Origin of the sequence: Halorubrum trapanicum, assembly GCF_017873555.1 — an archaeon.
Taxonomy (GTDB): Archaea; Halobacteriota; Halobacteria; order Halobacteriales; family Haloferacaceae; genus Halorubrum; species Halorubrum trapanicum.
The window spans coordinates 1-111182 of record NZ_JAGGKE010000007.1 but is presented as its reverse complement, the minus strand read 5'-3'; the positions used below and the strand labels follow the sequence as shown (position 1 = coordinate 111182).

The following is a 111182-nucleotide window of genomic DNA, read 5'->3' as shown; positions in this document are numbered from 1 at the left end:
CGAACGGCGCCGCAGACCCGAGAGACGCCGGCGCGGCCGACACCGTCGCGGCCGCGGACGGACCGGACGACGAACCGGAGGCGAACGACAGCGCGGTCGAGGAGGCCGCGAAGCGCACCCCCTCGACGGTCCCGCTCCGCGTGGAGGGGCTGGTGAAGCGGTTCGGCGGCGTCACCGCGGTCGACGGCGCTTCCTTCGAGGTCGAGTCCGGGTCGCTGACGGGACTCATCGGCCCGAACGGCGCCGGGAAGTCGACCACCTTCAACTGTATCACCGGCGTCCACGAGCCGACCGCCGGGACGGTGTACTTCGAGGGCGAGGACATCACCGGTCTCAGACCGCATCAGATCGCGCGGAAGGGACTGGTTCGGACGTTCCAGATCGCCCGGGAACTCTCCGAGATGACCGTCTTGGAGAACCTCATGCTCGCGCCGCAGGGACAGCTCGGTGAGTCCGCGATTCGGGCGGTCACGCCCGGGCTTCGCGGCGCGGTCGTCGAGGAGGAGACCGCGCTCCGCGAGCGCGCCTGGGAGACGCTGGAGTTCTTCGAGATCGACCACCTCGCGCACGAGCACGCGGGGAACCTCTCCGGCGGCCAGCGGAAGCTGCTGGAGATGGCCCGCGCGCTGATGACCGACCCCGAGATGGTGCTGCTCGACGAGCCGCTCGCCGGGGTCAACCCGACGCTCGAGGAGAAGCTCCTCGACCGGATCCACGACCTGCGCGCTGACGGCTACACCTTCCTGCTCGTCGAACACGACATGGACGTCATCATGAACAACTGCGAACGCGTCATCGTCATGCATCAGGGCAGCGTGCTCGCCGAGGGGACCGGCGACGAGATACGGAACGACGAGCGGGTCATCGAGGCGTACCTGGGGGAGGACCTATGACGGCCGACGCCGAGACCGATCCCGAACCGACGCCGGACGATGCCTCGGAGACCCCGCCCGATGCTACCGCCGGAACCGATCACGCGATCGACGGCGACGCGATCTTACGCATCCGCGACCTCGACGCGGGCTACGGCGACCTCCAGATCCTCTCGGACGTGGTCCTCGACGTCGCCGACGGGGAGTACGTGACCATCGTCGGTCCGAACGGGGCCGGCAAGTCGACGGTGATGAAGACCGTCTTCGGACTCACGACCCACATGGACGGCACCGTCGAGTTCGAGGGCGAGCCGATCCACGGGCTCGCGCCCGAGCAGATCATCCGCGAGGGGGTCGGGTTCGTCCCGCAGAACGACAACGTGTTCCCGGGCCTCAGCGTCCGCGAAAACCTCGAGATGGGCGCGTACATCCTCGACGAGGTGCCCGAAGCCCAGATCGAGACGATCTACGACCGCTTCCCGATCCTCCGGGAACGCAGCGACCAGAAGGCGGGGACGCTCTCGGGCGGTCAGCGGCAGATGGTCGCGATGGGGCGAGCGCTCATGCTCGACCCCGACCTCCTGTTGCTCGACGAGCCCTCGGCCGGTCTCGCTCCCGACCTCGTCTCCGACATGTTCGACCGGATCGACCGGATCAACGAGAGCGGGACGGCGGTGCTGATGGTCGAGCAGAATGCGAAGGAGGCGCTGCGCCGCTGCGACCGCGGCTACGTGCTGGTGAACGGCGAGAACCGCTACACTGACCGCGGCGAGATGCTACTCGCTGACGAGGACGTGCGGCGCGACTTCCTCGGCGGATAATCGCTTTGCTGCGAGGGAGCGGTCTGTTATTGTTCAGTTCCGGGCGGTACCGACCGCCGTCAGTACGATGTTTCCCGTGGATCGGTAGCGAGTCCCTCCAAAGCCCCAGTCGCGAGGACAGCACACGCTCGTTGCGCTCCTCGTCACTCGCTTCGCTCGTTCCTGCGGTGCTTACGTCGCCTGTGCTGTCCTCGCGACTGCCCCTTTGAGTCCCCCCGCCCACCACAGCGACCGCGCCTCACGCCTCCCCAGCCTCGCGGCTCACGCTTCGCGGCTGCGCCGCTCGCGTTCGCCGCGTCCAGCGAGGGCCGAAGGTCCCTCTGGCAGTCGGGCTTCGCCCGACGACCTCGCGCGTGCGACTCGCGGCCTTCGGCCGCTCGTCGGCACGCGCCACCGCTCCCGTTTGTAACTAGAATAGCAATTCTCTCCCAATCGCACCGAGCGCCGCGGCTCAGACGGTGTGAAAAATCGGGAAAGGCTCGGTCGATCCCTACTCGTTCAGCACGCTCGACCACTGGCTGGTGTACGTCGCCTGGTTCGGCTCGAAGGAGACCCGCTGGTCGACGGTGCCGTCGCGCTCCTCGAAGGCGTTCACGTACGCCTCCTCCAGCGACTGGCCGTAGGCGTCGTTGAGGTACAGCGTGCCGGAGGACTCGGCGCCGACCGTGTCGCTGACGGCGAGGTCGGCCATCGCCGGTCCCTGAAGCAGGTCGGAGGGCGCAGTCCGGAAGATATAGCCGTTGTCCTCTAAGTCCGTCACGTTCGGATCGGTCGACGACGGCGAGATGCCGACGACGCCGTTCGGGATGAACACTTGGTCGGCGACCTGAAGGTTGACGTTCGACGACGCCGGGCCGACGACCGCGCCGAATCCCGCGTTGACGATGGCGTTCGCGCCAGAGATACCGGCCTGCGGATCGGTCTGGGTGTCCTCGACTCTGGTCTCGACGTCGACGTTGATGCCGGCGTCGTTGACCTGCGTGGCCGCGAGCAGCGCGCCGTCGCGGATCGGTACCCCGAGCGGACCGAGGTCGCCGGTCTCCGGCATCAACACGCCGATCCGGGCCGTAAAGGAGTCGACGCCGACCGGATCCGCGGCGGTCGCGTTCAGGTCCTCCTCGGAGAGTTCGTTCCCGAACTCGACGGTGTCGAGGGTGACGAGCTCGCCGTCTTGGAAGTCCGTGATGTCGTAGGCGGCGGTGGCGACGTCGCCGTTGACGTCGAAGTTGACGCTCGACGACGCGCCCACGTAGTGAACGGGGTCGCCGCCGGCGACGGTCTCGACCGCCTCCGGGAGGTCGGCCGGGCCGAACTCCTCGCCGCCGGGGTTCGCGACGGTCCGGATCCGGTCGCGGATCGCCTCGCCGTCGTTCTCGCCCGCGGCCGTGGCCGCGAGGATCTCGACCGCCATCGCGTCGTACGCCTGCGCGGTGAACACGCCCGGCTCCTCGCCGTACGCCTCCTGATACGACTCGGTGAAGAACTCCGCACCGGGACCGCCCGCGGAGGGCGCGGTGCCGATGACGTTGTTCATGTCGTTGTCGACCTCGCCGGGGAGGTCGGCGTCGATCAGCCCGTCGGGGACGATGATGTCCAGGTCGGGCGCGCTGTCGGCGAACTCCGAGTAGAAGTCGCGGAACAGCTGAATGCCGGACTGCGGGAAGCCGACGACCATCACGGCGTCGGGAACGTTGCTCCCGTCCGACCCGTCTCCCCCGTCGGAACCGTCGCCGCCGTCTCCCCCGTCGGAACCGTCGCTCCCGTCCGACCCGTCGCCGCCGTCGCCGCTCTCCGTCGAACAGCCGGCGACGGCTGCGATCCCGACCGCACCGGCGCCTCTGAGTACGTCGCGTCGCTGGATTCTTCGCGTCATCCTGTGAGCGTATACCATACGAGCCGTTATAAGTGTATCCACGGCCACAAATACGACGGCGTTCGAATTCGGGCCGATCAGACGGGTTCTGTCGGAGACTTGTGCGCTCTACCGACCGTTCGCTGATCGACGACCGAGCTCGAACTCCGTTTCATATATACTACCTGATAGAAATAACGTCGGCTCCGCGGACGCGAGCGTTCCGTCTCAGTACCCCTGTGCGTTCCCGTCTTTCCGGGGTTCCGTGGCGGCCGAGAGGACCCCGTCTCGGTTCCGCGCGATCTGTGCCCCGCCGAACATGACCGGCGAGAGCGTCCGCACGTCGTGGTCCTTCCGGACCAGCTTCGCCGCGGCGTCGTCGTCGAAGTGCGGTTCGAGCGCCAGCTCGCCGCTCTCGCGGTAGCGCCAGCGCGGCTCATCGAGCGCGCGCTGGAGGGGCATGTCGTAGTCGACGAGGTTCGAGATCACCTGGACGTGGCCCTGCGGCTGCATGTACCCGCCCATCACGCCGAACGCCGCCCAGTCGTCCTCGTCGAACCGGACGACGCCCGGGATGAGCGTGTGGAAGGGGCGCTTGCCGGGTTCGAGCGCGTTCGGGTGGTCCGGGTCGAGCGAGAACGACGCGCCGCGGTTCTGGAGCGCGATACCGGTGTCGCCGGCGACCAGCCCGGAGCCGAAGCCGGCGAACCGCGAGTTGATGTACGAGACAACGTTGCCCGCGTCGTCGGCGACGGTGAGGAGGACGGTGTCCGCGTCCTCCGCGTTCGCGTTCGGCACGCCGAAGGAGACGTCGTGCGAGGCGGCCTCGCCGACGCCGGCGGCGCGCTCGGCCGCCCACTCCGCAGACGCGAGCGGCGGGACCTCCTCGTACTCGGGGTCGGTTATGTAGCGGTGGCCGTCGTGGAACGCCCGCTTCATGGCCTCGGCGAAGTAGTGGACGCGTTCCGGCGAGTCGTACTCGTGTTCGCCCGCGCCCAGCTCGGCGGCGACGTTGAGCGCCTCCAGCGCGATCAGTCCCTGGTTGTTCGGCGGCAGCTCGTACACCTCGGCGCCGTTGTAGGTAGTCGACACCGGGTCGGGCCACTCGACCTCGAAGTCGGCGAGGTCGTCGACGGTCATGAACCCGCCCTGCGACTGGACCTCGTCGGCGATCGCCTCGGCGATCTCGCCCTCGTAGACGACGTCCGCGCCCTCCTCCGCGATCCTCCGCATCGACTCGCCCAGGCGCGGCATCGTCACCGTCTGCCCGACGCTCGGCGGCTCGTCGTCGAACAGGTACGCCTCCCGGGCGTGGTCGTCGGTGAACAGCGCGTCTGCGCTCGCCCAGTAGGAGGCGATCACCTCGGACACCGGGTACCCCTCGGTCGCGTAGCGGATGGCGGGCGCGAGCGCGTCCGCGAGGCTCAGCCGGCCCAGCTCCTCGACGGTCGCCTCCCAGCCGCGGGCCGTCCCCGGGACCGTGACCGCGTGCGGCCCGTAGAACGGCATCCCGGCCTCGCCGGCGTCGTCGACCGCGTAGCCGCCGTCGTCGGGGTAGTAGGCGTCCGCGTCGTCGTCCTCAGCCAACGCGTCCCGGACGTTCTCTATCGTCGCGTCCGCCGGCGCGCCGCCACAGGAGCGCATCGCGCCGACCTCGCCGTCCGCGGTCCGGTACAGCGCGAACACGTCGCCGCCGAGTCCGGTCGAGGTCGGCTCGACGACGTTGAGCGCGGCCGCGGTCGCGACCGCGGCGTCGAACGCGTTCCCTCCCTCTCGGAGGACTTCGATCCCCGCCTCGCTGGCGAGCGGTTGGCTGGTCGCCACCACGCCGCGCTGCCCGTACACGGTCGACCGGCGCGACGTGAATCGGTCTAAGTCTGGCTCCATACGACACTCGTCCGGCGCGCGGGAGAATAAAGCCCCGACCGGATGTGTCCGGTGTCGGCTCCGTGCGGTCGACGAGTGCGGCGATCGCCGCCGTCACTCCTCGAACTCGGCGTAGTGGCGGACCAGCCCGCACTCGGGGCACATCACCGTCGTCAGCGACTTCCGCTCGTTCATCCCGAGCTTCCCGAGCAGTCCCGTCCGCTTCTCGCCGGTCCTGACGTGCGCGTTCCAGGCGTCGTCCATGCCGAACTCGACTTCCTCCATCGTGACGCCGCAGTCGGGACAGCGGTGGTTCATGAGCCTCCGCTCGCGCGGCGGCGTGAAAACGGTTGGTCCCGTCGGCGGTCGGGCCGCCACCGGTGCGTTACCGGCCTCGGTACTCATAGGGCTCGTCGTCGCCGGGTGCCGAGTCCGGCTCGGAGCGGTGGTTCGTCATCGGCCGCTCGTCGGTAGTCGCGCCGTCGAATAAAAGGATCCGGCCGCGTCGTCAGTGCGACGAGCCGGCGTACGCGTTCCAGCGGTCGGTGCCGTTCGCAATCTGCCGGGTGTCCGACGGGTCGAACGTCGCCGCCGCCTGCGCGACCGCCTCGGCGGCGGTCGGCAGGTCGTCGGTCGCGTCGTCGTCGTCCTCGTCGGACTCCGGGGACGACGTCGGTCGGTCGGTCGTCGGTTCGGTCTCGGTCGCCTCGCGCGTGCTCGGACCGCCGGGACCGGCCGTCGTCCCCGCCGTCGAGCGTGCGTCAGTCGTGTACTACGGGCGGCACGACTCGACCAATGAGCGTATCCTTCATAATTGTTTATGTTGGTACGAGCTTTCGCCGGCCGGGGTGAGGCGAGCGCGCCGCGCCTACCAGGCCGACCACGCGGTCAGCGTCTCGTCGCGGGCGTACACCCGCTTGAGGTCCTTCGCGTAGGCGAGGTCGCCGGGGTGATCGAGCTTCTCGTGGCGGTACTCGGGCGCGTCCTCGCGGATCTGAAGCCCCTCGACGGTGAACTCCTCCTCGCCGAACTCGACCGTCTCGTCGACGGTGAACTCGTAGTCACCGGGAACGTTCACCCGCAGCGAGCGCGTCTGGTCCGCCTCGCCGTCCTTCGGGTGGAGCGTGACGGGGACCGCGACGTTGTCGACCGCGCGGGTCCACAGCGTCTCCGCGTCGGTGATGTCGGCCTCCTCGACGCGGTTCTCCGGCCCGAGTTCGATGTCGGTGATCCGCACCTGCATCAGCGCCTCGTCGGTGTCGACGACGAACTCCTCGCCCGCCGCGACGTCGCCGTCGGCCGGCACGTCCATCGTCGTCGTGAACGAGTCGCCGTCCTGCGAGACGACGATCGTCACGGCGACGGTCTCCTCCTCGGGGATCTCGGTCTTGTGGGTGTGGTCGCACTCGGTACAGCGCACGGTGGCCTGCCCGCCCGGGCTGAGGACCTCGTGGACGGTCGGCTCGGACGGCGAGCACGACGGACAGGGGAGTCCGACGCGTGCGCCGGCTTCGGTGTCGGTCATTGGCCGTTCGTACCCGCCGCGCCCGTAAATATCCGCCCCTGTGGGATCGGTGTGGGTCGCGCTCGCGTGGCGCGCGGCGGCGCGGCGACGCCGGTGGGCCGTCCCGAGCGCGGGGGTGAGCCGTCGCGAGCGCGGGAGTGGGCCGCGCGGTAAGGAAACTGGTTTACCGGTGTCCGCGGAACGGTCGCCCATGATCGTACCCGGGTCCAGCTCGCAGCAGCTCGCGGCCGCGCTCGCCGAGGCGACGGACCGGGCGCTCGCGACCCCGACATACGACCGGTTCCCGGACGGGGAGGGGCTCGCCGCGGTGCCCGACTTCGACGCCGACGAGGCCGTGATCGTCGCCGCGACCGACTCCGACGAGGCGTGGGTGGAACTGCTCCAGCTCCAAGACGCCGTCCGCGAGGCCGGCGCGACGGCCGTGACGACCGTGATCCCGTACATGGGCTACGCGCGCCAAGACGACTCGTTCGGCGACGGCGAGCCGGTCTCCGCCCGCGCGATGGCGCGGGCGATCTCGACCGGGACCGACCGCGTCCTCCTCGTCAACCCCCACGAGGCGACCGTCGCCGACTTCTTCGACGTCCCCGCCGAGGCGGTCGACGCCGCGGGCGCGCTCGCGGACCCCCTCCCTGCGGACCTCGACGACCCGCTCTTCCTCGCGCCCGACGAGGGCGCCATCGACGTGGCCGCCACCGTCCGCGACGCCTACGGCGCCGGCGAGACGGACTACTTCGAGAAGCACCGCGACCGCGAGACGGGCGCCGTCGCGGTGTCGCCCTCCGACGCCCCCGTGGCCGACCGGGACGTGGTCGTCGTCGACGACATCATCGCGACCGGGTCGACGATGAGCGAGTCGGTCGCCGTCCTCACCGACCGCGGCGCCGCGCGGGTGCTGACGGCCTGCGTCCACCCCGTCCTCGCGGCCAACGCGGTGACGAAGCTCCGCGCCGCGGGCGTCGACCGGATCGTCGGCAGCGACACCGTCGAGCGCGGGTGTAGCGTCGTCAGCGTTGCGCCCGCCGTGGCCGACGCGCTCGACTCGTTGTAAAGGTCACTCGCCGTCCTCGATCTCTCGGATCACCTCGGCCGGGTTGCCGCCGACCACCGTCCGCGCCGGCACGTCGTCGACCACGACGGCGCCGGCCGCGACGACCGCGCCGTCGCCGACCGAGGTTCCGGGCGTGAGCACCGCCTGCCCGCCGATCCAGACGTCGTCGCCGACCGTGACGGGGTCGCCGAACTCGCGGCCGGTCGCGCGCTCCTCGGGGTCGAGCGGGTGCGTCGGGGTGTAGACGTGGACGCCCGGCCCGAGCATACAGTTCTCGCCGAACGCGATCGGCCCGGCGTCGAGGAAGACGCAGCCGAAGTTCGCGAAGAAGCCGTCGCCGACGCCGATGTTGTACCCGTAGTCACAGTGGAACGGCGGCAGCACCGTCGCGTCGCCGCGGACCTCGCCGAACAGCTCGCGGAGGAGTCGGTCGCGGCGGTCGGTCTCCGTCTGGGCGGTTTCGTTGTACCGCCGGCAGCGGTCCCGAGCGCGCTCTCGCTCGCGTCTGAGTTCCGGATCGCTCGGGTCGTACGCCTCGCCGGCGAGCATCCGCTCCTTCTCGCGTCCCATACGACTCCCGGCGCTGCGAGCGACAAAGGCCTGTCTGTCGGCGCTGTCGAGGGGAACTGTTTATAAATCGTTGACTGCGTCTCGGCGGCGAACGCCTCCAAAGCCCCAGCCGCCCCGCACAGCAACCGCACCTCACGCCTCCCCAGCCTCGTAGTCGCCTTCGCTTCGCTCCGGCGACTGACTCCCTCGCGCGTGCTCCTCGCGGCCGCCTTCGGCGGCCACTCGGAGGCGCGCAGGGAGGCGCGACGCGCCTCTTGCAGCCGGCGGCTCTGCCGCCGGCGACGCCACCGCAGTTCAGTTTATAAGTGTTGAACCCGCTCGTGTCCATTTAAATACCGTATCACCCGACGCAGTCGCGACGGGAGACGATACGCCCCGCCTCAGACGATCTTCATCATCCGCGTCTCGAACTTCCCGACCCGAACGCGGACCCAGCCCGCGAGTTCGTCGTCGAGGTCGGGGTCGTCGGTGTCGACGCGGAGCGCGCGCACGTCGTCGAGCTTGGCGCGCGAGGCAACGATTCGGAGGTCACAGCGCCGGATCACGGCCGGCGAGATCTGTGGGTTGCCGCGGCCGAAGACGAACCCCTGCCCGCCGATGGGCGAGACGACGATCACGTTCTCCTCGCCGAGCGCGTCGAGGATCTGCGCCTCCGTCGCGTCGCGGACGAGCACCTCGCCGTCCCGCCAGACATCGACCCCGATCGCCGACGGCTCGAAGCCGAGTTCGTCCTTGATCGCGCCCACGGTCGACCCCGGGCCGAGGACGAAGGTGACTCCCTCGCCGTCGCGCTCGCGGATGTCGGCCGCGACGCCCTCGGCCAGCGACTCGACGGTCCCGCTCGCGGTCTGTTTCGACGACTGGAGGTCGTCGGCGACGGGAACGTGCGCGACCCCCCGAAGCTCCGGGTTGACCTCGCCCTCGCGGTAGGCGTCCTCGTCGATGTCCATCACCTCGCGGCGCTCGGTCCGCGAGAACGACGCCGCGACCTCGGCGGCGTCCTCCGGCGACACCGCGAACACCGACGAGTACACCTTCACGCCGGCGGGGACGCCGAGCATCGGCACGTCGGTCCCCTCCAAGGCCTCCGCGACGTCCGCGGCGGTGCCGTCGCCGCCGACGAACAAGACGAGGTCGACGGGGTCGGCGGCGGTCTCGCCCGAGGCCTCGCTGCCGTCGCCGTCGTCGATCCCCGCGAACGCCCGCACGACCGCGGCGGTGTGCGCCGCGGTCGTCTCCGTCGGCTCCGGGGTCGCCGTCTGCTCCGGCGCCTCCCCCCCGAACGGGTCGACGACGCGGACCGGGTCGAAGCCCGCCTCGCGGACGATCGACTCCCCCATCGGGTCGGCTGCGACGGAGACGCTCGTGTCGGGGGCGACCGCGGCCAGTCGGTCGAGGGTTCGTTTCGCTCGCTCCGGGGCTCGCGGCTCCGCGCCGCGCTCTATCGCCTCGGCCACCTTCCCGTCGGTCCCCTTCAGGCCGACGCGGCCGCCCATGCCGGCGACCGGGTTCACCGCGATCCCCACGTGCATGCCGGACGTTCACCGCGCCGGCCCCTTAAGGGAGCCGCGTCCGGTCGAGGCGCGCCGTTCGAGAATCAACGCTTAAGACGCCCCCAGAACAACCCCGAGATATGATCCTCGAAGCCGCCGTGACGGAGCCGCTGCCGATCAGCGCGACCGCGGGCGCGGTCCTGCTCGCGAGCCTCGCCCTCGTCGTCGTGTGGGTCGCGTACCTGTACCGCTGACCGAGCCGTCGCGACGCGACGCTCAGGCCGCCTCGTCCCCGACCGAGTCTCCGTCCGTTTCTTCGACCGCGTCCGCGTGCTCGCGGACCCACGCCGCCGCGCGCTCGGTCTCCGCCTCGCTCTCGGCGGTGATCTTCACCGTCACCACCCTCCCCGGATACGATCCGACCCGCACGTCGAACCGCTCCCGCAGCGACGCGACACGGTCGAGCAGTTCGCTCTCCGGCTCGTCGACGTCGACGGTGCGCACGTGGGTCCGCGTCCCCGCGAACTCGCCTTCGACCGCCTCGAACATCGCTTTCATCTCGCCCGGAACCCCGGGCAGGACGTAGACGGAGTCGACGACGGCGCCGGGCGCGACCCCCGCCTCGTTCGGCAGCGGCCGGCAGTCGGCGGGGAGGTGCGTGGTCTCCGCCGCGAGGTCGCTCCCGCTGTACCCCCGCTCGGCGAGCCACGCGGCCGCCTCGGCGTTCTCGACGAGGTCGCGTCCGAACGCGGCCGCGACGCCCTCCATCGTCACGTCGTCGTGCGTCGGCCCGAGACCGCCGGTGACGATCACCGCGTCGTACTCGGCGCGGTACTCGTTGACGACCCGCGCGATCTCGGCGACCTCGTCCGGCACGACGGTCACCCGCCGGACCTCGACGCCCCGGGCGTCGAGGCGGTCGCAGAGCCAGGTGGCGTTCGTGTTCTCGGTGTCCCCGACGAGGAGCTCGTCCCCGACGGTGACGACGGCGGCGTTCATATCGAACGCAAGCGGCGCGCGGTAGAAAAGGACCGCGGCGCGGGCGACGCGAGGAACTCGGTGCGACCGCGTCCGTCAGAGCCAGCCGTCGTCGTCCTCGTCGTCGTAGACGCCCAACCCGAGGTCGCGTCTGCGCTGGCGGAGCGCCTCCAGCTGTCGCCGGAAGTAGACCGTCCCGGCGACCGCGGCGATCGCCCCGATGACGAGGATGACGCCGAACACCAGCAGGTCCCCCTCGCGGTACGACTGGACGACGATCGATTCGGTCGTCACCTCGTCCCAGACGATCCGGTCGCGGTCGCCGACCGTCTCGACCGAGTGGTCGCGCGGCGACACGTGGCCGACGATCGGGAACTCCGTGCTGAACTCCGGCGGGAGCGTCACGGCGTACGACCCCTCGACGTAGGCGCGCATGGTGAACCGGCGCGGCGACCCGTCGCCGGAGAACGCGAGCCTGCCGCCGGCCATGTCGTCCGCGAAGCGGATCCACGTCTCGTCGGTCGTCCGCTCTATCTCGCCGCCGCGAGCGCGGAACTCGCTCCCGGTGATCACCTCGCCGTCGGGGTACCGGTACCGGAGCGCCTCGAACTCCATCGGCTCGTCGCCCGCGTACGGCGTCTGCTCGTACAGCCGCAGCTCCTCCCGGTCGCCGACCGCGTACACGACGGTGTACGTCGCGTCGGTCGAGAGGTCGAACGCGGCGTCCCGGTCCGTGTCGAAGTCGTACTCGCGGGGCGGCTCGGCGTCGAGCGTCTCGTTCGTCACCTCGCCGCCGCCGGTCGCGTAGCCGAGACAGCCGGCGCTGACCGCGAGGAGGGCGATCGCTGCCACCGCGAGCGCGAAGCGTCGGTTCACCTGTTCAACTCACCTCAGACGACACAGCGCATCTCGGCCGGGAGGTACGAGCCGATGGCCGCGAGCAGCCCCGGCGGGTCGGTCCCCTCCGCGCAGACGATGCTCTGTTCGAGGAGTCCCAGCCGCTCGACGGTGACGATGTCCTGCGCGTGGCCCGCGCGGTTCACCGTCGCGCGCGTCTCGCCGCGGGTCGCGGAGTTGACGTTCACGCGCCCGTCGCCGCGCTGCCAGTCGTACAGACGGTCGCGCTCGGCGTCGGCGAGCCGGGACGGTTCCGGCTCGTCGTCGCCGTCCGGGTCGCCCCCGTAGACGAACCGCATCGGGAGGTGCTGAACGAGTCCGAACCGCTCGACGACCTGCTGCGGCGAGCCGACGCCGAGCCCGAGCTCGTCGGCCGGGACGAACACGTCGACGCCGGCGTCGAGGGTGAACCCCACGTCGTCCCACGACTCGAGGGTGCCGACGTACTCCTCTCCGGACTCCAGTCCGCCGTCGTGGGCGACGATCTCGCCCCACGTCTCCGCGAGGACGTTGCGCGCGACCGGGGCGTCCTCGCCCGTCACGTCGATCTGGACGAACCCGTCGTCGCGGACGCCGACCTGCCAGTCCACGTCGAGCTCGCCGACGTCGTTGGCGACGAGCGAGTTCATGCCGTCGAGCGCGCGGTCGCGGGCGTCCCCCTCGACGTAGCACTTGGTTGCGAGGACGACCATCAGCCGGTCACGTCCACGTTGAGCTCGTCGCGGAGCCGCTCGATGCGCTGGTCCATCGCGTCGCGGAGCCGGTCGTTGTCCATCGCATCCAGCGGCGAGCCGCACTCGGGGCACTCGAAGCCGAAGTCCATCGCCTCGCCGAACTCGAAGCGGATCGAACACACCTCACAGAGGTAGAACTCGTGGGTGCGCTCGTACTCCTCGCGCTCTTCGAGGGCGTCGAGCAGCCGGTACATCTCCTCTTGGAGGTTCTCCGGGATGTTGTCGTAGTGGAATGTCCACAGGTACGTGAGCCACCCGGAGTCCTCGTCGCGGACGCGGCGGTACGTCGCCAGGTCGTTCTCGTACAGGATGAACAGCGCGCGCCGCACGTCGTTGAGCTCCAGTCCCAGCTCCTCGGCCAGCTCCTCGTCGGTGACCTCGCCGTCGGGCGGCGCGGCCGCGACCGGCATCCCCGTCGGTCCCACCAGCTCGTGGAGGTACTTCTGGATGACGGGGTCGTTCAGTAGATCCTCAAAAGCCATTACGCGAAACTGGTGGTGGAATCCGGTTAAAACCTCCGAAAGGCGCGGTCGTGCTCGTCCCGACGCGCGTCGGAACCGCCTCCGGGACCGCGCCGCCGACCCACCCGCGGGTCCGTCAGAGCTTTACGCGCCGTGGCTCACACTCGGCCGTATGACAGACTCGGTCGACGGACGGGGGCGACGCGCGCTCGGCGCCTTCGCGCTCCTCGCGGTCCCGGCGGTGCTGGCGGCGGTCCCGCTGGTCCCGGCCGCCGCGCTGCTCGGTCCCGGCGGACTGGGCGTGCTCCCGCTCGGCGCGCCCGGCGGACTGCTCGCGGCCATCGTCGTCGGTCCCGCCGGCTCCGCGCTCCTCGGTCCGGTTCTCGTCGATAGGCGGATCTCGCGGCTCCCGGACGCCGACCTCGACGACCGCCGGGCCGACTTCGTCGCCGACCGCGTCGAGGCGCTCGCGGCCGAGGTGGGCGTCGACGCCCCCGAGATCACCGCGGTCCGGGCCGACGCGGCGAACGTCGCCGTCACGGACGGCTACCGCGGCTCCCGGCTGGTGGTCTCGACGCGCCTGCTCGCGCTGCCGAAGGCCGACCGCGACGCCGCGCTGCGCCACGCCCTCGTCAGGCTCCGGACGCGGCAGGCGCTGCTCACGACCGCGACGCTCCCGGCGCTGGCGGCCGTCGAGACCGCGGCGCTGCTCGCGACGCTGCTCGTGGGCCGCCGCGGGGACCGCACCGCCGCGGACCGGCGCGTCAACCGGATCCACGGGTACGAGCCGGACCGCGAGCGCGTCCCGTCGTGGGCCTACGTGGCCGCCGGGGTCCTGTGCTGGCTGGTGCTGCTTCCGGCGTGGATCCCCGCGACGGTCGGCGACCGGCTCTCCGTCGCCGGCGGGCGTCGCGCCGCGGACGCGCTGGTCGCGCGGGCCGGAAGCGATGAACGTGGCGGGCTCGGCAACGCGGTCGCGTTCGCCAGCGACGCCGCGGGCGCCGGCGACTGGCCGCCCCTCCTCGATCGCCTCTCCCTGGTCTCCATGGCCGACGCCGAGACGGGTCGCGTGCGCGGGACGAGTCGCCAGGAGGCGCGGACCCGACTCGCGCGGCTCCGCTCGAAACGGGCGCTGTAGGGGCAGGTAGGGGCGTCGTAGAGGCGGGTATGGGCGTCGTAGAGGCGGGTAGTGCGCTATAGAGACGGCCGGCCGCGTGGCTTCGACCGACTCAGGGGTGGGTCGGGACCTCCAGCCGGATTGTCGTCCCGTCCTCGCCGGTGTCGACGGTGAAATCGCCGCCCGCCTTCCCCACGACCCAGTACATGAGCCAGATGCCGAGGCGGTCGGCGTGGGTCAGCGACGTCTCGCCCGACTCCAGCACCTGCGTCTCGTGGTCGGGGATCCCCGGGCCGTCGTCCTCGATCGCGATCGCGATCCACCCGGGGGGGTCTCGCTCGACGCGCACCTCGACCGACGGCGTCGCCGCGTCGTTGTGTTTCACCGCGTTCTCGACCGCCTCCTCGACGGCGACGGTCAGGCCGACGACCGCAACCTCGATCGGGTCGTCGTCGGGCAGCGACAGCGTCAGGTCCGCGTGCGGGTAGCGGCTCCGGATCCGGTTCCGGAGTTCGATCAGTTCCACCCGGAGGTCGACCGCCGCCTCCGACGCCGGCGCCGAGAGGGTCTCGTCGACCGTCCGGACCGCCTCCGCGATCCCCGTGAGGTCGTCCGCCGTTTTCCCGATCACGTCCAGCGACCGGCGGCGCATCTCCCCGTCGGGGTCGCCCCGGAGCAGATCCGCGTACCCCGAGATGAGGTTCATCTTGTTCCGGAGGTTGTGGTTGAGCACCCGGGTCATCACCTCCAGCCGCCGCTCTCGGATCTTCCGTTCGGTGATATCCGTCTGGAACCCCACGAAGTGCGTGGTACTCCCCTCCTCGTCGCGGAGCGGCGCGATGGTGACCCGGTTCCAGAACTTCTGGTCGTTCGCGCGGTAGTTGAGAATGTCGACGCTCACGGGTCGCTCCTCGTCGAGCGCCGCCCGGATCTCCGCCGGCGTCTCGTCCGACGTGTCCGGTCCCTGAAGGAACCGGCAGTCCTCGCCGAGCGTCTCCTCGCCGTAGCCGGTCAGCTCTTCGAACTCCTGGTTGTGGTACACGAGCGGGTTGTCGTCGCCCCCCGTCGCCCGCGCGAGGGTGATCCCGACGGGCGCCTCGTCCATCGCTCGCTCTTTGAGCCGCAGGTCCGCGACGGTTCGCCTGAGCCGGAGCGAGGTCGTCCGCCGCTCGATCAGGTTCGAGACCCGCGTGAGGAGCGCCCGCCGCCCCACCGGCAGTTCGACGACGTCGTCGACGCGCTGCCACGCGCGGTCGTCCAGCCCGCTCCGCGACCCGTCCCTCGCCAGCAACACGAACGGCAGGAATGCGGGATCCGCGCGCTCGCGCCGCGAGTCGACCGCCTCGCCGGCGGCGTCGAAGGCGTCGGTATCGAGGAGACAGCAGTCGAACTCGCCGCCGAGCGCGGACGGCGCGGCGGCGGTTCGGATCTCGTACCGCTCGCCCAGCGCCTCGGCGAGCAGTTCGCGGTCGCGGTCCCCGTCCATCAGGAGGAGGACGGTCTCGTCGCCGTCCGGGCGCGGGGCGAGGTCGTCACCACGAGCGTCGTCACCGGCTGGAACGTCGTCGCCGTTCCGTTCCGCAGACTCGTCGCCGTCGGCACCGGCTTCGGGATCCGACTCCGAGTCCATTTCTCTTCCGACGAGGCGGGGAACGCACTAAGAACTACCCCATTTATATGACCGCCCCGCTCGATTGGTAAGGCATGACATCACCGCTGTCCGAGCGAGCGTCGACCGGCATCGTCGGGCTCGACGAGGTGCTGTCCGGGGGTCTCGTTCCAGACCAGAGCTACATGGTCCGCGGACAGGCGGGGAGCGGCAAGACGATCCTGAGCTTCCACTTCCTCCAGCAGGGGGTCGACGAGGGGGAGACGGCGCTCTTCATCAACCTCGAAGAGGACCTCCGCGACCTGAAGGCGAACGCGGCCGCGCTCGGCTTCGACACCGACGCGATCGAGTTCCTCGACCTGAGTCCCAGCGCGGACGCGTTCGTCGAGGACGAGTCGTACGAGGTGTTCGAGCCGGCCGAGGTCGAGCGGGAGCCGCTGACCGACCGGATCGTCGAGGGCGTCACCGCGGCCGAGCCGGACCGCGTCGTCGTCGACCCGCTGACGCAGCTCCGCTTTCTGCTCTCCGACGACTACCAGTTCCGGAAGCAGGTGGTCGGGTTCATGCGATTCCTGAAAGACCGGGGGGCGACGGTGCTTTTCACCGTCCAGAACACCGAGTCGCTGCCGACGGACGACCTCGAGTTCATCACGGACGGGACGGTCCGGCTCGACGCGGCGTCGTACGGCAAGACGGTCGACGTGCCGAAGTTCCGCGGGTCGGCGACACAGGGCGGCGACCACGCCTACCGGGTCACCGACTCGGGGATCGAGGTGTACCCCGCGCTCCGCCCGGGGACCCGCGGGGAGGACGCCGCCTTCGAGCAGGTGTCCGCCGGGATCCCGGAAATCGACGAGCTGCTCCACGGGGGGATCGAACGGGGGACCGTCACCATCGTCAGCGGACCGACCGGCGTGGGGAAGACGACCCTCAGCACGCAGTTCATGAAGGAGGCCGCGGGCCGGGGGGAACGCTCCGTAATCTTCCTGTTCGAGGAGAGCCGGGAGACCTTCCTCGCGCGGTCCCGAGCGGTCAACATCCCGGTCGACGAGATGCTGGAGAAGGGGACGCTTCAGGTGACCGAGGTCGAGGCGTTAGAGCGGTCGCCACAGGAGTTCGCGCGGATGGTCCGCGAGGAGGTCGAAGGCGAGAGCGCCGACATCGTCATGGTCGACGGCATCTCCGGGTACCGGCTGACGCTGCGCGGCGAGGACGAGACGATGCTCCAGCAGATGCACGCGCTCGGCCGCTACCTCAAGAACGCGGGCGTGACGGCGATATTCGTCGACGAGACGCGGAACGTCACGGGGGAGTTCCGGGCGACGATGGAGAACGTCAGCTACCTCGCGGACAACATTGTCTTCCTCCGACACATCGAAGTGGGCGGCGAGCTGCGCAAGGCGATCGGCGTCCTGAAAAAGCGGACGAGCGACTTCGAGCGCACGATCCGCGAGTTCAAGATTACGGAACACGGGATCACCGTCGGCGAGCCGATGTCCGGGCTTCGCGGCATCCTCAGCGGCACGCCGGAGATCGTCGATCAGGACCGGACGCGCGGCGCGGAGCGCGGCGACCGCGACGAGTAGTCGAGTCGAGACCGATTCAGTCGCGGTCGCCGGTTTCGGATCCCTCGCCGGAGTCCGCGGCCGCGTCGTTCCCGGACTCCTCCTCGGTGTCGACCACCGTCTTCCCGGTTGCCTCCGGCACCACCCGGCGGTCGGCGTTCTCCCACTCGCGGTCCAGCTCCGCGCCCTCGAACAGCCGGTCGAGGAACACCGCCAGCCCGGCGACCTCGGAGTGCGGCTGGTTCGTCACGCCCACGTTGAAGTCGGCGCGCTCGTACAGCGCCCACGGGACCTTCTCGCCGCCGACCACGACGAGGAGGTCGCGCGGGGGAGACGCCTCCTCGATCACGTCCGGCCCGTCGAGTCCGACCGCCTCGCGAACGTCTTCCTCGACGTCGTGAACGCGCTCGCCGTACATCGTGAGGTGGACGACGACCCCGTCGAAGTCCCTGACGATCGCCTTCTGGTCGTCGCGGAGTTCGACCGCGAACGGCCCGCCGAACCGGTCGGTGATATCGCGGACCGTCTCCGCCGACTGCCCGGCGTTGTCCGGGAAGATCACCCGGTCCGCGCCGAGCGCCCGCGCTGTGAGTCCGACGTGCGTCGTCATGCGGTCGTCGCGCCCCGGCCGGTGGCCGTACCGGAGGACGACGACCTCGCGCGCATCGTTCATGCCACGGACTGCGAGAGCGAGCAGGGTGTCGCTTTCGATGCGGTCGCGGCGTCGACCGTTGCCTCGGCCCGGAGACGATCCGAAATCGTGGATCGAATTGGGTGAATCAGACGCGAGGTGACCACGTAACTGAAAGTTTCATGTGGGAGGCGGTCGCGGTGTGAGCCATGACGAGCGTCAAGGAGTTCCGCGTCGACGAGCCGGCGACCGCCGACGGACTGGGTCGGGGGCGGTTCGTCTTCACGGACGCCTACTCCGTGTTCGACTGGGGACAGATGCCCGACGCGATCCCGAACAAGGGCGCGAGCCTCTGTGCGATGGGCGCGTTCAACTTCGAACTGCTGGAGCGCGAGGGGGTTCCGACGCACTATCGGGGGGTCGCGGATTCGAACGAAATCGTCCCGCTCGACGAGGCGGCGGCCCCGCCGACGGAGATGGCCATCGACCTGACGCAGGTGCCCGACCTCCCGTACGAGGGCCCGCACGCCGGCTACGACTACGACGCCTACCACGCCGCGGGCGGGGAGAACTTCCTCGTCCCGCTGGAGGTCGTCTTCCGTAACCGCGTCCCGGTCGGGTCCAGCCTGCGGAGGCGCGCCGACCCCGCCGACTTCGGACTCGACGACCTCGGCGGCGCCGACGGCGAGTGGCCCGACGAGCCGGTCGACCTCCCCGAACCCGTCGTGGAGTTCTCGACGAAGTACGAGCAGCAGGACCGCTACCTGGCCCGCGCGGAGGCCGACGAGGTCGCGGGCGTCGCCCACATTGAGGCCCTCGAATCGCTCGCGCGCGAGGTGAACCGCGTCGTCACCGAGCGCGCCGAGGCGACCGGGTTCGTCCACGAGGACGGCAAGATCGAGTGCCTCTACGTCGACGGCGAGCTCCGCGTCGCCGACGTGGTCGGCACCTTCGACGAGAACCGGTTCTCCTACGGCGGGCGCGGGATCTCGAAGGAGGTCGTCCGCCAGTGGTACAAGGCGAACGACCCCGACTGGGTCGCGGCCGTCAAGGCGGCGAAGGAGTCGGTCGCGGGTCGCGACATCGACGACTGGCGCGAGCTCTGCGACGAGTCGCCCGACCCGCTGCCGCCGGCGGTCGTCGACGCGGTCTCGGACCTGTACGCGGCCGGGACGAACGCCTACACCGACCGCGAGTGGTTCGACGTCCCGGACGTCGAGGCGGCGCTCGACGCGGTCGACGAGTTATAAAATAGGGTGACCGCGGATAGGGTGGCGAACACCGCCAAAGCCCCAGCCGGGAGGCGGGCGCACGCTCGCTGCGCTCCTCGGTCGGTCGCTCGCTTCGCTCGCTCCCGCCCTGCGGTCCTTGCGTCGCCTGCGCCCGCCTCCCGGCTGCCCCTTTGAGTCCCGCCCCGCACCGCACAGCACCGCACAGCACCGCACCTCTCACCTCCCCAGCCTCGTCGACCGGTCTCCGCTTCGCTCCGACCGGCCGACTCCCTCGCGCGTGCTTCTCGCGGCCGCCGGGGGCGGCCGCTCGCAGGCACGCGCCACCGCACCGGTTTGTCAGCGATCTGGGCTATCGCTCGCCGGCGTGAACGAACCGGGCCGACGACCGTTTCACCGCCGCGCCCAGTCGAGCATCCGCGCGTAGAAGGGGTCCGAACCGAGCGCGTCGGCGTCGCCGACTATCGTCAGCTGCTTTTTCGCTCGGGTGAGCGCGACGTTCACGCGGCGGTGGTCCTCGAAGATGGGGCCGTCGAGGTCGCCGGTCGCGACGAACGAGACGAGGATCACCTCCTTCGAGGAGCCTTGGAACCGGTCGACGGTGTCGACGGTGACATCGGTCCGGCGGCCGATCTCCGCGACCTGCGCGCGGAAGGGCGCGATGACGCCGATGTCGTCCGGGTCGACGCCGGCGGCGACGTAGGCGTCGACGACCGCGGCGACGCGCTCGGCCTCGCGGACGTTCCGGTTGCCGTCGCGCTCGCCGTCGGGGTCGACGAACCCCACGCCGCCGGTCAGTTCGGGGGCGAGCGCGTCGGGGTCGACGCCGAGGTCCGCGAGCGTTTGCCCGGCCACCTCTGGGGTCGCGGGGCGGAGCGCGCCGTCGTAGAACTCCGCGGAGGCGAACGCCTGAATGCGCTGGCTCATCCGGTACTGGCGGTCGAGCATGACGCTCGCGTCCGGGTACGTCTCGATGAGGCGCTGGAAGAGCGACGTCTGGAGGTCGTTTTCGGCGCGGACGACCGGCGGGAGCTGCTCGTGGTCGCCGACGAGGACGAACCGGTCGGCGCGGTTGATCGCGGCGTGGGTGCCCGGCTCCGTGAGCTGGGAGGCCTCGTCGACGAGGGCCACGTCGAACTCGCACTCGCGCATGACCCGGGAGCCGCAGGTCGCGGTCGTCGCCGCGACGACCGGCGCGTTCCGAAGCTCCGCCGCCTTCGCGTTCGGCTCGCCGCGCTGGACCAGCCGCACGTCCCCCATGTCGTCGCGGACGCCGGTCTCCGTTCCCACGCGCAACACGTCCTCGAACCCCTGATCGCGGAGCGCCTCCAGCGCGTTGTCGACCGCGCGGTTGGTGAACGCCGACAGCAGCACCCGGTTTCCCTCCGCGACCAGCGCGCGGATCGTCCGCGCGATGGTGTACGTCTTCCCGGTGCCCGGCGGCCCGTGGATCAGCGCGCAGTCCTCGGCGTCGACCGCCAGCTCGACCGCCTCGTTCTGGGCGTCGTTGTTGTCGATGTACGCGTCTGGGGCATTCTGGGCGTCCGGGTCGTCCGGGGCGTCCGTTCCGGGGCTGCCCGGCGGTCGCTCGGCCGGATCCCGAAATTCCGGCTCCCGGCGGCCGAACAGCACGTCCTTGCGGTCGGGGTCGCCCTTCAGCACGGCGTCGTGGAGCGCGGTGAGCGAGCGGTCGACGGAGATCTCCGAGGGGTACACGTCGAGCCGGCGCAGCTCGACCGGTTCGTCCGTCTCGACGACGACCTCGTCGCTCCCGAGTTCGGTGATCCGACCGAGTTCCGCGTGGCCGGCGACGGGGTCGCCGTCGCTCGCGAGCGCCACGTCGCCCTCGCGGAGCTTCGAGACGGCGTCGCCCGGCTTCCGGGCGCGCAGCTCCCAGCGGGCGTCGTCGATCTCGGTCTGTGCGACCGGTTCGAGGTCGATCAGCGCGCGGTCGTCGGCCGCCCGCTCCTCGGGCGTCTGCTCCCACAGCTTCCGGTACTCGGCGTGGGTCTCGCGGCGCTCCTCCTCGAGCGCGGTGTAGAAGCGGTCGAAGTAGTCGCGCTCCTCGTCGGGGACCGGCGTCCCGACCTGTCCCGCCTTCGATTCCTGGTCGAGCCGGCCGGAGACGACCATACAGGCGTCCTGCTCGAAGCAGTAGCTACACGTCGCGTCCGCCTCGTACCCCGTCGGCACCGTGGGGCGCTCGCCGGGGTCGTTGAGCGCGCGCCACTCCATCGCCGCGAGGGCGTTGCGCTCGCGCACGACGAACTCTAAGAAGCCGCGCCCGACCGTGAACTCCTTGGCGGGCGCCAGATCGCCCGACTCCTCGTTGCGGTCGAGGGCGGTGTTTTTCGTGTACAGCAGCGTCCCGATGTCGGGGTCGACGCCGCGCTCGTCGAGCATGAGCGCGTAGCAGGCGGCCTGGACCTTGTCGTGGAAGCGCGGCTCCCGCTTGGTGTTCTTCCCCGTCTTCAGCTCGACCGGCGTGCCGCGACGGAGCGCGTCGGCCCGCCCCTTCAGCCCGAACGTGGGCGAGATGAGGGTGAACTCCGAGCGCCACGTGTCCTCGTCGCTCAGGGTTCCCTGCGCGAGCCATCCCTCGACGGCCGCGGCGTTGCGGCGCACCTCGTCTTCGACCTCCTCCGTCTCGTAGCCGAGCAGGCCGAGTTCGAGACCGGCCTCCGCGACGCGGTCCGCCACCGACGCCTCCAGGTCCATCCCGCGGAGCAGGTCGCCGAACACCTCGTGGACGACCGTCCCCTTGACCACCGGGTAGTTGAGCGGGATCCCCGAGAGCTTGTTCAGGTAGTACATGCGGGGACACTGGACCCACGACCGGATCCCGGTCACGTCGACGAGGAAGTCGGGTTCGAGGACGACCCACGACTCGTCGGTCGTCGCGTACCCCGTCTCCCCGCGGTACTCGTCCTCCTCGGGGTCGGTGACGAGCAGCTCCATCCCCGGCGCCGCGTGTTCGGCCGTCTCCGTCCACTTCCCCCACAGCGTCACGTCGACCGGGTCGCCCGTGCCGCGGTCGGGCCGGACCCGCACCTCGCGGAGGTCGCGCTCCCCGTAGGACGTCGACACCGTCCGCGCCTCCCCGACGGAGACGATCGGCCCCCGAACGTTCACGCTCCCGCTCGGCGGCGGCGGCGAAAAACGCTGTCGGTGCGGTCCCTCGGCGACCTCGGTCTGCTCACCCTCCATCGGCGGATCGCCGCTCGGCGGGCGCTCTCCGTCGCTCGTCGGGGGACTCCCGCCCGTCGATAGGCACCGGGGGCGGTCACGGTGAGCGACCGACCGGATCGACCTCGGGTAACCGGAGCTGTTCGGTCTCCGTTTCCGCGGGCAGGCCGACGACGTCTCGGAGGTGAGTCCCACACAGTCGGGGCGTCTCCGACCCGATCGGAAACGTCTCGTGACGGATCTCTCCGTCCGGGGTCTCGACGTACTCGATCTCGCGGAGCGCCAGGGCGAACCGACCGCCGTCGCCACAGAGGAGACAGCGGGAATCGCCGTCCCAGTCGCCGTTTTCGAGCGCTTCGCCGAAGTGGCTCCGCTCGCACGACCGACAGTAGCCGCTCAGCACCGACCCGCCGTGAACGTCGATGATCGCCCGCTTGCGGACCTGGCGATCCTCACACGACGCACATCTCATTACATGTTCCCCAGTGGGAATACTGATTCCACGAAACGAGTGATAAATGTAGCCACCGTCCTGAAAGTGGTCAATAGTTTCATAGTTTATAAACAATAGAGTCGTCGCAGTCTATCGATTTTTGATAGTAGTTTCATATCTCAAAGAAGAAGTGAACGGGTTCGGGTCGGCGGCGAAGTGAAACAGAAAACCGTTGACAGGAGCGTCCGAACACCGATCCTCGGTACCGATGGGCACATCTGAACCTCCGTATCGGGTGGAACGCCGATCGAACCCGCCGCGACCGACATTCTCATGGCGACGAGGCGGCAATCGCTGGTATGCGCGTGCGAGACTGGGACGACATCCTCGCGGACGTCGCGAGCGACTCGACCGACCCCGACGGGTGGCGGGCGGTCGCCGGCTCCCGCCGCGGCGGTCTCGGCGAGGACCTCTACTTCGGCCACCCGAGCGTCGGTCTCTACCACCTGAAGACGTACGCGAAGAACCCACACGACCTCCGCGGCGTCGGCGCGCAGGTCGCCCGGAAGGTCGACGACGAACTCGACCCGCTCCTCCCGGACGCCGAAAGCGACGGGCGGTTCGCGGTCCGGTCGGCGCCGGAGGACGAGGACCACGCCGAGGAGATGGCGACCCGACTCACCGAGACGCTGCGGGTCCACGCCGAGGCGCCGACCGACCCCGACCACCTCTTCGAGGACGTGATGGAGGCGGTCGAGTCGCCCGCGTTCGGTCCGATGGAGTACGAGTTCGACGGCCGCCCCGACGAGCTGGACGAGCTCTCCGACACCTTCGAGGAGGCCGAGGAACTGCTCACCTCGGAGCTGGACGACCTGATCGAAGACGACGACGTCGACCGCGGCTTCCACTGAGAGCAGCGGAGCTATCGGAAAAACGGGCGATTCCCCGCCTCACCACAGCGATTCGACGCGCCGTTCGATCGCTTCGAACACCGTCGAGTACACTTCGAGCGGGTGGAGCGACGGCGGATCGAGGGCGGATATCTCGTCGCCGGTCGGCGGTTCGTGGAAGTGAAGTCGGGAATCGTGCGCGTTCGGATGTCGGTCCCACCGGCACTCCCAGCGGTCGTCGCCTCGGTCTTCGACGTAGTGGACCGAGAAATCCCCCGTCGTGAACCACCGCACGTCGACCCTGGCCGCGGTCACCGGATCGGGATATCGCTCGCGGTCCAGTTCCGCCCGCAGCGACCGCGGTTCGTACGGGTCCGGTTCGAACTCGGTCGCTGCGACGAGGGGATCCGACGCCACCTGCCGTTCGAGCAGCCGCAGCGTCTGTCGGTCCGGCGGGCCGGTGGACCCGCCCGCCGAGCCGCCTTCCGACGGATCCATCTTCAGGCGGGGATCAGGCGTCCGTCGTTCTCCGCAAGCCGGCGCGCGAGCTCGTAGAGCCGACGGTCCCGAACCGTTCGACGCCAGTCGCTCACCGCCTCCATCCGATCGTGGACGGTCTCGTGGTCGGCGGCGTCGAACACGGAGACTGCGCTTGGGTCGGTCGCGTCGAACCGCGCCTCGTACTCGGACCGCCGCGCTTCGAGGTCGGCGACCCGGTCGATGATCTCCTCGACCGAGAGTTCGGCCGCGATCCGGCTCGCGTCCTGCCATTCGAGGTATCCCTCGTTCCGCTCGTACGTCGCCGGGCGACTCTCTCGGTTTGCGCGGGCGATACCCATCTCCGCCAGCCGGTCGAGGTGTTTCTTCGCCGCGTTCGGTGAGCAGTCCGCGAGGTCGGCCACGTCCGCGTACGTCGTCGGTGACGTCAGGCCGAGGACCGCGTCGTAGACGCGACCGAACGTGTCGGTCCCCGCCTGCCACCGGGACTCGCCGGTCTCGGACACCGGAGCCGGATCGAAGTTAGTCATGGCGACGCGTACGACCTGAATATCAAAGTATCTTCGCGTTATTCAAATATTTGTGTGACTTAGATCGCCGTCACCCACGCCCGGTACTCGTCGCCGAGCTCGTACACCTCGCGGAACGCGCGCTCCACGAACCCCGCCACCCGGTTCGCGTCCGACCGCGCGGTGACGACGGCGTTCGTCCCCTCCGCCTCCTCCGGGCTGACCAGCTCGTCGATCCGGAACTCGGGGAACTCCGAGAGCAGCGACTTCAGTCGCTCCAGCTCCTCGTCGGTACAGTCCATGATGAGTTCGGTGCCCGCCAACTGGATCCACGGCGGCACCTCGCCGCCCTCGGTGTCGTCGCTGTCGGGGTCGACGTCGACGGTCATCACGTCGCCGGAGCGCGCGCGGTGCGCGGCCGCGGCGTCGGCGAACAGCTTCAGCCGCTCGTCCTCGGTCGCGGCGTCGAATCGAGTCATACTACCGCTCGGCCGCGGCGGGGCTTAAAATCCGCACTCCGCGGCGGTGGGGGCCTCGCTCCGACCGCGCCGGCTCCCGGTCCCGACCCCGACGCCTTCACTCCCGCTCCGTCTCGCTCAACACGTCGTCGACGACCGAGAGCGTCCGCTCGGCCTCGGCGACCCGCGCGTCGGCCTCGCCGCGCTCGATCAGGGCCAGTTCGGGTTCGTCGAGGGCGTCGCGCACCTCGGCCGCGCGGCGGAGCCGCTCGTACTCGTCGGTCCGCGCGAGCTCCCGTACCGAGCGCAGGGTCGCGACGACCTCGTCGTCGGCGATCCGCCCCACCAGCGGGACCAGCTCGTCTATCTCGTAGGCGAGCTCGTCGCCCGGCTTCGGCGGCCAGTCGAGCGTCAGCGGCTCGCCGTCGAGCCGTTCGAGGTACGTCCGGTGGACCGCGACCGCGGTGCGGAGCGCGCCCGGGTCGTCGACGTAGTGCTCCAGCTTGGAGTTCGTGTAGTCGGCGTACTCCAGTAAGGTCGCCGGCGGCTCCTCGCCGGCCGCGTGCGACTCGACGTACTCGGCGAGGTCGGTCGGCGGCACGTCGACGTCGACGAACGGCGTCCCGTCCGCGCGGTCGAGGAAGTCGAACACCTCGCGGGCGGACGCCGACTTGAAGAACTCCCGAAAGGCCTCGCGGATCCCCTCGTCGTACGCCTCGATCGGATTGCGGAGGCGGGAGAGGTCCGCGTCGAGGTCGGCGTCGGCCATGTCGGCGACCTCGCGGAGCTCGTCGAGCCGCGATTCGAGGCGCTTGCGGGCCTCGCGGGCCGCCTTCCGCGCCGCCCGGTAGTCGTCGACCGCGTCGTCGTACGCCTCCAGCAGGTCGACGAACTCCCCGGCCGGCTCCAGCGCGTCGCGGGCGGCAGCGAAGTCCGACTCCGAGAGTCGGCGCTTGTCGACCGCCTCGTCGGCCGCCTCGAAGGCGTCGCCCGCGGGGGTGTCGTCGTCGACGTCGACCGCGTCGCCGAACTCGCCGCGGAAGCGGACGTACGACTCGAAGTCGCCGGAGCCGACCGCGTCCTCCTCGTACCGGTCGAGGATCCGGTGCGCGCGGCGGTACGCGTCGGCGGCGGCCTCGACGCGGCCGCGGCCGTAGCCGTCGATCCGCGACGTCGTCCGGCGGAGCTCGTCGTAGCGCTCGCGGAGCCGCGCGGCCGCCTCGCCCGCCTCGGCGACGGGGTCGTCCGCGTCGCTCTCGGCGTCGCCGCGGGCGGTCCGGCCGCCGTCGGTCCTTCGGTCCCCGTCGGCCATCGGTCAGTACACCTCGTCAGGGTCGAAGACGCGCTCCCCGACGTGCTCGCCGTCTATCGTCCGGTGGAAACACGAGCGGTGGCCGGTGTGGCAGGCGCCGCCCGCCTGCTCGACGAGGTACAGCAGGGTGTCGGCGTCGCAGTCCACCCGGACCTCCCGGACCGACTGGGTGTGACCCGAGGTGCCGCCCTTGTGCCACAGCTCCTCGCGGGACCGGGAGTAGTAGTGGGCCTCGCCGGTCTCGCGGGTGCGAGAGAGCGCCTCCGGCGAGACGTGCGCGAGCATCAGCACCTCGCCGGAGTCGGCGTCCTGGGCGACCGCCGGGACCAACCCGTCGTCGCCGAAGTCGACCTCGATCGACCCGGTCTCCGCGTCGGCGTCACTCATGGCTGTCCGGAGGCGTGGCGCTCGAATAGTCCTTGTGCCTGCGGTCACCGCGCGGGAGCGTCCCGCGAGGCGTCTCGGAGGCGCTCTCCGCCCCGGGACGGCTCGGACGCGCTACTCCCGCCGCATCACGAGCGCGTCGCCGTCGGCGTACGCGTCCGGCCGCCGCTCAGCGACCTCGAAGCCGAGCGACTCGTACAGCGCGAGCGCGGCGTCGTTGTCGGGGTGCGCCTGGAGCGTCACCGGCCCGTCGGCGTCCGCGACCGTCGCGGCGAGCAGCGCGCGAGCGCGGCCCTCGCGCCGGAATCCGGGGGCGACGACGAGCTCCGCCACGTGGACGCCCGGTCGGTTCGGCGCGTCCACCGAGAGCAGGTAGCCGACGACGCGGCCGTCTGCGACGCTCACGCGCGCGGCGCCCACCGCGAGACCGTACTCCAAGAGGTCCGGGCTGGGCTGGCGGAGGTGCGACTGGAGCTCGCGGATCCGGTCGGCGTCGGCGGGCCGCCCCGGACGGACCCGGGGGTCGATATCGTCGCCCGCCATCTCACACCACCGCCCAGAGCGAGACGGCGACGGCGGCACCGGCGAGCGTCGCGAGGAAGTTCACGGTCTGGTTGCCGACCCGGTCTCCCTCGATCAGGGCGCCGAGGAGGCTGTCGACGGTCATCCCGGCGACGCCGGCGGCGACGACCGCGCCACCCGCGGCGACGCCGCCGGGGGCGACCGGGTCGAGGTAGGGCGCCCCGCCGGCTGCGAGCGCGCCGACGATCAGCGCCCCGGAGAGACCCGCCAGCTCGCCCTGCCAGGTGATCGCGCCGTCGGTCCCGGGTTCGACGCGCCGGAGCGTCGTCACCAGCCGCGGCCCGTCGTAGAGACCACCAATCTCGGAGGAGAGCGTGTCGGCCATCGCGGTCGCCGTCGCGCCCGCGAACGCGAAGCCGAGCGGGGCGGCCGGGACGGCGAGGTGCGGCGCGGCGGCGTAGCCGACCACCGCCGCGAGCGCGACGGCGGAGTTCGCCAGCACGTTGCCGGTGCCGCGGGCCCCCTCGTTCTCCTGTGCGACCCCCCGGGCGGCCTTCTCGTCGAACCGGTACTTCGAGGCCAGCCCCCCGACCGCGTAGAAGGACATCAGCGTGAGGAACCAGCCGACCCCGCCGAGGACGACCGCGAGCAGCGCCGAGACGACGCCGGTGAGCATCCCGGCCACCGAGGCGGTGCTGATGGCGAAGGAGACGTAGCCGAGCGCGCCCGTCACCGCGAGACCGGCGACGATGAGGGGGGCGCCGACTGTCGGCTCCAGGGCGAGGAACCCCCACGTCACGAACGCGACGAGGATCGTCGTGATGTGCGCGTCCCGCGAGAACACCAGCGAGCGGACGAGCGCGGCCGTCAGCGCGGCCGCGGCGGCGAGGAACGTGAGCAGGGGAAGCGCCGCGCCGTCGACGGGGGCGCCGGTCTGGAGCCGCACGGCGACCTGTCCGACGAGCGCGGCCGCAGTCCCGGCGGCGACGTAGCCGGCGACGAGCGGGAACTCGTCGGTCGTCCGCCGGGAGACGAGCGTCCGACCGAGGCGGCCGGCGCCGACCGCGAGCGTCGCGGCCGCGAACGCCTCGTAGGGGAGCGGGGCGCGCGGCAGCGACGCGAACAGGGCGAGACCGGCGCCGGCGAGCGCGAAGGAGACGAACCCGTAGAGGCGCTCCTCCTCGCGGTCGCCCGGCAGCGCGAGCGTCTCGAACCACTCGCCGTCGCGGACTCCGAAGAACGCGACGCCGGCGACGGCGAAGAAGGGAACGGCGGCGGCGGCGCCGAGCGCCGGCGCGAGGGCCGCGAAGGCGGCCACCGCGGCGAAAACACTCGCTCGTCGGAGCCTCCGTATCACACCCTCGGCTACCCGCGACGACCACTTAACGGTCCCGACAGCCGTCGGGCGGTCGGTCGCGGACCGCAGCCGACGCGACGACGCCGTCAGTATCGGTACTCGTTGAACTGGACCGCGTGTCCCTCCAGCACGCGGACGGACTCCTCCGGATCCTCCTCGTCGTCTCCGGTCCGATCTTCGTGTGAGTCAACCACTCCCATGTGCGAGCGGTACACTCGCTCGCATATAACTGTTGGCAACGTGGCGAAGGTGATAGACCGCTCAGAGACGATCCTCAGCCGACGACGCGGTCGATGTCCCCGAGGTGATCGAGGACGTGGTCGGGTGAGAGTTCGGACGCCGCGAGGTCGTCGTCGTCGGTGACGCCCGAGCGGACGAGGACGGTGGTCATCCCGGCGCGCTCGCCCAAGGCGATGTCCGTGTCGAGCCGGTCGCCGACGACGAGACACTCCTCGGGCGGGTAGGGGAGCCGCTCGCGGACCATTTCGATCGCGGTGTCCGACGGTTTGCCGAGGACGGCGTCGGGGTCGCGCTCGGCGACGCCCGCGATCGCGTTGATCACGGCGCCCGACCCGGGCACGTCGCGCTCGGGGGCCGGAATCACCACGTCGGGGTCGGTGCCGATGAACGGGATCTCGCGCTCCAAGGCCCACAGCGCCGTACAGAGGTCCTCGTAGTCGAACTCGCGGTCGATGGAGGCGACCAGGGCGTCGGCGGCGTCGACGTCGTCGGTCGTCGAGAGACCGGCGTCCGCGAACTGGGCGAGCAGTCCGGGGTCGGCGATACAGAGCAGGTCGTCGTTCGCGTGGTGTTCTCGGAGGTACCGCGTCGTCACGCTGCCCGCGGTGAACACGCGCTCGGCGTCGACGTCGTACCCCGCGGCGCCGAGGCGGTCGACGTACGCGGGCGGCGCCTTCGTCGGGTTGTTCGAGACGAACAGGGTCTCGATACCGGTCTCCCGGAGCCGCCGGTATCCCGCCGGGGCGCCCGGGATCGGATCGTCGCCGCGCACCACCGTGCCGTCGACGTCGAGGACGGCGCCGCTGAATTCCATACCCGGAGTGGGGACGCCACGGCCGTAGGGGTTGCGCCCGGGTCCGCGGCGGACCGGTCCCGTCCGGGACCGACGATCACGAACACGATACAGGTCCCACCTTCGGGATAACGGAAGGGTAAAGCGGCCGCGTTCCGTACCGGTGTCCACTGTGACGACGACCCAGGTGACCCTCGTCCAGATCGACAACTACGGGCCGTGGACGACGACGCCGGAGCCGCGCCGCGAGATGGACCTCCAGACGCTCCAGTCGCGGCTCTTCGCCGACGTCGCCCAGTTCCTGGGCCACCGCGACGCCTACGTCTTCTTCACCAGGTTCGACAACATGATCGCGGTGACGAACGGCGTCGACGGCGCGGCCCACGCGACCCTCCAGGAGTCGATCGGCAACCGCTACCCGGTCAGCGTCAGCCTCGGCACCGCCGTCGCCGAGCGCCCCGTCGACGCGCTCGAAGCGGCGAACCGGCGGCTCCAGACCGCGGGCAGCGCCCAAGACGAGAGCCGGACCGAGGTGCTCGCCGGCGAGTACCTCTCGGAGACGGACCGGTCGGACCTCCAAGTCGCGCACTTCGACGTGGTCAACGCGACCGGCAAGTACACCGACCGGCTCAACGAGTTCGACACGTTCATCAACATCGAACAGGCGTACGGCTCGCTGATGCGCCACCTCCGCGAGGCGCACGGCGCCCTCTCCTTCTTCGTCGGCGGCGACAACGTCGTGGCGGTCTGCCCCGACCTCCCCGAGACCGCGTTCTCGTCGGCGGTCGAGCAAGTCGAGGAGGACGTCGACATCGAGCTTCAGGTCGGCGTCGGTCAGGGCGCCTCCGCCCACGAGGCCGGCTTCGCGGCCAAACACGCCCTCGAGGACTGCCGACACGACGGGACGAGCGTCGAGCTGTTCGGTGCGCCCCTCGTCGGCGACTGACCGCGCGGTCCCGTAGTCGGTCGTTTTACGGCCGCCTCCCCGCCTGAAATCATCTCTGATAATTTGTGTGCGAGATTTTTATACCCCGGTCGGGAACCTCCGGTTAGCATGTCAGAGGAGATAGTGTTCGTCTGTACGGCGGACGGCTGTAACGAGGGCCCGTGGGAGGGCTCGCACGACGCGATGGCGCACTGCTCCGAACACCCGGACCACGGCTACACCGGGATGCCGCGGTCGGAGATCGATCCGGCCCGCGAAGTCATCCCCGCGACCGCGACGCGGAAACGCGACAACCGGAACCTCCAGCACAAGGGCCACCCGAAGGGTGCGTACGCGCAGGACGACTGACGAACTCCGGCGGACTGGCCGGGATCTCGGCGTCCGCCCCCGGCGCTGGGGCCGGCTTCCCGTCCTCGTCGCGGGACGCAGCGAAGAGCCGATCTCCTGAGCCGGTCGCTCTCCTCTTCCTCTCGCCGGTCCGGACGTGGATCCGGCGCCGTTTATGGGCGGCCCGGGCGTACGAACCCGTATGGTCTCGGAGATATTCGACCCTGACGCGTGGGAGCCCGTCACCGACGAGTTCGACGACATCACCTACCACCGCGCCGTCGACGTCCCCGCGGTCCGGATCGCCTTCGACCGCCCCGCGGTCCGCAACGCGTTCCGTCCCGGCACGGTCGACGAGCTGTACGCCGCGCTCGACCACGCGCGCAAGCAGGCCGATATCGGTTGCGTCCTCCTCACCGGGAACGGTCCCTCGGAGAAGGACGGCGGCTGGGCGTTCTGTTCCGGCGGCGACCAGTCGGTTCGGGGCGGCTCCGGCTACGAGTACCGCGACGACGACGAGGCGGGCGACGACGACGACGACCTCGTCCGCTCGGCGCGGGCGGGGCGGCTCCACATCCTCGAGGTCCAGCGGCTGATCCGGTTCATGCCGAAGCCGGTGGTCGCGGTCGTCCCGGGCTGGGCGGTCGGCGGCGGCCACTCGCTCCACGTCGTCTGCGACATGACCCTCGCCAGCGAGGAACACGGGAAGTTCCTCCAGACCGACCCCGACGTGGGATCCTTCGACGGCGGGTTCGGCTCCGCGTACCTCGCGAAGCAGATCGGCCAGAAGAAGGCCCGCGAGGTGTTCTTCCGCGGGAAGACCTACTCTGCCGAGGAGGCCGCGGACATGGGGATGGTCAACGAGGTCGTCGCACACGAGGAGTTGGAGGACGTGGCGCTGGAGTGGGCCGACGAGATGACTCGGAAGTCGCCGACCGCGATGCGCATGCTGAAGTACGCGTTCAACATGGCCGACGACGGGATGGTCGGCCAGCAGGTGTTCGCGGGCGAGGCGACCCGCCTCGCGTACATGACCGAGGAGGCACAGGAGGGCCGCGACGCGTTCTTGCAGGGCCGCGAACCGGAGTTCCGCGAGTACCCCTGGCACTACTAAGTTTCTGGTATGAAAACTATTATGTAAATCGTCTGTCTCCTGTGTGAAAGCCATGCGACAGCATAGCAGGCGGCGGTTTCTCGAAGGAGCGGGCGTAACACTCGGCGGCCTCGCGCTCGGCACGGGGAACGTGTCGGCGTCGACAGACGACGAACGGTTCCTGATCAACCTCAGGAAGGTCGACCGGAGCGACGTGCCGGACGACGTGGAGGTCGTCCACGACCTCTCGGCGGCCGACGTGCTGGTCGCTCGCGGCGATCAGACCCGCGTCGGCAGCGCGACGGCGACGGCGCCGGACGTGAAGATCGACCGCAGCGACGACGAGGCTGGAGCCGTCGTCGAGGCCGAGGGTCCGTTGGCCGCGGGCGACTCCGCGAGCCACAACCACGACGGCGCGCCGAGCAACACCGAGTTCCAGTGGGACAAGCGCGAGCAGGGAGTCAGCGGCGAACTCACCGACAAGCCCGGCGGCGGGAAGTTCGTCCACGACGCGACGACGGGCGAGGGGACCCGCGTCGCCGTCGTCGACTCCGGCGTGTACGACGACCACCCGGACCTGGAGGGCGTCGTCAACGCGGAACTCTCGGTGAACATCACCGGCGACGGCTTCGACTTCCGTCCCAACGGCGCGGGCAACCACGGCACCCACGTCGCGGGAACGATCGCCGCGACGAACGACAACGACGGTCCCGCCGGCGGCGTGCTCGGCACGGCGCCGGACACCGAGATCGTCGCGGTCCGGATGTTCTCCGGCGAGGAGGGGTTCGCGGGCGACGGTCTCGCCGGCTGGGAGTACGCCGCGGAGATCGGCTGTGACGCGATCAACTACAGCGTCGGCTACACGGTCGCCGACACCGTCGAGTACCCGAGCCTGATCGCCTTAGAACAGATGATCAGTCAGGTCGCGGAGTACGTCCGCTCGCAGGGGACTGTCATCGTCAACTCCGCGGGCAACTCGTCGCTGGACATGGACGCAGAGAACATCCTCAGCCTCCCGACGGAGGCCGACGGCGTCTTCGGCGTGAGCGCGACCGGTCCCATCGGCTACGGCTGGGGGGGCAAGCACAGCGACAACGAGGCCAAGTGGCTCACCGGCAACCGGCTGGAGGAGCCGACGACCGAGCCGGCGTTCTACACGAACTACGGCTCCGCCGTCGACGTGAGTGCCGCCGGCGGGAACGTCGACCAGGAGGCGCTCGCGACCAACCCGGACGCCTACAACGACCTCGTTTACTCCACGGTCAACGTCGCCGGTCCCGACGGGGAACAGACGGCGTCCTACGGCTGGAAGGCCGGGACCTCTATGGCGGCGCCGCAGGTCGCCGGCGCGGTCGCGCTCGTCCGGTCGCTCCGCCCCGACGCCTCCGTCGACGAGATCGAGTCCCTCATTCAGGAGACCGCCAGCATGCCCGACGAGGGCGAGACCTACCACGGCGCGGGCCACCTCGATCTCGAGGCCCTCGTCCGGGAAGTAAGCAAGAAGAAGGGGAAGTAAGCAAGAAGAAGGGGAAGTAAGCAAGAAGAAGGGGAAGTAAGCAAGAAGAAGGGGAAGTAATTCGACCGAAAGGAGCCTGACGCGATCGGTGCCATCCACGCGCGTCAGGCCGCGCTCTCGGTCGACGAACGGGCACCGGGTGGGACCGCCGCGCTACTGATTCTCGTTAGTTCGCGAAAACGGGAGGGGGACTGTTAGTCGTCGTCCCCGACGATCCCCTCTGCGACCGCCATGTCGTCGATCGTGGGGTCGTCCTCGGAGCGACGGAGGACGAACCGCTTGCGGATCAGGTCCGCGAAGTAGACCGCGGTCCCGAGGATGAGCAGCGTGTCACCGGGGAGCCGCGCCCAGAACAGCGTCTGGACGAGGTCGCCCTCGTAGAAGCCGAGGCTGCGGGCCGCGGCGTAGCCTTCCGTGAACGCGACGTCGAGCTGGAGGAAGCCGACGGGCAGCACGGAGACGAACACCATCAGCGCCAGCCCGACGTTCCAGAGCCAGAACGACGCGCGCAGCCACGAACCGTCCCAGCGGTCGGGGTCGATCGACAGCTGGAGCATGTACGCGACCATGCCGAGCGCGAGGAAGCCGAACGCGCCGAACATCGCGGCGTGGGCGTGGCCGACGGTGAGGTACGTCCCGTGCTCGTAGTAGTTGATCAGCGGGAGGTTGATGAAGAAGCCGAGCACGCCGGCCCCGACGAAGTTCCACACCCCGCTGGCGACGATGAACATGAAGGGGAGCTTGTACGGGAACCCGGTCTCGCTCATCGCGCGGTACTGGCCGATCGCCTCGTAGAGGATGAAGATCAGCGGGAGCAGCTCCAGCGTCGAGAAGACGCTGCCGATCGGCACCCAGTAGTCGGGCATCCCGATCCACCAGTAGTGGTGGGAGACGCCGATGACGCCGGTTCCCATCACGAGCAGCGCCTGGAGCATCACCGCCTTCTCCGCGCTGCGCCGCGAGAGCAGGTTCATCGACACCAAGGTCAGCCCGATGATGGCGACGATGAAGAACTCGAAGGCGCCCTCGACCCACATGTGGACGACCCACCAGCGCCAGAACTCCGTGACGGCGATGTTCGTCGACGGCGTGAACATGAAGCCGGCGACGAACAGCAGGGTGATCGAGCCGCCCGCGTAGAGGATCATGTGCGCCAGCCCGTACACCGGCTCGCGGTCGAGCAGCGGCTTCAGGCCGCGGATCGCGAGGACCGCCCAGAGGACGAACCCGACGAGCAGGCCGCCCTGCCACACCTTCCCGACTTCGAGGTACTCCAGCCCCTCGTTGCCGAGCAGCCACCAGAGCTCGCCGGGGAGGTAGCCGTTCGCGCCGAGCCAGATGCCGCTCATCCCGCCGACCACGACGACGACGAGCGCGCCGAGCAGGACGTTCACGTACGCTCCCTGCCGCTTCGGCTCGTGACCGGTGAGCAGCGGCGGGAGGAACAGGCCGGCGCCGAGCCACGTCGACGCGATCCATAAGATTCCCAGATCGATGTGCCACGTCTTCGCGATGGAGAAGGGGAGGAGCTGGAGGATGTGGATCCCGAACACCTGCTCTACCCCGAAGAACCCCGCCCGTTCGATGTAGAAGTGCGCGAGCAGCCCCCCTAACAGCACTTGCGCCAGGAACAGCCCCGCCGCGATGGGGATGAACCGAAGCGCGGCGCGCTGGCTCGGGAAGACGCTCACGTCCCCCGGCTTCGGCACCGAGAGTCCCTCCGCCGACGGTTCCGGGAGCTTCACCGACTTGTACAGCAATATCGCGGCGCCCGCGGCGCCGACGAGCAGCACCATCGCGATAACGCTCCAGATCATCGCCGAGCCGGTGGCGTCGTTGCCGGCGCCGGGCGAGTAGGGCCACTCGTTGGTGTACGAGTGGTCGGCGTTCGGGCGGTCGGTGTGCGAGAACCACGCGGTCCACAGCGCGAAGTCCGCGAACGACCGGGCCCCTTCCTCAGAGTCGATCATCTCGACCGGGACGCCGCGGTCGTGGTCGCCCTCGTGGTAGCGCTCGACGTACGTCTCGCGCACCTGCTCGTGGGCGTACAGCTCCGCGGCGGAGTACTCCACGGTGTCGCTCCCGTCGTGCGACTGGTCGAGTTCGTCGCGGACGAGCGCGTCGATCCGCGACTGCTCGCCGGAGTCGAGGTCGCCGTACGCCGCGCCGTACTCGGCGTCGGCGTAGTACTCGCGCATGTGTTGGGTCTTCAACTCCAGCGTCTCGGCGGTGTAGTCCTCGCCGTAGTACGCCCCGTTGCCGAGTATCGACCCGTGGTTCATCAGCCCGTACTGTTGGAACGCCTCCTTCCCGTCTTGGACCTCGGTCCCGGTGACGACCGTCTCGCCGTCGGGACCGACGACCTCGTCGGGGATCGGCGGCGCCTCCTGATACGCGAACCACGCCCCGGCGCCCATCACGACCAGGTTGAGCAGGAACGCCGCGACGATCACCTTCGCTATCGTCTTGCGCGTGAGTTCCATCGGGTGTGCGTACCGGCGAGACGCCCTATGAGTTTGCCGGCAACATGTTCGGTCGGTTTCCCGACCGCCGAAAGCGCTTCAGTCGGGCGGTCTCGACCGATATCGGCGGCGAACTGGCGGCCCCCGGACGCGCTTCGCGCGGTATCGGTCCCGCCCGCCCGACTCCGCTCCGCCGCGGTCGAAATCCCTGCGAACATGTTCGTCACCCGTCTTACCCGGAACAGTCGCGTACCTCCGAATATGGCCCGGACCAGCGAGATGGCAGACCCGCCCGCGGCCGAGTCGGAGCGGAGCGCGGCCGAAACGGAACCCGGCGGGGACGAGACGGAGGCGACCGCGACCGAGGCGGAGACGACCGTCACCGTCCGGTGTACCGGCCACGTGCGCACGGAGCTCGGCGTGTACGAGTTCGAGTACACCTTCGGGGGCGACACCCTCCGCGCGTTCCTCGACGAGCTGTTCGAGGACTACCCCCAGCTCCAGGACATGCTGATCGCGGAGTCCGAGTCGGACGCGACCCACAGCGGCTGGGCGCCGACGCCGGAGGAGCTTCCGGGGACGTGGTCGAAGAACCCAGTCGGCGAGCAGACCATCGCGTACGCCCGGATCCTCGTGAACGGTCACTTCAACGAGAACGAGCAGGGCTTCGACACGGAACTGGAGGATGGCGACCGCGTCGCGCTCGTCTACCCGTTCATGTTCTGCTGTTAATCTGGACAGACCGATGTCACCAGAGTTACGGTGATATTCTCAAAACCTCCGGCGCCTGTTTATAAATGATTGACTGTGAATAGGCGGGAAACTTCCAAAGCCCCAGTCGCGAGGCGCTACTCGGTCGGAGATCGTCCGACCTCGAACACCTCTAAAGCCCCAGTCGCGAGGCGGGCGCACGCTCGCTGTGCGCCTCGCTCGTTCGCTCCGCTCACTCGCTTCGGTGCTTGCTTCGCCTGCGCCCGCCTCGCGACTGCCCCTTTGAGTCCCACCCCGCACCGCACAGCGACCGCAGCCTCACGCCTCCCCAGCCTCGTCGCTCACGCCCTGCGGGCGTTCGCGACTCCCTCGCGCGTGCTCCTCGCGCCCGCTGGGCGCTCGGAGGCACGCGCCACCGCACCGCGGTCTATTTATAAAATCGTCGTCGTCACTCGCGGGTTGCTCGCCGCAGGAGTGCGGGGGAAGGGATTCGAACCACAGTCGGACGTGCTCGCTTCGCTGCGCGCGACCTCCCTGCTTCGAATTCCTTCTAATCCAGACGCGGCGCTCACGATGTGTGAGCGCCGCGATATGCGGGGGAAGGGATTCGAACCCTCGAACCTCTACAGGAGCGGATCTTAAGTCCGCCGCTTTTGGCCAGGCTCAGCCACCCCCGCGCGGATTCGGGTATCCGCGGCGAGGTGAAACGCCTTTCGGAACACCGGGCGGAACGCGCTACCAGTCGACCGAGAGCGTCCCGTCGCCGTGCGGATCCGGCGCTATCTCCTCGTCCGTCCGGCGGTCGACGACGTGGATCACGCCCGCCTCCTTCTTGGCGGGACACGCCTCGGCCGCGCGGACGTTCTCCTCCAAATCGTCCTCGCCGATGTAGTACGTCTCCGGCTTCGCCATCCCGCTCACCACGTCCATCACCCAGTTGTCCGCGACCTCCGCGCACTTCCCCGCCCCGAAGCACTTGTTCGCCTCGAAGACGATCTTGTAGGGCTTCTCGTCGACCGGCGGCCCCTCGCCGCCGAGGTCGCTGGCGCGGAGCACCTCGTCGCCGCCGTCGGTCGCGGCCTCGTCGCCGCCGTCGGTCTCGGCCTCGTCGCTCATGTCGCTCCCTCGGCGGCCGCGGGACTTTCGTCTGTCGGTCGTTCCCGCGCGCTCGGGACGGTCACGTCGAGGCGGACGAGGCGGTCACTCCTCGACGTGTTCCGCGAGCAGGCGCTCGGCGTGGTCGAGCGAGTCGGCCAACTCCCACCGGACCTTCGCGGCGTCGCCGTACGCGAGCGCCTCCTTCAGTTCCTCGCGGAGGATCCCGGTTCCGAACCCGACCGTCTCGCCGTCGGCGTCCCCGAGTTCGTACAGCGCGTAGCGGCTCGGGACGCTCCCGACCGTCGAGCGGTCGAGGTCGCGCCAGGGTTTCGCGAGGCTCATCGCGTCGACTCCCCGGCCGGCCGCGCGCTCGTCGGCGTCACCGGTGGGCGTCGAGCCCGTCTTCGGGACCCTCGACGATCTCGTAGCTCCCCTCGGTCCAGCCGTCCTCGACGAAGACGAACACGCGCCCGCCGGCGATCTCGGGGTCGGCGACGACCTCGTTGCGCTGGCCGTCGCGGCCGACGATCACGCCGGGGAACACCTCGTCGCGCTCGCCGTCCTCGACGATGACGCGGCCGACGCCGGAGTCTTCGAGGATCTCGTCGTCGGTCTTGTAGTCGTTCACGTACGTCATCACGCCCTCCGTCTCCGTCGGGTCGGTGACGAGCACGTGGGTCTCCTTGCCGGGACCGGCGGTCACCGACCCCTCGGCCGACTCGGGGACGCCCCGGTAGAGGGTCGTCCGGCCGTCGAGGTACTCGACGACGACGCCCTCCTCGCGGAGGTCGACGCCGATCGACGTCGGCGGCACGTCGCTGCGTGATGGCGCGGACATACGCCACGCTCCGGGTGCCGGCCTCAAAAGGGACGCGCTCGGGCCTCGCGCCGGACTGCGACGGACCGTTCCCGAACGCGGCGGCGGACGACCGCCCGAAACGCCGCACGGCGGGGGCGCCCTCAGCCGCGAGAATCGGCGTGCCACATTTAAGTTCCTGCCGCGGGGAGTGCGTGTCATGGAACGGACGCGACGGACGCTTCTGGGGGTCGGCGCCGCCCTCGTCGGGACCGCCGGGTGTCTCGGCGTCGAGGGCGTCGAGTACCCCGACGCCCCCGAGGGCGCCGACGCGCCGGGCGACGGCGGCGACTCCGACGACGACCCGCCCGATGACGGCCCTCCCGACGATCCGGCGGACGCCGACGGCGACCCGCCGGAAGTCAATCCCGCGCTGGCGGACGCGACCCGCGCGGTCGTCGACGACGCGGTGTGGTTCGCGACCGAGTACCCGGACGCGGTCGCGACCTACCGCGACGCGGTCGCCGACGCGGTCTCGACCGTCCGATCGGTCCGCGAAACCGTCGACGAGGAGGCGACGATCACGGCCGAACAGGTGGAGGCGGTCGCGGCCGCCGGCGAGACCGCCGCCTCGCGCGCGGTGGAAGCCCTCGAACCCCACTTCTCGCCCGGGCCGCGGATCCGCGCCCGCGTCGACCGTCACGTCGACGTTCTGCGCGATTTCGCGCCCCGCGACGACGTCGACCGCGCCCTCGAGGAACTCGACCGCATGCGTACCGACCTCGCGAGCATCGGAACCGCCATCTACGTCGAGGAGGAGTTCTCCCGAGACCCGATTCACAACCGTCTGTTCCGTCGGCTGCTGGCGCCGCTGCCGACGGACGACGGGGAGCGCGGGCGCGTCACGTCCGGGACGCTCGTCGAACTCGCCGTCGCGAGCCGCGGCTTCTCGACGTTCGCACACCGGCCGTACGGCGACGGACTCGACCGCGACGACGTGCCGCGGATCTACGGCGACGCGTTCGCTCCCGAGCGACAACGAGAACTGCGCGCCCGGCTCGGCCCGATCCCGCAGTCGGCGGACCGGATCGAGGAGCTGTTCGTCGCGTTCGCGGACCGCCCTCCCGCCGGGAACCGACGCCGAGAGGCGTTCGAGGGCTGGGCCCGCGAACTCGACGGCGTTCCGGCCTACGTCCAGCGGTATCCGGACGCGGAGACCGCCGAGGCGCGGCTCTCGACCGCTCTCGAAGCGGGGTCGACGGAGGGACGAGCCGCCATCGACCCCGAGGCGACGCTCGCCGGCTCCGACTTCAGCGGGAACAGTTCGGCGACCGAAAACGGCACCGCCGCCGACGGCGGAAGCGAGGCGATCGCCGACGTCGACGACGGCCCGACCGCCTGGTACCGGTTCTACCACCGCGAGGCGGAGGGCGAGCGGTACGGCTTCGACGAGCACGCCGGCATCCAGTACGGCTACGTCGTCCGGGCGGGGGAGTTCCTCCTCGCGACCGGCTTCTCCGGCGACGCGTGGGAGGAGCGGACCGGCTGGCACGGCAGACTGCGGCACGGGTGGGTGACCGGCGCGTGAACGCGAACGAAGTCGGTCTCGTGGCCGCGGCCTTCGCGCTCGTCGGCGCCGGCGTCGGCATCGTCGGCGCGGCCGCGACGGGCTGGGCGGAGGCCGCGCTGGCGACCGCCGCGACCGGCGAGACCGCGCGGTTCGGACCGGTGTTCGTCGCGCAGTCGTACCTCGCCGTGACCGCGACCGTCCTCGTCGCCGCGGTCCCGCTGGCCGGGGTCCTCGGCGTGCTCGTCGGGTCGCGCGCCCGCGGCGTCGTCTCCGCGGCGACGACCTGCGGACTCGGAACCGGTCTCGGCGCGCTGGCGTACGGGCTGATCGCGGTCACGGTTATCGTCGTCTCGCAGGGCGACGCCGCGACGCAGGCGCACGGGCTGGCCGACGCGCTCGTGCCGACGCTCGCGACGGCGTTCGTCTCCGGGGCCGTCGGCGCGTCGGCCGGAGTCCTCGGAGGAGTGATGCGATGACCCGAAACCGGGACGGAGCGGACCGCGACGACGACCGACCCGACCGACCCGTCCGACGCGCGTCGCGGCGGGGCGTCCTCGCGGGCGGGGCCACCGGACTGCTCGCCGGCTGTCTCGTGACCTCGGAGGAGGAAGACGGGGCCGCCGCGCGACAGACGGAGGACGGAACGGGCGGCGACGACTCGGGCGCGGGCGGCGACGACTCGGGCGTGGGCGGCGACGACTCGGGCGTGGGCGGCGACGACTCGGACGCGGGCGGCGACGGGTCCGGCGGTGACGGCGGGGGATCCGGCGGCGAGGCGGGCGGCGACGCCGAGGAACCGACCCCTGACGAGGTCGGTCCCGACGGGTCCGGTCTCGTGGTCACCGACGCCACGGTGCTGGACGTAACGGAAAGCGGGGGACGGACGACGGTCGACGCTCGTCTGACCGTCGAGAACGCGGGTCGGTTCGAGTACGGCACGGTCGAGTTCCGCGTCGACGCGTATCCGACGCCGGCGGGGTCGGAAAAGCGCGATTCCGTCGGGTTCGGGAAGGTCACGCGACGATTCCCGTCTGACGACCGGTTCGACGGGTCGCGGACACGGCAGTTCACGCTGGAGATCACGTTCCCGAGTCGACGGAGCAACGTTCGTCCCGACCCGGACCGATACGCGGTCGACGCGGCGGTCAGGCGCGCGGAGCCGGTCTGAGGCGGTGGGGGCCGCGACCGCGGTCCGCTCGGGAGAGAGACTCGCCGTGATCGCTACCTCTTTGTCCGCGCTCGCGAGCGTGAAGCCATGGAGGGACGGGCGGCGGCGCTCGGCGCCGGAACCGTGTTGAACGCGCTCGCGACCGGCACGGGCGCGGCGTTCGGCATCGACGTCGAGACGCGCGCGACCGTCGAACTCGACCCCGCGGCCGACGGCGTCGCGGGCGAAATCGCCGAGGACGCCGACGCCGACACCGACCTGATCGAGCGCTGCGTCGCCCTCGCGACCGAGCGGTGGGGCGGCGGCGAGGGGGGCACGGTCCGCACCGACAGCGACGTGCCGCTGGCGGCGGGGCTGAAAAGCTCCAGCGCGGCCGCCAACGCGACCGTCCTCGCGACCTGCGACGCGCTCGGACTCGCGGTCGGCGACGATCCGGACGACCCCGCGGTCGACGTCACTCGCCTCGAAGCGTGCCGGCTGGGCGTGCGCGCGGCTCGCGAGGCCGGCGTCACCGTCACCGGCGCGTTCGACGACGCGACCGCGTCGATGCTCGGCGGCGTCACCGTCACAGACAACGACGCCGACGAACTACGCGTCCGCGAGACCGTCGACTGGGAGGTCCTGATCTGGACCCCGCCCGAGCGCGCGTACAGCGCGGACGCCGACGTGGCGCGCTGCGAGGCCGTGGCGCCGATGGCGGACCTCGTCGCCGACCTCGCGCTCGACGGGCGGTACGGCGAGGCGATGACGGTGAACGGGCTGGCGTTCTCGGCCGCGCTCGGGTTCGACGCCGACCCCGCCGTCGAGGCGATGCCGCACACGACCGCGGTGTCGCTGTCGGGCACCGGCCCGAGCGTCGTCGCCGTCGCGGACCCTGCCGACCCCGAGACCGACCTCGACGCGGTCGCCGACGCGTGGGGCGACCGCCTCGGGACGCTGCGACGAACGACGACCAGAAACGACGGTGCGGCCGTCGAGTGAGCACCCGCGAGCACATTACCCACCGACCCCACTACCAATGAGCGACACACCCAACACCGAGGACCGGAGCCTCGACGAACTGCGACACGAGATTGAGGACATCGACCGCGAGATCGTCGAACTGATCGCCCGGCGGACCTACGTCGCCGACACGGTCGCGGCCGTGAAAGACGAACGAGACCTCCCGACAACTGACGAGGGCCAAGAGGAGCGCGTGATGGAGCGCGCCGGCGAGAACGCCGAGCGCTTCGACGTGGACGCCAACCTCGTGAAGGCGATCTTCCGGCTGCTGATCGAGTTGAACAAGGTGGAGCAGCGGGAGAGTCGATAGCGCGAAGTTCGACGTTACAAGCCGTATGGAGCCCGTTTAGTTCTCGAAGATTCTTCCGATAGCTGCTCTTTCGATTCAGGCTCGATCAAAAACACCATGTCCGGTTTCGGTGGCTCCGAAGGATGTGGTAGTGACAAGAGGGCAAGCGTTTTGCCCCCGAACTCACAATGTACACATATGAGTTCCGAGTCCAAAAAGAAGCGCGTCCAGTTCCGTGCACCGAGGGGACTAGTAAACCGGGCCGACGCGCTCGCTGCGGTGTTCGAGACGGATCGGACGGACATCCTCATCTCCGCGCTTCGGGACTACCTGCGGGACGCCGCGCACTCCGACGAGGTGAAACAGGAGATCGCGGAGGCCTTCTACGACGACGACATCACGTTTGAGGAACTGAAAGACCTCGTCGGGCACGAGGAGGCCGCCAACTTCCGGCTGCTGAAAGAGCAACTGACCGACGAATTCGTGGACGAGGTCACGGAGGAGCTGGCCGACTCGTAGATGGTTCTGATAGTCGCCGACACGTCGGCTCTGGTAAGCCTCGGGACGGTGGCGGGCACCTCACCGAATCCACTCGACCTTCTCCTCGATTCGCACACCGTGGTCGTCCCAGCGCAGGTCGTCGACGAACTCACCGAGACGGCGTCCTACGACGACGCGTCCGGCGAGGCGGCACAGGCGGTTCTCGGCCGTCGCTCTGCGTTGGAGACTTGTTCCATCGAACTGGACGAGACGTTCCCGCTGGACGACGGCGAGAACGCGGCGGTCACGCTGGCGAACGATATCGACGCCGTGCAACTGCTCTGTGACGAGTTCAATCGACTTGCGCTCGTCCACGCCTCGCTGGCCGAGACCCGCCTTGTCACGACGCCCATCCTCCTCACCGCACTGGTTCGCAACGACGCGATCTTGCCGGACGCTGCCGACGGGTTTTTGGCCGAGATGAGTGACGCTCGTAGTTGGTCGTCAAACTCCTACGTCGAGCGGGCGCAGTCCACGCTTCGACAGCAACGCGATAACGAGCAACCCGATCCGAAGTGATCGACTCGTTAGACACGCGCTAGCCGATCGGAACGACTCTCCGTAGAGCAAGGGCACCTCAGTTAAATACGCCACCGAGACACACTCTTTGTATCCTGAACTCTGTCGTATTGGACGTGTTGTTGGACACTATTCCAGAGAATCCATTGTGGATTTCATCGACCTGAACAAGGTCGAGCAACGAGAGAGCCGGTAGCGTCTTCGCGGGCCGACGCGGCTCCCGCCCTACTCGTCGCCGTCACGGATCAGCATCACCTTCACCCGGCGAACGGCGTCGAAGTCGCGGAGCCGGTACGTCAGTTCGCGGACGCGCTCGGCGTCCCCGCGGCAGAACAGCGATTCGAGACACCACTCGCCCTGGTGGGTGTGGCTCGTGTTGAGGATCACGTCCTGGTACTCGTGTTGGGCGCCGTGAAGCTCCCGGATGACCTCGTGGTGGCGGTAGTCGAAGCCGACGAGCGCGACGACCTCCCCGGTGGTCTCTTCGAGCCGGGAGTGCGACTCGACGAACTCCAGCATCGCCTCCCGGACCGCCCGCGATCGGTTCTCGATCCCCTCGTCTCGCCACGCCCGGTCGAACTCCTCGATCAGTCCGTCGGGGATGTTGAAACTCGTTCGCATCGCCTCGTCGTCGAGGCCCCGGACACAAGAGGTTCGTTATGACGATTCCCCCGGTTCGGTACTAACAACCGCTAAACGGTATCGTTCCCGACCCTCGAACGACGATGCTCTCAAGCGAACTGTTCGGACCGCTCGCGGGCGCAATCCTGCTCGGCGCGGTCCACGGCGTCGAACCCGGGCACGGCTGGCCCGTCGCCGCCTCCTACGCGCTCGATCAGACCAACAAGTGGCTGTACGGGTTCGCGGCGAGCGCCATCATCGGCTTCGGTCACCTCGTCAGCAGCATCGCGATGGTTGCCGCCTTCTTCTACGCGAAGAACTACTTCGATCTCACGCAGGTCAACGAGCCGATCACGGTGCTCGGCGGCGTTCAGATCGGCGGTCCCGTCAGCCTCGTGGCCGGCGTGCTGCTGATCGGTCTCGGCGTCCGCGAGTACTTTCACGGGCACTCGCACGGATCTCCCGGAAAGGCGCACGATCACGACTCGGAAGGTGATCGCGGCCACCACGACGGGCACGACCACAGCCACGACGGGCACGACCACAGCCACGACGGGCACGACCACGATCATTCACACGACCACGACGACGGCGGCGGACGCCTCGCCCGGCTGAAGGGGCTTCTCCCGTTCGTCGGCGGCCAGTCCCACTCGCACGACGGCTTCGACGAGAGCGCTGATCGGGGACTCCTCGGCATCGCGTGGTTCGCGTTCGTCCTCGGGTTCGCCCACGAGGAGGAGTTCGAGATCATCGCGCTGTGTGCCGGGTCGAACTACTGTCTCGAACTGATGGGCGCGTACGCGCTGACGGTGATCGCGGGCATCGTCGGACTGACGATGCTGTTGATCGCGGGCTACCACCGCTCGCAGGAACGGGTCGAGCGGTACACGCCGTACCTCCCCGCGTTCTCCGCGGCGGTTCTCGTCGTCATGGGTCTCGGGTTCATCGCCGGGCTGTTCTGAGCCGCCGGCGCCCACCGACGCCCGTGTCCCGTTTCTCCAACGCGTAGATTTAATCCGGGCGACGGCGTGCGAGCAGCCGTGGTATCGCCTTCGTCGATCGCGGGTGCCGACTCCGGAATCGTCCGAGAGCGACCCTTCCAGCTGCTGCTGCTCATCAACGTGCTCCCGCCGCTCGGCACCGCGCTCCTCTCGCCCGTGCTCGGATCCCTCGTCGAGCCGCTCGGTGCCTCCACGGCGAACATCGGGCTCATGATGTCGGCGTTCACCGCGCCGTCCATCGTCGTCATCCCGATCGCGGGCGTGATATCCGACCGGTACGGGCGACGACCGGTGTTGATATTCGGGCTTTGCTGGTTCGGGCTCGCCGGCACCGCCATCGCGTTCGTCTCCACCTTCACCGCGGCGCTCGCCCTGCGCGCGCTCCAGGGGATCGGGTTCGCCGCGCTCACGCCGATCATCATCACCAGCATCGGCGACCTGTACGAGGGCACGAAGGAGGCGACCGCACAGGGGTTTCGATTCACCGGTTCCGGACTCTCGCAGACGGTATTCCCGCTTGCCGCGGGGGTGCTCGTGGGGATGGCGTGGCAGTACCCGTTCCTGCTGTACGCCGTCGCCTTCCCGATCGCGGCGGTCGTCTACGCCTCCTTCGAGGAGCCGCTCGACGAGGCGGGAGCGGAGGGATCAGAGGCGGGGATCCGGACGCATCTCGGCGACATGCGGAGGCTCGTCGCGCACCGCCGGGCGTGGACCGTGGTCGTCGCCCGCGGGAGCGCGAACGTCGCGTGGTTCGGCTTCCTCACGTACAACTCGATCCTCGTCGTCGACGTGCTCGGCTACACGCCGGCGGAGGCGGGAGTCCTCGCTGCGCTCGCGAGCCTGTCGTACGCGCTCGCGGCGACGCAGGCCGGTCGGATCGCCGACGTCTTCGACGACCGGCTCTATCCCCTCGTGGCCACGAACCTGTCGATGGGCGCGGGGCTCGCGTTCGCCTTCCTCGCTCGGTCGCTCGCGGTCGCCGCCGTCGGCGTCGTCTTCATGGGGATGGGATTCGGACTCGTGCTCTCCATTTACCGGAGCGTCATCACGACGCTCCCGCCGGCGGACCTCCGCGGCGGACTCGTCAGCCTCGGCGAGGGGAGCGGGCGCGCGGCGGCGACGGCGACCCCGGTGGTCATGGGCGTCGCCGTCGCGCTGGCGACCCGTCCGCTCGGCTTCGAGGCGGCCGTCCGCGCCGTCGGCGTCGGGGCCGGCGTCGCCGGCGCGGGCGTCGGGGTCGCCTGCCTGCTCCTGATGAGCGCGTCGCCGCCGATCCGGATGGGGGAGTAGCGCGCCCGAACCGGCGACCGCTGCCACCCCGAGAACTTTGTCGTCCGACCGCGACGCGGTGACCATGACCATGACCGACGTCGCGGTGCTCGATCACGACGCGCACGGAATCCCGGCGGCGGAGTACGCCGACCTGCTCGCACGCCGGCTCCCCGACCGGGAGGTACGCCTCGCCCGGACGCCCGCGGAGACCGACCGCTACCTGCGGGAGGCGACGGTCGTCGCCGGGAAGTCGATCGACGGCGCGGCGGCGGCGAGCGCCGAGAACCTGCGGCTGTTCGCGTGTAACTCCGCCGGCGTCGACCACCTCCCGCTGGACGCGCTCGCCGAGCGGGGCGTCGCGGTGACGAACGCCTCGGGCGTCCACGGGCCGAACATCGCCGAGCACGTGCTCGGCTGGCTGCTCACGTTCGCGCGCCGGCTCGACGAGGGGCGCCGCCGCCAGCGGCGTCGGGAGTGGCGTCGCTTCCAGTCGTTCACCGAGCTCGCCGGCAGCACCGTCGCGGTCGTCGGACTCGGCTCGATCGGCGAGGCGATCGTCGCCCGCTTGGAAGGATTCGACGTCGAGACGGTCGGCGCGCGCTACTCGCCGGAGAAGGGCGGCCCGACGGACGAGGTGATCGGCTACGGCGACCTGCCCGAGGCGTTGCCGAGGACCGACGCGCTCGTCCTCGCCTGTCCCCTGACGGAGACGACCGAGGGACTCGTCGACGCGGCCGCGCTCGACGCGCTGCCGACGGACGCGATCGTCGTCAACGTCGCGCGGGGCGGGGTGATCGACACGCCGGCGCTCGTGGACGCGCTTCGGTCGAACGCGCTCCACGGGGCCGCGCTCGACGTCACGGACCCGGAGCCGCTCCCGAGCGACCACGACCTGTGGGGGTTCGAGAACGTCTTCCTGACCCCGCACGTCGCCGGGCACACGCCGAAGTACTGGGAGCGGCGCGCGGACATCCTCGTCGAGAACCTCGAACGGGTCGCGGAGACCGGCGCGTACGAGGGGCTGAGAAATCAGGTGACTTGACGGGGCGGTCCGCGGCCGCGGCAGGTCCGCGACGCTACTGGTACGCTTGGATCCCGGTGAGGTCCTCGCCGAGGATCAGCGTGTGGATGTCGTGGGTGCCCTCGTAGGTGTACACCGTCTCCATGTTCGCCATGTGTCGCATCGGCGAGTAGTCGGCCGTGATCCCGTTGCCGCCGAGCATCTCGCGGGCGATCCGCGACTGGTCGCGGGCGGTGCGGACGTTGTTTCGCTTGGCCATCGAGACGTGTTGCGGCCGCATCTCGCCCGCCTCCTTGAGCTCCGCGAGCCGATGCGCGAGCAGCTGGGCGAGGGTGATCTGCGTCGCCATCTCCGCGAGCTTCTCCTGTTGCATCTGGAAGCCGCCGATCGGCTTCCCGAACTGCTCGCGGTCGGTGGCGTATTCGCGGGCGACCTCGAAGCAGTCCGCCGCCGCGCCGACCGCGCCCCACGCGATCCCGTAGCGGGCCTGCGTCAGACACGACAGCGGCCCCTTCATCCCCTCGACGCCCGGCAGCCGGTTCTCCTTCGGAACGCGGACGTCCTGGAGGCTGATCTCGCCGGTGATCGACGCGCGGAGGCTGAGCTTCTCGTCGATCTTGTTCGTCGCGACGCCGTCGCGGTCGGTCTCGACGAGGAACCCGCGGACGGGGGTGTCCTCCTCGCCGTGGTCCCGCGCCCAGACGACGGCGACGTCCGCGATGGGGGAGTTCGTGATCCACGTCTTCGAGCCGTTCAGGACGTACTCGTCGCCGTCCGGATCGGCCGTCGTCTCCATCGCGGAGGGGTTCGAACCGTGCTCCGGCTCGGTGAGCCCGAAGCAGCCGACGGCCTCGCCCGTGCCGAGCTTCGGGAGCCACTCCTCCTTCTGGGCGTCGCTGCCGAACGCGTGGATCGGGTACATCACCAGCGCGCCCTGGACGCTCGCCATCGACCGGAGTCCGGAGTCGCACGCCTCCAGCTCGCGCATCAGCAGGCCGTAGGCCGTCTCGCTGACGCCCGGGAGACCGTACCCCTCCAGGTTCGGCGCATAAAAGCCCATCTCGCCCATCTTCGGGATGAGGTCCGTGGGGAACGTGCCGTCGATCCAGTGTTGACCGATGTCCGCGACCTCGCCGTCGATGAACGACCGGGCCGAGTCGACGAGCAGCCGCTCCTCCTCGGACAGGGTCGACTCCATATCGAAGTAATCGAGCATACGATCGGATGGGATCCCAAGGATAAATAACTACAGTCCCCGGCCGTCGGTGTGCGGGTCGCGTCCCGGCGACGACCCGTCTCAGAACCCGTCGGTTCCGTCGAGGACGTGCTCCTCGACGACGTCCGTGTCGAGTTCGACCCCGAGACCGGGCGCCTCCGGCACCGCGATGCGGCCGTCTTGGATCAGCGGCTCGTCGCGGGCCAGCAGGTCGTCCCACCAGTCGACCTCCAGCGCGTGGTACTCCAGGAGATCGAAGTTCGGCGTGGCAGCGCCGAGGTGGACGCAGGCCATCGTTCCGACGGGACTACAGACGTTGTGCGGAGAGATCGGCATGTAGTTCTCCTCGGCGCGGTCCGCGATCCGCATCGTCTCCGTGAGACCGCCGACCGTCGTCGGGTCGGGAGTGACGACGTCGACGCCGTGGTCGTAGATGAGGTCCGACAGCTCGAACACGCGGAAGCGGTTCTCGCCGGTCGCGACCGGCGTCCGCGTCGCCTTCGTCACCTCCTTTTGCGCGTCGGTGTTTTCCGGCGGGATCAGGTCCTCCAGCCACATCAGGTCGAACTCCTCCAGCTCGTGGGCGAGCCGCTTCGCGCTCTCGACGGAGTAGTCCCAGTGGCAGTCGAAGGCGAGGTCGGCGTCGTACCCGATCTCCTCGCGCACGGCGGCGACGATCTCCTTTTTCTCCCGGATCGCCGCGTTCGTGAGGCGCCCGTTGTACGGGTCGTTCTCGTTGTCGGCCGGCAGGTCGAGGTCGAACTTCAGCGCGGAAAAGCCCATGTCGGTGACGCGCGCGGCCTCGGCGGCGTACGCCTCGGGAGAGTACGCCTCGGCGTCGGCGTAGGCGGTCGCGCCGTCCTCGACCGCGTACGCCTCGCCGGCGTGGCAGTCGCAGTAGAGCCGGACCTCGTCGCGGTACTTCGAGCCGAGCAGCTGGTAGACGGGGAGTCCGAGGATCTTGCCGGCGGCGTCCAACAGCGCGATCTCGATGCCGGAGGCCGCGGTGACGACCTTCCCGGTCGTGCCGCCGTGGCCCGACATCTCCTGGAAGACGTACCGCACCAGCCGCTCGACGTCGAGCGGGTTCTCGCCGACGAGGAACCGGTTCGTGTACTCGACGAGCTCCGGGACGCCGCCCCCGCGGTACGCCTCGCCGATCCCGGTGACGCCGGCGTCGGTCTCGACTTTGATCAGGTTCCACTCGAAGTTCCCCTCGACGACGCAGGCGTCGAGGCCGGTGATCTGTACGTCTCGGTCAGAGTCGCGGGTGTCGATCTGGTCTGAGTAGTCTCGCATGTGTGGTGGTGTCGGTAGTCTCGTGGGGTTCGGGGTCAGTCGTCTCTGAACCGCTGTAGCGCGTCTTTATCGAGCGGGACGCCGTGCCCGGGTCGGTCCGGGAGGTCGATACTGCCGTCGTCGCCGGGTTTGACCGGATCGGCGACCACGTCGTCGAACGCCTTCACGTCCATGTCGCGGTAGAAGTACTCCACCCAGAGACCGTTCTCGATGGCGCCGAGCAGGGAGGCGTGGATGTTCCAGTTGTAGTGGGGCGCGATCGGGATGTCGTACGCGGAGGCGTGGTCCGCGATCTTCAGCCACTCCGTGACCCCGCCGCAGACGGTGACGTCGGGCTGGAGGATCGCCGCCGCGCCCGTGTCGGCGAGCCGGGCGAAGTTGTGTCGCGTCCCCTCCAGCTCGCCGGTGGCGACGGGGTACTCGATCCCGTCGTTCACCTCGGCCATCGTGTCGACGCGGTCGATCATCACCGGCTCCTCGATGAAGTACGGGTCGTAGGGCGCGAACGCCCGGCAGTTGCGGAGCGCCTCCGTCGTCGACCCCCAGACGCCGTTGGCGTCGAGGAGCAGGGTGCGCTCGTCGCCGATCTCGTCGCGCACGGCGGCGACGCGCTCGGCCTCCTCCGCGGCCGACAGGCGGCCGACCTTCATCTTCACGACGTCGTGGCCCTCGTCGAGGTAGCGCCGCATCTCGCCGCGGAGCGCCTCGTGACCCTTGTCGTCGCGGTAGTAGCCGCCGCTGGCGTACGACGGCACCGACTCCGAGTGGCCGCCGAGCAGCTTGTGAAGCGGCATGTCGGCGGCCTTCGCCTTCACGTCCCAGAGCGCGATGTCGACCGTCGAGATGGCGCGTAAGAAGAGACCGGTCCGGCCGATCTGGACGTTGCCCTCGTACATCTCGTGCCACAGGCGCTCGGTGTCGCGGGGATCCTCACCGACGAGGATCGGTTCGAGCAGCGACTCGACCGCGTCGGCGATGAGACCGGCTCCCTCGTACCCCAGCGAGTAGCCGACCCCCTCGTGGCCGGTGTCCGTCCGCACGTACGTGATCGCGTGGTCACGATAGGTGAGGGTCCGGTTGGAGAAGGAGACGGGCGACTCCAGCGGCAGCTTGATCGGGAACGACTCGACTTCGGTGATCTGCATGCGTGGTGCGGCGTCACACGGACACAAGTAGACGCCTGTATCGGCAACACTCTCGCAGAGCGTTTCAGCGGCGGGTTCGCCGGTAACTCCACCGCTTGCCACCCGCAGCTTTTGTACCGGCGCCCCGAGGGACTCCACATGGACGTTCCCGATCGAAGCGACGTCGACGGGCTCATCGATCCACAGCCGCTCCCGGGGTTCGCGCGGGTGCGGTACGAGCCGCGAACGGAGCGCCTCGACGACCCCGTCGGGGCGGCGCGCGGGGCGCTCGACGCGCTCGATCTCGACGGCCTCCCGGCGGACGCGACCGTGGCCGTCGGGGTCGGTAGCCGCGGGATCGACCGCGTCGACGAGATCACGGGCGCGGTCGTCGACCGGCTCGACGAGCGGGGCTTCGACCCCGTGGTGGTGCCGGCGATGGGGAGCCACGGCGGCGCGACGCCGGAGGGACAGCGCGAGGTGCTGGCGGCGCTCGGGATCACCGAGGAGACGGTCGGCGCGCCGATCGACGCCCGCATGGAGGCCGAGCGGCTGGCGACGGTCCCGGTGGGCGACGCGGAGACGCCGGTGTACTTTTCGACGGCGGCGCGTTCGGCCGACGCCGTGCTCGTGGTGAACCGCGTGAAGGCCCACACCAACTTCACCGGACCGATCGAGAGCGGGCTGGCGAAGATGACCGTCGTCGGTCTCGGTAAGCAGCGCGGCGCGAAGTCGTTCCACTCGACGGCTATCGCCGAGGGGTACGTCGAGACGCTGACGGCCGCGCTCGACGTCATCGAGCGCGAGACGCCGATGGTCGGGGGGATCGCGCTCGTCGAGAACTTCGAGGAGGAGATCGGCCACGTGGAGTCCGTGCCCGCCGGGTCGTTCCTCGACCGCGAGCCGGAGCTGCTGGAGCGCGCCTACGACGAGATGCCGACGCTCCCGGTCGACGACGTCGACCTCCTCGTCGTCGACGAGATCGGCAAGGAGATCTCGGGCGCCGGGATGGACACGAACGTCATCGGGCGGTACCGCGTCCTCAACGCGCCGGACCCCGAGACCCCGGACATCGACCTCATCTACGTGCGCGGGCTGACCGAGGCGACGAAGGGGAACGGCAACGGGATCGGACTCGCCGACCTCACCCGAAAGAGCGCGGTCGACCAGTTGGACCTGAAGAAGACGTACGCGAACGCCCTCACGAGCGGCTCGCTCGCGAAGTCGAAGCTCCCCGTGGTGGCCCCCGACGACGAGTTCGCGCTCCGGACCGCCCTGGCCGCGCTGGGCGGGTACGACCCCGAGACGGTCCGGATCGTCTGGATCCGGAACACGCAGGACCTCGGCGAGCTCCGCGTCTCCGACGCCGTGGTCGACGACCTCCCCGAGGCGGCGGAGGTGGTCGGTCGCGAGACCGTGGGGTTCGACGAGGGGACGGCGGGGTTCGAAGGGGCGACCGACGGCGACCCGAACGCGTGACGATCCTGTCTCTCGCCCGACATTCCGCTGGTTGCCTGTAGGAAAACGTTTTCACGCGATACTCGGAATCGGTAGGGTATGGACCTACAGATCGACGGGAACGCGGCGCTCGTCACCGCATCGTCCAGCGGGCTCGGCAAGGCATCGGCGAAGGCGCTCGCCCGGGAGGGCGTCGACGTCGTCATCAACGGCCGCGACGAGGAGCGACTGGCCGCCGCGAAGGAGGAGGTCGAAGAGGTCGCGACCGGCGAGGTCGCCGCCCACGCCGCGGACCTGACCGACGCCGACGAGGTCGCGGCCTTGGTGGAGGCGACCGTCGACGAGTTCGGCGCGCTCGACCACCTCGTGACCAGCGCCGGCGGCCCGCCCTCGGGCGCGTTCCTCGACACCGACGACGAGGACTGGCAGCACGCCTACGACCTGCTCGTGATGAGCGTCGTCCGGCTGGCGCGGGAGTCGTACCCGCACCTCAAGGAGGGCGACGGCGGCACCATCGTCAACATCACCTCCCGGAGCGTGAAGGAGGCCATCGACAGCCTCGTGCTGTCGAACTCCGTTCGGATGAGCGTCATCGGGCTGGAGAAGACCCTCTCGAAGGAGTTCGCGCCCGAGGTGCGCGCGAACGCCGTCCTGCCGGGTCCCCACGAGACGAGCCGGATCCGCGACCTCGTCGAGGCCGCCGTCGAGCGCGGCGAGTACGACTCCTACGAGGAGGGGCTCGACGACTGGGCGGCGAACCCGCTCGGCCGCATCGGCGACCCGATGGAGCTCGGCGACACCGTCGCGTTCCTCTCCTCGCCGAAGTCGGGGTACGTCAACGGCACCGCCCTCCCGATCGACGGCGGCTCGACCGGAGCGAACCTATGAGGCCGGTCGCGTTCGACGACGCCGAGACGTACGAGCCGGAGGCGGGGTGGCGGCGCGTGTCGATGGCGGGCAGCGACCGGTTCTCCTTCGAGTGGTTCGAGAAGCCGCCGGGCCACAGCTCGCCGATGCACGACCACGAGAACGAGCAGGTGTGCCTCTGTCTGGCGGGCGAGCTCACGGTCGTCACCGAGGACGACGAGGTGACCCTTCGGAAGAACGACTCCGTCCTGTTGGAGTCCAACGAGGCCCACAGAGTGGAGAACGCCGGCGACGAGCGCGCGGTCGGGCTCGACGTGTTCGCCCCCGGGCGCTCGTTCGACTTCTGGACGGACCGCGAGGAGTGAGATGAACGGATCGAACGCGCGAAACGGGGCGATCCCTCGGTGAAGTACCTCGCACGCACGGCCACCGGCGACCCGCTGCTCGGCGACGAGGAGGGGTACGTCCCGCTCGACGCGGTCGAACCGGACGCGGCGAGCGTCCGCGACGCGCTCCCCCGGGCGGCGGCGGGCGAGCTCGGCGACGTCGCCGACGCGACCGCCGACCCCGTCCCGGCCGCGGACCTGTCGTTCGGCGCGCCCCTGGAGTCGTTCGGGAAGCTGTGGGGGATCGGCCTGAACTACGAGGAGCACGCAGGCGACCTCGACGAGCAGCGTCCGGAGGAGCCGGCGAGCTTCATGAAGCCCTCGTCGGTCCTGACGGGGCCGGGCGGGCCGATCCGGCTGCCGCCGGAGTCCCAGAGCGAGCGGGTGACCGCCGAGGCGGAGCTGGCCGTCGTGATGGGCCGGACGTGTCGGAACGTCGACGAGGGCGACGTCGACGACGTGATCGCGGGCTTCCTCCCCGTGATCGACATGACCGCCGAGGACGTGCTTCAGCGGAACCCCCGATTCCTCACGCGGGCGAAGAGCTACGACACGTTCCTCGTGCCCGGCGCCGCGCTCGCGGTCCCGGAGGGGCCGCTCGACCTCGACGAACTCTCCGTCCGGACGGAGGTCAACGGCGAGGTGAGAGCCGAAAACGAGATCCGGAACATGCTGTTCCCGCCGGCGGAGATCGTCTCGTTCCACTCGGACGTGATGACGCTGGAACCCGGCGACCTGTTCAGTACCGGGACGCCCGGCGCGGCACCCATCGACCCCGGCGACCAGGTGCGAGCGGTCGTCGAATCGATCGGCACGGTCGGCGCGCCGGTGACGCGGTAGTCGGTCGGCGTCGCGGTTACAGCCGCCGCCATCCGGTCCCTTCGGCAGGCATCTTTATTACCCGCTGTTCGGTTAGGTGGCGCTATGTACCGCGTACTGCTTCCCGTCGGCGGAGATGCCACACACGTACTGGACGCGGCCGACGCCGTCGCGTCGCTGCCGAACGCCGCGTCCGACGTCGAGGTAGTGATACTCAACGTGTACGAGGGGTTCGAGGCGAGCGGCGAGGGCGGCCGCGTCGACTCCGAGGAGGTGTGGAACGAAGAGAACTACCCCGAGAGCGTCGACACCGTCGAGGAACGGTTGGCGGCGGCCGACGTTGCGACGACCAGACGGCGTGAACACGGCGATCCCGCCGACACGATCATCGAAGTCGCCGACGAACTCGACGTCGACAACATCTCCATGAGCGGGCGACGGCGCAGTCCGACCGGGAAGATGCTGTTCGGGAGCACGACGCAGTCGGTACTGCTCGCGGCCGACCGCCCGGTGACGGTGATCCTCAACGAGTAGGCAGCCCCCGAACGTGTTCGCCTGCCTTCACGAACGTGTATATTCCCTCGATGTGAACTGAAACAAACAGGAACATTGTTAATGATAGATGGGGTGTACCCTGTTGAGTATGTCAGAGAACTCAGTCAATCGTCGTAAGTTCCTGTACGGTACCGGCGCGGTAGGCATCACCGGACTCGCCGGCTGTAGCGGCAACGGCGGCGACGGCGGCGACGGGTCCGACGGCGGTGACGGAAGCAACGGGTCCGACGGGTCTGATGGCTCCGACGGGGGAAGTCAGGATCTCTCGCTGCGCGTGGGTACGTCCGCCGGCGGGACCCAAGACGTCGGACTCGCGGTCGAGCGCGCGGTGAGCCAAGAGAGCGACACCCTGAGCTACTCGACCATCGAGAGTCCTGGCTACATCGGAACGATCCGCCGGATGGCCAACAACCAGTTCAACGCCGGGATCACGGACAACAACTCGCTGGCGAAGGCGCTCGACGAGACCGGCGCGTTCGAGGAACAGCCAGTCGAGCGCATCCCGCAGTACGGCTTCTACGCGTTCCCGTACAGCATCTATATCATCGCCCGCGACGGCACGGGGATCGAGACGTTCGACGATCTCGCCGGCGCGAACGTCTACCCCGCCGAGCCGGGGTACTCGACGCGCGCGACGACGCTGGACGTCTGGTCGCAGGACCCGACCGCCGACGTCTACGACCAGATGAACATCCAGAACATGGGCGTCGACTCCGCGCCCGGTGCGATGGAGGAGGGGAACATCGACGCCAGCATCGCGTACGGTACGCCCGGCGTCCGGTACACCGGGTTCGTCCAGGAGATCGCCTCCCGGATCGACGTCCACTACGTCGAGCCGACGGACGCGCTCCGCCAGTCAGCCGAGTCGTACCCCGGTGCTGGTACCGGTACCACGAGCTACGCTGACTGGTCCATCGCGGACGCCGACATCGGCACGGACGAGGTGTTCCACTGGAACCTCGAAGTGAACTACACGTTCAACCCCGAGGCGAACCCGGACGCCGTCTACGAGCTGTGCCGCGTCGTCGACGAGCACAACGACACGGTCAACGAGGGCGAAGCGCAGTTCAACGACTTCGAGTCCACCGAGGACATGCTCGGGTCGGCCCGCGAGAATATTCCGGTCCACCGCGGTGCCGTGCAGTACTACCAGGACAACGACGCGTGGGACGACAGCCTGACGGAAGGCGACAGCGCCTGATCGCTCGGAGATCCGGCTCTCTTTCCTGATCTCCGGGTACCCCGATCAGTAATTTAAAATCATCGTACACGCAACCGACAACCCAGACATCAACTATGACACGACCAACCAGGCCGGGGCAGACGAACATCCCACCTAACGTACGCTGGCGCATATGAGTACGGAAACGGCCTCGGCAGAATCCGACTCCGAATCCGGACTGCTACGGGGACTCGACGTCACGGTCACGGCGGCGGCGCTGCTGTTCTGGGCCGGCGTCCTCTACTGGGCTCAGACGCAGGCGGTCTCGCAGGTTCGGTACGCCACCGCGTTCGTCGGCGGCATCCTGACCGTGTACGCGCTCAACGAGACGCGGCTCGCAATCACCGACGGCGACTGGATCGACGGCGCGGTGTTGATCCCCGCGTCGCTGGCGCTGATGACCGCGTCGGCGTTCTTCGCGATCAACTTCCAAGACGTGTATCTCCAGCGGCAGGGGTACGCGCTCGAACACGAGTACATGCTCGCGCGTCTGGTGGTCATCTCGCTGATGTACCTCACGTGGCGCGAGTTCGGGAACGTGTTCCTCGGACTCATCTTCGCCGTGTTCGGGTACGCGATGTACGGGAACCTCGTCCCGGGCGTATTGGGTCACGCGGGGATGAACCAGGCGACGCTGCTACAGGCGACGGTCACCGACCTGTACGGCTTCTACGGGAGCCTCACGCAGATCACGGCCTCGTGGATCGCCCCGTTCCTGCTGTACGCCGGCCTGCTGTTCGCGTACGGCGCGTTCGACCTCATCCTGCGGGTCGCAATCGTGGCCGCGAAGTACATCGAGTCGGGGATCGCACAGACCGCCGTGCTCTCTTCGGCCGTCATCGGCTCGATCAACGGTTCCTACACCGCCAACGCGGCGATGACGGGTTCGTTCACCATCCCGACCATGCAGGAGGCCGGGATGAAAGGTCACCGCGCGGCCGGCATCGAAGCGGTCGCCTCCACGTCCGGGCAGGTGCTCCCCCCCGTCATGGGGGCGTCCGCGTTCGTGATGGCGTCGTACCTCGGCGTCCCGTACCTCGACATCGTCGTCGCCGGCCTCATCCCGGCCGCGATCCTGGTGATATCCATCTCCATCGCGGTCCACTACCTGGCAATCTCCGACGCCAGCAGTCAGGACATGGAGTTCTCCGAGTTCTTCGACGAGGAGCTCTCGACGGAGAAGAAGGTGTTCGAGGCGCTCCGCTTCGGCGTCCCGTTCGCGATCCTCATCTACCTGCTCGGGATCGCCCAGTACACGGTGATGACCTCCGCGCTGTACACGGTGGTCGCGATGATGCTCACGGGGACGCTCATGCCCCCGCTCCAGCGGATCGTGGACAGCTCCGGAACCGGACCGGGAACCGAGTTCGTCACGCAGGTGAAAAACACCGTTCACGGGGTCCGCCGCGGGGCCATCATCCTGGCACCGATCGCGATCATCCTCGTGGTCATCAGCGGCGTCGTGAACCTGTTCAGCACGACCGGCATTCCGGCGAAGATCGCGCTGCTGCTCATCAACATCTCGGGCGGCGTGCTGCTGTTCGCGGTGCTGCTCGGGATGGCGGTCGCGATCCTGATGGGCGTCGGCATGCCGACGGTCGCCGCGTACGTCATCGTGGCCATCCTCATCGTGCCGACCTTCGTCTCCGACTTCAACGTCCCGGCGATCACGGCCCACTACACGATGTTCTACGCGGCGATCCTCGCGGGGATCACCCCGCCGGTGGCGACCGCGGCGGTGATCGCGGCCGGGATCGCGGAGGCGAACTTCTGGCGGACCTGCGGCGCGGCGATCCGGATCGCCGCCCCGCTGTTCGTCCTCCCGGTCGCGTTCGTCTACAACCCCGGACTGATCTCGATGGACGTCGGTCTGTACACGCTGTACGTCGGGCTGCTCGTGCTGTTCGGGGCGGTGGCGATCATCTACGGGCTGAACTACCCGTTCAGGATGCGTCCCGGCCGGAAGATCGGCGTGCGAGCCCTGCTCGCGACGCTCGGCGTGCTGATCATGGTGTATCCGAACAACGTCGCGAAGATCGCGGGCATCGCGGTCTTCGTCGTGGTCTTCGTGGCGGAGAAGGTGATGATCCGCGGCCTCAAACTGCCGTTCGGTAGGGGGGCGAGCCAATGAGCGACGACGACTCTCCCGAGGCGGTCGCCGAAGAGTCCGCACAGCAGGCAGGGGGTCTCGGCGAGATCATCCCGAAGCCGCTGACACCGGTGTGGAACCAGGTCGAGAAGATTCAGGCGTTCCGCCGAACGCACGGCTCCAAGTACGTCGGTGTGCTCGAACTGCTCACCGCACTCGCGCTCACCGGCGGCTACGTCTGGTGGCTGCTCATCTTCCTCGAAGTGCTGTAGCCGCCGCGGTCTCTCCCGGCCGGGCCGGTTTTCGCGGTGACCGCTCGAACGGCCCGCTTGCGCACTCGAAACCGCCCGTCAAGCGCCGACACGACAGCGAACCTGTTGCTTCCCCCGCCGACATTCCGTGACGGCGCCTCGGTCACCGAGAACGGAACACCGGTCGCGGAAGCCGCGTCCACAGCCGAGTGACCGGGAGTGATAACGGTGGAGGGAAGCGAACGGCACACGAGAACTGCGCGGGACTGCGACCGCGTCAGCGGCCGCCGTCGGTCATCGCGACCGGTTCGTCGCCGTCGGCGTCGGGAGCCTCTTCCGCCGCGGACTCGCCGGTCGACGCGGGGTCGACCGCGGTGTCCGTGACGCCGAACTGCGTCCAGAGGGTGGCGACGACGACCGCGTACGCGACCAGGTCGTAGTGGACCGCGCCCTCCAGCCCGGTGAACGCGGTCAGCGTGCTGTACCCGTAGAGGGCGACGACGCTCCCGACGAACGCGGTCTCGTTGGTGAACCGACCGTCGCGCACCGCCGCGAGCGCGCGGCGGATCGCGGGACCGCAGGCGACGAGGAACGCGATCCCCGAGAGCGCGCCGAGGTTCACGAAGAAGTGCGTCGTCATCTGCGAGTCGAGGATCGACTGGAGGTACTGGACCGTCACGGGGTCGTAGAACAGCCACTCGACGCGGGTCGGGTACAGCACAGCGACGTACGGCGTCGCGACCATCAGGCCGAACAGGACCGCGACCGCGACGCGGGACGACGCGAACTGCGAGGCGCGGCGCGCCTCGAACGCGTCGTCGCCGGGCGCGACGACCAGCCCGCACTCCGTCAGGACCTCCCGGAGCGCGTCGCGCGACAGCGACGGGTCGTGGTGGACGCCGACCGTCCCGTTGCGCCGCGTCGCCGAGGCGGCGCTGACGCCGTCGACGTCGCGGAGGACCGCCTCCAACAGCCCCTCGCGGCGGTCGGTGTCGATTCCCTCGACCGAGAACGTGTCGTGGTCGTGGGTCTCCGGGACGCGGGCGACCCGCGGTCCCGAGTCGTCGGCGTCGTCCGGGGTCGTCTCGCCGCCGGGCGCGTCGATTCCCCGCTCGCGGACCACGGCGTCGAGCGGCGTCTCGCCGCCGCGGTGGTCGCTGCCTGACATGAGAGACACCTACGGTTACAAGCGCTTGAAACTTCCCCCGAGCGGAGGCGTCGCGCGCGGCCGCGAACGCCGACGGGGCGACGACCCCCGATCGTCAGGCATTGACCGATTCGAGGTACGAACTCACGATCATCTGGCCCTTGCGGGTGAGCGTGGTCCCGCTCTCGCCGTCGGCCACGAGGCCGGCCTCGCGCAGCGAGTCGAGGATCATCGACGTCTGGGTGACGTCGCCGGTGACGACGTCCGCGATGTTCGCCTCGCCGCCCGCGGAGTAGATGGAGACGAGGATCTCCAGCTGCTCTTCGGTCGGGTCGAACGAGTCGAGGTCCTCCATCGCCTCGTCGTACTCGATCTTGATGTACCGACCGAGGATGTTGAGCGCCCGCTCGTTCGGGACGGTCGTGATCGACGTGACCGTCCGGTCGTCGGCGACGTGGCGGAAGACGAGCGCCGGTCGCTTCGTTCCGCCGAGGGTGCGGTCGGTGCGCTCGTAGTCGATCACGGCGGAGAGGTCGACCGTGAACGGCTCGGGGCAGTCGTCGAACCGTATCTCGCCCGGCGACACCGACACCGAGGCGCGGTGGTCGGTCGCGTCCGTGACGCGGCCGCCGACCTTCGCCGGGTGTCGCACCGTGACGGTGACGTTCCGCAACAGCAGCTTGAACAGCAGCCGGACGAACCGGTCCATGTCCTCGGGTTCGCCCTCGACCAGCGCCGAGCGACGCGACCCGTCGCGGTCGTACGCGACGGTGACGCTGTCGTTGAAAAACGAGCGCAGGTCGCCGGGGACGCTCCCGACGACGACGTCGAACACCCGCGCGAGCGGGACCGTCTCCTTGCCGTCGTCCGTCGCGAGGACCAGTCGCTTCTGGCTCAACAGCACGCGACCGGTCACCGGCTCGTCGGTCTGTAGGCTCGCCGCGTGAACGCGGCCGACGAAGTCGGCGACGACGGACTCCTCCATCGATACCACCTGAGCGCCGTACGCTATTTATTGTTACTCTCGTCGTATCAGTCGTGATAACCAGTTGTCACCAGGTCGGTTGCGAACGGACGGAACCGGCGAACGCGGTCGATCGAGGCTCGCGCGAACCCGCCGAAACCGTCGGGGGATATCGAACGTGTTCGGTTCCGCCGTCTCTCGTTCGTGGCTGGCGGATGGGGAACAGCAAAGCCTAATGAGGTGGGCTTCAAACCGGCAGGTGATGCCCACAGTAGAATACCTCAACTACGAAGTGCTCGACGACCACGGCTGGTCGATGGACGACGACGACCTCTTCGAGCAGGCCGCCGACGCCGGCCTCGACGACGAGGACTACGGTACTCTCGAAGTGAATCAGGGCGAGTACATCCTCGAATCCGCCGAGGCGCAGGGCTACGACTGGCCCTTCTCATGCCGCGCCGGCGCCTGTGCGAACTGCGCGTCTATCGTCAAGAAGGGCGACATCGACATGGACATGCAGCAGATCCTCTCCGACGAGGAGGTCGAAGAGAAGAACGTCCGGCTCACCTGTATCGGGAGCCCGGCCACGGACGAGGTCAAGATCGTCTACAACGCGAAACACCTCGACTACCTGCAGAACCGCGTCATCTAAGAACTACTGTACGGGAGCTGCCCGTACAAGATGATTTGTAGCAGAAGCCCAAACGCGAAGTATCCTGTTAAATAGGGATTCAGAAGCCACTCTTCGCCAGATGGTCTCTTCGTGTGTTTGTAGAACCCTGAAAGCCGTTAGTAAAGTTGTCTTGAACCACAATACTCTCTCGTAATATCTTCCCGAATTCAATCTCAGTACAACACGTACCTCTGGTTTACTCGAGAAATGGGAGCTGTGTGGAGGTTATACAGAACCGAACCCACACAACAGGTGGTTGATGCGCGTATCGCCTTAACTATCGGCTCAGTTGCCTCGCAATTAGTTTCGTAACATAATTTCGCGTGTCTCCCACAATATTTATGACGCGCTCTGACATCGTATGACATATGCCCGAAGCCCGTGACACGCTCCAAACCATCGAACGGAACGATATTCCGATCAAAGACGGCACTCACAAAGCAGATGTTCTGCGTCTGCTCGCTCAAAACCCGAACACCGGATACGAACCAAAAGAAATCGCCGCAAAAACTACAGTACCGTCCGCAAGCGTGTATAAGGTCCTTCAGAGACTACGGGAGCGAGAGCTGATCGAAAAGATTGCGGATAATTATCTCGTGAATGAAGAACGCCTCTCTGAAATCAACGAGATGCTCATCATCAGTACGCAGTTCGATGTCGCAGAAGACATCAGCACACACAATACTGCCCCTGATGACGTTGAGGCCGTGTCCTCCGAAGAACTCGACACTCCCTCCACCGATCTTCTCACCGAATAGTCTGTTCAGTCTTCTACCTAATGTTTCACCCCAAGCAAGTCGTCACACTCTCTAACGATCCGCTCGCTAACCGATCGGACCGAACAGCTGTTATCGTCGCGAAATCAACCTTCGATGACTGGGACGGCACGGCACGCTACAACGTTGTTTGTCTCACCACGGACTTCGACGAATACGGAGATAACAGTCACACACAGGAACTTCACAAGAGCAAACACCTCCAAACTGGACAACTCAAGGACCATTCTCTCATCTGTCCGTGGGCTACGCTCGCGTTCAACGGACAGAACCTCGATCACGTCACTACGAACGGCGTTCCCCAGCAGAACCTGGAACTCACCGATACTGGTCACGAACTCGTGTCTCAGACGGTGTACAGTTTCTTCAGCTCATACAACAACTTCTCTTCTTCGCCTTAATTTCTGTACAAAATACTCGTGTCGTGTTTACACTTTCTTGGACGCACCATCCCGACCAGCCGCCCGCTCGTCGCCCTCGCTCTCCGAGCGACGGCCGTGCCCGCTACTCGCGCTCGCCCGAACAGGTTCGGTCGAATTTCGCGGCCGTGAGAACGCGCGAAACCCGGTTCGGGGAACCGTCCGTACGGGGGGTATGGTCGAAAAGACGGACCGAAGCGAGGGCGCGAACGGCCCCCGGTCGGCCGACGGGCGTCGGTTCGAGGTGTTCGTCCGCGAGGAGGAGTCGGACCCGCTCCGTCACGTCGGCACGGTGGCCGCGCCGACGCCGGACGTCGCCCACGAGGAGGCGAGCAAGCTCTTCGCGTGGTACGCCCGCGACGTGTGGGTGTGCCCGGCCGCGGAGGTGTCCCGGTACTCCGCCGAGTCGCTCGCGAACGACGAGCCGGAGGCGTCCGGAAATTCCGAGGCAGCCGGAGGTTCCGAGGCGGCCGACGACGCCGACGAGCCGCGCGTCTACGAGGAGACGGAGGGGACGCCGACCGCCTCCTGCGGCGGGGCGCCCGCGGCCGACACCGCCGACGAGGAGGGGTCGCGATGATATCCGTCAGCAAGCTGCTGTGCGGACTCGACGCCGAGAGCGACGGGCTCCGCTACGACGCGGCCGACGGCTCGAAGGAGCCGCAGATCACCGAGGAGAAACAGCGGCGGCCGGTCGTCGTCTGGAACACGACGAAGCGGTGTAACCTCTACTGCGAGCACTGCTACGCCGGCGCCGACGCCGAGGGCGCGCCGAACGAGCTGTCGACCGCCGAGGGGAAGGCGCTCATCGACGACCTCGCCGCGTTCGGCGTCCCGGTCCTGCTGTTCTCCGGCGGCGAACCCCTCGTCCGCGAGGACCTCGCGGAGCTTATCGCGTACGCCGACGAGGGCGGCGTCCGCCCGGTGCTCTCGACGAACGGCACCCCCCTCACCCGCGAGCGCGCCAGCGAACTGAAGGCGGCCGGTCTCAAGTACGCCGGCGTCTCGGTCGACGGCCTCCCCGAGCGCAACGACCGGATCCGGGGGGAGGAGGGCGCGTTCGACGCCGCGGTCCGGGGAATTGAGGCCTGCCTCGACGTGGGTCTCAAGACGGGCCTGCGGTACACGATCACCGAGCACAACGTCGACGACCTCGCGGGCGTCGTCGACCTGCTCACCGACGTGGGCGTCGACCGCTTCTGCTTTTACCACCTCGACTACGGCGGCCGGGGCGCGGACATCTCGAACGTCGACCTGAGTCCGGAGGCGACCCGGAAAGCGGTCACCGACCTCTGTGACCTCACCCGTGAGTACCACGAGGCGGGCGAGGAGATAGAGACGCTGCTCGTGGGCAACTACGCGGACGCGGGCCACCTCGTCGAGTACGCCGACCGCGAGATGGGGACCGACCGCGCCCGGCTCATCTACCGATACCTCGAACGCAACGGCGGCGACCCGACCGGCGAGCGCGTCGCCGACGTCGACCCCGTCGGTAACGTCCACCTCACGCAGTTCTGGCAGGGGTACTCGCCCGGCAACGTCCGCGACCGATCGTTCGGCGCCATCTGGTCCGACGAGTCGAACCCGCTCCTCTCCGGGCTTCGAGACCGGGAGGACCGGCTCTCCGGTCGCTGCGCCGACTGCGCGTACCAGTCGATCTGCCGCGGCGGCTCTCGGCTCCGCGCGCTCTCCACGCACGGCGACCCGTTCGCCCCGGATCCGAAGTGCTACCTCACCGAGGCGGAGCGCGCCGGCGAGGAGGCGCTCGCGCGACTCGACGGGACCGACCGGTCCGCGCCCGCCGACGACTGAGCCGCTCCGGGCGGCGGTCGTCGCTATCGCCTACTCCTCTCCGTCGCCCGTGGTCCTGGACTCCCCTGCTGTGCCGTACTTCGCCGAGAACCGTTCGGCGGGAACCTCCCCGCGGGCGACGCCGATCGCGTCGCGCACGAGTTCGACGGTGGCGTCGTCTCGCACCGGCTCGGGAACCGGCGGGTCGTCGTCGCTCATGGCCGGACGAAGAGCTCGGCGCCCCCTCCGCGTCCCGCTTCACGTGTGTATCTCTTCAAGAGGCACCCGCGCTCACCGCTCGGCGTCGTCGAAGACGTCCGTCACCAGCTTCGCCTGCGCGGTGCGGAGCCGCTGGGAGAGCGCGGACTTGCTGATCCCGAGCTCCTCGGCCAGATCGCGCAGGCGCACGTCGCGGTCGTCGTCGAAGTAGCCGCGGACGACCGCGAGCTCGAGCCCGCGGCGCTGTTTCGGCGTCAGCGCGGAGAGGTCGAAGGTGACCTGCTCCGTCGCGTTCGGCCCCTCGACGACCGCGAGCCGGACGAGCCGCACCCGGTCGACGACGCCGCGCAGCTCGTCGACCAGTCCGCGGACGGCGGCCCGGTCGTCGACGTACGCGGTCACGAGTATCGTCCCGTCCTCGACCCGCCGGAAATGCGGTGCGCAGCCGAGCCGCCCGAACGCGTGACAGAGGCAGTCCTCGTCGACCTCGCCGGTCCCGCGGACCACCTCCCCGTCCGGCGTCGTCACGTCGACGACGCACTCGTCGCCCACGGCGTTGACCGCCACCTCGGCGGCCTCGTCGGCCTCCGAGACGATCGGACAGCCGCTGTCGCCGGTCGGATCGACGTCGAGGTCGACCCGCAGACGGCGGTCGCCGTCGGCGCCGGCGGCGTCGGACATGTCAGCCGCTACGGACGGCGTCGGTTTTATTCTTCGGCGGATTCCCGAGATCCGGCGCGGCGGCCCGGGTCGGCTCCGAAAAAGCGGGTGGTAGAGGGAGAACGCGGCCGCGTCGTCGCCTCAGTCCTCGGACTCGGGGGCGGCCTCCTCGGCGGGTTCGTCGGCCGCGCCGCCCGAGTCGGCCTCATCGCCCTCCTCGGAGCGCGCGGCGACGAGGGCGCCGCTGGCGACGCTGTACATCGGCTCGTCGGCCGAGCGCACGCCGCTGATCGAGAACGGGATGTTCGCGTCCGCGAGGTGGTCGGCGAAGAGGTCCTCGAAGCCGTTCGGGCTGGAGGTGCCGCCGGTGACGACGACGGGCACGTCCAGCCCCTCCTCGACGTCCTCCTCGTCGACCTCGCGGGTGATGTTCTCGATCACGTAATCGAGCAGGTTCTCGTAGTAGATGGCGAGCGCGCCCTCCACGCCGCCCACGTCGGTTCGGAAGTCCAGCTCGAAGTCGTCCTCCTTGATGCTCGTCACCTTGTCGACCGGGGTGCCGGTCGCCTGCGAGGTCTGCTCGTCGACCCAGTCGCCCCCGCGGGCGATGGAGAACTTCATGACGGGCACCGCGTAGTAGGCGAGACAGACGTTCGTCATCCCCGCGCCGAAGGAAATCCCCAGCCCGGTGAAGTTGTTGTCGGCCAGCTCGGAGTAGATGACCGCCATCCCCTCGTTGATCGGCTCGGGGTCGTACCCCATGTCGCCGAGCATCGATTCGAGCGTCTTCTCGTGGTACAGCGTCGTCAGCCCGGAGTCGATCGGGTCCGCGGGGCTGGAGTAGAACAGCCGCTCGTTCGGCTTCGACGGCTCCCCGACCACCTGCTCGGTGATCAGCTTGATCATCGGGATCGCGGAGGCCTCGTCGCTGGATAAGATTCCGTGTTGCATCGGCCGGCGCGTCTCCTTGTTGAAGATGTTCGCGAAGTTGAGGGCGTCGTCGCCGACGACGTACACCTTGTCGTCCTTTCGGATGTGGAGGACCTCGCTGCGGGAGAGCATCTGCTCGGCCATGTCGCTGTACTCGATCTCGACGAACGAGTTGCGCTGCTGTACGAACACCGTCTCCGCGCCTTCCTGTCGTCCGGAGAGGATGTTCATCGTGCCGACGTCCAGGCCTTTGGCCATACGCGGCTATTTCATTTCGGACGTGATAAACGTTCGTGGGGGGACGGACGCGGCGCGAGGCGCGTCGACCGATCCCGCACCGTTTATTTCTCGGGGGCGGGAGTACGCGGACGACGTGCGAGACACGCTCGGCGGTATCGTCGAACTCGCTCGCCTCGGCAACTGCGTCGCCGCCGGGGCTCTCACGGCGACCGGCGCGTTCGTCGCGGGCGTGAGCGGCGCCGCCCTCCCGACCGCGCTCGCGGCCGTCACGACCGTCTTCGCGGTCGCCGCGGGCAACGCGATCAACGACTACTTCGACCGCGAGATCGACGCGGTCAACCGCCCCGACCGCCCCATCCCGCGCGGCGCCGTCTCCCCGCGGGTCGCGCTCGCGACCGCGATCGGCTGGTTCGCGGTCGCGGTCGCGGCCGCGGTCCGCCTCCCACCGCTCTCGATCGGCATCGCCGCGGTGAACCTCGTCGCCTTGGTCACCTACACGAGCCTCTTCAAGGGGACGCCCGGTCTCGGCAACGCCCTGGTCGCCTACCTCGTCGGGTCGACGTTCCTCTTCGGCGGCGCCGCGGTCGGCAACCCCCGCGCCGTCCTCGTCCTCGCCGCGCTCGCCGGCCTCTCGACGTTCACCCGCGAGGTGATCAAAGACGTCGAGGACGTGGCCGGCGACCGCGAGGAGGGACTCACCACGCTTCCAATCGCGGTCGGCGAGCGCCGCGCGCTGTGGATCGGCGCGGCCGCGCTCGTCGTCGCCGTCGCCGTCAGCCCGCTCCCGTACCTCTCCGGGACGCTCGGCGCGGCGTACCTCGCGGTCGTCGCTGTCGCCGACGCGGTCATGCTGTACGCGACCTACGAGGGCTTCGCCGACCCCGCCGCCGCGCAGCGCCGCTTCAAGTACGGCACGTTCCTCGCGGCGGCGGCGTTCGTCGTCGGTCGGGCCGTCGTGGTCGCGTGAGGCGGGCGCGGCGGCTCCGGGCCGGGACGGTCGGCGGTAAAAGCGGTCGCGGTTGCGGTTCGAATCGACGCTCGACGGCGGACGGTCAGGTGACGGTCACGCGACGTTGAAACCCTTGTCGCGGAGGAAGTCCTCCACGCGACCCGAGTGGTTCCCCTGGAGTTCGATGGCGCCGTCCTCGACGGTGCCCCCGCAGGCGAACTTCGACTTGAGATCCGACGAGAGGGAGCTCATGTCCACGTCCTTCGGATCGAATCCTTCGATGACCGTTACCTCCTTACCGTACCTTCGCTCGTCGATGCGGATGCTGATCTGCTGGGACTCCTTCGCGACGTCCTCGCAGACGCAGAGTTCCTGGGGCAGTCCGCACGTCGAGCAGACTTCCGACATTACAGCCCGAATCTACAGGACGCCCGTATTAAATAGTGTCGGGAGGTCCCCCGATCAGCGGACGAACCGCCCGATGAGCGGCGCCCGTTCGAGCGCGAGCCGCCGGACCGCCCGCCGGGCCTCGTCGGCCTCGTCGCGGGTTATCGTCCCGGCGTACGCGGCGCGCTCGTAGGCGGCCGCGACGGTCTCGACGCGCTCGTCCGCGCCGAGCGTCCGGATCGCCTCGACGTAGCTTCGCGGCGTCTCGCCCGGCCGCCGCTCGCGGTACGGCCCCGCGAGCAGCCGTTCGAGGTCCGCGAACGCGCGCTCGGCGTCCGCGACCGGGTCGCGCCGCCGCCGCGGAAGTAGCGGTCCGATACGCCGGCTCGCGCGGCTCGCGAGTCCGGTCCGGCGGGCGCCCGCGACCCCGAGCGCGACGACGAGCAGCCAGTACATCGCGGTCTCGGCGCTCGGAGTCGGGAGGTGTCCACCGCCGCCGCCGGCGTCGCCCGACTCACCGGCCGGTCCGACGTCGTCCGCCTCCGCGCCTTCGAGACGCGAGATGTCGGTGGGAGAGGCGCTCTCCGTGCCGTTCGTCTCCTCCGTTCCCGGGTCGGTCGAGTCGTTTCCGCCCGCGCTCGACGCGGCGTCACCGTCGGTGGAGTCGGGGGCGCCCGTGCTGGGACCCACGTCAAGCGTCTGATTGGGGGTGGACTCCTCGGTGTCGACGTTCTCCGCGCCGCCGGCGCGCGCCTCCGCGAGCCGGGCGTCTCGGGCCTCGTCGCGGGGGTCCGAGGGGGTCGGATCGAACGCCACCCAACCGTGGTCCGGAACGTAGATCGACACCCACGCGTGGGCGTTCTGTCCCCGCACGACGTACTCGTCCTCGCCGACCCGTTGGCCCGGGGTGTATCCGGTCTCCATCCGGGTCGGGATCCCCTGCGACCGGAGCATCGCCGCCATCGTCGTCGCGAAGTACACGCAGTAGCCGGCGTCCATCTCGAAGAGGAACGCGTCGGCGACGTCGCTCTCGGGCCGCTCGACGGTCAGCGAGTACTCGTACTCCGAGCGCAGGTACGCCTCGACCGCGGCCGCCCGCTCGTACGGCGAGTCGGCGTCCGCCGCGGCCGTGATCTCGTCCGTTCGCTCGCCGACCCGGTCGGGCGTGCTCTCCGGCAGCTGCGTGTACCGCTCTTCGATCGCCGCCGGGTAGTCGGCGCTCGCGTTCCGGAGCGCGGCCGGGTCGGCGTCGAGCACGCGGCTCTCCACGGTCGCCTCCTCGCCCGGTTCGAGCGGCTCCGCGAGCCGGAGGCTGCCGCGCTCGTCGAGCCGGACGGTCCCGCCGTCCGCCGTCGACGCCGATACCGCCTTCCACGGCGCCGGCAGCGCGGTCGACTCCGTCTCTGCGGTGATCGAGACGGTGACGGACTCGCTCGACCCGGGCGGACCGGAAAGCGAGTCACCGAGCGTGGATCGCTCCCCCGTCCTGACCCAGCCGTCGCCCGTGTAGGTGTCGTACGCACCCGTGTGCCAGTTCCGCTCGACCGGACTCTCGATCGTGTACCGCACCTCCGGGGAGAGCCGCGTCGTCCCGACGACAGCCAGCTCGTCGTCGCCGCTCAGGCTCGACTCCAGCGTCGCCGTGCCGCGGTCCAGCCCGAGCGGCGCCGCCGCGCCCGCCGGGATCACGGTGACGGTCGCGCTCGCGACGACCATCGCCGCGACCACCACCGCGAACGTGCCGGCGTGGCCGCGGCGGCGGCTCGGCGTCGAGAGCGTCGAGAGACCGACGGCGAGCGCCAGCCCGACGACGCCGGCGACCGCCGCCTCGGTGCCCGCGTCGCCGGTCAGCACGAGGAAGCCGAGGGTCCCGCCGCCGGCGCTCGCGGCCGCGACGTGCCGTCCCCGCCCGGCGAAGTAGCCGACGAGGAACGTCGGCACGGGCGCCACAGCGAGCACCCAGACGTCCGCGAGCGCCAGCCGCAACACGGAGAGACCGGTCGACAGCGCGAGGACGTCCAGGGCGACGCTCCGGACCGTGAACAGCGCGCGCCGGCTCTCGGGGACCGCGAGGAGGTAGCCGGACAGCCCGGCGACGAGGACCGCGCCGGCGAGCCACAGCGCGGTCCGCTCGCCGACGACCCGCGCCAGCGCGACCCCGCCGACCCCCGCGACCGCGACGACGCCGGCGGTCCGGGCCGTCCCGCCGACGACGTTCGTCACCTGGAAGAACACGGCGAGGTACGCGGCGGCGACGACCGCGACGCCGACGACCGCCGGGTCGGCCGCCCGCCGACCGGTTCCGGCCGACTTGCCTCCGCCCGACTCGGTCGGCGGGCGAACCGTTCCCGCGGACGACTCGCGGCTCACGGCGGCGTCACCTCACGTCGATCCGCCGCCTCGCCGGCCCGACTCCGTCCGGACCCGCCGCTCGGGGCGCGCTCCTCGCTCGCCTCGCGGCGCAGGTCCGCGAGCGAGACCGCCCGGTCGCCGGTTCGGAACCGGGCGCCGCTCGTGTCGGCGACGACCGTCACGTCGGCGTCGTCGTCGGTCACCTCCCCGGGACCGGTCCGGGCCGCGAGTTCGAGCACCTCGCGCCGCCCCCGTCCGCCCGGAGACGCCGAGACGCGGCCGCCGGGCAGCCGCACGTCGACCGGGACGCCGTCGTCGAGCAGCGCCAGCGCGAGGCTGCCGGTCGCCCGCGCGAGTTCGTCGGCCGCGACCGCGCTCGGGGAGCGGTCGCCGCCCTCGCCGTCGCCGCGGTCGGCCGTCCCGAACCCCGCGACCTCGTCGCCGCCGCTGACGTCCGTCTCGCCGGCGATCGTCACCCGGTTCCGGGCGGTCTCGGCCGCGAACTCCTTGACGACGATCTCGTCGCGCTTGGCGGTCGTCGCCCAGTGGACGTCGCGGACCGCGTCCCCCCGGGTGTACTCCCGGAGCCGGTCGAACTCCTCGCGCTCCCGGCTCACGTCGACCGCGTCGACCGCGTGTAGCGCCCGGCGGAACCGAGTCGGGACCGGGTCGCGGGGCGGGTACACGGTCACCGCGGCGGTCTCGTCGACGACCATCTCGCGCTCGAAGAGACCGAACACGTCGGTGACGGTGAGCTCGATCGGCCCGAGCGTCCGCTCGCCGCGCCTGCGGTACGTCACGCGGTACGAGACCGGCTCCGTGCCGACGGACGCGCGGATCGGCGTCGTCGGCCCGTCGAGCCCCTCGTCGACTTGGACGCCGACGTCGGCGAGAAAGGAGGGTGAGGCGTCGTCGCCGTCGCCGCCCCGCGCCGCCTCGGACCCGAACTCCAAGCGCACGTCCCGCGTCTCGCCGACGAACCCGTCGGGAGGCGTCACGTGGCGGGCCGCGGGGGCGTCGACGCGCGACACCTGGACGTAGCCGGCCGCGAGCGCGATGGCCACCGGGATCACGATCGCGTCGAGCGCGCGCCCCCCGGCGGCGAGCGCGCTGGCGGCCGCGACGAGCCCGACGAGTCCGGCGACGCGTCCCCGGCGGGTGAGCGCGGTCGTCATCGGCGCGCGGGAGGGGTCGGCGTCGCCGTCATCACTCCACCCGGATCCGGTCGAGCGCGTCGTCGACGACGTCGGCGCCGTCCGTCCCGCCCGACTCGGTTCGGATCCGATGCGAGAGCACGGTCGGCGCCTCCGCCTGAACGTCGTCGGGGATCACGTAGCCGCGGCCGGCGAGCGCGGCGCGGGCCTGCGACGCCCGGATCAGCGCGAGGCTCCCGCGCGGACTCGCCCCGAGCTTCGCGTTCCGACGGGTGTACACCGCGAGCCGGGCCACGTACTCCCGGACCGCCTCCGAGGCCTCGATCTCGCCGACGATCGCCCTCGCGCGCCGCACGTCGGCGATCGTCGCGACCGGCTCCACCGCGTCGATCGGGTGGTCGCCGGCGAGCCGCCCGAGGATCGCCGCCTCCTCCTCGGTGTCCGGGTAGCCGAGCCGGATCTTCTTCGTGAAGCGGTCGACCTCGGCGACGGGTAGCTCGTACGTCTGTCCCGGCTCCACGTCGTTCTGGGTCGCGATCACGCAGAACGGGTCCGGCAGGTCGCGGGTCGTCCCGTCGGTGGTCACCTGGTTCTCCTCCATCGCCTCCAACAGCGCCGACTGCGTCTTCGGCGGGGCGCGGTTGATCTCGTCGCCCAGCACGACGTTCGCGAACACCGGGCCGGGCTGGAAGTCGAACTCGTCCGTCCGGCGGTTGAACACGTTGACGCCGGTGACGTCGGACGGGAGGAGATCGGGGGTGAACTGGACGCGCTTGAACGAGCCGTCGATCGAGCGCGCGACCGACTTCGCGAGCGTCGTCTTCCCGACGCCCGGCACGTCCTCGACGAGGAGGTGGCCGCGCGCCAACACGGTGACGAGGACGTGTTCGACCGCGTCGCGCTTGCCCACGATCACGTCCTCGACCTCGCTCACGATCCGGTCCGCGAGCGCGGCGACGTCCGCGGGGGTCTCGGGTTCGACCGCCGCGCCGACACCGGCCGCCGCGCCGGCGGTCTCCGCATTGCCGTCGGTCGATTCAGCGGGACCCGTTCCGACCGGTCCGGACTCCCCGGGTTCCGTCATGGCCGGTCGGTCTCGTCCGGGTCGGTTCCCCGTCCGGATACGACCGTGCGAATGCTCCCCGTGATCATCGATATATCCAGAGTAAGGCGAGGAACGGCATATGCGTTCCGCCGGCCGAATACGGCGAGATACGGAGAGATACCGAGCGATCACGAGACATCTGGACCACTCTGGATCCGACCTAAATGACCGGAGGAGCGCGCCCGTTGACGGCCGAGACCGGCTCGACTACGACTCCCTGACGTTTCGGCCGACCGGATCGCCGAACGACGCCGCGCCCGTCGCCGGGTCGCGCTCGTAGACGACCTCGCCGCGGACGAGCGTGACCTCCGGGAAGACGCCGCGGAGGCCCTCGAAGGGGGTCCACGCGGGGGCGCTGTGGAGCGCCGCGGCCTCGATCTCCCGCGGGTCGGCCGTGTCGACGAGGACGAGGTCGGCGTCGCGCCCCTCGGCGACCCGTCCCTTCCGGTCGAGTCCGAACGTCTCGGCCGGGTTCGCGGCGACGACGTCGCGGACGCGTTCGAGCGACAGCTCCCCCTTCCGGACCGATTCGAGGAGGAGGGGGTACAGCGTCTCGACGCCCGGGACACCGCTCGGCGCGTCGACCAGCCCCGTCCGCTTCTCTTCGACCGTGTGCGGCGCGTGGTCGGTCGCGACCACGTCGACGTCGCCCTCGGCGAGCCGCGCGAACAGCGCCTCGCGGCGCGACTCGGAGCGGAGCGGCGGGTTCATCCGTCCGAACGTCCCCAGCGACCGCGCCCGCTCGCGCGAGAGGTACAGGTGGTGGGGCGTCACCTCGCAGGTGACGCGGGGCGCCGCGTCGGTCCCGGCTCCGTCGCCGTCGCTTTCCCCCGCTCCGTCCTCGCGGGCCTCGACGACGGCGTCGACCGCCTCCGGCGTCGAGGTGTGCGCGACGTGAACTCGCGCGTCGCGGTCGGCCGCCGCCGCGAGCGCGCGCTCGACGGCGGCGATCTCCGCGTCGGCCGTCCGGTAGGCGGACCACGCGTCCGCGGTCGCGGCCGTGCCGCTCCCGCCGAGGTCGCCGTCGAGCGCCGACTCGTCGAACAGCGTCGCGTCCTCGGCGTGGACGGTGACCGGAACGTCGCGGGCCGCGGCCGCGTCGAGCGCGTCCGCGAACAGGTCCCCGTCGATCCCCATGTCGCCGGTCGAGTCCGCGAGGAACACCTCGCCGAGCGCGAACAGCGGGCGCTCGAAGAGGCTCTCCGGGTCCCAGTCGGGCGTCACGCCGCCGTTGATCCCGTAGTCGACGAGCGAGTCGGCCGCGAGCGCGGCCTTCCCGTCGAAGGCGTCGCCGTCGACGGTCGGCGGCGAGGTGTTCGGCTGGTCGACGACGGTCGTCACGCCGCCCGCGGCCGCGCTCTTCGACCCGGAGGTCCACGTCTCCTTGTGGCTCCCGCCCGGCTCGCGGAAGTGGACGTGGACGTCGACCGCGCCCGGTAGGAGGTGTCTGCCGCGGGCCTCGAGGACGCGCTCGCCGGCGTCGGCGCCGAGTCCCTCGGCGACCGCGTCGATCCGTCCGTCGTCGCCGATACGCACGTCTCGCACCCGGCCGTCGGCCAGCGTCGCGCCCGTGATGAGCATCGTTGTCGGCCGGTCGCGGCGCGCGGGATAAACGCTGGTGGTTCCCGGCCGCGGAGCGGCGGGACGGCGACCGCGTCCGCCGACGAACCGCCGCGGGCCACCACAAGACGTTTGCCGCCCGCGGCGCCTCCTCTTCCGCATGGCTCTCGCCCTCCTTCCGCCTCCGGCTTCGGTCTCCCTCCTCGCGATTTCCGCGGTCGCGGACTCGGTCGTCGGGTGGCTGTGGACGCTCGCGCTGCTCCTCTTCCCCGGACTCGTCGCCGCGGGGCTGTGCGTGCCGTTCCTCGCGACGCGCTGCCGGGCGCTGTTCCGCGCGCTCCCCCCGGCGGGACGCGTTCTGCCCTCGTACATCGGCGTCTCGATCGGTCTCTCGGTCCCGTACATCGTCGGCGTCGTACTGACGGTCGCGTTCGCCGCCGAGGCGGGTCCCGCCTGGAGCGAGGGGTTCCTCACCACGGCGCTGTTCGGCGGGGTCCTCGTCGGCTTCGTCGCCCCGGCGGTCGCCGTCGCCGGCCTCCCGCGGCTCGGGGTCGACTGGGACCCGACCGGATACGGCTACTCGACGTGGATCCTCCTCGTCGCCGCCGGCCTGTGGTACGCGGTCGTCGCCGCGGTGCCGCTCGTCGCGCTCGCCGTCGGGATGGCGTTACCGGGCGGCTACTGACGATCCGGTCGTTGGCCATCGGTTTATAAATGAACGCGCGGAGCGGTGGCGCGTGCCGACGAGCGGCCGATAGGCCGCGAGTCGCACGCGCGAGGGACGCCGCGAACGCCCGGAGGGCGTGAGCGGCGAGGTTGGGGAGGCGTGAGGTGCGGTCGCCGTGCGGTGCGGGGCGGGACTCAAAGGGGCAGTCGCGAGGCGGGCGTAGACGACGTAAGCACCGCAGGGAGCGAACGAAGTGAGCGACCGAGGAGCGCAACGAGTGTACGCCCGCCTCGCGACTGGGGCTTTGGCGGTGTTCTCGGCCGAGACACGTTCGACTATTTATAAGCGAGCGGCTGGGGCTTTGGCAGTGTTCGTCGCCGATTGTCGAGTGCTAATTAAAAAGAGACAGTGTGAGACGCTACCGACGCTCCGATACGGTTTTGGGTCGCCCCGCGGAACTCTCGACAAATGCTGTCTCGACAGTTCGTCCGGGAGAACCCCGAGGTCGTCCGCGAGGCGCTCGAAAACAAGGGCGTCGACGTGGACCTCGACCGGATACTCGACGTCGACGAGGAGTGGCGGGAGCTGAAACAGCGCGGCGACGACTTACGGCACGAGCGCAACGAGGTCTCCTCGAAGATCGGCGAGCTGAAGGCGGCCGGCGAGGAGGCGGAGGCCCAAGCGGCGATCGAGCGCTCGCAGGAGCTCAAATCGGAGCTTCAGGAGATCGAGGACCGGGCCGACGAGCTGGAGACCGAACTGGAGGCGTCGCTGCTGGAACTCCCGCAGATCCCGCAGGACTCCGTGCCGGTCGGCGAGGACGAGTCGGAGAACGTCGAGCGGCGCCGCGAGGGGTTCGACGACCTCCGGGACCTCCCGGCCGACGTGGAGCCGCACTACGACCTGGGTGAGGAGCTCGAGATCCTCGACTTCGAGCGCGGCGCGAAGGTCGCCGGAGGCGGGTTCTACGTCGCGAAGGGCGACGGCGCGCGCCTCGAACACGCGCTGATCCAGTTCATGCTTGACGTGCACCGCGAGCAGGGGTACGAGGACGTGTTCCCGCCGATCCCGGTCAACTCCGCGTCGATGCGCGGCACCGGGCAGCTGCCGAAGTTCACCGAGGACGCCTACCGGGTGGAAGGGTCGAACGAGGACGAGTACGACGACGACGACCTCTGGCTGCTCCCGACCGCGGAGGTGCCCGTCACGAACCTCCACCGCGACGAGATCCTGCTCGGCGAGGATCTCCCGCTGAAGTACCAGGCGTACACGCCGAACTTCCGGCAGGAGGCGGGCGAGCACGGCACCGAGACGCGCGGGATCGTCCGCGTCCACCAGTTCAACAAGGTGGAGATGGTGAACTTCGTCCGGCCCGAGGAGAGCGACGATCGCTTCGAGGGGCTGGTCGACGAGGCCGAGGAGGTGCTTCGCCGACTCGAACTCCCCTACCGCATCTTAGAGATGTGTACCGGCGACCTCGGGTTCACGCAGGCGAAGAAGTACGATGTCGAGGTGTGGGCGCCCGCCGACGACATGGACGCGGGTCCCGAGCGGGGCGGCCGCTGGCTGGAGGTCTCCTCCGTCTCGAACTTCGAGGACTTCCAGGCGCGCCGCGCGGGGATTCGGTACCGCGAGGAACACCACGAGTCCGCGGAGTACCTCCACACCCTGAACGGCTCGGGGCTGGCGGTCCCGCGGATCGTCGTCGCGATCCTGGAGTACTACCAGAACGACGACGGCACGGTCACCGTTCCCGAGGCGCTGCGCCCGTACATGGGCGGCACCGAGGTCATCGAGGGCCACGACGCCGTCGGCGAGTCGAAGCTCGGCGGGGAGTGACATCCACCCACGGCTGAAGCCGTGGGCTCCCTCCTTGCTTATCGGTAGGAGCGAGCGCGTAAAATCGATTGCTTATAAATCTGCGAACTCGTCAGCGAGCGACTCGCTGCCGTCGAGCAGTTCCTTCGAGGTGCGAACGGCCTCCGCGTCCTGTCGACCGACAGATTCGGCGAGCGCGTCGAAGCCGATGGTGTCGCTGAGGTACAGGCTAACGACCATCTCGCGTGCGTGTTCTTCTGTTCCCATCTCGTTTATCTCTCACTGAAACGCGTTTGTGTCTCCTGTGGGGTAGTGACCGATCCCGCTAGACCGCCGCGAACGCCGCTACTGGTTCTCCAACGCGTCGAGGATACACGCGGCCGCGATCACGGCCTCCTTCGGCACGTCGCTCGCGTCGTCGACGGTGACCGTGTAGGCGTCCCGCATCGAGAACTCCCCCTCGATGTCGCCGACGTGGCCGCCGTCGGCGTCGAATATCTCGTACTTGTTCGGAATCAGGTTCGCGGCGCCGACGAGGTGACGGAGCGCCGACAGCAGCTTGTTCTTCGACTGAATCGTCGCCAGCGCCTCGCCGGTCTCGGGGTCGCGGACCGTCCAGTTCTCGACGAACAGCGAGTAGTCCTCGTCCAGCACGACGACCTCCTCGTCGGTGCCCGCGTCGACGATGGCGTAGTTGCCGCCGATGTCCATGATGCCGCCGGCCTTCACCGAGAAGGCGTCCTCGTCGTCGCCGGTGACGAACGGGAACTCCTCTTTCAGCTTGAACATCTTCTGTTTCCCGCGGAGGACGACGTTGCCGGCGCCGTCGCGGACGGTGTACTTGTTCCGCACCATCGACTGTTTGACCTCGTAGCGGTCGTCGCTGAGGTCGACGGTCGAGATGTCGTACTCGCTCGACTCGGCGTCGGACGTGGAGGGAAACGGCATGGACGCGACGACGGCGAGCGGTCAAAAAAGGCTTCTGTTCGCCGTTGCGGCGAAGCTCAGGGCGTCAGTCGGTCGACCGAGAGCCACTCCACGTCGGCGTCGAGGGGCGCGTCGGCGTCGCCCGGGTGGTCGTCCTCGACCCCGGTCAGCGCGAAGGCCATCTCCTTGCGGACGCCGCCCGCGAGCCGCACGTCGAGCGAGAGTTCGCGCGGCGAGAACTCGTGGGCCGGTCCCACCACGCGCACGAGATGCTCGGAGTGCGGCAGGTCATCGACCGTCTCCACGTCGAGGTACGTCCGGAAGTCGGCGCCGAACTTGAAGCCGGTCTTCGGCACCGCGTCGGCCGCGCGGAGGCGCTTGTAAACCGCGAGCCGGCGGTCGAACCGCTCGCCCTCCACGTCGCGGCCGCGGGCGACGATCCGGGCGGCGGCGTCGCCGGAGTCCGCGTCGGTCGGGTCGGCGGGGTCGCTCGCTTCTCCGTCGTCGTCCCCTCCGGCGGTCCCGACGGACGCCGACAGCGACAGCCGGCCGTCGGCGGCCAGCGACGCGGCCTCGACGAGAGAGAGCTGGAGCGCGCCCTCGACGTCGGCCGCTCGTCCGGTGAGCGGCTGCCCGTAGAAGCCGCGCTCGTAGAGGTCTTCGGGGGCGTCCCAGACGACGACGCGGTCGGCGAGGAGGACGCCCGCGAGCGACTCCGGCGGCTCGTAGTCGGTCGCACCCTCGATTCCGCCGCTCTCGGCCGCGAAGTAGGTGATGTCGGACTCCTCGTCGACGACCGCGAGGGTGCGCCCGGCGAGTCCCGCGGCCGCGACGGACTCGCGCTCGCCGACGACCTGGATCGGGTACTTCACGTTCCCCGTGTCGGGCGTCTCGCCGCGCTCGTAGGCGACGAAGTCGACCGCGTCGCTCGGTGCGTCGCCCCCGCCCGGCCACGGCTCGCGGGCGGGCGAGAGGTAGAAGCCGCGGTCGCGGAGGTCGGAGTAGACGAGGAAGCGCACCGCGAAGCGGTCGGCCGCCGCGGCGCTCGCGACGAAGAAGCGCTCGAAGCCGACCGGATCCGACCCGTCCTCCAGTTCGATCCCGGAGAGGTCGCCGCGGAACAGCAGGTGGGCGGCCTCGACCCGCGAGAGCGCGATCTCGTTCCCGTCGAGCGGGCGCCCGTACCCCCGGGCGTCGTAGAAGCGCTGGCGGGCGTCCCCGCCGACGCGGACCGCGTCGCCCCGCAGGTGTCCCGTCGGTTGCATACGCGTCAGGCCGGGCGGCCGAGGGAAGGCGGTTGCGGTCGGTGGTCGTGGGGTGCGGTCGTCAGCCGAGCGGTTCGGGTCCGAAACCCCGGGGCGTCCCCTCGTCCGGCGCCCCTGACAGACGCCGCCACCGACGCCCGCGACCGGGGAGACCGACCCGTCTCAGCCGTCGCGTTCGCTCACAAGAAGAGGGAGAGACCGCCGTGTACGACTACGAAGAAGAGTACGACCGCGATGGTCCCGAGCGGGGAGTACGTCCAGAGCGCCGAGAAGTCGCCGATGTACCGCCTGTTTCGAGCGGAACGGAAGGACGCTCCGAGATCGAAGAGAAAGTACGACGCCGTCAGCAGCACGGACAGGTCGACGAACAGTTCGGCCCACGCTCGTCCCCCAACGGCGAGCAAGATGCCAACGGCCGCGGCGACACCGACGGCCTGTCCGACCAGCCCTCCGGCGGTGTACAGGTCGACGTGCTTCGTCCGCGCGGCCTCCGCGTCGTACCCGGCGTATATCTCGCCGTATCGCGGCTGTTCCCGCGGTCTGATCCAGTCTTCCTCGTCACGCAACGCCACGTGCTGCGGGAAGTCGAGAAGGACGACCTTGATCTTCGAAGCCGGAATCCCGGCGACCCATCGTCCGACGCCGTAGTGACCGAACTCGTGGAAAGCCACGACGAGCCCGTACACGAACACGGAGGCAGCGACGTTCAGTACGGACTCGGTCATTGAGCGGAAGTGAAATCAAATGAAAATAAAAGCTGTGAATCGGTCTCACACGCCGCGACGGGGCGCCGGCGCTGTCCGGCCGGACAAGCGTAAAGAGCCGCCGGCGAGAACGTGGCGTATGAACGACACCGCAGGGCTCCGGCTCACGGTGCGTGCCGCCGAGAAGCGGGACGCGGGCCGGGGCATTGCTAGGCTCCCCGAGTCGGCTCGCAAGCGGCTCGCCCTCCTCAGCGGCGACACGGTCGAGGTGCGCGGCGAGCGCACCGCCGTCGCGAAGGTGTGGCCGGGCGGCCCAGACGCCGCCGAGGGCTCCGTCCTCATCGACGCCGACACCCGCGCGAACGCCGGCGTGAAGGTCGGCGACACCGTGACGATCGCCCCCGTCGACGTCTCCGACGCCGACCGCGTGACGCTGGCCGCGCCCGGCCGCCTCGCCGAGGTCGACGTGAGCCGCGAAGTGGTCGAGCGCGCGCTCTCGCGCGAGCTGCGCGACCGCCCCGTCACCGAGGGCGAGGCCGTCCACGTCGAGCGGCTCGGCGGCCTCCGGTTCGTCGTCGCCCGGACGGCCCCCTCGGGGACCGTCCGAATCACCGCCTCGACCGACGTGTCGGTCGAGTACGAGGACGATGCCGAGTCCGCGGGCGACCGGGCCGACGTACCGACCCGGAGCACGGACGACCGCGCCGGGGGGCCGACCGGCTCCGGGACGGCTCCGCCGGGAGACGACGCCGAACCGAAGGCCGGCGGATCGCCGCCCGCGGAGCACACCGCTGGCGCGACCTACGAGGACATCGGCGGTCTCGACGAGGAGCTGGAGCTGGTCCGCGAGACGATCGAACTCCCCCTCTCCGAGCCGGAGGTGTTCACCCGGCTCGGCGTCGACCCGCCGAAGGGCGTCCTGCTCCACGGGCCGCCGGGGACCGGGAAGACGCTCATCGCCCGCGCCGTCGCCAACGAGGTCGACGCGACGTTCATCACCGTCGACGGCCCGGAGATCATGTCGAAGTACAAAGGGGAGTCGGAAGAGCGGCTCCGCGAGGTGTTCGAGCGCGCGAGCGACGACGCCCCGGCGATCGTCTTCTTCGACGAGATCGACTCGATCGCGGGCAAGCGCGACGACGGCGGCGACGTGGAGAACCGCGTCGTCGGCCAGCTGCTCTCGCTGATGGACGGGCTGGACGCCCGCGGCGATGTGATCGTCATCGGCGCGACGAACCGCGTCGACACCATCGATCCGGCGCTCCGGCGGGGCGGGCGCTTCGACCGCGAGATCGAGATCGGCGTCCCCGGCGAGGCCGGCCGCCGCCAGATCCTCGACGTCCATACGCGCCGGATGCCGCTGGCCGACGACGTGGACCTCGACCGGATCGCGAGCCGCACCCACGGGTTCGTCGGCGCCGACATCGAGGGGCTGGCACAGGAGGCGGCGATGACGGCGCTGCGCCGCGCCCGGCAGGACGACGCGGCCGCCCTCGACGACGTGACGGTCACGAAAGGGGACTTCGAGGCCGCCCACGCGAACGTCGAGCCGAGCGCGATGCGCGAGTACGTCGCCGAGCAGCCGACGACCGACTTCGCCGACGTCGGCGGTCTCGACGACGCGAAAGCGGAGCTGGAACGCGCCGTGACGTGGCCGTTATCGTACGGCCCCCTGTTCGACGCGGCGGGCGCCGACCCCCCGACCGGCGTCCTCCTCCACGGCCCGCCCGGGACCGGGAAGACGCTGCTCGCGCGCGCCATCGCCGGCGAGAGCGGCGTGAACTACATCCAAGTCGCCGGCCCCGAACTCCTTGACCGGTACGTCGGCGAGTCGGAGAAGGCGGTCCGCGAGCTGTTCGACCGCGCCCGACAGGCGGCGCCCGCTATCATCTTCTTCGACGAGATCGACGCGGTCGCGACCGACCGCGACGCGGCCGGCGGCGACGGCTCCGGCGTCGGCGAGCGGGTGGTCTCGCAGCTCCTGACCGAACTCGACCGCGCCAGCGACAACCCGAACCTCGTCGTCCTCGCGGCGACCAACCGGCGGGACGCGCTCGACCCGGCGCTGCTCCGCCCGGGTCGCCTGGAGACCCACGTCGAGGTGCCGGAGCCGGACCGCGAGGCGCGTCGCAAGGTCCTCGAGGTCCACACGCGCGAGAAGCCCCTGGTCGACGAGGTCGACCTGGAACGGATCGCCGACGAGACGGAGGGGTACTCCGGCGCCGAGATCGCGGCCCTGTCGCGGGCGGCCGCGATGCGCGCCATCGAGCGCGTCGCCGACGAACACGGGGAGGCCGCCAACGACCACGCCGACGAGGTCGGGATCACCGGCGCGGACTTCGACGCGGCGCTCGAATCGGTCCGGCCCGAGACCGTCTGAGGGCGGCGAAGCGGCGACTCCGTCGGTCCGCTCAGTCCTCGTCGGTAGTCGCGGTTTCGTCGTCCTCCGGGGAACCGTGCGCGTGCGCCTCGCCGAGGGCGCCGGCGCCGAACTCGTCGACGGGCGTGACGCTGTAATCCACCGTGAGCGTGTCCTTCGTCGCGCGGACCTTCCCCACGAATGTCGAGATTTCCTCTAAGCCGCCCTCCAGCACGAACAGCTCCATACAGTACTGCGAGCCGACGTGGCTGTGGAAGTTCGAGGCGACGATCCCCTCGTGTTCGTGTCGCAGCCGCATCATCCGCTCCTCGACGCTCGTCGTCTCGTAGTTGAAAAGCACCGTCACCACGGCCATCAGCGCCCGGTCCTCCAGTTTGGCGTCCTCGAACTCGCCGAGGAGGTTCCGGGAGGCCTCGCGAATCACTTCGCTGCGCCCGGTGTACCCGTGTTCGTCGGAGAACTGGTCGATCCGTTCGAGTAACTCCTCCGGCATGGACACGCTGACGACGGTCATGTATTAACTCACGCCGACGGAGTTGTTAATCCTTGAGGTCCGGGTCGCCGCGCTCGGGTCCTCGCTCGGACCCGTCGCCTCCCGCATCGCCTCTCCCGGCGTCGTCCCCCTCGATCCGGTCGCCGAGCCACGCGTAGTGGTCGAGCAGTGCGGTCTCGCCCGCCTCGGTGAGCGCGTACACGTCGGCGATCCCCTCGGTCCGGCGGTGGAGGTGGCCGGACTCGACGAGCGCGGAGAGGGTGCCGTAGAAAGAGCCGGGGTCGATCCGCTCGTCGTAGTGCGATTCGAGCCGGCTCTTCGCCGACTGCGCGCGCAGCTCGCCGTGCTCGTACAGCAGCGCGCAGAGGTCGCGGCGCCGGCCGCTGTGGAACCACTTCGTCATGGATCGCGAGTCGCTCCGGGAAGGGATAAATCGCTCACGACGCGTCGACCGCGCCGCCGGAATCGACGCGTACGCCGCCGCGGCGGTCGGCGTCGTCCCCGTCGCCGCCAACCAGTTCGTCGAGGCGCTCGACGCGCCGGTCGCCGAGGACGCACCGGCCGCGGTCGTCGTGGCCGACGCGCTCGACGTGGACCGCGTCGAGTCCGGCGTTCCAGGCGGCCGCCACGTCGCTCTCGCCGTCGCCGACGTAGTAGCCCCGGTGTCGGCCCGGATCGACGCCGAGTTCGCCCATCGCGGTCTCGATCGGATCGGGGTCGGGCTTCCATCCCGTCTCGTCGGTACAGCAGACGACCGCGTCGAATCGACCGCCGAGGTCGACGTGGTCGAGAACCGGCTCCGCGAGGAACTCCTGACAGTGGGTGACGAGTCCGGTCGGTCCGCCGACCTCGCTCACGCGGTTGAGCAGGCGCGCGGCGTCGTCGTGGAGGTACGTCGCCTCCGCGCGGGCGACCGGGTCCTCCACGGCGTGGAACGCCGGCCAGAACGCGTCGGGGTCGACGCCGATCTCGCGGAGGGTCTCGCCGCGCGCGCCGCCGAGTCCGTGCCAGAGGACGTACGCCTCTCGGTCCGAGAACTCGCGGCCCAGCCGGTCGCCGACGCGGTCGAACACCGCTCGGGTGTACTCCCACTCGGCGTCGACGAGGGTGCCGTCGAGGTCGAACAGGTGGAAATCGTAGTCGGCGACGGCCATGGATCGACTCGTACGCCGGGGACCGGCAAGTGCGTTGCGGGTTCGAGCGAGGCGGTCGTCCCGCTCCGAGGTCTTCCGCTCCGAGGTCTTCCGCTCCGAGGTCTTCCGCTCCGAAGCCTCTCGCTCAGCCCCGGACGTGGACCGACGACCCGAGGTACTTGCGGAGGACCTCGTCGACGGAGTCGGCGTTGAACCGGCCGAGATCCGCGGCGATCGCGGCCTTCAGCGCGTCGAGGTACGCCTCGTCGGTGCGGAGTTCGCGGAAGTCGGCGGCGACGACCTCGACGCTCGCGGCGTTCGCGACGCCCAACCGCGCTTCCGCCAGTCGCCGGAAGGCCGGCTCGTCGCCGACCTCGCCGCGCCACAGTCGGTCGCGGAAGAAGAGCCACCCGTCGGTTCCGGGTTCGCTCGCGGGAATCTCCATCGTCGTCTCGAACCGGTCGGGGTCGACGGCGGCGGCCGGCGGATCGAGGCGGAGGGCGACGCGGAACACGTATGCGGCCTCCATGCCTCGGGGGTCGAGCGATCGATCCATAAAGGTATACCGCTCGGGGGCGTGGTCTCCGGCCATGTGGCAGCGACTCCGCGACCTCGTCGGGCGCGCGTACCGGCGGCACCTCCGCCGCGAGATCGACGACGTCCCCGACCACGTCGCCGTCATTCAGGACGGGAACCGTCGGTACGCCCGCGAGCGCGGCGACGACGCCCCCGAGGGCCACCGCGCCGGCGCCGACACCACCGAGCGCGTCCTCGACTGGTGCGCCGACCTGGGCGTCTCGGAGCTCACCCTCTACGCCTTCTCCACCGAGAACTTCGAGCGCCCGGACGAGGAGCTGAAGCCCCTCTTCGACCTGTTGGAGCACAAGCTCCGGGAGTTCGCCGACGCCGACCGCGTCCACGATCAGGGCGTGCGCGTCCGGGCCATCGGCGACGTCCCTCGGCTCCCGCCGCGCGTCCACGACGCGGTCGAGTACGCGGAGCGGCGCACCGCCGACAACGACCGGTTCACGCTCAACGTCGCGCTGGCGTACGGCGGCCGGACCGAACTGCTCGACGCCGCGCGCGCCATCGCCCGCGACGTGGACGCCGGCGAGATAGCGCCGGGGGACGTCGACGTCGAGACGGTCGAGTCCCGCCTGTACGACCGGCCGATCCGCGACGTGGACCTGATCGTCCGCACCGGCGGCGACGAGCGGACCTCGAACTTCCTCCCGTGGCACGCCAACGGGAACGAGGCGGCCGTCTACTTCTGTGCGCCGTACTGGCCGGAGTTCTCCGAGGCCGACTTCCTGCGCGCGATCCGCACCTACGAGTCGCGGGAGGAGTCGTGGCAGCGCGCCCGGGCGGAGCGCGCCGCCGCGCTGGTGCGCGCGCTCGCCGAGGTCGAGTTCGCCGAGGCCCGCGCCGCCGCCTCGCGGCTCCGGGAGCGCGTCCCGCGGCTCGACGGCAGCGACCTCTCCGACGACGCGCTCGGCCTCGCCGAGGGCGACGCGGCCAACCCGGTCGACGCCGACGCGGCCGGTCCGATCGACGGCGACTCGCAGGACTCGCCGGGAGCCGACTAAGCGGCGCCCGGCGCGATCCCGCCCTCGTTCCGCGTCAGCAGGTACAGCGCGAACGAGGAGAGCCAGTGCGACCCCGCGTAGTCGTCGGTGAGCACGTCCGCGGCCCCTGCCTCGGCGTGGCGGCGCGCCGCGGTCTCCAGCGGCTCCCGAAGCCGGGCCGCCGCCGGTCCCTCTCGGTCGGCCAGCGCGTCGGCCAGCCCCGCGAGACACCACGCGCGGGAGACGTTGAGTCCGATCAGGTGCATCGCGGCGCCGTCGCCCTCGTCCGGCTCGACGTCGACGGGCGAGCACAGCGCGTCGTGCGGCGGGGCGGCCAGGTCCGGGAGGAACTCGTCGAGCCACGCCGCGAACGCGTCGGGGCCGAGGACGCGTCGCACGAGGTCGGCCTCGGTCAGCGCGGGCGAGAGGAAGTCCCAGCCGACCGGCTCCGCGCCGACGACCGCGGCGGTGTCGTCCGCGTAGCGGCGGCGCGCCGTCGCCTCGGTCTCCGCTTCGAGGTCGGCGTCGCCGACGACCCGCGCGTAGTCGAGGACGCCGGCGAGCGCGAACGCGGTGTTGCCGTGGGTGCCGACGCGCTGCGGGCGGTCGACGTCGAGGAACGACTCGCGGGTCCCGCGTCGGACCCGCGCTTCGAGCGGGCGGAGCGTCTCGCGCCACGCGTCGGCGCGCGGGTCGTCCCAGAGGTGAAGCTCGGCGGCGAGGCGCAGCAGCCACGACCAGCCGTACGGCTCCTCGAAACCGGGGTTCTCGTCGAGGTAGTCGACCTCGCGAGCGACGTTCTCGGGGGTCAGCCGCCCGTCGATGCTCGCCGCAATTTCGGACTCGTCCGGGTGGTCCGTGGCGAGGCGCAGCGCGCGCACGAGCCCCCAGTGGCTGTGGACCGCGGAGTGCCAGTCGAAACAGCCGTAGAAGACGGGGTGGTCCTCGGCGGGACGCGGCGGCGCCTCCGGTCCCTCCACGACTCCCTGATAGTGCGGGTACTCGGTCTCGACCCCGTCGAGCGGGTGGGCGGCCAGCGCCGTCGCGACCGCGTCGTCGAGCGCGTCGGCCCGTCCGTCGCGGAGCGCGTCCGGAGAGATCTCCTCGAAGGCGTTCACGGCTGGTGGTCGGCGGGACGCCTGTTCAATCGGTCGGTCGTGTGCGGTACGGTGGCACGCGGAACCGGTTCGCGCGTCGCTACGCGGTCGGGCCGCTCACGCCGGGTTCTTCCGGGTCAGGTCGCTCCCGCAGATCGGACACCGCTCTTTGTTCTCGTCGAAGGTGCGGTTGCAGCCGACGCACTGGAAGCGCCACTCCCGCTCCTCGGAGATGCCGTCGCGGGCGATGGCCTCGACCGGGAGGTCGAGCCGCTCGGCGACGTTCTGCATCGCGTAGTCGTCGGTGACGAGCGTCGCGTGAAGCTCCAGCGCGGTCGCGATCAGCCGGATGTCGGTGTCGGACAGCTCCGCGGCGTCGCCCGACCCCTTCGCGGCCCGGCGGACCCGGTCGACCGCCTCCGGCGCCGGCACGTGGACGGTCATCCCGGAGCCTTCCATCGCGTCGAAGCGGAGGGCCACCTCGCCGGTCAGCTCGTCGTGGACCGCCGGGATGGAGACCACGTCCTCGTCTGTCGTGTACTCGTGGATGAACGCGGACGAGTCGAGGACCTGCATCAGCGGGCGACGACGATGTAGTCTTTCACCGCCTGCACGTTCGCAACCGGTACTCGGAGCCGCCCCATCTCGTCGACCTCGAAGTCGACGCGTTCGGGCCGCAGCTGTTCGTGCGGGCTGACCAGCAGGTGGTTCAGCTCGCCGGACTCGAGGTTCATCGTGATGTTGTAGAGGTCCCCGAGCTCCGTGCCGTCGGCGCTCATCACCGCCTTCCCGGAGAGGTTCTCCGCGAGGATGTCGACCATACCCTCACGGTTCCGGGCGACGGTATTAAACGCCACGGGCCGTCGGACGGGCGACGGACGAACGAGCGCGTCGCACTGCGGCCGGACGAACGCGTCGCACCGCGGCCGGACGAACGCGTCGCACCGCGGCCGGACCAACGCACCGAACGGTCCGGTTCCGTCGTCCCGGTTCGTCGCGGCATTTTGAAAGGCTTAACTGACGGCCGGCGGAACGGACGGTATAACCTTCTCGGGGCGATCACATATGACCGACCACACACACGCGGACACCCTGCGAACCCCCATCGTCGCCGTGCTGGGCCACGTCGACCACGGCAAGACGAGCCTGCTCGACACGATCCGCGGCTCCGCCGTCAGCGAGGGCGAGGCCGGTGCGATCACCCAACACATCGGGGCGACGGACATCCCGCTCGACACCATTTCCGGGATGGCGGGCGAGCTCATCGACCCGACCGACTTCGATCTTCCCGGCCTGCTGTTCATCGACACGCCGGGCCACCACTCCTTCTCGACGCTGCGGGCCCGCGGCGGCGCGCTCGCCGACATCGCGGTGCTCGTCGTCGACGTCAACGACGGCTTCCAGCCGCAGACGGAGGAGGCGATAGACATCCTCCGCCGGACGGGGACCCCCTTCGTCGTCGCGGCCAACAAGGTCGACACGACGCCCGGGTGGAACCCGCAGGACGGCGAGCCGATTCAAAAGAGCATGGACGCCCAGTCCGAGCGCGCGAAGTCGATGCTCGACGAGAACCTCTACGAGATCATCGGCCAGCTGTCGGACGCCGGCTTCTCGGCCGATCTCTACTGGCGCGTCCAGGACTTCCAGAAGAACATCGGCGTCGTCCCCCTCTCGGCGCTCACCGGCGAGGGCGTCCCCGACCTGCTCACGGTCCTCATGGGTCTCTCCCAGCGGTTCATGAAAGAGGAGATGGCCATCGACGTCACCGGCCCGGGCGAGGGGACGGTCCTCGAGGTGAAAGACGAGCGCGGCTTCGGCGCCACCGTCGACACCGTCGTCTACGACGGGGTGATCCGCAACGGCGACACCGTCGTCGTCGGCGGCCAAGACGAGCCGATCGTCACCGAGATACGCGCGCTGCTCCGGCCGCGGCCGCTCGCGGAGATCCGCACGGAGAAGGAGTTCGAGAAGGTCGGCGAGATCGGGGCCGCGGCCGGCGTGAAGATCGCCGCGCCCGACCTCGATCGGGCGATGGCGGGCGCGCCGGTCCGGGTCGTCCGCGACCGCACCGTCGACCAGGTCGTCGAGGAAGTGAAGGCCGAACTGGCCGAGATCGAGGTCGAGACGGCCGACAACGGCGTCGTCGTCAAGGCGGACACCCTCGGCTCGCTGGAGGCGATGGCGAACGCGCTCCGCGAGGCCGAGGTCCCCATCCTGCGCGCCGAGGTCGGCGACATCGCGCCGCGCGACATCGCGGTCGCGGAGACCGCGAACCAGGACGAGCACAAGGCGATTCTCGGCTTCAACGTCGACCTCCTCCAGAACGCGGAGTCCGACCTGGAGAACGCGGACGTGAAGCTGTTCAAGAACGAAGTCATCTACCAGCTGGTCGAGGACTACGAGCGCTACGTCGAGGAGAAGCAGCGCGCGCAACAGGAGACGGTGCTGGACAAGGTCGTGCGCCCGGCCCGCTTCCGCATCCTCCCCGACCACACCTTCCGGCAGAACGACCCCGCGGTCGTCGGCGTCGAGGTCATCTCCGGCACCCTCCAGAACAACCGCAACGTCGGCTACTTCGAGGGCAACGAGTTCGAGCGCGTCGGCGGTCTCTCCGGGATTCAAAAGCAGGGCGACGACGTCGACGAGGCGCGCGCCGGCGAGCGCGTCAGCATCGCCATCGACGGGCCGACCGTCGGGCGCGACATCGAGGAGGGCGACACGCTGTGGACCGAGGTGCCCGAGAAGCACGCGAAGATCTTAGAACAGGAGCTGAAAGAGGAGATCACCGCCGACGAGCGCGAGGCGCTCCAAGGGTACCTCGACACGCGCCGGAAGCGCGATCCGTTCTGGGGGAAGTAACGCACCCGGTCGCCGGTCACGCGTACACCAGAATGATCACGGCGACGAACAGCAACTCCCCGCCGACGAGCAGCGCGGCGAGCAGCCACGTCCGGTAGGTCCACAGCCAGTCGCGGGCGTCCGCGAATCGGCTCTCGGTTTCCGCCTCCGACTCGCCGCGGTACGCGGCGTCGACCCGCCAGCCGGTCTCCGGGTCGTACGTCGCCGGGACGCGGGCGCCGACGAGTTCGTCGACGTCGAGCGGCGAGACGCCCGCGGCCTCCAGAAAGTCGAGAAACGCCTCGGACTCCTGAAGCGAGCCGTCCCGGGGCGCGTCGAACCGCTCGGTGTGGGTGGCGTCGCCGTGGGGCGGGCGCATCTCGACGGCGACGCGGTCGCCCGCGGAGCGCACCCGCGTGACGATCAGCGCGTTCTCCTCGTCGTTGAGGTACGCCTCGCGGAGCCGGCGCTTCACCGCCTCGTCGACGCCGGCGTCGAGGTCGTCTGGGAGCGGGTCGGCGTCAGCCTCGGAGGGCGAGGACGCGTCCTCGACCGTCGCCGTCTCGGCGTCGTCCCCGGATCGGTCCGCCATCGATCCGACGTTGACGGCGCGCTCTGATAAGGTCACGGCCGCGATACGTGACTGGTTTCGTTGCGGACGGCCCGCGGGCCGAGCCTGCCGAAGCCCCAGCCGCTCGGCCGTACAGAGGTGACTCTTATAAATCGGCGATCGACACGAACGCCGCCGAAGCCCCAGCCGCGAGGGCGGCGCACGCTCGCTGCGGTCCTCGTCGCTCACTTCGTTCGCTCCTGCGGTCCTTACTTCGCCTGCGCCGCCCTCGCGGCTGCCCCTTCGAGTCCCGCACCGCTCCGCACAGCACCTCACGCCTCCCCAGCCTCGTCAGTCGCCCTCCGCGTTGCTCCGGGCGACTGACTCCCTCGCGCGTGCTGCTCGGCCGCGGGGCGGCCTCGCAGGCACGCGCCACCGCATTCGACCCGCAGCCGCTTACTGGAGCCGGTAGCGTAAGATTGCGGCGATGCCGCCGAGGTTGGCGAGCTGCTCGCCGGGGGCGAACTCCGAGGAGAAGACGACGACGTCGCCGCCCTGCTGTTCGACGGACTCGATCACCTCGTTGACGTCGATGTCCCAGTCGCCGTCGCCCTGCCGCTCGGTGCGGAGCCGCTCGTCGACGACGAGCAGCGTCTCGACCGCCCCGAACTCGGCGGCCTCGGCGGTGTCGTCCGGGCCGTACGTCGCCTTCGCCTCGGTCGCGATGTTCTCCGTCAGTTCGTCGATGAGACTCGCCTCCTTCGAGATCCGCGTCTCCTTCTGGACCTCGTCGACCGCACCGCGCTTGAGCACCTCGTGGACGCCGCGGTCGCCGGCCGCGGAGGTGTCGACGGTGGTGATCCGGTCGGAGAGGTCCCGGTACTCCTCGTCGATGTAGTCGCGCGCGTCCTGCTTGGTGAACCCCGGCCCGGCGAGGATGACGGCGTCGGCGTCGAGATGCGCGAGCGCCTCGCCGAGTTCGGCGAACAGCTCCTCGCGCGGCCGCGAGAACTCGCCTTTCCCTGTCGGCTTCGTGAACGAGGCGTACTCCTCGGTGCCGTACTGCTGGACCGTGTGGACGTAGGCGGCGCCCTCCTCGACGGTCGCGATGGCCACGTCGGGGTTCTCCGCGGCCTCCGTGGCCTCCTCCAGCCGCTCGGTCTGATCCGGCTTGAAGTGCTTCTCGACGGTGATCTCGTCGTGTTCCTCGACGTTGAGCGTGTGGTGGGCGTTGAGCTGGTCCTCTCGCGAGCAGCCGACGATGACCCCGGAGACGCGGAGGCGGTTGGCGAACCGCGCGAACTCCACGTCCTCGACCTCCAGCGTGACGAAGATGTGCTCGCGCTGCCCGCCGGTGTCCCGCATCTGGTCGTCGTTCCGCTGGATCCGTCGGGTGGTGTCGCCCTCGACGAGGTCCCCGGGTTCGAGGACGTGCGCGAGGTGCCAGAGGTCGTCGACGTTCTCGGGGACCAGCGTGAGCCGTTCCCGGCCCTCCTCGCCGTACCCCCGCTCGGAGATTCGCATGTCCGGGCGTTCGCTCGCGGCCGTATCAACTCTTGTCTTCCGCGTCGGCGAGTGCCGGTCCCCACTCGAAGCCACCGGCCGGGTCGCCCCCGCCGATCCCGTCGCTTTCGACGGCGTCTCCCCGGTCGCCGACCGGAAGGCCCCGGCCGACCTGGACCGCGGCCGGCGGCTCGCTCCGCATCGGCCGCCCGCCGTCGCCCGACACGGCGGGGACCGGAGCGTCGTCGCGCGAGCGACCGCTGTCGCGAATCACGTCGGCGTCGCGGACGGTTTCGGGGTCGGAAGTCGCGTCGTACTGCGTCCCGTCCTCCTCCGGACGGCGATCCGCGTCCGCCGCCGGATCCCCCCGCAAGGCGTCGGCCGCACCTCGCCCGTAAAGGCCGTGGGCGACGACGCGGACGGCGAACGCGAGCGCGACCCCGACGACGAGCGGCGTCATGGGCGCCGCGACGGCGTACCCGACCGCGAGCGCCCCGACGGCGAGCGTCCACCCGGTGGCGTACGATCCGGTCGCCGCGACGCCGGCTACCGTCCGCGGATTCAGTCCGTCTCTGAGTCGTCCGGAGGCCGCGAACGCGGCGAGCGCCGCGGGCCGGAGGTACGCGAACGCGAGGAGGTACGCGACCACGAGCGCGACGACGACGCCGGCGGCGACGGCGGCGACGGCGGCCGGCCCGGCCGGTCCGAGGGAGGACTCGGCGGCGGCCGCGACCGACGCCGGATCGACCGGCCCGGCGACGAGCGCGGCGACGACCCCGCCGCCGACCGCGAGACCGCCCGCGAGCGGCGCGAGGAGGGCGACCGAGAGCAACGCGGACTTGAGACCGTCCCTGACCAGCTCCCCCCACGCGACGAGCGACGGCGTGCCGGCCGCGTCGCCGGTCTGGATCGCGTTGCGTATCACCCGGACGAAGTAGCCGCGGGCGACGAGCCACGGCGCGAGCGCGACCGGCGCGGCGACGACGAACGCCGGGCTGACGAAGAGGACGCCGCCGAGCCACAGCGGGGTCAGGATCCACGCGAGCAGGGTCACTAACCCGCCGACGAGGACGACGCCGGCGGCGTCGTCGGTTCGTTTCAGCGACGTCGCGGCCGCGGTGAGCATGTGACCCGACACAGGGACGGGAGCGGCATAAATGGTGCCCGGCCCGAGCGTTTATATCGCTTCGCGGAGTAGCGACAACCGGCCGCGCGGGATACTCGTGTGCCTCTGACAACCCACTTGCGTCCGCCGAACGGCGGTCGCACCCCCGTCCGCGGCTTTCGTCCGACATCCCGTTCCCCTCTCATCGTAGCCGCGTCACCGTCGTGTGCCGGTACCGATTTATCCCGTCCCGCCGACGGATCGGGTATGACCGGCGACGAGCGGACGGCCGACGTGGAGCCGGCGCTCCGCAGCTACGGCGTCAGCGTCGAGTCGATCGACCGCGGCGACCCGTTGGAGCTGACGTACATGACAGCGTTCCCCGGCCGCAAGATCCACCGCGGCGAGATCGGTCGCGCGCTCAACGCGCTCATCGACCGCGCGGAGGCGGACGAGTGGGACCCGGTCCGCGTCGAGGGGACGGTCGTTCGATCGCCCGGCGACGTCCTCGGGACGTGGCGCGTCGAGGCCGAGTGGTTCGAGGCGCTCATCGGCTACGAGATCTCCGAGACGGAGTTCTCCTCTCGGGTGTTAGACACCGTCACCCACGAGACCGAGGGCGCTGCTCGGCCGGACGCCGAAACCGACCCGGAGGCGGACCGGTGACCCGCCGCGACCCAGTTAACCGCGCGCAGCGCCGGCTCGCGCGGCCGGCCCGCGAGCGGTTCGCCACCCGAGCGGTCGCGTTCGACGCCGACGGTGCGACCTGCCGCGGAACGTTGTACCTCCCCGGCGGCGACGCGGACGACCCCCCGGTGGTCGTGATGGCGCCCGGACTCGGCGCGGAGCGCACCTTCGGCTACCCCGCCGTCGCGGAGCGGTTCGCGGACGCGGGCTACGCCGCGCTGCTGTTCGATCACCCGGAGTTCGGCGAGTCGGACGGCGACTCGCAGGCGGTCGAACTCGACCGCCAGCGCGCGGCGTACGCGGCCGCGATCGACCGCGCGAAGCGCGTCGACGCCGTCGGCGACGACCTCGTGTTGTGGGGCGCGTCGCTGTCGGCCGGGCACGTCCTCACGCTCGCCGCGGCGCGCCGCGACGTCGACGCAGTCGTGGGGCTGGTCCCGATGCTCGACGGGCGAGCCATTGCCCTGCGCCGCGGCGGGCGGTACCTCCTCCGCTCCGGCGCCGCGGGCCTCCGCGACCTGCTCGGTCATCGGATCGGTCGCGGCCGCACCGTTCCCATCGTCGGCGGGACGGAGGAGTGCGCGGCGATCTCGGAGCCGGGGACGAAGCGGAAGTACATCGACCTCGTCGACCGCGAGTCGGCGTGGCGCAACGAGACGCCCGCGCGGTCGCTGCTCGGGCTGGTCCGGTACCGACCCGTGACGCGGCTCGCGGAGATCGACGCCCCGACGCTGCTTCTCGCCGGCACCGACGACGCCATCGTCGACGCCGAGTCGGTCGCGGACGCCGGCGAGCGACTCTCGCGCGGCACGGTCGTCTCGATGCCGGCGGACCACTTCTCCGTGCTGGGCGCGGACTTTGAGGGCGCGGTCGGTCACCAGCTGTCGTTCCTGCGCGACGCGCTGGAGTGAGCCGTCGCTCGGAACTCTGCTCCCCGCTACCGCTTAAGTGAGTTCGCAGCACAGTCTCGGACATGACAGCGATCGCAATGTTGAGCGTCGCGCCGGTGATCGAGGGGAGCATGGCCGAGGAGGTCGCGGCGGCCGTAGCCGCGCTCGACGACTTCGACGTGAGCTACGAGACGAACCCGATGGGGACCGTCATCGAGGCCGCCGACGCCGAGACGCTGTTCGCGGCCGCGGCGGCGGCCCACGACGCGGTCGACGGCGACCGCGTCTCGACGGTGCTCAAGATCGACGACAAGCGGACGAGCGACGGGACCGCCGCGGAGAAGGTCGAGGCCGTCGAGGACCACCTCGGTCGGGCGGCGAAGCGGGAGCGCTGACCGGGAGCGCTGACCGGGAGCGACCGGTCGGTCTTGGAACGGTCGCGGTTAGCCCTTGATGTTACAGACGGGGAACGTGCGGGCGACCTTGTCGCCAATTCCCAGCTCGTCGCTGACGCGGATCACCTCGTCGATGTCCTTGTAGACGCCGGGGGCCTCCTCCGCGATGGTGGCCCCGGACTCCGCTTTCACGTAGATCTGCTGGCCGGCTTCGAGGTCGTCCTGGACGTCGCCGCCCCAGAACTCCTGTTTCGCCTGCGTCCGGCTCATCAGGCGGCCGGCCCCGTGGGCGGTCGAGCCGAACGAGACCGACATCGACTCGTCGCCGCCGCGGAGCACGTACGACCCGGCGCCCATGCTGCCGGGGATGATGACGGGCTGCCCCACGTCGCGGTAGGTCTCGGGCACGTCCGCGTTGCCCGCGGGGAACGCCCGCGTCGCGCCCTTGCGGTGGACGTACAGCTCGCGCTCCGCGCGGTCGACCGCCTCGTCGCCGACGGCGGGGCGTCCCTCGGCGTCGACGCCGACCTCGTGGGTCTCCTTCTTGGCGATGTTGTGCGCCACGTCGTACAGCAGCTCCATCCCGAGGTCCGCTATCGGGTCGGCGTCGAACACCTCGCCGAACGTCTCGCGGGCCTGGTGGGTGATGAGCTGGCGGTTCACCCACGCGAAGTTGATGCACGCGCCCATCGCGCCGTAGTACTCCTCGGCCAGCTCGGAGCCGGCGGGCGCGGCCGCCAGCTCCTTGTCGGGCAGGTCGTCCACGAGGTCCGCGTGTTCCGTCTCGATCCGCCGGAGGTAGTCGTTACACGTCTGGTGGCCCAGCCCCCGGCTCCCGCAGTGGATCAGGACGACGATCCCGCCCTCCGCCACCCCGTACGCCTCGGCCACGTCCTCGCGGAACACGTCGGTGACGCGCTGGACCTCGAGGAAGTGGTTGCCCGAGCCGAGCGACCCCATCTGGTTGCGCCCGCGGTCGGTCGCCTTCTGGGAGACGTACTCCGGGCGTGCGTCGGGGCGCCGGCCCTCGTCCTCGCAGCGCGCGAGGTCGCTCTCGATCCCGTACCCCTCCTCGACCGCCCACTCGACGCCGCGTTCGAGGGCGCCCTCGATGGCGTCCGCGTCGCCGCCGATCACCCCGCCCCCGCCGAGCCCCGATGGGACAGCCTCGAACAGCGCATCGACCAACTCCTCCTCGCGTCCGCGCACGTCGTCGTAGGTGAGGTTCGTCTTCACCATTCGGACGCCGCAGTTGATGTCGTAGCCGATCGCTCCGGGCGAGAGACAGCCCGTTCGCGCGTCGATCGCGCCGACGCCGCCGACGGGGAAGCCGTACCCCTGATGGCCGTCGGGCATACAGAGGGCCGGCTCGACCATCCCGGGGAGGTGGGTCGCGTTTTTTAGCTGCCGGAGCGAGTCGTCCTCGCCGATCTCTTCGAGCAGCGACTCGCTGGCGAGGACCCGCGCGGGGACGTTCATGTCGCCCTCGCGGGGGATCTCCCAGACGTGCTCGCGCACCTTCTCCAGCCGGATCCCGTCGAACTCGCGCGTGGTCATACCCGGCGTTCGGCGCGGGGGGAGAAGGGCGTTGCGTCCCGGCGTTCGGCGCGGGGGGAGGAGGGCGTTGCGTCAGCTGGCGCGGCCACCGTCGGATCTCGTCGGAGGCGATCCCGGCCGCCCCACCGCCACCGGTCACCGGTCGACGGGATCGATCGGGAGCCAGTCGATCGCGCCGTCGGCAAGGGTGAACGCGGCGAAGACCCGCCCGAGGACGAGCCCGTACAGCAGGTGCGCGACCGCGATGACCGCGCCGAACTCGAAGCTGGCCGTCAGCCCCGGCACCGGGAGCGTCGGCACCGGCAGCGACGTGGCGCCCTCGATCGCGATCGCGGCGGGCAACAGCAGGCCGCCGGTGATCACGCCCAACAGCGCGGAGTGGACGACGCCGAGCGAGAGGCACCCGCCCACGTCCCCGCGCAGGTCGGCGAAGAAGGGTCGATCGAAGACGGCGACGAACAGCCCGCCGAAGAGGATGCTGTTGAACAGGTGGACGACCCATCCCGCGGGGACCGTCTCGGTTCGGACCAGCGCGCCGATCGTCGGCATGAGTCCGAGACCGAAGTGTAACACGGCGCCCATCCCCGCGCCGGCGACCAGCCCGCCGACCGCGCCCGCGCGCCAGCGCCGCCCCGCGACCGCCGGTTCGCTCCCGTCGCTCCGCTTTGAGTGTGACATACGTTACCAACGCTCTCGATAACCATAATGGTTTTTCATATCACGCGCCAGGCCGGTCGTCGCGGCCTCACACGTCGAACACGACGTACGCGTACCACTCGTCGTCTCGGCGTTCGAGCGCCATCTCGGAGTACGTGACCGCCTTGATCTCCCGGGCCGCCACCGCGTCGAGCGGGACGCCGCGCGCGCTGGCCGCGAGCCGCCACTCGTCCGGGTCTGCGGGATCGCTCCGTCGGTCCCCCTCACCCGGTTCGACCACTGCGCACCGGTGGTCGGCCGGGAGGACGAGCCGCACGTCGCGCTCGTAGATCAGCCGGTCAAGGTAGTCGAACAGCAGCGCCTCGCGGCTCTCGGCGGCGACCTCGAGTTCGAACCGGTCCCCGGCGTCCGGGACCGACTCAGCGCTCGCGGCCGCGAGTCCGTCGGCGACCGCCGCGAACAGCGCCGAGAGGCTCTCGGCGGTCGCCTCGACGGCGACGTCGGCGGTGTGGTCGCGGAGTTCGTAGCTCATCGCCCGCCGCTCCGTCCGTCGGCTTCGTGGCCCTCCCCACCCGTCTCGTCGCGGGACGCCTCGGCGCTCCCCGGTCGCTCGTCGGCCTGGAACCGGGCGTCGATGGTCCGCTCCGGCGCGCCGGCGCGGAGGTCCTCCGGGTCGACGTCGTCGAGGTCGGCGGCGACCTCCTCCAGCGCGACGCCGCTGGTCACCAGCGCGCGGATCCCCTCGTCGACGCTCAACTCGACGTCGACGACCCGACGGTCGGGGACGAAGACGACGTGGCCGCCCATCACCGGGTTCGGCGCCATCGGCATGAACAGGGTCCGCATGCCCTCCCCCTCGCTGTCCGCGTGGTCCGCGATGACGGCGGGCGTCTCGCTCGTGACGAACGCGAGGGTGTAGGTGTCTTCGGTCGGGAACTCCACGAGGACGACCTCGCGGAAGTTCCCGCCGTCCGAGTCGAGCATGGCGTCGCTCATCTGTCGGAACCCCTGATAGACGGAGCCGACGCCCGGGACGCGCTCGACCGCCTCGTCGACGTAGTCGACGGCGCGCTCGCCGTACCGCGATGACTCGACGCCCGCGCCGATGACGAGGATGGCGGCCACGAACACGACCGGGGTCGCGATCTCGATCGCGAGCTCCCGGGAGATCGCACCGATCAGCGGCAGTCCGCCGCCCGGTGACACGGCGACGACCGCCGACGAGAACACGTCGAGGTAGTTGTACACCGCGTTGAACGCGACGGCGAGGACGACCAGCGTGATGACGGCGGGGACGACCACGGCGACGCCCGTGAGGAACGCCCGTCGGAGCAGTTCGGCTCCCGACGACTCGTCGATCATTGATCGCGACCACGCGCGACCGCGACAAAACGTTTCCGTCGTGGTCTCGGTGTCGACGCGGACCGGGGTCACCCCGTCGAGAGCGGGTCTGCCGCCACAACGCTCTCGCGTCCGCAACGCTTCGCGCCCGTAACGCTTTCGCGCCCGCAACGCTCTCGCTGGCGGCGGAGCCGTCCGCAACGGTCCCCGCTGGCGGTGGAGTTATATTCCGCTGGCGTGTTAGGTCATCGCAGTGAGCGTCAACGTCGAAAAGCGGGTCGACCCGCCCGGCGAGTCCGACTACGCGACCGCCGCGTGGGAGCTCAAAGAGCGCATTCGGTCCGCTGAGGGCGTCCTCCGACAGCGACGCGGCTTCTTCGTCGACGCGTACCGCCGGTCGACCGCCCACCTGCTCGTCGAGAACGACCGGCTCGTCGCGTTCGCCTCCGTCCGACGCGACGGGTACATCCTCTTTCTCGCCGTCCACCCCGACCACCGCGGCCGCGGCCACGCCGAGCGCCTCATCGCGGACGTCGCGGAGCAGCACCGGTCGGTCACCTGTCACGCCCGCACGACCAACCGCTCGGCGCTCGGCTTCTACGAGCACCTCGGCTTCGAGGTGATCCGCCGCATTGACGGCTACTACGAGGACGGCGGCGACGCCTACTACCTCAAGCTGGGCGGCGAGTCGATCCGCGAGCGGCTCTCCGGGTTCGTCGGGCGGTAGCCGGATTTTCCTCGCTCGTTCCTTCCCGCTCTCCCCGGTCCCGAAGGCCGCGAAACCGACAGTAATTAGCGCCGGCCGCGAGGATCAACCGGCATGTCGCAACCGACTCCCGCGGATCTCGCGGCCCGGGTCCGCGACGGCGACCTCCGCTTCCACGAGCTGGAAGACCACGCCGACGCCGACGCCGCGACCGCCGCGCGCCGGCTGCTCGTCGCGGAGGCGACCGACGCCGACCTCGACCCGCTCGGCGAGTACGCCTTCGACGCCGAGGCGGTCCACGGCTCGAACATCGAGAACACCCTCGGCGGCGTCCAGGTCCCCGTCGGCGTCGCCGGTCCGGTGACCGTCGACGGCGGATCGGGGTCGGTCGAGCGCTACCTCCCGCTCGCGACCACCGAGGGAGCGCTCGTCGCGTCGATCAACCGCGGCTGTTCCGCCATCGACGACGGCGGCGGCGCGACCGCGCGGGTGACGAAGAGCGGGATGACCCGCGCCCCCGTGTTCCGGGTCGCGGGCGTGGCCGAGGCCGAGGCGCTGGTCGCCTGGGTCCGCGACAGCGTCCCCGCGCTGCGCGAGGCGGCCGAGTCGACGACGAGCCACGGCGAACTGCTCGACGTGACGCCGTACGTCGTCGGCAACAACGTCTTCCTGCGGTTCCGCTACGACACGAAGGACGCGATGGGGATGAACATGGCCACCATCGCGACCCGTGAGGCCTGCGACGTCGTCGAGGCGGAGACGGGCGCCTCGCTCGTCGCGCTGTCGGGGAACCTCTGTTCGGACAAGAAGCCGGCCGCGATCAACGCGGTCGAGGGCCGCGGACGCTCGGTGGTCGCGGACGCGACGGTCCCGCGCGAGGTCGTCGAGGAGCGCCTCCACACGACCCCGGAGGCCGTCGCCGAGATCAACACCCGGAAGAACCTCGTCGGCTCCGCGAAGGCGGGCGCGCTCGGCTTCAACGCCCACGTCGCCAACGCGGTCGCGGCGATGTTCCTCGCGACCGGACAGGACGAGGCGCAGGTCGTCGAGGGCGCGAACGCGATCACGACCGCGGAAACGACCGCGGACGGCGACCTCTACGTCTCCGTCTCGCTGGCGAGTCTGGAGGTCGGAACGGTCGGCGGCGGGACGAAGCTGCCGACGCAGCGGGCGAGCCTGGAGATCCTCGGCGTCGCCGGCGGCGGCGACCCGGCCGGGAGCAACGCCGACGCGCTCGCGGAGTCGATCGCGGTGTGCGCGCTCGCGGGCGAACTCAACCTGCTCGCTGCGCTCGGCTCGCGACACCTCTCGTCGGCGCACGAGGAACTCGGCCGATAAACCGACGTTTCGGCCCGCGAACTCTCTCTCAATCCGACCAGCACGGACAGTCGTCGTGGAGCGCGTCCCGCCCCGCGTCGGTGATTCGGTACACCGCCTCGCCGGAGACGCGCTCGACGAGTCCGGCGTCTTCGAGCGCGGTCAGCCGGGACTCCACGTGGTCGTCGTAGAGTCCGGTGTTCCCGGCGACGAACGCCTGGTAGTCGGCGCCGACGTCGGCGAGGTACGAGAGCAGCCGCTCGTCGGAGCGCGTGAGCGACGGACGGTCGGGGTCGATCCGCCCGTCGCGTTCCCCGGCATCCGAACCCCCCGCCGGACGGTCGATCGGCTGTGCGTCGGGTGTGGCCATTTCACATACGTTGACGAGTACCACGGTAATGGGACCACCGGCGGTTCCCACTCGCTGGGAGTCGCCAGCGCTCGGCGGAACGTGTTCGGTTTCTAATCGAGTTTCTCGGGCGTCGACTCGGCCCGATCGGCCGGTTCAGTCGTCGGCGTCGGCCGGGGTCGTCCCGGCGGCGTCCCTGCCGCTCCCGTCGCCGGACGAACGGTCCAGGAGCATCGGCGTCCCGTCGGCGCGCGGGCCGAGTTGCGGGCCGTGCGGGCCGTCGTCGGGGTCGATCCGGCGGCGGGTCCGGTAGTCGGTCGAGCGCTCCACCGGGGTCCGCCCGATAGCCGCGATCATCTCGACGTAGTCGTCGAACGAGCGGTACTCGCCGTACTCGCCGCCCGCGCGGCTGGTGATCTCCTCCGAGAGGATGGTGCCCATGAAGTCGTCGGCGCCGCAGTTGAGCAGCTTCAGCCCGTGGGCGTCGCCCGACTTCACCCACGAGGCCTGGACGTGGTCGACGTTGTCGAGGAAGAGCCGCGCGACCGCGACTACCAGCTCGTCCTCGGCGCGCGAGGGACCGGAGTCGACGACGCCGCGGCGGTAGAGCGGGGTGTTCTGGTGGATGAAAGAGAGCGGGACGAACTCCGTGATCGCGCCCGTGCGGTCCTGGAGGTCGCGAATGACTTTCAGGTGTTCGGCCCTGTGCGCGACCGTCTCGACGTGGCCGTACATCATCGTCGAGGTGACGTCTAAGCCCGCCGCCGCCGCGCCCTCCATCGCCGCGACCCAGTCGTCGGTGCGGATCTTCCCCGGACAGATCACGTCGCGGACCTCGTCGACGAGGATCTCGGCGGCGGTGCCCGGCGCGGAGTCGAGGCCCGCGTCGGCCAGTTCGCGGTACACCGCCTCGTACTCCCAGTCCGTGCCGCGGGCGGCGTGGTACGCCTCCTCCGGCGTCATCGAGTGGAGGTGGACGCCGCCGACCGACATCGCGTCCATCTGCTCGACGTAGGTCCCGGGGTCGGTCGCGTACGCCTCGGGCGGCTTGTAGTTCGCCTCGCTGGCGGGGTCGTCGTGCGCGGCGAGGATCTCGTGGTGCTCCTCGTTCAGCGCGAACGCCGGATGGAGACCCGAGACGGAGCAGACCTCGTAGATACCCATGTCGAGGGCGTCATCGACAATCTCGCGTGACTCGGCCGGCGTCTTGGTGAACCCGGCGTGCTCGACGTCGCTGTCCGCCTCGAACGCGTGCGCGGAGTCCTTGAAGTTACAGAACAGGCAGCCGGTGTTGCAGGCCGTGGTGACGTTGTTGTTGAGGTTGGCGACGAAGGTGACCTCGTCGCCGACTTCCTCGGCCCTACGCCGGTCGGCCGCCTCCAGCACCGCCTCCTTGCGGACGGGGTCGATCCCCGACGACTCCGTGCCGGTGGCGAGCAGTTCGGTCGCGTCGTCGACCGTCAGCCGGACGCCGTCGCGGGCCTTCGCGAGCGCGTTCTCGAACGACTGGTCGGTCGCGGGCGTCGCGAAGTCGAACGCCTCCGCGCCGCTCTCCGACCGCCCGTCTCCGCCGCCGTCCGATCCGCTCGCGTCGGAACTACCCCCCGAACTCATCCCCTAACGCTCCCGGTTCCACCCCCATAAACGGGCGGGTCGCAACACCGACCGAGTCGCACAGTCGACACCGATCGCGAACGTCTGTTTATAAATATATCCGCGGGACGCGACGTCTGTTTATAAATAGAACTGCGGTGGCGCGTGCCTGCGAGGCCGCCTTGCGGCCGAGCAGCACGCGCGAGGGAGTCAGTCGCCGGAGCGGAGCGGAGGCGACTGACGAGGCTGGGGAGGTGTGAGGTGCTGTGCGGTGCGGGGCGGGACTCAAAGGGGCAGCCGCGAGGGCGAAGCACGGCGACGCAAGCACCGCAGCGAAGGAGCGAGCAACGCGAGCGACTGAGCGAGGCACGCAGCAAGCCGCGCGAGTCCTCGCGGCTGGGGCTTTGGAAGTGTCGTCTACAGAGTGAATCGAATAGGTACCTATTCGCTTCGAGCCGTGATTTCAATAGGATAGCCTCCAGCGAAAAATAGCATGGACCAGAGTGCTTTGGAGCAAATAAAACAGTACCAGCAGGAGGTTGAGGAACACCATCGAGCAGCGACATACGAAATCTGGGCGTACTACCATGAGCCAGAAGTTTCTAAATACGAGAGTTCACCTCACGATCAACAATTCAAGCAGGCTGCGGCGTACATTGATATGGCCATTACGAAGGTGGGTGCGCCGGGAGACGAGTGGAAAGACCGCGACGTGTCTATAGACTGGCTTTCGCGACGAGATTGGTCTAGACACATGGCTGCGGACTTGTTCTATGGGGTCGCATTAGAACTCATAGTATCAGCAGTTCACCTCAAACTGGATCCACGAGATTACCTCACCTACATGTCAATAGAGGGAGGTAAGACACCGTATATTAATGATTCAGAGGAGATTTTAAAGGGAGACTTGCGCCGGGATATTTCTGAGGACCATGTAGACGAAATCGAAGGTACCCTCAAATTGGTCAGAAAGAAGCGAAACAACTTGGCACACCTTGGACACCACTATCAGGGAAGTCCCAATTACTCAATTCTCTTCGTTACGGTTGCTGGGTACCTCATAGACCGATACGCGGACACAACCGTAATACCTGAACTCGAAACGATGGCAGACTACCTCGATCAACTTGAACAAGACAAATCCGATAGTGAAATCTATCCAGAACTGTCAGTCGATTTCCGTCCGGTCAGCTCTGACTAGTCACCATATCCCAGTATCGTTCACGCCAGATCCCGGTAGTCCCGGTCTTCGTCGGCGTGCGAACGCACCCACAACTGCCCGATCCGCGAGAGGCTCGTCCGGTAGGACTTCCCGTGTTCCTCGCGCTCGATGTACCCCTTCCCGCCGGGCCCCAACCGATCGACGTTATAAATCACCTTCGAGCGGAACGAGTCGGTGTACTCCTCGTTGAGTTCGGCCGCGAGCGTCTCCGCTAGCTCCGAGACGGACTCGAACTCGCCGTGCTCGCCGAGGGTGAACAGCACCAGCTCCTCGAACGGCTTGACGTTCTGGAAGGAGGCGACCGGCAGCTCGATGACGTGGCGGTCACCAATTTTCTTCGCGCCGATGGTGGTGCCGCGCTCGTCGAACTCCGCGAGGAGGTCGGTGGTGCTCGCCAGCCGGTCCGCGACGCGGTCGGGGTCGACGCCCGCCTCGGAGATGGCCGCGTCGTCGCCTTCGTCGAGGTCGCGCAAGAGGTCCCGCGTGGCGCGAAGCTCCTCCGCGAGTTCGGTTTCGAGGTACTTCTCGGGGGCCGTGTAGTAGGTGTGGATGCGGTCGCGGTCCGCCTGCCGCTCGACCATGATCGAGTGGGCCGCGGTCGCGAACGCGAACGAGACGGGCCGGGGCATCGAACAGAGGTTCACCCACACCTCGCGCTCGTCGGCGGGCGCGTCGGCCTCCCCGGAATCGCTGCTCCCGCCCGCCGCGCCGTCTCGATCGAGCTCCGCGTTGATCAGGTCGAAGGCGCGCTCGAAGGCCGCGTCGTAGTCGTACACGTCGTCCAGTTGCTCGCGCACCGTCTCGGCGCCGAGCAGGTTCGTGAAGTCCTGCTCCAGCTTGCGCGCGATGTTCCGCGAGTACTCGACGTTGGCCTCGCTGCCGACGGTCCCCTCCAGGAGGATCACCCGGTCGACGTCGAACTGGTCCCGGATGAGCGGGGCGATCATCCGGTCGTAGTCGAACCCGACGGGCACGACGTGGGTCTGCATACGCGAGCCGTTTGACGCGGCGCGGTTATAAACGACCGCAACCGGCCGCGGCGCCGCCGGACCGGCCGACCCCTTCCGCGAGCAGTAGGATTATCTCGGTCTGCGCCGTACGTTAACACGGTATGTCACAGCAAGGCGTTCAAGAGGAGCTGTACGTCGACCAGTACACGCTCGGGCTGGTCGGACCCGATCAGGAGTGGGCCGGCACGGTCGCGGACGGCGGGACGGTGACGACGTACACGCCGCCGGGCTGTTGGGGACCGATGGTGACGCCCTCGTTCCGGGGCGGCCACGAGGTAACCCGGCCGATCCGCGTCGAGGGCGCGGAGGTGGGCGACGCCGTCGCGATCCACATCCGCGACGTGGAGGTGACGAGCATGGCGACCAGCACGGGGTCGATGGCGGAGCGCGAGGGCGCGTTCGGCGACGACCCCTTCGTCGACCACCGCTGTCCGGAGTGCGGGACGACGTGGCCGGACTCCGTCGTCGAGGGCACCGGCGAGGACGCGATCCGCTGCGCGGAGTGCGGGGCCAACGCCTCCTCGTTCGGCTTCGAGTACGGCTACACCGTCGCGTTCGACCACGAGAACGCGGTCGGGATCACCCTCGACGAGGAGGGCGCCCACGAGCTGGCGCTCGACGCCGACGAGGTGATGGACATCCCCGAGAACGCCCGCCAGCACCCGATCCTGCTGTACGAGCCGGACGGGATGCCCGGCACGCTCGGGCGCCTCCGGCCCTTTATCGGCAACATCGGCACCACGCCGCCGGTGACGATGCCCGACTCGCACAACGCGGGCGACTTCGGGCAGAACCTCATCGGCGCCGACCACGACTACGGCGTCGAGACCGAGGCGGACCTCGACCTGCGGACCGACGGCCACATGGACGTGCCCGAGGTCCGGGCGGGTGCGACGCTGATCTGCCCGGTCGTCGTCGACGGCGGCGGCGTCTACGTCGGGGACCTCCACGCGAATCAGGGCGACGGGGAGCTATCCCTCCACACCACCGACGTGAGCGGGACGGTCACGATGGACGTGGAGGTGATCGAGGACGTCGATCTCGACGGCCCGGTCCTCCTGCCGAACGAGGAGGACCTCCCGTTCATCAGCGCGCCCTACACCGACGACGAGGTCGCGGCCGGGGAGGGTCTCGGGGAGGAGCACGGCGTCGACGTCGACACCGACGCCGCGCCGATTCAGGTGATCGGCTCCGGCGCGACCGTCAACGACGCCACCCAGAACGCCTTCGACCGCGCCGGGACCCTGCTCGGCATGAGCGAGGGCGAGGTCCGCGCCCGGTGTACGTTCACCGGCGGCGTCCAGATCGGTCGGCTTCCGGGCGTCGTCCAGCTCGATATGTTGGTCCCGTCGGACGTGCTTGAGGAATCCGGCCTCGACGACGTGACGCGCGAACAGTACGATTTATAGATCAGGGCGTCCGTCGTCGCGGTCGATCACCTATCTATTGCTGCCGGCAGACCGACGGCGCACACCTCCAAAGCCCCAGCCGGGAGGACTCGCGCGACTCGCTGCGGTCCTCGTCGCTCGCTTCGCTCGCTTCTGCGGTCCTTGCGTCGTCGTGCTTCGCCCTCCCGGCTGCCCCTTTGAGTCCCACCCCGCCCCGCAACCGCACCTCACCCCTCCCCAGCCTCGCGGTTCGCTCGGGGTTCCCTGCGGTCACCCCTCTCTCACCGCGTCCCTCGCGCGTGCTCCTCGCGGCCGCCGGAGGCGGCCGCTCGCAGGCACGCGCCACCGCAGTACCGACCGAATCGCGTGTCGCACGCCTTTCACCGCCGGGACCGTCCTCGTCCGACGGCCGCCCGCGACGGTCCCGCGGGAATCCGCCGCGTCGGTCCCTGCGACTCGGCCATCTGCCGCAGGCGCTCGACGCGCTCGTCGGTCGAGGGGTGCGTCGACAGCCAGCGCTCGGTCGCCTCGTCGGTCCGCTTGTGCGTCGAGAAGGGCGCGAACGGCCACGACGGCTCCGTCGCGCGCTCGATCCGGCGGAGCGCGCGGGCGAGCGCCATCGGGTCGCCGGTCACCTCGGCCGCCCGGTCGTCGGCCGCGAACTCGCGCTTTCGCGAGCGCGACCGCGCGACGAGCGTCGCGAGGACGAACCCGGCGAACAGCCCGCCCGCGAGCGCCCGGTGAAGCCGCGCGAAGGGACCCGACCGATCGCTCGGTCGCCCGCGGATCCACGCCGACGCGGCCGCGAGTCCGGAGAGCGCGAGCAGCGCCGGCAGCGCCGCGACCGTCGCGATCCCGACCAGCGAGCGGCCGATCCCGTCTGCCATCGCGATCGCGAACCCGTCGTTCCCCTCCAGGTGCGCCAGCTCGTGCGCGAGGATCGCCTCGACCTCGCGGGGCGACAGCAGCCCGAACAGCGACCGGTCGATCACCAGCGCGCCGCCGTCTCCCCCGCCCCCGACCGCAAACGCGTTCGGCGCGCGCGTGTCGGTGACGTAGAGGTCCGGGCGCGCGAGGTCCATCCGCGCCGCGAGCGAGTCGATTCGGCGGTGGAGGTCCGGCGCCCGCTTTCGGGGGACGCGGTCCCCCTCCAGCTTCGCGAGGATCTGCGCGGTGCCGAGCCGGTAGCTGAGGTACGCCGATCCGAGCGCGCCGGCGGCCAGCAGCGCGAGGAGGACCGGGAGGTCGGGGCGGGCGGCCCAGACCGCGCGCAGCAGGTCGGCGACGAACAGCGCCGCGGTCAGGTAGGCGGCGAGCAGCGCGACGCCGACGACCGCCGCGGCCGCGCGGAACGCGAGCCGAGACATGCCCGGAGCTACGCGACGGCGGGGCAAACGCGTTGCGGCCGGCGGCGGTCACAGCAGTTCCATCGCCCGGGCTTCCCCACCCGACACGCCGGAAGGAAAAGCGGTAATTCCCCGGCCGCGAAACCGGCTGTACATGGACGCACGCGTCCGCGAACACGCGGAGATCATCGCCGACCACGCCACCGACATCCAGTCGGGCGACGACGTGGTCATCCAGATGCCGAAAGAGGCCGAGGACCTCGCCGTCGCGCTCCACGAGGTCTGCGGCGACCGCGGGGCGAACCCCGTCTACCTCAACTACTCGAAGCGCGCCCAGCGCGCCTTCAAGCGCTCGGCCGACGACTTTTCCGAGCCGAGCCACCGGCGCGCGCTCTACGAGGAGGCCGACGTCTTCGTCATCGCGCGCGGCGGCGCGAACGCCACCGAGGACGCCGACGTCGACCCCGAGACCAACGCCGCGTACAACCGCGCGATGGAGGAGGTCAAGCGCACGCGCCTCTCGAAGACGTGGTGTCTCACGCAGTACCCGACCGCGAGCCACGCCCAGCTCGCCGGGATGAGCACCGAGGCGTACGAGAACTTCGTCTGGGACGCCGTCTCGCTCGACTGGGACGAACAGCGCGAGTTCCAGTCGAACATGGTCGAGATTCTGGACGCGGCGGACGAGGTGCGAATCAAGTCGGGCGACGAGACCGACCTCACGCTCGACGTGTCCGGGAACTCCACGCTCAACGACCAGGGAGAGGCGAACCTCCCCGGCGGCGAGGTGTTCACCGCGCCGACGCGCGACGGCGTCGACGGCGAGGTCCACTTCGACCTGCCCCTCTACCGCTACGGCCGCGAGATCGAGGGCGTCCGGCTCCGGTTCGAGGACGGCGAGGTCGTCTCGCACTCCGCCGAGCGCAACGAGGACCTCCTCACCGGCATCCTCGACACCGACGAGGGATCGCGGCGCCTCGGCGAACTCGGTATCGGGATGAACCGCCAGATCGACCGGTTCACCTACAACATGCTGTTCGACGAGAAGATGGGCGACACCGTCCACATGGCGGTCGGCTCCGCGTACCCGGAGACGGTCAGCGGCGACAACGAGGTCAACGAGTCGGCCGAGCACGTCGACATGATCGTCGACATGAGCGAGGACTCCGTCATCGAGGTCGACGGCGAGGTCGTCCAGCGGAACGGGACCTTCGCCTTCGAAGACGGGTTCTGAGGGCGCTCGCCGTTTCACCCCGATCCGGCGGAGTCATCGCGCTCGTCGCTCCGGCGGAGGAACGCCGCGTACGCGACGAGGAGGACGACGAACAGCCCGACCGTGCCGATCGCTGCGATTCCGGGGTAGTCCGCGAGCGGCGCGATCTCCCCGTCGGGCGCCGCGACGACGTCCACGACGCCGGTCCCGACCGACAGCGCGAGCACGGCGATCCACATCGTCCCCACGGCGTAGCCGAGTTCGACGAGCCTGTCGGCCCGCGCCGCGTGCGCGACGACCGCGCCGCCGCCGAGGATCGGAACCACGACGAGCGGACTCGTCGGATCGGGCAGGAGGACGCTCCCGCCGAGCGCGATCGCCGTCCAGTAGACGGCGACGGCGACGACCGTGCGGAGCGAGTCGCGGAGGGACACGAACTGGGAGTTCGGTCGGGTGCCACAAAACGATCGGGGACGTCGCGCCGCGGTTCGCCGTCGACGCCGCGGCGGTCTTTAAGATTCGGGGAGGCGTACGGCCGCCTATGCCAGAGGAAGTCCTGTTCGAATCGGAGAGCCGCCGGAGCCGCGAGGAGATCGCCGCGTACCTGCGGACGGTCGCGGACTCACTGGACGCGGGCAACGCGATCACGCTCAAACGGGGCGACGAGTCGGCGACGCTGGAGCCGCCCGCGCGACCGACCTTCGAGGTGAAAGCGGAGCGCGAGGGACCGACCGAGGGACCGGGCGAACTGAGCGTCGAGTTCGAACTGGAGTGGGACGAGGACGGCGGCGAGAAGAGCGCTGACGGCGACCTGGAGATCGAGTAATCGGAAGGGGCGTCGCCGCCTACGGCACCTCTCCGGGGACCTCGACGAACGCGTCCCGCGCGGAGAGGTGATCGAGCGTGTCGTCGACTTCGAGCCGGACGGACTCCATCCGCTCGACGAGCTCCTCGTACTCCTCGGACCCCGTCGTGCCGGCGGCTTCGAGCGCCGCCTTCTTCGAGGCGAGCGCGAAGAACTCCTGGCTCCGCTCGTCGAAGGCGGCGCGGTGGAGGAGCACCTCGACGAGCGTGAGCAGGTCCTCCTTGGTGACCGGCTTCGTCTTGTAGTCGTCGAACGGCATCTCGACGATGTCGACGTCCGGCTCGACCGCGGTCAGCATCGCCACGCGGGCGTCGTACCCCTCGCCGCGGATCTCCTCTAACACCTCGTGGCCCGACATGTCGGGCATCCGCCGGTCGAGGAGGACGACGTCGACCGACTCGTCCATCGCGTCGAGCGCCTCCTCGCCCCCGGTCGCGATCCGAACGTCGTAGGCCGGGTCGAGGTACACCCGGTACAGCTCTGCGAGGTCCGGCTCGTCGTCGACCGCGAGGACGGTCGCGTCCGGATCTCCGGTCATGGGCGGTTCCTCTCGGTCCGCGTCTCGCTGTCCGCGAGCCTCGGACCGGTGCGTCCGCCCGCCGTTCGTGCGTCCATACGGACCGCTTGTTCCGTTCCGTGTAAAAACGTTCACCCCCTGTTATCGATGTTGATATCACAGTGCGTCAGCGATCGGTCCGCGGCGACGGCGGCGCGCGATCGCGCCGTCGGTTCGCCGATCCAACGGTCTCTCCGTGACCCAAAGGCACATTTACGCCCGCATCTTATCCGGGCATAACGAATGTCTCACAGCCCCTCACTACCCGACCGCCCGCGGTTGGAGCTCGACCCCGAGATGAGCGACGCGGAGCGGCTGGAAGCGATCCGCCAGCACTTCCGGCGGATCGTTCAGGTGAACGAGGAACTGGAAGACCGCCTCGCGGACGCCGAGGGACGCCGCGGCGAGCTGAAAGACGACGTCGAACAGCTGAAACGCGAAAACGAGGTGCTGAAGACCTCCTCGCTGTACATCGCGTCGGTCGAGGAGATCACCGACGACGGCGTCGTGATCAAACAGCACGGCAACAACCAGGAGGTGCTCACGCAGGCCGCCTCGCGGCTCGACGAGGACCTCCGCCCCGGAGACCGCGTCGCGATCAACGACTCCTTCGCGGTCCAGCAGGTGCTCGACGACGAGACCGACTCCCGGGCGCAGGCGATGGAGGTCACCGAGTCCCCCGACGTCGAGTACGCCGACATCGGCGGCATCGACGACCAGATCCGGGAGGTCCGCGAGGCGGTCGAGGACCCGCTCGAAAACCCCGAGCAGTTCGAGAAGGTCGGCGTCGAACCGCCGAGCGGCGTCCTCCTCCACGGCCCGCCAGGGACGGGGAAGACGATGCTCGCGAAGGCGGTCGCCAACGAGTCGAACGCGACGTTCATCAAGATGGCCGGCTCCGAGCTGGTCCGGAAGTTCATCGGCGAGGGCGCGCGGCTGGTCCGCGACCTCTTCGAACTCGCCGCCGAGCGCGAGCCGGCCGTCATCTTCATCGACGAGATCGACGCCGTCGCCGCCAAGCGCACCGACTCGAAGACCTCCGGCGACGCGGAGGTCCAGCGCACGATGATGCAGCTGCTCTCCGAGATGGACGGCTTCGACGACCGCGGCGAGATCCGGATCATGGCCGCGACCAACCGCTTCGACATGCTCGACGAGGCCATCCTGCGCCCCGGCCGCTTCGACCGCCTCATCGAGGTGCCCGAGCCGGGAGCCGAGGGCCGCGAGCGCATCCTCGAGATCCACACGCAGGAGATGAACGTCGCCGACGGGGTCGACCTCGGCGCCGTCGCCCGCGACCTGGACGGGTACAGCGGCGCGGACATCGCCTCGCTCGCGACCGAGGCCGGGATGTTCGCCATCCGCGACGGCCGGACCGACGTGAGGCAGGCTGACTTCGAGCAGGCCCGCGACAAGCTTCAGGACGCCGATACCGAGGACGAGCGGGTCATCAACTACCAGTACTGAGGCGACTACGTGATTGAAGTTCGGTTTTTGCGAGGTGCTGTTGGACCCGTTTCTTCGGCTGAAATTCCAGCCGCTCGCTTATAAACCGTTGATCACAGATCGGCGGCGACCACCGCCAAAGCCCCAGCCGCTCGCTTATAAATCGTTGATCACAGATCGGC

Annotated in this window: 114 protein-coding genes and 1 tRNA gene (1 of these 115 running past the window's edge); 50 read left to right on the top strand and 65 right to left on the bottom strand. The window is 69.8% G+C overall.

Annotation, left to right across the window (positions count from 1 at the left end; genetic code table 11):
• Together J2744_RS09480 and J2744_RS09475 are read left to right on the top strand one after the other, a co-directional pair.
• Positions 1-893: the 3' portion of an ABC transporter ATP-binding protein gene (locus tag J2744_RS09480; protein WP_209547192.1), read on the top strand. Its footprint begins 40 nt before the window's first position; only the last 893 of its 933 coding nucleotides appear in the window; its start codon lies off the left edge, out of view; the stop codon is at positions 891-893.
• A complete protein-coding gene (locus J2744_RS09475; protein WP_245203287.1) occupies positions 890-1693 on the top strand; it encodes an ABC transporter ATP-binding protein in 804 nt (267 codons plus the stop codon). Before J2744_RS09480 ends, J2744_RS09475 begins: the two co-directional genes overlap by 4 nt.
• A gap of 490 nt (positions 1694-2183) precedes the next feature.
• Here the strand turns inward: J2744_RS09475 and J2744_RS09470 are convergent, their stop codons facing one another.
• The 4 genes from J2744_RS09470 to J2744_RS09455 all read right to left on the bottom strand — a co-directional run bounded on the left by J2744_RS09470 (position 2184) and on the right by J2744_RS09455 (position 6936).
• On the bottom strand, positions 2184-3566 hold the full coding sequence (locus tag J2744_RS09470) for an ABC transporter substrate-binding protein (protein WP_209547189.1): 1383 nt from the start codon (positions 3564-3566) through the stop codon (positions 2184-2186).
• A 207-nt stretch (positions 3567-3773) separates the two neighbouring features.
• Positions 3774-5432, bottom strand: a complete 1659-nt coding sequence (locus J2744_RS09465; RefSeq protein WP_209547186.1) for a gamma-glutamyltransferase family protein — start codon at positions 5430-5432, stop codon at positions 3774-3776.
• A gap of 93 nt (positions 5433-5525) precedes the next feature.
• A complete protein-coding gene (locus J2744_RS09460) occupies positions 5526-5729 on the bottom strand; it encodes a hypothetical protein (protein WP_209547183.1) in 204 nt (67 codons plus the stop codon).
• Positions 5730-6279: 550 nt separating this feature from the next.
• A complete protein-coding gene (locus tag J2744_RS09455; protein ID WP_209547180.1) occupies positions 6280-6936 on the bottom strand; it encodes an HVO_0476 family zinc finger protein in 657 nt (218 codons plus the stop codon).
• 190 nt (positions 6937-7126) lie between these two features.
• On the opposite strand from J2744_RS09455, the gene prs reads away from it, so the two are divergent.
• Positions 7127-7987, top strand: a complete 861-nt coding sequence (gene prs / locus J2744_RS09450) for a ribose-phosphate diphosphokinase (protein ID WP_209547177.1) — start codon at positions 7127-7129, stop codon at positions 7985-7987.
• 3 nt (positions 7988-7990) lie between these two features.
• Here prs and J2744_RS09445 read toward each other — a convergent pair whose 3' ends face one another.
• The 6 genes from J2744_RS09445 to J2744_RS09420 all read right to left on the bottom strand — a co-directional run bounded on the left by J2744_RS09445 (position 7991) and on the right by J2744_RS09420 (position 13141).
• A complete protein-coding gene (locus J2744_RS09445; RefSeq protein ID WP_209547173.1) occupies positions 7991-8557 on the bottom strand; it encodes a maltose acetyltransferase domain-containing protein in 567 nt (188 codons plus the stop codon).
• A 380-nt stretch (positions 8558-8937) separates the two neighbouring features.
• A complete protein-coding gene (locus J2744_RS09440; RefSeq protein WP_209547170.1) occupies positions 8938-10089 on the bottom strand; it encodes an ATP-NAD kinase family protein in 1152 nt (383 codons plus the stop codon).
• A gap of 237 nt (positions 10090-10326) precedes the next feature.
• Positions 10327-11049 carry a competence/damage-inducible protein A gene (locus J2744_RS09435; RefSeq protein ID WP_209547167.1) on the bottom strand — a complete coding sequence of 241 codons (723 nt, stop codon included), beginning with the start codon at positions 11047-11049 and terminating at the stop codon, positions 10327-10329.
• 75 nt (positions 11050-11124) lie between these two features.
• On the bottom strand, positions 11125-11904 hold the full coding sequence (locus J2744_RS09430; RefSeq protein WP_209547164.1) for a DUF5803 family protein: 780 nt from the start codon (positions 11902-11904) through the stop codon (positions 11125-11127).
• Positions 11905-11918: 14 nt separating this feature from the next.
• Positions 11919-12617, bottom strand: coding sequence for a DUF2110 family protein (locus J2744_RS09425; RefSeq protein WP_209547161.1), 699 nt, complete (start codon positions 12615-12617; stop codon positions 11919-11921).
• Positions 12617-13141 carry a transcription factor gene (locus J2744_RS09420; protein WP_209547158.1) on the bottom strand — a complete coding sequence of 175 codons (525 nt, stop codon included), beginning with the start codon at positions 13139-13141 and terminating at the stop codon, positions 12617-12619. Before J2744_RS09420 ends, J2744_RS09425 begins: the two co-directional genes overlap by 1 nt.
• 151 nt (positions 13142-13292) lie before the next feature.
• Between J2744_RS09420 and J2744_RS09415 the strand changes: the two genes are divergently transcribed.
• Complete coding sequence (locus J2744_RS09415) at positions 13293-14258, top strand: hypothetical protein (protein WP_209547155.1); 966 nt, start codon at positions 13293-13295, stop codon at positions 14256-14258.
• Positions 14259-14349: 91 nt separating this feature from the next.
• On the opposite strand, the gene J2744_RS09410 is transcribed toward J2744_RS09415, so the two are convergent.
• Positions 14350-15867: a PAS domain-containing protein gene (locus J2744_RS09410; RefSeq protein ID WP_209547152.1), complete on the bottom strand. Its 1518-nt coding sequence runs from the start codon at positions 15865-15867 to the stop codon at positions 14350-14352.
• 74 nt (positions 15868-15941) lie between these two features.
• Here J2744_RS09410 and J2744_RS09405 point away from each other — a divergent pair, with 74 nt between their 5' ends.
• Positions 15942-17432, top strand: a complete 1491-nt coding sequence (locus J2744_RS09405; protein ID WP_209547149.1) for an ATPase domain-containing protein — start codon at positions 15942-15944, stop codon at positions 17430-17432.
• Between the two features lie 16 nt (positions 17433-17448).
• Here the strand turns inward: J2744_RS09405 and J2744_RS09400 are convergent, their stop codons facing one another.
• On the bottom strand, positions 17449-18084 hold the full coding sequence (locus J2744_RS09400) for a tRNA (cytidine(56)-2'-O)-methyltransferase (RefSeq protein ID WP_209547146.1): 636 nt from the start codon (positions 18082-18084) through the stop codon (positions 17449-17451).
• A 167-nt stretch (positions 18085-18251) separates the two neighbouring features.
• Between J2744_RS09400 and J2744_RS09395 the strand changes: the two genes are divergently transcribed.
• On the top strand, positions 18252-19292 hold the full coding sequence (locus tag J2744_RS09395) for a phosphoribosylaminoimidazolesuccinocarboxamide synthase (RefSeq protein ID WP_209547143.1): 1041 nt from the start codon (positions 18252-18254) through the stop codon (positions 19290-19292).
• 372 nt (positions 19293-19664) lie between these two features.
• Here the strand turns inward: J2744_RS09395 and J2744_RS09390 are convergent, their stop codons facing one another.
• Positions 19665-22403, bottom strand: coding sequence for an AAA domain-containing protein (locus tag J2744_RS09390; RefSeq protein WP_210113167.1), 2739 nt, complete (start codon positions 22401-22403; stop codon positions 19665-19667).
• Positions 22404-22554: 151 nt separating this feature from the next.
• A complete protein-coding gene (locus tag J2744_RS09385; RefSeq protein WP_209547140.1) occupies positions 22555-22929 on the bottom strand; it encodes a hypothetical protein in 375 nt (124 codons plus the stop codon).
• Between the two features lie 320 nt (positions 22930-23249).
• On the opposite strand from J2744_RS09385, the gene J2744_RS09380 reads away from it, so the two are divergent.
• Positions 23250-23801 carry a hypothetical protein gene (locus J2744_RS09380; protein WP_209547138.1) on the top strand — a complete coding sequence of 184 codons (552 nt, stop codon included), beginning with the start codon at positions 23250-23252 and terminating at the stop codon, positions 23799-23801.
• Between the two features lie 39 nt (positions 23802-23840).
• Here the strand turns inward: J2744_RS09380 and J2744_RS09375 are convergent, their stop codons facing one another.
• From J2744_RS09375 to J2744_RS09340, 8 genes are all read right to left on the bottom strand, one after another.
• Positions 23841-24278 (bottom strand): hypothetical protein, encoded by a 438-nt coding sequence (locus J2744_RS09375; protein WP_209547135.1) that lies wholly within the window; start codon positions 24276-24278, stop codon positions 23841-23843.
• A gap of 2 nt (positions 24279-24280) precedes the next feature.
• Positions 24281-24808: a helix-turn-helix transcriptional regulator gene (locus J2744_RS09370; protein WP_209547133.1), complete on the bottom strand. Its 528-nt coding sequence runs from the start codon at positions 24806-24808 to the stop codon at positions 24281-24283.
• Between the two features lie 59 nt (positions 24809-24867).
• Positions 24868-25266, bottom strand: a complete 399-nt coding sequence (locus J2744_RS09365; RefSeq protein WP_209547130.1) for a hypothetical protein — start codon at positions 25264-25266, stop codon at positions 24868-24870.
• Positions 25267-25363: 97 nt separating this feature from the next.
• Entirely contained in the window at positions 25364-26557 is a 1194-nt protein-coding gene (locus J2744_RS09360) for a DUF7118 family protein (RefSeq protein WP_209547127.1), read from the bottom strand.
• A 3-nt stretch (positions 26558-26560) separates the two neighbouring features.
• Positions 26561-26944, bottom strand: coding sequence for a phosphoribosyl-AMP cyclohydrolase (gene hisI, locus J2744_RS09355; protein WP_209547124.1), 384 nt, complete (start codon positions 26942-26944; stop codon positions 26561-26563).
• Between the two features lie 111 nt (positions 26945-27055).
• The gene (locus J2744_RS09350; RefSeq protein WP_209547122.1) at positions 27056-27484 is read right to left on the bottom strand and encodes a GNAT family N-acetyltransferase; all 429 of its coding nucleotides are present in this window, start codon (positions 27482-27484) and stop codon (positions 27056-27058) included.
• A gap of 1 nt (position 27485) precedes the next feature.
• Positions 27486-28820 (bottom strand): DUF92 domain-containing protein, encoded by a 1335-nt coding sequence (locus J2744_RS09345; RefSeq protein ID WP_209547119.1) that lies wholly within the window; start codon positions 28818-28820, stop codon positions 27486-27488.
• A gap of 274 nt (positions 28821-29094) precedes the next feature.
• On the bottom strand, positions 29095-29874 hold the full coding sequence (locus tag J2744_RS09340) for an HAD-IIA family hydrolase (RefSeq protein ID WP_209547116.1): 780 nt from the start codon (positions 29872-29874) through the stop codon (positions 29095-29097).
• 151 nt (positions 29875-30025) lie between these two features.
• Between J2744_RS09340 and J2744_RS09335 the strand changes: the two genes are divergently transcribed.
• The 4 genes from J2744_RS09335 to J2744_RS09320 all read left to right on the top strand — a co-directional run bounded on the left by J2744_RS09335 (position 30026) and on the right by J2744_RS09320 (position 33735).
• On the top strand, positions 30026-30799 hold the full coding sequence (locus tag J2744_RS09335) for a GTP cyclohydrolase III (RefSeq protein ID WP_209547113.1): 774 nt from the start codon (positions 30026-30028) through the stop codon (positions 30797-30799).
• A 108-nt stretch (positions 30800-30907) separates the two neighbouring features.
• Entirely contained in the window at positions 30908-31147 is a 240-nt protein-coding gene (locus J2744_RS09330) for a hypothetical protein (RefSeq protein WP_209547110.1), read from the top strand.
• 181 nt (positions 31148-31328) lie between these two features.
• Positions 31329-32240: a 1,4-dihydroxy-2-naphthoyl-CoA synthase gene (locus J2744_RS09325; protein WP_209547107.1), complete on the top strand. Its 912-nt coding sequence runs from the start codon at positions 31329-31331 to the stop codon at positions 32238-32240.
• A 52-nt stretch (positions 32241-32292) separates the two neighbouring features.
• The gene (locus J2744_RS09320) at positions 32293-33735 is read left to right on the top strand and encodes a S8 family peptidase (RefSeq protein WP_209547104.1); all 1443 of its coding nucleotides are present in this window, start codon (positions 32293-32295) and stop codon (positions 33733-33735) included.
• Positions 33736-33929: 194 nt separating this feature from the next.
• On the opposite strand, the gene J2744_RS09315 is transcribed toward J2744_RS09320, so the two are convergent.
• Complete coding sequence (locus J2744_RS09315; protein WP_209547101.1) at positions 33930-36218, bottom strand: nitric-oxide reductase large subunit; 2289 nt, start codon at positions 36216-36218, stop codon at positions 33930-33932.
• Positions 36219-36458: 240 nt separating this feature from the next.
• On the opposite strand from J2744_RS09315, the gene J2744_RS09310 reads away from it, so the two are divergent.
• Complete coding sequence (locus tag J2744_RS09310; RefSeq protein ID WP_209547098.1) at positions 36459-36929, top strand: MoaD/ThiS family protein; 471 nt, start codon at positions 36459-36461, stop codon at positions 36927-36929.
• Between the two features lie 571 nt (positions 36930-37500).
• On the opposite strand, the gene J2744_RS09305 is transcribed toward J2744_RS09310, so the two are convergent.
• From J2744_RS09305 to J2744_RS09290, 4 genes are all read right to left on the bottom strand, one after another.
• Positions 37501-37585: transfer RNA gene (locus tag J2744_RS09305), tRNA-Leu, on the bottom strand.
• 58 nt (positions 37586-37643) lie between these two features.
• On the bottom strand, positions 37644-38024 hold the full coding sequence (locus tag J2744_RS09300; RefSeq protein ID WP_209547095.1) for a ferredoxin: 381 nt from the start codon (positions 38022-38024) through the stop codon (positions 37644-37646).
• A gap of 84 nt (positions 38025-38108) precedes the next feature.
• On the bottom strand, positions 38109-38348 hold the full coding sequence (locus J2744_RS09295; RefSeq protein ID WP_209547092.1) for a DUF7508 domain-containing protein: 240 nt from the start codon (positions 38346-38348) through the stop codon (positions 38109-38111).
• Between the two features lie 37 nt (positions 38349-38385).
• Positions 38386-38844 carry a DUF5796 family protein gene (locus J2744_RS09290; protein WP_209547089.1) on the bottom strand — a complete coding sequence of 153 codons (459 nt, stop codon included), beginning with the start codon at positions 38842-38844 and terminating at the stop codon, positions 38386-38388.
• 178 nt (positions 38845-39022) lie between these two features.
• Here J2744_RS09290 and J2744_RS09285 point away from each other — a divergent pair, with 178 nt between their 5' ends.
• The 7 genes from J2744_RS09285 to J2744_RS09255 all read left to right on the top strand — a co-directional run bounded on the left by J2744_RS09285 (position 39023) and on the right by J2744_RS09255 (position 43890).
• Entirely contained in the window at positions 39023-40390 is a 1368-nt protein-coding gene (locus J2744_RS09285; RefSeq protein ID WP_209547086.1) for a hypothetical protein, read from the top strand.
• The gene (locus J2744_RS09280) at positions 40387-40848 is read left to right on the top strand and encodes a hypothetical protein (RefSeq protein ID WP_209547083.1); all 462 of its coding nucleotides are present in this window, start codon (positions 40387-40389) and stop codon (positions 40846-40848) included. Before J2744_RS09285 ends, J2744_RS09280 begins: the two co-directional genes overlap by 4 nt.
• Positions 40845-41540 carry a hypothetical protein gene (locus J2744_RS09275; RefSeq protein WP_209547080.1) on the top strand — a complete coding sequence of 232 codons (696 nt, stop codon included), beginning with the start codon at positions 40845-40847 and terminating at the stop codon, positions 41538-41540. Before J2744_RS09280 ends, J2744_RS09275 begins: the two co-directional genes overlap by 4 nt.
• Before the next feature lie 87 nt (positions 41541-41627).
• Complete coding sequence (locus J2744_RS09270; protein ID WP_209547077.1) at positions 41628-42521, top strand: shikimate kinase; 894 nt, start codon at positions 41628-41630, stop codon at positions 42519-42521.
• 37 nt (positions 42522-42558) lie between these two features.
• Positions 42559-42852, top strand: a complete 294-nt coding sequence (locus tag J2744_RS09265; protein WP_209547075.1) for a chorismate mutase — start codon at positions 42559-42561, stop codon at positions 42850-42852.
• A gap of 177 nt (positions 42853-43029) precedes the next feature.
• Entirely contained in the window at positions 43030-43350 is a 321-nt protein-coding gene (locus J2744_RS09260) for a hypothetical protein (RefSeq protein WP_209547072.1), read from the top strand.
• Positions 43351-43890 (top strand): hypothetical protein, encoded by a 540-nt coding sequence (locus tag J2744_RS09255; RefSeq protein WP_209547069.1) that lies wholly within the window; start codon positions 43351-43353, stop codon positions 43888-43890. It abuts the gene before it with no gap.
• A gap of 225 nt (positions 43891-44115) precedes the next feature.
• On the opposite strand, the gene J2744_RS09250 is transcribed toward J2744_RS09255, so the two are convergent.
• Positions 44116-44511, bottom strand: a complete 396-nt coding sequence (locus J2744_RS09250) for a CopG family ribbon-helix-helix protein (RefSeq protein WP_209547066.1) — start codon at positions 44509-44511, stop codon at positions 44116-44118.
• A 104-nt stretch (positions 44512-44615) separates the two neighbouring features.
• Here J2744_RS09250 and J2744_RS09245 point away from each other — a divergent pair, with 104 nt between their 5' ends.
• The 3 genes from J2744_RS09245 to J2744_RS09235 all read left to right on the top strand — a co-directional run bounded on the left by J2744_RS09245 (position 44616) and on the right by J2744_RS09235 (position 47826).
• The gene (locus tag J2744_RS09245; protein WP_209547063.1) at positions 44616-45473 is read left to right on the top strand and encodes a hypothetical protein; all 858 of its coding nucleotides are present in this window, start codon (positions 44616-44618) and stop codon (positions 45471-45473) included.
• A 78-nt stretch (positions 45474-45551) separates the two neighbouring features.
• The gene (locus J2744_RS09240) at positions 45552-46802 is read left to right on the top strand and encodes an MFS transporter (protein ID WP_209547059.1); all 1251 of its coding nucleotides are present in this window, start codon (positions 45552-45554) and stop codon (positions 46800-46802) included.
• Positions 46803-46872: 70 nt separating this feature from the next.
• The gene (locus J2744_RS09235; RefSeq protein WP_210113166.1) at positions 46873-47826 is read left to right on the top strand and encodes a D-2-hydroxyacid dehydrogenase; all 954 of its coding nucleotides are present in this window, start codon (positions 46873-46875) and stop codon (positions 47824-47826) included.
• A 34-nt stretch (positions 47827-47860) separates the two neighbouring features.
• Here J2744_RS09235 and J2744_RS09230 read toward each other — a convergent pair whose 3' ends face one another.
• The 3 genes from J2744_RS09230 to J2744_RS09220 form a co-directional block, all read right to left on the bottom strand.
• A complete protein-coding gene (locus J2744_RS09230) occupies positions 47861-49021 on the bottom strand; it encodes an acyl-CoA dehydrogenase family protein (protein WP_209547056.1) in 1161 nt (386 codons plus the stop codon).
• A gap of 81 nt (positions 49022-49102) precedes the next feature.
• Entirely contained in the window at positions 49103-50320 is a 1218-nt protein-coding gene (locus J2744_RS09225; protein WP_209547053.1) for a mandelate racemase/muconate lactonizing enzyme family protein, read from the bottom strand.
• A 35-nt stretch (positions 50321-50355) separates the two neighbouring features.
• Complete coding sequence (locus tag J2744_RS09220; protein ID WP_209547050.1) at positions 50356-51465, bottom strand: mandelate racemase/muconate lactonizing enzyme family protein; 1110 nt, start codon at positions 51463-51465, stop codon at positions 50356-50358.
• Between the two features lie 138 nt (positions 51466-51603).
• Between J2744_RS09220 and J2744_RS09215 the strand changes: the two genes are divergently transcribed.
• The 8 genes from J2744_RS09215 (at position 51604) to J2744_RS09180 (ending at position 59112) form a co-directional block, all read left to right on the top strand.
• Entirely contained in the window at positions 51604-52923 is a 1320-nt protein-coding gene (locus tag J2744_RS09215) for a DUF362 domain-containing protein (protein ID WP_209547047.1), read from the top strand.
• Between the two features lie 78 nt (positions 52924-53001).
• Positions 53002-53790 carry an SDR family oxidoreductase gene (locus J2744_RS09210; RefSeq protein ID WP_209547044.1) on the top strand — a complete coding sequence of 263 codons (789 nt, stop codon included), beginning with the start codon at positions 53002-53004 and terminating at the stop codon, positions 53788-53790.
• Entirely contained in the window at positions 53787-54134 is a 348-nt protein-coding gene (locus tag J2744_RS09205; RefSeq protein WP_209547041.1) for a cupin domain-containing protein, read from the top strand. Before J2744_RS09210 ends, J2744_RS09205 begins: the two co-directional genes overlap by 4 nt.
• 39 nt (positions 54135-54173) lie before the next feature.
• A complete protein-coding gene (locus J2744_RS09200; protein WP_209547038.1) occupies positions 54174-54995 on the top strand; it encodes a fumarylacetoacetate hydrolase family protein in 822 nt (273 codons plus the stop codon).
• An 84-nt stretch (positions 54996-55079) separates the two neighbouring features.
• Positions 55080-55508: a universal stress protein gene (locus tag J2744_RS09195; protein WP_209547035.1), complete on the top strand. Its 429-nt coding sequence runs from the start codon at positions 55080-55082 to the stop codon at positions 55506-55508.
• A gap of 109 nt (positions 55509-55617) precedes the next feature.
• Complete coding sequence (locus J2744_RS09190; RefSeq protein WP_209547032.1) at positions 55618-56730, top strand: TAXI family TRAP transporter solute-binding subunit; 1113 nt, start codon at positions 55618-55620, stop codon at positions 56728-56730.
• Between the two features lie 154 nt (positions 56731-56884).
• On the top strand, positions 56885-58882 hold the full coding sequence (locus tag J2744_RS09185) for a TRAP transporter permease (RefSeq protein WP_209547030.1): 1998 nt from the start codon (positions 56885-56887) through the stop codon (positions 58880-58882).
• Positions 58879-59112, top strand: coding sequence for a hypothetical protein (locus tag J2744_RS09180; RefSeq protein WP_209547027.1), 234 nt, complete (start codon positions 58879-58881; stop codon positions 59110-59112). Before J2744_RS09185 ends, J2744_RS09180 begins: the two co-directional genes overlap by 4 nt.
• A gap of 256 nt (positions 59113-59368) precedes the next feature.
• On the opposite strand, the gene J2744_RS09175 is transcribed toward J2744_RS09180, so the two are convergent.
• Together J2744_RS09175 and J2744_RS09170 are read right to left on the bottom strand one after the other, a co-directional pair.
• Positions 59369-60259: a hypothetical protein gene (locus tag J2744_RS09175; RefSeq protein WP_209547024.1), complete on the bottom strand. Its 891-nt coding sequence runs from the start codon at positions 60257-60259 to the stop codon at positions 59369-59371.
• Positions 60260-60353: 94 nt separating this feature from the next.
• Positions 60354-61223, bottom strand: coding sequence for a CheF family chemotaxis protein (locus tag J2744_RS09170; RefSeq protein ID WP_209547021.1), 870 nt, complete (start codon positions 61221-61223; stop codon positions 60354-60356).
• Between the two features lie 241 nt (positions 61224-61464).
• Here J2744_RS09170 and fer point away from each other — a divergent pair, with 241 nt between their 5' ends.
• From fer to J2744_RS09150, 4 genes are all read left to right on the top strand, one after another.
• Positions 61465-61854, top strand: a complete 390-nt coding sequence (gene fer / locus J2744_RS09165) for a ferredoxin Fer (RefSeq protein WP_092920266.1) — start codon at positions 61465-61467, stop codon at positions 61852-61854.
• 389 nt (positions 61855-62243) lie between these two features.
• On the top strand, positions 62244-62633 hold the full coding sequence (locus tag J2744_RS09160; RefSeq protein ID WP_209547018.1) for a helix-turn-helix domain-containing protein: 390 nt from the start codon (positions 62244-62246) through the stop codon (positions 62631-62633).
• A gap of 612 nt (positions 62634-63245) precedes the next feature.
• Positions 63246-63650: an Htur_1727 family rSAM-partnered candidate RiPP gene (locus J2744_RS09155; protein ID WP_209547015.1), complete on the top strand. Its 405-nt coding sequence runs from the start codon at positions 63246-63248 to the stop codon at positions 63648-63650.
• Positions 63647-64882, top strand: a complete 1236-nt coding sequence (locus J2744_RS09150; protein ID WP_209547012.1) for a TIGR04347 family pseudo-SAM/SPASM protein — start codon at positions 63647-63649, stop codon at positions 64880-64882. The genes J2744_RS09155 and J2744_RS09150 overlap by 4 nt, the downstream gene beginning before the upstream one ends.
• Before the next feature lie 30 nt (positions 64883-64912).
• Here the strand turns inward: J2744_RS09150 and J2744_RS09145 are convergent, their stop codons facing one another.
• The 3 genes from J2744_RS09145 to J2744_RS09135 form a co-directional block, all read right to left on the bottom strand.
• Positions 64913-65080 carry a hypothetical protein gene (locus J2744_RS09145; RefSeq protein ID WP_209547009.1) on the bottom strand — a complete coding sequence of 56 codons (168 nt, stop codon included), beginning with the start codon at positions 65078-65080 and terminating at the stop codon, positions 64913-64915.
• A 72-nt stretch (positions 65081-65152) separates the two neighbouring features.
• Positions 65153-65761 carry a helix-turn-helix domain-containing protein gene (locus J2744_RS09140; RefSeq protein ID WP_209547006.1) on the bottom strand — a complete coding sequence of 203 codons (609 nt, stop codon included), beginning with the start codon at positions 65759-65761 and terminating at the stop codon, positions 65153-65155.
• A 120-nt stretch (positions 65762-65881) separates the two neighbouring features.
• Positions 65882-66928 carry a hypothetical protein gene (locus J2744_RS09135; protein WP_449405218.1) on the bottom strand — a complete coding sequence of 349 codons (1047 nt, stop codon included), beginning with the start codon at positions 66926-66928 and terminating at the stop codon, positions 65882-65884.
• Between the two features lie 115 nt (positions 66929-67043).
• Between J2744_RS09135 and J2744_RS09130 the strand changes: the two genes are divergently transcribed.
• On the top strand, positions 67044-67877 hold the full coding sequence (locus tag J2744_RS09130) for a geranylgeranylglycerol-phosphate geranylgeranyltransferase (RefSeq protein ID WP_209547003.1): 834 nt from the start codon (positions 67044-67046) through the stop codon (positions 67875-67877).
• 96 nt (positions 67878-67973) lie between these two features.
• Here the strand turns inward: J2744_RS09130 and yciH are convergent, their stop codons facing one another.
• From yciH to J2744_RS09105, 5 genes are all read right to left on the bottom strand, one after another.
• Entirely contained in the window at positions 67974-68267 is a 294-nt protein-coding gene (yciH, locus tag J2744_RS09125; protein ID WP_004046732.1) for a stress response translation initiation inhibitor YciH, read from the bottom strand.
• 54 nt (positions 68268-68321) lie between these two features.
• Complete coding sequence (locus tag J2744_RS09120; RefSeq protein WP_209547000.1) at positions 68322-70616, bottom strand: transglutaminase family protein; 2295 nt, start codon at positions 70614-70616, stop codon at positions 68322-68324.
• Positions 70613-71773 carry a DUF58 domain-containing protein gene (locus tag J2744_RS09115; RefSeq protein ID WP_209546997.1) on the bottom strand — a complete coding sequence of 387 codons (1161 nt, stop codon included), beginning with the start codon at positions 71771-71773 and terminating at the stop codon, positions 70613-70615. Before J2744_RS09115 ends, J2744_RS09120 begins: the two co-directional genes overlap by 4 nt.
• Positions 71774-71804: 31 nt before the next feature.
• A complete protein-coding gene (locus J2744_RS09110) occupies positions 71805-72836 on the bottom strand; it encodes an AAA family ATPase (RefSeq protein ID WP_209546994.1) in 1032 nt (343 codons plus the stop codon).
• 228 nt (positions 72837-73064) lie between these two features.
• Positions 73065-74438: a dihydroorotase gene (locus J2744_RS09105; RefSeq protein WP_209546991.1), complete on the bottom strand. Its 1374-nt coding sequence runs from the start codon at positions 74436-74438 to the stop codon at positions 73065-73067.
• Positions 74439-74577: 139 nt separating this feature from the next.
• Between J2744_RS09105 and J2744_RS09100 the strand changes: the two genes are divergently transcribed.
• Together J2744_RS09100 and serS are read left to right on the top strand one after the other, a co-directional pair.
• Entirely contained in the window at positions 74578-75102 is a 525-nt protein-coding gene (locus J2744_RS09100) for a hypothetical protein (RefSeq protein ID WP_209546988.1), read from the top strand.
• A 450-nt stretch (positions 75103-75552) separates the two neighbouring features.
• Positions 75553-76923: a serine--tRNA ligase gene (gene serS / locus J2744_RS09095; protein ID WP_209546985.1), complete on the top strand. Its 1371-nt coding sequence runs from the start codon at positions 75553-75555 to the stop codon at positions 76921-76923.
• A 72-nt stretch (positions 76924-76995) separates the two neighbouring features.
• On the opposite strand, the gene J2744_RS09090 is transcribed toward serS, so the two are convergent.
• From J2744_RS09090 to J2744_RS09075, 4 genes are all read right to left on the bottom strand, one after another.
• Positions 76996-77169: a hypothetical protein gene (locus J2744_RS09090; protein WP_209546982.1), complete on the bottom strand. Its 174-nt coding sequence runs from the start codon at positions 77167-77169 to the stop codon at positions 76996-76998.
• Between the two features lie 78 nt (positions 77170-77247).
• Complete coding sequence (locus J2744_RS09085) at positions 77248-77850, bottom strand: LURP-one-related/scramblase family protein (protein WP_209546980.1); 603 nt, start codon at positions 77848-77850, stop codon at positions 77248-77250.
• 56 nt (positions 77851-77906) lie between these two features.
• Positions 77907-79094: a tRNA-intron lyase gene (locus tag J2744_RS09080; RefSeq protein ID WP_209546978.1), complete on the bottom strand. Its 1188-nt coding sequence runs from the start codon at positions 79092-79094 to the stop codon at positions 77907-77909.
• Between the two features lie 179 nt (positions 79095-79273).
• Positions 79274-79786: a hypothetical protein gene (locus tag J2744_RS09075; protein ID WP_209546975.1), complete on the bottom strand. Its 513-nt coding sequence runs from the start codon at positions 79784-79786 to the stop codon at positions 79274-79276.
• Between the two features lie 151 nt (positions 79787-79937).
• On the opposite strand from J2744_RS09075, the gene J2744_RS09070 reads away from it, so the two are divergent.
• A complete protein-coding gene (locus J2744_RS09070; protein WP_209546973.1) occupies positions 79938-82178 on the top strand; it encodes an AAA family ATPase in 2241 nt (746 codons plus the stop codon).
• Positions 82179-82209: 31 nt separating this feature from the next.
• On the opposite strand, the gene J2744_RS09065 is transcribed toward J2744_RS09070, so the two are convergent.
• From J2744_RS09065 to lwrS, 4 genes are all read right to left on the bottom strand, one after another.
• Entirely contained in the window at positions 82210-82692 is a 483-nt protein-coding gene (locus tag J2744_RS09065; protein ID WP_209546970.1) for a CopG family ribbon-helix-helix protein, read from the bottom strand.
• Between the two features lie 25 nt (positions 82693-82717).
• Positions 82718-83074: a PadR family transcriptional regulator gene (locus J2744_RS09060; RefSeq protein WP_209546967.1), complete on the bottom strand. Its 357-nt coding sequence runs from the start codon at positions 83072-83074 to the stop codon at positions 82718-82720.
• A gap of 34 nt (positions 83075-83108) precedes the next feature.
• Complete coding sequence (locus J2744_RS09055; protein ID WP_209546964.1) at positions 83109-83825, bottom strand: HAD family hydrolase; 717 nt, start codon at positions 83823-83825, stop codon at positions 83109-83111.
• A gap of 124 nt (positions 83826-83949) precedes the next feature.
• Entirely contained in the window at positions 83950-84333 is a 384-nt protein-coding gene (lwrS, locus tag J2744_RS09050) for an LWR-salt protein (RefSeq protein WP_209546961.1), read from the bottom strand.
• A gap of 61 nt (positions 84334-84394) precedes the next feature.
• Between lwrS and uppS the strand changes: the two genes are divergently transcribed.
• Complete coding sequence (uppS, locus tag J2744_RS09045) at positions 84395-85390, top strand: polyprenyl diphosphate synthase (RefSeq protein WP_209546958.1); 996 nt, start codon at positions 84395-84397, stop codon at positions 85388-85390.
• On the opposite strand, the gene J2744_RS09040 is transcribed toward uppS, so the two are convergent.
• From J2744_RS09040 to J2744_RS09030, 3 genes are all read right to left on the bottom strand, one after another.
• Positions 85387-86487 (bottom strand): DUF2891 domain-containing protein, encoded by a 1101-nt coding sequence (locus J2744_RS09040; protein WP_209546955.1) that lies wholly within the window; start codon positions 86485-86487, stop codon positions 85387-85389. The genes uppS and J2744_RS09040 overlap by 4 nt on opposite strands.
• 96 nt (positions 86488-86583) lie before the next feature.
• Positions 86584-87042 carry an NOB1 family endonuclease gene (locus tag J2744_RS09035; protein WP_017344245.1) on the bottom strand — a complete coding sequence of 153 codons (459 nt, stop codon included), beginning with the start codon at positions 87040-87042 and terminating at the stop codon, positions 86584-86586.
• Positions 87042-87287 (bottom strand): PRC-barrel domain-containing protein, encoded by a 246-nt coding sequence (locus tag J2744_RS09030; RefSeq protein ID WP_092920292.1) that lies wholly within the window; start codon positions 87285-87287, stop codon positions 87042-87044. The genes J2744_RS09035 and J2744_RS09030 overlap by 1 nt, the downstream gene beginning before the upstream one ends.
• A 244-nt stretch (positions 87288-87531) precedes the next feature.
• Between J2744_RS09030 and infB the strand changes: the two genes are divergently transcribed.
• Complete coding sequence (gene infB, locus J2744_RS09025; protein ID WP_209546953.1) at positions 87532-89325, top strand: translation initiation factor IF-2; 1794 nt, start codon at positions 87532-87534, stop codon at positions 89323-89325.
• Between the two features lie 16 nt (positions 89326-89341).
• Here the strand turns inward: infB and J2744_RS09020 are convergent, their stop codons facing one another.
• From J2744_RS09020 to J2744_RS09010, 3 genes are all read right to left on the bottom strand, one after another.
• Complete coding sequence (locus tag J2744_RS09020; RefSeq protein ID WP_209546951.1) at positions 89342-89896, bottom strand: hypothetical protein; 555 nt, start codon at positions 89894-89896, stop codon at positions 89342-89344.
• A 414-nt stretch (positions 89897-90310) separates the two neighbouring features.
• The gene (locus tag J2744_RS09015) at positions 90311-91378 is read right to left on the bottom strand and encodes an mRNA surveillance protein pelota (RefSeq protein WP_209546949.1); all 1068 of its coding nucleotides are present in this window, start codon (positions 91376-91378) and stop codon (positions 90311-90313) included.
• Positions 91379-91403: 25 nt separating this feature from the next.
• Positions 91404-92483 (bottom strand): DUF4013 domain-containing protein, encoded by a 1080-nt coding sequence (locus tag J2744_RS09010; protein ID WP_209546947.1) that lies wholly within the window; start codon positions 92481-92483, stop codon positions 91404-91406.
• 246 nt (positions 92484-92729) lie between these two features.
• On the opposite strand from J2744_RS09010, the gene J2744_RS09005 reads away from it, so the two are divergent.
• The 3 genes from J2744_RS09005 to J2744_RS08995 all read left to right on the top strand — a co-directional run bounded on the left by J2744_RS09005 (position 92730) and on the right by J2744_RS08995 (position 94434).
• Positions 92730-93128: a hypothetical protein gene (locus J2744_RS09005; RefSeq protein WP_209546945.1), complete on the top strand. Its 399-nt coding sequence runs from the start codon at positions 92730-92732 to the stop codon at positions 93126-93128.
• The gene (locus tag J2744_RS09000; RefSeq protein WP_209546943.1) at positions 93125-94060 is read left to right on the top strand and encodes an alpha/beta hydrolase; all 936 of its coding nucleotides are present in this window, start codon (positions 93125-93127) and stop codon (positions 94058-94060) included. Before J2744_RS09005 ends, J2744_RS09000 begins: the two co-directional genes overlap by 4 nt.
• Before the next feature lie 62 nt (positions 94061-94122).
• Positions 94123-94434 carry a thiamine-binding protein gene (locus J2744_RS08995; RefSeq protein ID WP_209546941.1) on the top strand — a complete coding sequence of 104 codons (312 nt, stop codon included), beginning with the start codon at positions 94123-94125 and terminating at the stop codon, positions 94432-94434.
• A 48-nt stretch (positions 94435-94482) separates the two neighbouring features.
• Here J2744_RS08995 and J2744_RS08990 read toward each other — a convergent pair whose 3' ends face one another.
• From J2744_RS08990 to J2744_RS08975, 4 genes are all read right to left on the bottom strand, one after another.
• A complete protein-coding gene (locus J2744_RS08990; RefSeq protein ID WP_209546939.1) occupies positions 94483-95991 on the bottom strand; it encodes an RtcB family protein in 1509 nt (502 codons plus the stop codon).
• Positions 95992-96126: 135 nt separating this feature from the next.
• Positions 96127-96669 (bottom strand): hypothetical protein, encoded by a 543-nt coding sequence (locus J2744_RS08985; RefSeq protein ID WP_209546937.1) that lies wholly within the window; start codon positions 96667-96669, stop codon positions 96127-96129.
• 67 nt (positions 96670-96736) lie between these two features.
• Positions 96737-97180 carry an archease gene (locus tag J2744_RS08980; RefSeq protein ID WP_209546935.1) on the bottom strand — a complete coding sequence of 148 codons (444 nt, stop codon included), beginning with the start codon at positions 97178-97180 and terminating at the stop codon, positions 96737-96739.
• Positions 97177-98010 (bottom strand): DUF502 domain-containing protein, encoded by an 834-nt coding sequence (locus J2744_RS08975; RefSeq protein ID WP_209546933.1) that lies wholly within the window; start codon positions 98008-98010, stop codon positions 97177-97179. Before J2744_RS08975 ends, J2744_RS08980 begins: the two co-directional genes overlap by 4 nt.
• A 232-nt stretch (positions 98011-98242) precedes the next feature.
• On the opposite strand from J2744_RS08975, the gene J2744_RS08970 reads away from it, so the two are divergent.
• Positions 98243-98716 (top strand): GNAT family N-acetyltransferase, encoded by a 474-nt coding sequence (locus tag J2744_RS08970; protein WP_209546931.1) that lies wholly within the window; start codon positions 98243-98245, stop codon positions 98714-98716.
• 93 nt (positions 98717-98809) lie between these two features.
• The gene (hmgA, locus tag J2744_RS08965; protein ID WP_209546929.1) at positions 98810-100033 is read left to right on the top strand and encodes a hydroxymethylglutaryl-CoA reductase (NADPH); all 1224 of its coding nucleotides are present in this window, start codon (positions 98810-98812) and stop codon (positions 100031-100033) included.
• Positions 100034-100061: 28 nt separating this feature from the next.
• Here the strand turns inward: hmgA and J2744_RS08960 are convergent, their stop codons facing one another.
• Both J2744_RS08960 and cofH read right to left on the bottom strand, forming a co-directional pair.
• A complete protein-coding gene (locus tag J2744_RS08960; protein WP_209546927.1) occupies positions 100062-100382 on the bottom strand; it encodes a DUF2250 domain-containing protein in 321 nt (106 codons plus the stop codon).
• Between the two features lie 135 nt (positions 100383-100517).
• The gene (gene cofH / locus J2744_RS08955) at positions 100518-101975 is read right to left on the bottom strand and encodes a 7,8-didemethyl-8-hydroxy-5-deazariboflavin synthase subunit CofH (RefSeq protein WP_209546925.1); all 1458 of its coding nucleotides are present in this window, start codon (positions 101973-101975) and stop codon (positions 100518-100520) included.
• A gap of 472 nt (positions 101976-102447) precedes the next feature.
• Here cofH and J2744_RS08950 point away from each other — a divergent pair, with 472 nt between their 5' ends.
• Positions 102448-103155 carry a hypothetical protein gene (locus J2744_RS08950; RefSeq protein ID WP_209546923.1) on the top strand — a complete coding sequence of 236 codons (708 nt, stop codon included), beginning with the start codon at positions 102448-102450 and terminating at the stop codon, positions 103153-103155.
• A 20-nt stretch (positions 103156-103175) separates the two neighbouring features.
• Here the strand turns inward: J2744_RS08950 and J2744_RS08945 are convergent, their stop codons facing one another.
• On the bottom strand, positions 103176-104165 hold the full coding sequence (locus tag J2744_RS08945) for an HFX_2341 family transcriptional regulator (protein ID WP_209546921.1): 990 nt from the start codon (positions 104163-104165) through the stop codon (positions 103176-103178).
• A gap of 122 nt (positions 104166-104287) precedes the next feature.
• Here J2744_RS08945 and J2744_RS08940 point away from each other — a divergent pair, with 122 nt between their 5' ends.
• Positions 104288-105595 (top strand): acetamidase/formamidase family protein, encoded by a 1308-nt coding sequence (locus tag J2744_RS08940; RefSeq protein ID WP_209546919.1) that lies wholly within the window; start codon positions 104288-104290, stop codon positions 105593-105595.
• Between the two features lie 359 nt (positions 105596-105954).
• Here J2744_RS08940 and J2744_RS08935 read toward each other — a convergent pair whose 3' ends face one another.
• Complete coding sequence (locus J2744_RS08935; RefSeq protein WP_209546917.1) at positions 105955-106941, bottom strand: M48 family metallopeptidase; 987 nt, start codon at positions 106939-106941, stop codon at positions 105955-105957.
• 133 nt (positions 106942-107074) lie between these two features.
• Here J2744_RS08935 and J2744_RS08930 point away from each other — a divergent pair, with 133 nt between their 5' ends.
• Positions 107075-108154 carry an aminopeptidase gene (locus J2744_RS08930; RefSeq protein ID WP_209546915.1) on the top strand — a complete coding sequence of 360 codons (1080 nt, stop codon included), beginning with the start codon at positions 107075-107077 and terminating at the stop codon, positions 108152-108154.
• A gap of 14 nt (positions 108155-108168) precedes the next feature.
• Here J2744_RS08930 and J2744_RS08925 read toward each other — a convergent pair whose 3' ends face one another.
• A complete protein-coding gene (locus J2744_RS08925) occupies positions 108169-108567 on the bottom strand; it encodes a hypothetical protein (protein WP_209546913.1) in 399 nt (132 codons plus the stop codon).
• A gap of 107 nt (positions 108568-108674) precedes the next feature.
• Here J2744_RS08925 and J2744_RS08920 point away from each other — a divergent pair, with 107 nt between their 5' ends.
• Positions 108675-108959, top strand: a complete 285-nt coding sequence (locus J2744_RS08920; RefSeq protein WP_209546911.1) for an amphi-Trp domain-containing protein — start codon at positions 108675-108677, stop codon at positions 108957-108959.
• Between the two features lie 19 nt (positions 108960-108978).
• On the opposite strand, the gene J2744_RS08915 is transcribed toward J2744_RS08920, so the two are convergent.
• Positions 108979-109536 carry a response regulator gene (locus J2744_RS08915; protein ID WP_209546909.1) on the bottom strand — a complete coding sequence of 186 codons (558 nt, stop codon included), beginning with the start codon at positions 109534-109536 and terminating at the stop codon, positions 108979-108981.
• A 261-nt stretch (positions 109537-109797) separates the two neighbouring features.
• Here J2744_RS08915 and pan2 point away from each other — a divergent pair, with 261 nt between their 5' ends.
• A complete protein-coding gene (pan2, locus tag J2744_RS08910; RefSeq protein WP_209546907.1) occupies positions 109798-111021 on the top strand; it encodes a proteasome-activating nucleotidase Pan2 in 1224 nt (407 codons plus the stop codon).
• The last annotated feature ends 161 nt before the right edge of the window (positions 111022-111182 follow it).

Bases quoted from the DNA above. Each gene is read 5' to 3' on its own strand.
- J2744_RS09220 (WP_209547050.1), bottom strand. From the start codon at position 51,465: ATGCAGATCACCGAAGTCGAGTCGTTCCCGATCAAGCTGCCGCTGGAG.
- J2744_RS09465 (WP_209547186.1), bottom strand. From the start codon at position 5,432: ATGGAGCCAGACTTAGACCGATTCACGTCGCGCCGGTCGACCGTGTAC.
- J2744_RS09085 (WP_209546980.1), bottom strand. From the start codon at position 77,850: ATGCCGTTTCCCTCCACGTCCGACGCCGAGTCGAGCGAGTACGACATC.
- J2744_RS09295 (WP_209547092.1), bottom strand. From the start codon at position 38,348: ATGAGCCTCGCGAAACCCTGGCGCGACCTCGACCGCTCGACGGTCGGG.
- J2744_RS09210 (WP_209547044.1), top strand. From the start codon at position 53,002: ATGGACCTACAGATCGACGGGAACGCGGCGCTCGTCACCGCATCGTCC.
- J2744_RS09265 (WP_209547075.1), top strand. From the start codon at position 42,559: ATGAGCGACACACCCAACACCGAGGACCGGAGCCTCGACGAACTGCGA.
- J2744_RS09380 (WP_209547138.1), top strand. From the start codon at position 23,250: ATGCGCGTGCGAGACTGGGACGACATCCTCGCGGACGTCGCGAGCGAC.
- J2744_RS09015 (WP_209546949.1), bottom strand. From the start codon at position 91,378: ATGCGAATCTCCGAGCGGGGGTACGGCGAGGAGGGCCGGGAACGGCTC.
- J2744_RS09320 (WP_209547104.1), top strand. From the start codon at position 32,293: ATGCGACAGCATAGCAGGCGGCGGTTTCTCGAAGGAGCGGGCGTAACA.
- J2744_RS09350 (WP_209547122.1), bottom strand. From the start codon at position 27,484: ATGGCGGGCGACGATATCGACCCCCGGGTCCGTCCGGGGCGGCCCGCC.
- J2744_RS09435 (WP_209547167.1), bottom strand. From the start codon at position 11,049: ATGAACGCCGCCGTCGTCACCGTCGGGGACGAGCTCCTCGTCGGGGAC.
- J2744_RS09180 (WP_209547027.1), top strand. From the start codon at position 58,879: ATGAGCGACGACGACTCTCCCGAGGCGGTCGCCGAAGAGTCCGCACAG.
- J2744_RS08985 (WP_209546937.1), bottom strand. From the start codon at position 96,669: ATGTCACACTCAAAGCGGAGCGACGGGAGCGAACCGGCGGTCGCGGGG.
- J2744_RS09395 (WP_209547143.1), top strand. From the start codon at position 18,252: ATGACGAGCGTCAAGGAGTTCCGCGTCGACGAGCCGGCGACCGCCGAC.
- J2744_RS08935 (WP_209546917.1), bottom strand. From the start codon at position 106,941: ATGTCTCGGCTCGCGTTCCGCGCGGCCGCGGCGGTCGTCGGCGTCGCG.
- hmgA (WP_209546929.1), top strand. From the start codon at position 98,810: ATGTCGCAACCGACTCCCGCGGATCTCGCGGCCCGGGTCCGCGACGGC.
- cofH (WP_209546925.1), bottom strand. From the start codon at position 101,975: ATGAGTTCGGGGGGTAGTTCCGACGCGAGCGGATCGGACGGCGGCGGA.
- J2744_RS09140 (WP_209547006.1), bottom strand. From the start codon at position 65,761: ATGTCCGACGCCGCCGGCGCCGACGGCGACCGCCGTCTGCGGGTCGAC.
- J2744_RS08950 (WP_209546923.1), top strand. From the start codon at position 102,448: ATGGACCAGAGTGCTTTGGAGCAAATAAAACAGTACCAGCAGGAGGTT.
- J2744_RS09035 (WP_017344245.1), bottom strand. From the start codon at position 87,042: ATGCAGGTCCTCGACTCGTCCGCGTTCATCCACGAGTACACGACAGAC.
- J2744_RS09420 (WP_209547158.1), bottom strand. From the start codon at position 13,141: ATGGCTTTTGAGGATCTACTGAACGACCCCGTCATCCAGAAGTACCTC.
- J2744_RS09060 (WP_209546967.1), bottom strand. From the start codon at position 83,074: ATGACGAAGTGGTTCCACAGCGGCCGGCGCCGCGACCTCTGCGCGCTG.
- J2744_RS09360 (WP_209547127.1), bottom strand. From the start codon at position 26,557: ATGGCCGACGGGGACCGAAGGACCGACGGCGGCCGGACCGCCCGCGGC.
- J2744_RS09205 (WP_209547041.1), top strand. From the start codon at position 53,787: ATGAGGCCGGTCGCGTTCGACGACGCCGAGACGTACGAGCCGGAGGCG.
- J2744_RS09340 (WP_209547116.1), bottom strand. From the start codon at position 29,874: ATGGAATTCAGCGGCGCCGTCCTCGACGTCGACGGCACGGTGGTGCGC.
- J2744_RS09005 (WP_209546945.1), top strand. From the start codon at position 92,730: ATGACCGGCGACGAGCGGACGGCCGACGTGGAGCCGGCGCTCCGCAGC.
- J2744_RS09330 (WP_209547110.1), top strand. From the start codon at position 30,908: ATGTCAGAGGAGATAGTGTTCGTCTGTACGGCGGACGGCTGTAACGAG.
- J2744_RS09245 (WP_209547063.1), top strand. From the start codon at position 44,616: ATGCTCTCAAGCGAACTGTTCGGACCGCTCGCGGGCGCAATCCTGCTC.
- pan2 (WP_209546907.1), top strand. From the start codon at position 109,798: ATGTCTCACAGCCCCTCACTACCCGACCGCCCGCGGTTGGAGCTCGAC.
- J2744_RS09255 (WP_209547069.1), top strand. From the start codon at position 43,351: ATGGTTCTGATAGTCGCCGACACGTCGGCTCTGGTAAGCCTCGGGACG.
- J2744_RS09030 (WP_092920292.1), bottom strand. From the start codon at position 87,287: ATGGTCGACATCCTCGCGGAGAACCTCTCCGGGAAGGCGGTGATGAGC.
- J2744_RS09270 (WP_209547077.1), top strand. From the start codon at position 41,628: ATGGAGGGACGGGCGGCGGCGCTCGGCGCCGGAACCGTGTTGAACGCG.
- uppS (WP_209546958.1), top strand. From the start codon at position 84,395: ATGTGGCAGCGACTCCGCGACCTCGTCGGGCGCGCGTACCGGCGGCAC.
- J2744_RS09315 (WP_209547101.1), bottom strand. From the start codon at position 36,218: ATGGAACTCACGCGCAAGACGATAGCGAAGGTGATCGTCGCGGCGTTC.
- fer (WP_092920266.1), top strand. From the start codon at position 61,465: ATGCCCACAGTAGAATACCTCAACTACGAAGTGCTCGACGACCACGGC.
- J2744_RS09010 (WP_209546947.1), bottom strand. From the start codon at position 92,483: ATGCTCACCGCGGCCGCGACGTCGCTGAAACGAACCGACGACGCCGCC.
- J2744_RS08940 (WP_209546919.1), top strand. From the start codon at position 104,288: ATGTCACAGCAAGGCGTTCAAGAGGAGCTGTACGTCGACCAGTACACG.
- J2744_RS08930 (WP_209546915.1), top strand. From the start codon at position 107,075: ATGGACGCACGCGTCCGCGAACACGCGGAGATCATCGCCGACCACGCC.
- J2744_RS09310 (WP_209547098.1), top strand. From the start codon at position 36,459: ATGGCCCGGACCAGCGAGATGGCAGACCCGCCCGCGGCCGAGTCGGAG.
- J2744_RS09135 (WP_449405218.1), bottom strand. From the start codon at position 66,928: ATGGCCAAAGGCCTGGACGTCGGCACGATGAACATCCTCTCCGGACGA.
- J2744_RS09055 (WP_209546964.1), bottom strand. From the start codon at position 83,825: ATGGCCGTCGCCGACTACGATTTCCACCTGTTCGACCTCGACGGCACC.
- J2744_RS09440 (WP_209547170.1), bottom strand. From the start codon at position 10,089: ATGCACGTGGGGATCGCGGTGAACCCGGTCGCCGGCATGGGCGGCCGC.
- J2744_RS09285 (WP_209547086.1), top strand. From the start codon at position 39,023: ATGGAACGGACGCGACGGACGCTTCTGGGGGTCGGCGCCGCCCTCGTC.
- J2744_RS09455 (WP_209547180.1), bottom strand. From the start codon at position 6,936: ATGACCGACACCGAAGCCGGCGCACGCGTCGGACTCCCCTGTCCGTCG.
- J2744_RS09190 (WP_209547032.1), top strand. From the start codon at position 55,618: ATGTCAGAGAACTCAGTCAATCGTCGTAAGTTCCTGTACGGTACCGGC.
- J2744_RS09230 (WP_209547056.1), bottom strand. From the start codon at position 49,021: ATGCTCGATTACTTCGATATGGAGTCGACCCTGTCCGAGGAGGAGCGG.
- J2744_RS09175 (WP_209547024.1), bottom strand. From the start codon at position 60,259: ATGTCAGGCAGCGACCACCGCGGCGGCGAGACGCCGCTCGACGCCGTG.
- J2744_RS09110 (WP_209546994.1), bottom strand. From the start codon at position 72,836: ATGACGGAACCCGGGGAGTCCGGACCGGTCGGAACGGGTCCCGCTGAA.
- J2744_RS09375 (WP_209547135.1), bottom strand. From the start codon at position 24,278: ATGGATCCGTCGGAAGGCGGCTCGGCGGGCGGGTCCACCGGCCCGCCG.
- yciH (WP_004046732.1), bottom strand. From the start codon at position 68,267: ATGTCGGAAGTCTGCTCGACGTGCGGACTGCCCCAGGAACTCTGCGTC.
- J2744_RS09105 (WP_209546991.1), bottom strand. From the start codon at position 74,438: ATGCTCATCACGGGCGCGACGCTGGCCGACGGCCGGGTGCGAGACGTG.
- J2744_RS09145 (WP_209547009.1), bottom strand. From the start codon at position 65,080: ATGAGCGACGACGACCCGCCGGTTCCCGAGCCGGTGCGAGACGACGCC.
- J2744_RS09470 (WP_209547189.1), bottom strand. From the start codon at position 3,566: ATGACGCGAAGAATCCAGCGACGCGACGTACTCAGAGGCGCCGGTGCG.
- J2744_RS08975 (WP_209546933.1), bottom strand. From the start codon at position 98,010: ATGATCGACGAGTCGTCGGGAGCCGAACTGCTCCGACGGGCGTTCCTC.
- J2744_RS08960 (WP_209546927.1), bottom strand. From the start codon at position 100,382: ATGGCCACACCCGACGCACAGCCGATCGACCGTCCGGCGGGGGGTTCG.
- J2744_RS09090 (WP_209546982.1), bottom strand. From the start codon at position 77,169: ATGGGAACAGAAGAACACGCACGCGAGATGGTCGTTAGCCTGTACCTC.
- J2744_RS09225 (WP_209547053.1), bottom strand. From the start codon at position 50,320: ATGCGAGACTACTCAGACCAGATCGACACCCGCGACTCTGACCGAGAC.
- lwrS (WP_209546961.1), bottom strand. From the start codon at position 84,333: ATGGAGGCCGCATACGTGTTCCGCGTCGCCCTCCGCCTCGATCCGCCG.
- J2744_RS09160 (WP_209547018.1), top strand. From the start codon at position 62,244: ATGCCCGAAGCCCGTGACACGCTCCAAACCATCGAACGGAACGATATT.
- J2744_RS09065 (WP_209546970.1), bottom strand. From the start codon at position 82,692: ATGACCGTCGTCAGCGTGTCCATGCCGGAGGAGTTACTCGAACGGATC.
- J2744_RS09155 (WP_209547015.1), top strand. From the start codon at position 63,246: ATGGTCGAAAAGACGGACCGAAGCGAGGGCGCGAACGGCCCCCGGTCG.
- J2744_RS09235 (WP_210113166.1), top strand. From the start codon at position 46,873: ATGACCGACGTCGCGGTGCTCGATCACGACGCGCACGGAATCCCGGCG.
- J2744_RS09405 (WP_209547149.1), top strand. From the start codon at position 15,942: ATGACATCACCGCTGTCCGAGCGAGCGTCGACCGGCATCGTCGGGCTC.
- J2744_RS09260 (WP_209547072.1), top strand. From the start codon at position 43,030: ATGAGTTCCGAGTCCAAAAAGAAGCGCGTCCAGTTCCGTGCACCGAGG.
- J2744_RS09020 (WP_209546951.1), bottom strand. From the start codon at position 89,896: ATGGCGGACCGATCCGGGGACGACGCCGAGACGGCGACGGTCGAGGAC.
- J2744_RS09275 (WP_209547080.1), top strand. From the start codon at position 40,845: ATGACCCGAAACCGGGACGGAGCGGACCGCGACGACGACCGACCCGAC.
- J2744_RS09385 (WP_209547140.1), bottom strand. From the start codon at position 22,929: ATGAGATGTGCGTCGTGTGAGGATCGCCAGGTCCGCAAGCGGGCGATC.
- J2744_RS09215 (WP_209547047.1), top strand. From the start codon at position 51,604: ATGGACGTTCCCGATCGAAGCGACGTCGACGGGCTCATCGATCCACAG.
- J2744_RS08915 (WP_209546909.1), bottom strand. From the start codon at position 109,536: ATGACCGGAGATCCGGACGCGACCGTCCTCGCGGTCGACGACGAGCCG.
- J2744_RS08945 (WP_209546921.1), bottom strand. From the start codon at position 104,165: ATGCAGACCCACGTCGTGCCCGTCGGGTTCGACTACGACCGGATGATC.
- J2744_RS09410 (WP_209547152.1), bottom strand. From the start codon at position 15,867: ATGGACTCGGAGTCGGATCCCGAAGCCGGTGCCGACGGCGACGAGTCT.
- J2744_RS09290 (WP_209547089.1), bottom strand. From the start codon at position 38,844: ATGTCCGCGCCATCACGCAGCGACGTGCCGCCGACGTCGATCGGCGTC.
- J2744_RS09400 (WP_209547146.1), bottom strand. From the start codon at position 18,084: ATGAACGATGCGCGCGAGGTCGTCGTCCTCCGGTACGGCCACCGGCCG.
- J2744_RS09445 (WP_209547173.1), bottom strand. From the start codon at position 8,557: ATGGGACGCGAGAAGGAGCGGATGCTCGCCGGCGAGGCGTACGACCCG.
- J2744_RS09115 (WP_209546997.1), bottom strand. From the start codon at position 71,773: ATGACGACCGCGCTCACCCGCCGGGGACGCGTCGCCGGACTCGTCGGG.
- J2744_RS09300 (WP_209547095.1), bottom strand. From the start codon at position 38,024: ATGAGCGACGAGGCCGAGACCGACGGCGGCGACGAGGCCGCGACCGAC.
- J2744_RS09150 (WP_209547012.1), top strand. From the start codon at position 63,647: ATGATATCCGTCAGCAAGCTGCTGTGCGGACTCGACGCCGAGAGCGAC.
- J2744_RS09460 (WP_209547183.1), bottom strand. From the start codon at position 5,729: ATGAACCACCGCTGTCCCGACTGCGGCGTCACGATGGAGGAAGTCGAG.
- J2744_RS09100 (WP_209546988.1), top strand. From the start codon at position 74,578: ATGGCTCTCGCCCTCCTTCCGCCTCCGGCTTCGGTCTCCCTCCTCGCG.
- infB (WP_209546953.1), top strand. From the start codon at position 87,532: ATGACCGACCACACACACGCGGACACCCTGCGAACCCCCATCGTCGCC.
- prs (WP_209547177.1), top strand. From the start codon at position 7,127: ATGATCGTACCCGGGTCCAGCTCGCAGCAGCTCGCGGCCGCGCTCGCC.
- serS (WP_209546985.1), top strand. From the start codon at position 75,553: ATGCTGTCTCGACAGTTCGTCCGGGAGAACCCCGAGGTCGTCCGCGAG.
- J2744_RS08995 (WP_209546941.1), top strand. From the start codon at position 94,123: ATGACAGCGATCGCAATGTTGAGCGTCGCGCCGGTGATCGAGGGGAGC.
- J2744_RS09250 (WP_209547066.1), bottom strand. From the start codon at position 44,511: ATGCGAACGAGTTTCAACATCCCCGACGGACTGATCGAGGAGTTCGAC.
- J2744_RS09415 (WP_209547155.1), top strand. From the start codon at position 13,293: ATGACAGACTCGGTCGACGGACGGGGGCGACGCGCGCTCGGCGCCTTC.
- J2744_RS08920 (WP_209546911.1), top strand. From the start codon at position 108,675: ATGCCAGAGGAAGTCCTGTTCGAATCGGAGAGCCGCCGGAGCCGCGAG.
- J2744_RS09365 (WP_209547130.1), bottom strand. From the start codon at position 25,266: ATGACTCGATTCGACGCCGCGACCGAGGACGAGCGGCTGAAGCTGTTC.
- J2744_RS09425 (WP_209547161.1), bottom strand. From the start codon at position 12,617: ATGGTCGTCCTCGCAACCAAGTGCTACGTCGAGGGGGACGCCCGCGAC.
- J2744_RS09080 (WP_209546978.1), bottom strand. From the start codon at position 79,094: ATGCAACCGACGGGACACCTGCGGGGCGACGCGGTCCGCGTCGGCGGG.
- J2744_RS09170 (WP_209547021.1), bottom strand. From the start codon at position 61,223: ATGGAGGAGTCCGTCGTCGCCGACTTCGTCGGCCGCGTTCACGCGGCG.
- J2744_RS09370 (WP_209547133.1), bottom strand. From the start codon at position 24,808: ATGACTAACTTCGATCCGGCTCCGGTGTCCGAGACCGGCGAGTCCCGG.
- J2744_RS08980 (WP_209546935.1), bottom strand. From the start codon at position 97,180: ATGAGCTACGAACTCCGCGACCACACCGCCGACGTCGCCGTCGAGGCG.
- J2744_RS08990 (WP_209546939.1), bottom strand. From the start codon at position 95,991: ATGACCACGCGCGAGTTCGACGGGATCCGGCTGGAGAAGGTGCGCGAG.
- J2744_RS09070 (WP_209546973.1), top strand. From the start codon at position 79,938: ATGAACGACACCGCAGGGCTCCGGCTCACGGTGCGTGCCGCCGAGAAG.
- hisI (WP_209547124.1), bottom strand. From the start codon at position 26,944: ATGAGTGACGCCGACGCGGAGACCGGGTCGATCGAGGTCGACTTCGGC.
- J2744_RS09185 (WP_209547030.1), top strand. From the start codon at position 56,885: ATGAGTACGGAAACGGCCTCGGCAGAATCCGACTCCGAATCCGGACTG.
- J2744_RS09195 (WP_209547035.1), top strand. From the start codon at position 55,080: ATGTACCGCGTACTGCTTCCCGTCGGCGGAGATGCCACACACGTACTG.
- J2744_RS09475 (WP_245203287.1), top strand. From the start codon at position 890: ATGACGGCCGACGCCGAGACCGATCCCGAACCGACGCCGGACGATGCC.
- J2744_RS09325 (WP_209547107.1), top strand. From the start codon at position 31,329: ATGGTCTCGGAGATATTCGACCCTGACGCGTGGGAGCCCGTCACCGAC.